General features: G+C 67.7%; 113 protein-coding genes (2 of these 113 cut by a window edge). 69 read left to right on the top strand and 44 right to left on the bottom strand.

What is annotated here, in order from left to right; all coding sequences use genetic code 11:
• The 5 genes in view from LXE91_RS14670 to LXE91_RS14650 are tightly spaced (at most 6 nt apart) and all read left to right on the top strand, a layout consistent with a single transcriptional unit that may run on beyond the window.
• Positions 1–274: the final stretch of an FkbM family methyltransferase gene (locus tag LXE91_RS14670; protein WP_039357850.1), read on the top strand. 476 nt of this gene lie to the left of the window's left edge; only the last 274 of its 750 coding nucleotides appear in the window; the start codon falls outside the window, past its left edge; its stop codon occupies positions 272–274.
• A complete protein-coding gene (locus tag LXE91_RS14665; protein WP_039357853.1) occupies positions 275–1,267 on the top strand; it encodes a phosphotransferase enzyme family protein in 993 nt (330 codons plus the stop codon). It abuts the gene before it with no gap.
• A gap of 1 nt (position 1,268) precedes the next feature.
• Positions 1,269–2,147, top strand: a complete 879-nt coding sequence (locus LXE91_RS14660; RefSeq protein ID WP_039357856.1) for a 4Fe-4S cluster-binding domain-containing protein — start codon at positions 1,269–1,271, stop codon at positions 2,145–2,147.
• Positions 2,144–3,205 (top strand): asparagine synthase-related protein, encoded by a 1,062-nt coding sequence (locus tag LXE91_RS14655; protein WP_039357859.1) that lies wholly within the window; start codon positions 2,144–2,146, stop codon positions 3,203–3,205. Before LXE91_RS14660 ends, LXE91_RS14655 begins: the two co-directional genes overlap by 4 nt.
• A gap of 6 nt (positions 3,206–3,211) precedes the next feature.
• On the top strand, positions 3,212–4,420 hold the full coding sequence (locus LXE91_RS14650; protein WP_039357862.1) for a glycosyltransferase: 1,209 nt from the start codon (positions 3,212–3,214) through the stop codon (positions 4,418–4,420).
• Here LXE91_RS14650 and LXE91_RS14645 read toward each other — a convergent pair.
• On the bottom strand, positions 4,377–5,066 hold the full coding sequence (locus tag LXE91_RS14645; RefSeq protein WP_039357863.1) for a cephalosporin hydroxylase family protein: 690 nt from the start codon (positions 5,064–5,066) through the stop codon (positions 4,377–4,379). The two genes, LXE91_RS14650 and LXE91_RS14645, sit on opposite strands and share 44 nt — an antisense overlap.
• Positions 5,067–5,091: 25 nt before the next feature.
• On the opposite strand from LXE91_RS14645, the gene LXE91_RS14640 reads away from it, so the two are divergent.
• On the top strand, positions 5,092–6,057 hold the full coding sequence (locus LXE91_RS14640; RefSeq protein ID WP_039357865.1) for a phosphotransferase: 966 nt from the start codon (positions 5,092–5,094) through the stop codon (positions 6,055–6,057).
• Between the two features lie 12 nt (positions 6,058–6,069).
• Here the strand turns inward: LXE91_RS14640 and LXE91_RS14635 are convergent, their stop codons facing one another.
• Both LXE91_RS14635 and LXE91_RS14630 read right to left on the bottom strand, forming a co-directional pair.
• Complete coding sequence (locus tag LXE91_RS14635; RefSeq protein WP_039357866.1) at positions 6,070–6,645, bottom strand: polysaccharide deacetylase family protein; 576 nt, start codon at positions 6,643–6,645, stop codon at positions 6,070–6,072.
• An 85-nt stretch (positions 6,646–6,730) separates the two neighbouring features.
• On the bottom strand, positions 6,731–7,279 hold the full coding sequence (locus LXE91_RS14630; protein WP_039357867.1) for a hypothetical protein: 549 nt from the start codon (positions 7,277–7,279) through the stop codon (positions 6,731–6,733).
• A gap of 285 nt (positions 7,280–7,564) precedes the next feature.
• Between LXE91_RS14630 and LXE91_RS14625 the strand changes: the two genes are divergently transcribed.
• Complete coding sequence (locus LXE91_RS14625; protein ID WP_039357868.1) at positions 7,565–8,044, top strand: YjjA family protein; 480 nt, start codon at positions 7,565–7,567, stop codon at positions 8,042–8,044.
• Positions 8,045–8,173: 129 nt separating this feature from the next.
• On the opposite strand, the gene LXE91_RS14620 is transcribed toward LXE91_RS14625, so the two are convergent.
• Positions 8,174–8,539, bottom strand: coding sequence for a hypothetical protein (locus tag LXE91_RS14620; protein WP_039357869.1), 366 nt, complete (start codon positions 8,537–8,539; stop codon positions 8,174–8,176).
• 324 nt (positions 8,540–8,863) lie between these two features.
• Complete coding sequence (locus LXE91_RS14615) at positions 8,864–9,625, bottom strand: hypothetical protein (RefSeq protein WP_039357870.1); 762 nt, start codon at positions 9,623–9,625, stop codon at positions 8,864–8,866.
• Positions 9,626–9,759: 134 nt separating this feature from the next.
• Here LXE91_RS14615 and LXE91_RS14610 point away from each other — a divergent pair, with 134 nt between their 5' ends.
• The 3 genes from LXE91_RS14610 (at position 9,760) to LXE91_RS14600 (ending at position 13,217) form a co-directional block, all read left to right on the top strand.
• Complete coding sequence (locus LXE91_RS14610; protein ID WP_039357871.1) at positions 9,760–11,196, top strand: aldehyde dehydrogenase family protein; 1,437 nt, start codon at positions 9,760–9,762, stop codon at positions 11,194–11,196.
• A 123-nt stretch (positions 11,197–11,319) separates the two neighbouring features.
• The gene (locus tag LXE91_RS14605) at positions 11,320–12,510 is read left to right on the top strand and encodes an NAD(P)H-dependent flavin oxidoreductase (protein WP_039357872.1); all 1,191 of its coding nucleotides are present in this window, start codon (positions 11,320–11,322) and stop codon (positions 12,508–12,510) included.
• Between the two features lie 65 nt (positions 12,511–12,575).
• The gene (locus tag LXE91_RS14600) at positions 12,576–13,217 is read left to right on the top strand and encodes an OmpW/AlkL family protein (protein WP_039357873.1); all 642 of its coding nucleotides are present in this window, start codon (positions 12,576–12,578) and stop codon (positions 13,215–13,217) included.
• Between the two features lie 75 nt (positions 13,218–13,292).
• Here the strand turns inward: LXE91_RS14600 and LXE91_RS14595 are convergent, their stop codons facing one another.
• Positions 13,293–13,496 (bottom strand): DUF1289 domain-containing protein, encoded by a 204-nt coding sequence (locus tag LXE91_RS14595; protein WP_039357874.1) that lies wholly within the window; start codon positions 13,494–13,496, stop codon positions 13,293–13,295.
• A 424-nt stretch (positions 13,497–13,920) separates the two neighbouring features.
• On the opposite strand from LXE91_RS14595, the gene LXE91_RS14590 reads away from it, so the two are divergent.
• From LXE91_RS14590 to LXE91_RS14575, 4 genes are all read left to right on the top strand, one after another.
• Positions 13,921–15,015, top strand: a complete 1,095-nt coding sequence (locus tag LXE91_RS14590; RefSeq protein WP_039357875.1) for a polyamine ABC transporter substrate-binding protein — start codon at positions 13,921–13,923, stop codon at positions 15,013–15,015.
• An 86-nt stretch (positions 15,016–15,101) separates the two neighbouring features.
• Complete coding sequence (locus LXE91_RS14585; protein ID WP_039357876.1) at positions 15,102–16,262, top strand: ABC transporter ATP-binding protein; 1,161 nt, start codon at positions 15,102–15,104, stop codon at positions 16,260–16,262.
• Complete coding sequence (locus LXE91_RS14580) at positions 16,259–17,185, top strand: ABC transporter permease subunit (RefSeq protein ID WP_039357878.1); 927 nt, start codon at positions 16,259–16,261, stop codon at positions 17,183–17,185. Before LXE91_RS14585 ends, LXE91_RS14580 begins: the two co-directional genes overlap by 4 nt.
• Positions 17,182–18,003, top strand: coding sequence for an ABC transporter permease subunit (locus LXE91_RS14575; RefSeq protein ID WP_039357879.1), 822 nt, complete (start codon positions 17,182–17,184; stop codon positions 18,001–18,003). The genes LXE91_RS14580 and LXE91_RS14575 overlap by 4 nt, the downstream gene beginning before the upstream one ends.
• A gap of 177 nt (positions 18,004–18,180) precedes the next feature.
• Here LXE91_RS14575 and LXE91_RS14570 read toward each other — a convergent pair whose 3' ends face one another.
• Genes LXE91_RS14570 through LXE91_RS14560 form a run of 3 tightly spaced genes read right to left on the bottom strand, consistent with a single transcriptional unit; the run spans position 18,181 to position 21,592 of the window.
• Positions 18,181–18,987, bottom strand: a complete 807-nt coding sequence (locus LXE91_RS14570; RefSeq protein WP_039357880.1) for a sulfite exporter TauE/SafE family protein — start codon at positions 18,985–18,987, stop codon at positions 18,181–18,183.
• 18 nt (positions 18,988–19,005) lie between these two features.
• Complete coding sequence (locus LXE91_RS14565) at positions 19,006–20,673, bottom strand: bifunctional protein tyrosine phosphatase family protein/NAD(P)/FAD-dependent oxidoreductase (RefSeq protein ID WP_039357890.1); 1,668 nt, start codon at positions 20,671–20,673, stop codon at positions 19,006–19,008.
• Between the two features lie 34 nt (positions 20,674–20,707).
• The gene (locus tag LXE91_RS14560) at positions 20,708–21,592 is read right to left on the bottom strand and encodes an MBL fold metallo-hydrolase (RefSeq protein ID WP_039357892.1); all 885 of its coding nucleotides are present in this window, start codon (positions 21,590–21,592) and stop codon (positions 20,708–20,710) included.
• Positions 21,593–21,840: 248 nt separating this feature from the next.
• On the opposite strand from LXE91_RS14560, the gene LXE91_RS14555 reads away from it, so the two are divergent.
• The 5 genes from LXE91_RS14555 (at position 21,841) to LXE91_RS14535 (ending at position 25,491) form a co-directional block, all read left to right on the top strand.
• Positions 21,841–23,238 (top strand): sigma-54 interaction domain-containing protein, encoded by a 1,398-nt coding sequence (locus LXE91_RS14555; RefSeq protein ID WP_039357894.1) that lies wholly within the window; start codon positions 21,841–21,843, stop codon positions 23,236–23,238.
• A gap of 79 nt (positions 23,239–23,317) precedes the next feature.
• Positions 23,318–23,842, top strand: a complete 525-nt coding sequence (locus LXE91_RS14550; protein ID WP_039358011.1) for a M949_RS01915 family surface polysaccharide biosynthesis protein — start codon at positions 23,318–23,320, stop codon at positions 23,840–23,842.
• Positions 23,843–23,997: 155 nt separating this feature from the next.
• The gene (locus tag LXE91_RS14545) at positions 23,998–24,558 is read left to right on the top strand and encodes a DUF2975 domain-containing protein (protein ID WP_039357897.1); all 561 of its coding nucleotides are present in this window, start codon (positions 23,998–24,000) and stop codon (positions 24,556–24,558) included.
• Between the two features lie 8 nt (positions 24,559–24,566).
• Positions 24,567–24,791, top strand: a complete 225-nt coding sequence (locus LXE91_RS14540) for a helix-turn-helix domain-containing protein (RefSeq protein ID WP_006754510.1) — start codon at positions 24,567–24,569, stop codon at positions 24,789–24,791.
• Complete coding sequence (locus LXE91_RS14535) at positions 24,766–25,491, top strand: hypothetical protein (RefSeq protein WP_039357901.1); 726 nt, start codon at positions 24,766–24,768, stop codon at positions 25,489–25,491. Before LXE91_RS14540 ends, LXE91_RS14535 begins: the two co-directional genes overlap by 26 nt.
• Positions 25,492–25,557: 66 nt before the next feature.
• Here the strand turns inward: LXE91_RS14535 and LXE91_RS14530 are convergent, their stop codons facing one another.
• The 4 genes from LXE91_RS14530 to LXE91_RS14515 all read right to left on the bottom strand — a co-directional run bounded on the left by LXE91_RS14530 (position 25,558) and on the right by LXE91_RS14515 (position 32,531).
• Positions 25,558–26,586 carry a MerR family transcriptional regulator gene (locus LXE91_RS14530; RefSeq protein ID WP_039357904.1) on the bottom strand — a complete coding sequence of 343 codons (1,029 nt, stop codon included), beginning with the start codon at positions 26,584–26,586 and terminating at the stop codon, positions 25,558–25,560.
• A 118-nt stretch (positions 26,587–26,704) separates the two neighbouring features.
• A complete protein-coding gene (locus LXE91_RS14525; RefSeq protein WP_278068095.1) occupies positions 26,705–28,276 on the bottom strand; it encodes an efflux transporter outer membrane subunit in 1,572 nt (523 codons plus the stop codon).
• 2 nt (positions 28,277–28,278) lie between these two features.
• Positions 28,279–31,425, bottom strand: coding sequence for an efflux RND transporter permease subunit (locus tag LXE91_RS14520; protein ID WP_039357909.1), 3,147 nt, complete (start codon positions 31,423–31,425; stop codon positions 28,279–28,281).
• A complete protein-coding gene (locus LXE91_RS14515) occupies positions 31,422–32,531 on the bottom strand; it encodes an efflux RND transporter periplasmic adaptor subunit (RefSeq protein ID WP_039357912.1) in 1,110 nt (369 codons plus the stop codon). The genes LXE91_RS14520 and LXE91_RS14515 overlap by 4 nt, the downstream gene beginning before the upstream one ends.
• A gap of 186 nt (positions 32,532–32,717) precedes the next feature.
• Between LXE91_RS14515 and LXE91_RS14510 the strand changes: the two genes are divergently transcribed.
• Complete coding sequence (locus LXE91_RS14510) at positions 32,718–33,338, top strand: TetR/AcrR family transcriptional regulator (protein ID WP_039357914.1); 621 nt, start codon at positions 32,718–32,720, stop codon at positions 33,336–33,338.
• 57 nt (positions 33,339–33,395) lie between these two features.
• On the opposite strand, the gene LXE91_RS14505 is transcribed toward LXE91_RS14510, so the two are convergent.
• Together LXE91_RS14505 and LXE91_RS14500 are read right to left on the bottom strand one after the other, a co-directional pair.
• Complete coding sequence (locus LXE91_RS14505) at positions 33,396–35,129, bottom strand: ClcB-like voltage-gated chloride channel protein (RefSeq protein WP_039357915.1); 1,734 nt, start codon at positions 35,127–35,129, stop codon at positions 33,396–33,398.
• A gap of 103 nt (positions 35,130–35,232) precedes the next feature.
• The gene (locus LXE91_RS14500) at positions 35,233–36,300 is read right to left on the bottom strand and encodes a YeiH family protein (RefSeq protein WP_046196775.1); all 1,068 of its coding nucleotides are present in this window, start codon (positions 36,298–36,300) and stop codon (positions 35,233–35,235) included.
• Between the two features lie 112 nt (positions 36,301–36,412).
• On the opposite strand from LXE91_RS14500, the gene LXE91_RS14495 reads away from it, so the two are divergent.
• The 8 genes from LXE91_RS14495 (at position 36,413) to LXE91_RS14460 (ending at position 44,458) form a co-directional block, all read left to right on the top strand.
• Positions 36,413–37,306, top strand: a complete 894-nt coding sequence (locus tag LXE91_RS14495; RefSeq protein ID WP_039357925.1) for a LysR family transcriptional regulator — start codon at positions 36,413–36,415, stop codon at positions 37,304–37,306.
• A gap of 159 nt (positions 37,307–37,465) precedes the next feature.
• Positions 37,466–38,230, top strand: coding sequence for a sugar phosphate isomerase/epimerase family protein (locus LXE91_RS14490; protein ID WP_039357926.1), 765 nt, complete (start codon positions 37,466–37,468; stop codon positions 38,228–38,230).
• Between the two features lie 28 nt (positions 38,231–38,258).
• On the top strand, positions 38,259–39,251 hold the full coding sequence (locus LXE91_RS14485; protein ID WP_039358016.1) for a sugar kinase: 993 nt from the start codon (positions 38,259–38,261) through the stop codon (positions 39,249–39,251).
• A gap of 260 nt (positions 39,252–39,511) precedes the next feature.
• Positions 39,512–40,792 (top strand): MFS transporter, encoded by a 1,281-nt coding sequence (locus LXE91_RS14480; RefSeq protein ID WP_039357927.1) that lies wholly within the window; start codon positions 39,512–39,514, stop codon positions 40,790–40,792.
• A 5-nt stretch (positions 40,793–40,797) separates the two neighbouring features.
• A complete protein-coding gene (locus LXE91_RS14475; protein WP_039358019.1) occupies positions 40,798–41,763 on the top strand; it encodes an NAD(P)-dependent oxidoreductase in 966 nt (321 codons plus the stop codon).
• A gap of 432 nt (positions 41,764–42,195) precedes the next feature.
• Entirely contained in the window at positions 42,196–43,239 is a 1,044-nt protein-coding gene (locus tag LXE91_RS14470; RefSeq protein WP_039357929.1) for a LacI family DNA-binding transcriptional regulator, read from the top strand.
• A 54-nt stretch (positions 43,240–43,293) separates the two neighbouring features.
• Positions 43,294–44,082 carry a YhfC family intramembrane metalloprotease gene (locus tag LXE91_RS14465; RefSeq protein ID WP_039357931.1) on the top strand — a complete coding sequence of 263 codons (789 nt, stop codon included), beginning with the start codon at positions 43,294–43,296 and terminating at the stop codon, positions 44,080–44,082.
• Positions 44,083–44,095: 13 nt separating this feature from the next.
• Positions 44,096–44,458: a DUF3022 domain-containing protein gene (locus tag LXE91_RS14460; RefSeq protein WP_039357935.1), complete on the top strand. Its 363-nt coding sequence runs from the start codon at positions 44,096–44,098 to the stop codon at positions 44,456–44,458.
• A gap of 33 nt (positions 44,459–44,491) precedes the next feature.
• On the opposite strand, the gene LXE91_RS14455 is transcribed toward LXE91_RS14460, so the two are convergent.
• Together LXE91_RS14455 and LXE91_RS14450 are read right to left on the bottom strand one after the other, a co-directional pair.
• Positions 44,492–44,923: a PGDYG domain-containing protein gene (locus LXE91_RS14455; RefSeq protein ID WP_039357938.1), complete on the bottom strand. Its 432-nt coding sequence runs from the start codon at positions 44,921–44,923 to the stop codon at positions 44,492–44,494.
• Positions 44,924–45,058: 135 nt separating this feature from the next.
• A complete protein-coding gene (locus LXE91_RS14450) occupies positions 45,059–45,610 on the bottom strand; it encodes a Spy/CpxP family protein refolding chaperone (protein ID WP_039357941.1) in 552 nt (183 codons plus the stop codon).
• Positions 45,611–45,865: 255 nt separating this feature from the next.
• Between LXE91_RS14450 and LXE91_RS14445 the strand changes: the two genes are divergently transcribed.
• Positions 45,866–46,330, top strand: a complete 465-nt coding sequence (locus LXE91_RS14445) for an Lrp/AsnC family transcriptional regulator (RefSeq protein WP_006481526.1) — start codon at positions 45,866–45,868, stop codon at positions 46,328–46,330.
• A gap of 3 nt (positions 46,331–46,333) precedes the next feature.
• On the opposite strand, the gene LXE91_RS14440 is transcribed toward LXE91_RS14445, so the two are convergent.
• From LXE91_RS14440 to LXE91_RS14425, 4 genes are all read right to left on the bottom strand, one after another.
• A complete protein-coding gene (locus tag LXE91_RS14440; protein WP_039357948.1) occupies positions 46,334–47,758 on the bottom strand; it encodes a sensor histidine kinase in 1,425 nt (474 codons plus the stop codon).
• Positions 47,734–48,399, bottom strand: coding sequence for a response regulator transcription factor (locus tag LXE91_RS14435; protein WP_039357951.1), 666 nt, complete (start codon positions 48,397–48,399; stop codon positions 47,734–47,736). The genes LXE91_RS14440 and LXE91_RS14435 overlap by 25 nt, the downstream gene beginning before the upstream one ends.
• A gap of 80 nt (positions 48,400–48,479) precedes the next feature.
• Positions 48,480–48,920, bottom strand: a complete 441-nt coding sequence (locus LXE91_RS14430; RefSeq protein WP_039357954.1) for a hypothetical protein — start codon at positions 48,918–48,920, stop codon at positions 48,480–48,482.
• Positions 48,921–48,967: 47 nt separating this feature from the next.
• Positions 48,968–49,750, bottom strand: coding sequence for a COG4705 family protein (locus LXE91_RS14425; protein ID WP_039357956.1), 783 nt, complete (start codon positions 49,748–49,750; stop codon positions 48,968–48,970).
• Positions 49,751–49,998: 248 nt separating this feature from the next.
• Between LXE91_RS14425 and LXE91_RS14420 the strand changes: the two genes are divergently transcribed.
• Positions 49,999–51,099: a saccharopine dehydrogenase family protein gene (locus LXE91_RS14420; RefSeq protein WP_039357959.1), complete on the top strand. Its 1,101-nt coding sequence runs from the start codon at positions 49,999–50,001 to the stop codon at positions 51,097–51,099.
• 118 nt (positions 51,100–51,217) lie between these two features.
• Here the strand turns inward: LXE91_RS14420 and LXE91_RS14415 are convergent, their stop codons facing one another.
• Together LXE91_RS14415 and cydX are read right to left on the bottom strand one after the other, a co-directional pair.
• The gene (locus tag LXE91_RS14415; protein ID WP_039357963.1) at positions 51,218–51,835 is read right to left on the bottom strand and encodes a P-loop nucleotide/nucleoside kinase family protein; all 618 of its coding nucleotides are present in this window, start codon (positions 51,833–51,835) and stop codon (positions 51,218–51,220) included.
• Complete coding sequence (cydX, locus tag LXE91_RS14410) at positions 51,832–51,978, bottom strand: cytochrome bd-I oxidase subunit CydX (RefSeq protein WP_039357973.1); 147 nt, start codon at positions 51,976–51,978, stop codon at positions 51,832–51,834. The genes LXE91_RS14415 and cydX overlap by 4 nt, the downstream gene beginning before the upstream one ends.
• Positions 51,979–52,154: 176 nt before the next feature.
• Between cydX and corA the strand changes: the two genes are divergently transcribed.
• Positions 52,155–53,132 carry a magnesium/cobalt transporter CorA gene (gene corA / locus LXE91_RS14405; RefSeq protein ID WP_039358023.1) on the top strand — a complete coding sequence of 326 codons (978 nt, stop codon included), beginning with the start codon at positions 52,155–52,157 and terminating at the stop codon, positions 53,130–53,132.
• 7 nt (positions 53,133–53,139) lie between these two features.
• Here corA and LXE91_RS14400 read toward each other — a convergent pair whose 3' ends face one another.
• Entirely contained in the window at positions 53,140–53,433 is a 294-nt protein-coding gene (locus tag LXE91_RS14400) for a YciI-like protein (protein ID WP_039357977.1), read from the bottom strand.
• 224 nt (positions 53,434–53,657) lie between these two features.
• A complete protein-coding gene (locus LXE91_RS14395) occupies positions 53,658–54,146 on the bottom strand; it encodes an adenosine-specific kinase (RefSeq protein WP_095145973.1) in 489 nt (162 codons plus the stop codon).
• A gap of 145 nt (positions 54,147–54,291) precedes the next feature.
• On the opposite strand from LXE91_RS14395, the gene LXE91_RS14390 reads away from it, so the two are divergent.
• Positions 54,292–55,269, top strand: a complete 978-nt coding sequence (locus LXE91_RS14390) for a cysteine synthase A (RefSeq protein WP_039357979.1) — start codon at positions 54,292–54,294, stop codon at positions 55,267–55,269.
• A gap of 124 nt (positions 55,270–55,393) precedes the next feature.
• On the top strand, positions 55,394–55,879 hold the full coding sequence (locus LXE91_RS14385) for an aminoacyl-tRNA deacylase (RefSeq protein WP_039357981.1): 486 nt from the start codon (positions 55,394–55,396) through the stop codon (positions 55,877–55,879).
• 465 nt (positions 55,880–56,344) lie between these two features.
• Here LXE91_RS14385 and LXE91_RS14380 read toward each other — a convergent pair whose 3' ends face one another.
• On the bottom strand, positions 56,345–56,707 hold the full coding sequence (locus LXE91_RS14380; RefSeq protein ID WP_135370771.1) for a hypothetical protein: 363 nt from the start codon (positions 56,705–56,707) through the stop codon (positions 56,345–56,347).
• On the opposite strand from LXE91_RS14380, the gene LXE91_RS14375 reads away from it, so the two are divergent.
• From LXE91_RS14375 to LXE91_RS14305, 15 genes are all read left to right on the top strand, one after another.
• On the top strand, positions 56,706–57,404 hold the full coding sequence (locus LXE91_RS14375; protein ID WP_039357984.1) for an energy transducer TonB: 699 nt from the start codon (positions 56,706–56,708) through the stop codon (positions 57,402–57,404). The two genes, LXE91_RS14380 and LXE91_RS14375, sit on opposite strands and share 2 nt — an antisense overlap.
• An 86-nt stretch (positions 57,405–57,490) precedes the next feature.
• The gene (locus LXE91_RS14370) at positions 57,491–58,402 is read left to right on the top strand and encodes a MotA/TolQ/ExbB proton channel family protein (protein ID WP_039357987.1); all 912 of its coding nucleotides are present in this window, start codon (positions 57,491–57,493) and stop codon (positions 58,400–58,402) included.
• A gap of 20 nt (positions 58,403–58,422) precedes the next feature.
• Positions 58,423–58,845 carry an ExbD/TolR family protein gene (locus LXE91_RS14365; RefSeq protein WP_021160935.1) on the top strand — a complete coding sequence of 141 codons (423 nt, stop codon included), beginning with the start codon at positions 58,423–58,425 and terminating at the stop codon, positions 58,843–58,845.
• A 225-nt stretch (positions 58,846–59,070) separates the two neighbouring features.
• Positions 59,071–59,502 (top strand): ExbD/TolR family protein, encoded by a 432-nt coding sequence (locus LXE91_RS14360; protein WP_039357991.1) that lies wholly within the window; start codon positions 59,071–59,073, stop codon positions 59,500–59,502.
• 16 nt (positions 59,503–59,518) lie between these two features.
• Positions 59,519–60,709, top strand: coding sequence for a tetratricopeptide repeat protein (locus tag LXE91_RS14355; protein WP_039357995.1), 1,191 nt, complete (start codon positions 59,519–59,521; stop codon positions 60,707–60,709).
• A 300-nt stretch (positions 60,710–61,009) separates the two neighbouring features.
• Positions 61,010–61,585, top strand: a complete 576-nt coding sequence (locus tag LXE91_RS14350) for a helix-turn-helix domain-containing protein (RefSeq protein WP_039357998.1) — start codon at positions 61,010–61,012, stop codon at positions 61,583–61,585.
• A gap of 337 nt (positions 61,586–61,922) precedes the next feature.
• Positions 61,923–64,706 carry a TonB-dependent receptor gene (locus LXE91_RS14345; protein ID WP_046543496.1) on the top strand — a complete coding sequence of 928 codons (2,784 nt, stop codon included), beginning with the start codon at positions 61,923–61,925 and terminating at the stop codon, positions 64,704–64,706.
• Between the two features lie 237 nt (positions 64,707–64,943).
• Positions 64,944–66,866 (top strand): extracellular solute-binding protein, encoded by a 1,923-nt coding sequence (locus LXE91_RS14340; RefSeq protein ID WP_076841593.1) that lies wholly within the window; start codon positions 64,944–64,946, stop codon positions 66,864–66,866.
• A gap of 13 nt (positions 66,867–66,879) precedes the next feature.
• Entirely contained in the window at positions 66,880–67,929 is a 1,050-nt protein-coding gene (locus LXE91_RS14335) for a microcin C ABC transporter permease YejB (RefSeq protein ID WP_039364025.1), read from the top strand.
• A complete protein-coding gene (locus LXE91_RS14330) occupies positions 67,883–68,995 on the top strand; it encodes an ABC transporter permease (protein ID WP_039364028.1) in 1,113 nt (370 codons plus the stop codon). The genes LXE91_RS14335 and LXE91_RS14330 overlap by 47 nt, the downstream gene beginning before the upstream one ends.
• Entirely contained in the window at positions 68,995–70,638 is a 1,644-nt protein-coding gene (locus tag LXE91_RS14325; RefSeq protein WP_039364030.1) for an ABC transporter ATP-binding protein, read from the top strand. Before LXE91_RS14330 ends, LXE91_RS14325 begins: the two co-directional genes overlap by 1 nt.
• A complete protein-coding gene (locus LXE91_RS14320; RefSeq protein ID WP_039364033.1) occupies positions 70,631–72,082 on the top strand; it encodes a TldD/PmbA family protein in 1,452 nt (483 codons plus the stop codon). The genes LXE91_RS14325 and LXE91_RS14320 overlap by 8 nt, the downstream gene beginning before the upstream one ends.
• Complete coding sequence (locus tag LXE91_RS14315) at positions 72,082–73,443, top strand: TldD/PmbA family protein (RefSeq protein ID WP_039364035.1); 1,362 nt, start codon at positions 72,082–72,084, stop codon at positions 73,441–73,443. The genes LXE91_RS14320 and LXE91_RS14315 overlap by 1 nt, the downstream gene beginning before the upstream one ends.
• A gap of 21 nt (positions 73,444–73,464) precedes the next feature.
• The gene (locus LXE91_RS14310) at positions 73,465–76,626 is read left to right on the top strand and encodes a multidrug efflux RND transporter permease subunit (RefSeq protein ID WP_039364038.1); all 3,162 of its coding nucleotides are present in this window, start codon (positions 73,465–73,467) and stop codon (positions 76,624–76,626) included.
• Positions 76,627–76,697: 71 nt separating this feature from the next.
• On the top strand, positions 76,698–77,345 hold the full coding sequence (locus tag LXE91_RS14305) for a glutathione S-transferase family protein (RefSeq protein ID WP_039364042.1): 648 nt from the start codon (positions 76,698–76,700) through the stop codon (positions 77,343–77,345).
• Positions 77,346–77,588: 243 nt separating this feature from the next.
• Here the strand turns inward: LXE91_RS14305 and LXE91_RS14300 are convergent, their stop codons facing one another.
• The gene (locus LXE91_RS14300; RefSeq protein ID WP_039364052.1) at positions 77,589–78,602 is read right to left on the bottom strand and encodes a hypothetical protein; all 1,014 of its coding nucleotides are present in this window, start codon (positions 78,600–78,602) and stop codon (positions 77,589–77,591) included.
• Positions 78,603–78,895: 293 nt separating this feature from the next.
• Between LXE91_RS14300 and LXE91_RS14295 the strand changes: the two genes are divergently transcribed.
• The 6 genes from LXE91_RS14295 to LXE91_RS14270 all read left to right on the top strand — a co-directional run bounded on the left by LXE91_RS14295 (position 78,896) and on the right by LXE91_RS14270 (position 84,381).
• Positions 78,896–80,035: an acyl-CoA dehydrogenase family protein gene (locus LXE91_RS14295; protein WP_039364053.1), complete on the top strand. Its 1,140-nt coding sequence runs from the start codon at positions 78,896–78,898 to the stop codon at positions 80,033–80,035.
• A gap of 49 nt (positions 80,036–80,084) precedes the next feature.
• Positions 80,085–80,987 carry an HpcH/HpaI aldolase/citrate lyase family protein gene (locus tag LXE91_RS14290; RefSeq protein ID WP_039364054.1) on the top strand — a complete coding sequence of 301 codons (903 nt, stop codon included), beginning with the start codon at positions 80,085–80,087 and terminating at the stop codon, positions 80,985–80,987.
• A gap of 8 nt (positions 80,988–80,995) precedes the next feature.
• Complete coding sequence (locus LXE91_RS14285) at positions 80,996–81,649, top strand: pyridoxine/pyridoxamine 5'-phosphate oxidase (protein WP_039364055.1); 654 nt, start codon at positions 80,996–80,998, stop codon at positions 81,647–81,649.
• 71 nt (positions 81,650–81,720) lie between these two features.
• The gene (gene metC / locus LXE91_RS14280; protein WP_046543567.1) at positions 81,721–82,905 is read left to right on the top strand and encodes a cystathionine beta-lyase; all 1,185 of its coding nucleotides are present in this window, start codon (positions 81,721–81,723) and stop codon (positions 82,903–82,905) included.
• Positions 82,899–83,543 (top strand): glutathione S-transferase family protein, encoded by a 645-nt coding sequence (locus LXE91_RS14275; RefSeq protein WP_039364056.1) that lies wholly within the window; start codon positions 82,899–82,901, stop codon positions 83,541–83,543. Before metC ends, LXE91_RS14275 begins: the two co-directional genes overlap by 7 nt.
• A gap of 55 nt (positions 83,544–83,598) precedes the next feature.
• On the top strand, positions 83,599–84,381 hold the full coding sequence (locus LXE91_RS14270; RefSeq protein WP_046196764.1) for a glutamine amidotransferase: 783 nt from the start codon (positions 83,599–83,601) through the stop codon (positions 84,379–84,381).
• Here LXE91_RS14270 and LXE91_RS14265 read toward each other — a convergent pair.
• From LXE91_RS14265 to LXE91_RS14245, 5 genes are all read right to left on the bottom strand, one after another.
• Positions 84,304–85,038 carry an autoinducer binding domain-containing protein gene (locus LXE91_RS14265; RefSeq protein WP_082139436.1) on the bottom strand — a complete coding sequence of 245 codons (735 nt, stop codon included), beginning with the start codon at positions 85,036–85,038 and terminating at the stop codon, positions 84,304–84,306. The genes LXE91_RS14270 and LXE91_RS14265 overlap by 78 nt on opposite strands.
• A gap of 86 nt (positions 85,039–85,124) precedes the next feature.
• The gene (locus LXE91_RS14260; RefSeq protein WP_052760024.1) at positions 85,125–85,556 is read right to left on the bottom strand and encodes a hypothetical protein; all 432 of its coding nucleotides are present in this window, start codon (positions 85,554–85,556) and stop codon (positions 85,125–85,127) included.
• 59 nt (positions 85,557–85,615) lie between these two features.
• Positions 85,616–87,154: a DHA2 family efflux MFS transporter permease subunit gene (locus LXE91_RS14255; RefSeq protein WP_039364060.1), complete on the bottom strand. Its 1,539-nt coding sequence runs from the start codon at positions 87,152–87,154 to the stop codon at positions 85,616–85,618.
• Positions 87,151–88,530, bottom strand: coding sequence for an HlyD/EmrA/EmrK family protein (locus LXE91_RS14250; protein WP_039364063.1), 1,380 nt, complete (start codon positions 88,528–88,530; stop codon positions 87,151–87,153). Before LXE91_RS14250 ends, LXE91_RS14255 begins: the two co-directional genes overlap by 4 nt.
• A gap of 9 nt (positions 88,531–88,539) precedes the next feature.
• Complete coding sequence (locus LXE91_RS14245; protein WP_046196762.1) at positions 88,540–90,039, bottom strand: efflux transporter outer membrane subunit; 1,500 nt, start codon at positions 90,037–90,039, stop codon at positions 88,540–88,542.
• Between the two features lie 103 nt (positions 90,040–90,142).
• On the opposite strand from LXE91_RS14245, the gene LXE91_RS14240 reads away from it, so the two are divergent.
• Positions 90,143–90,979 (top strand): AraC family transcriptional regulator, encoded by an 837-nt coding sequence (locus tag LXE91_RS14240; protein WP_039364066.1) that lies wholly within the window; start codon positions 90,143–90,145, stop codon positions 90,977–90,979.
• Positions 90,980–91,103: 124 nt separating this feature from the next.
• Positions 91,104–92,471, top strand: coding sequence for a glutamate--cysteine ligase (locus tag LXE91_RS14235; protein ID WP_039354883.1), 1,368 nt, complete (start codon positions 91,104–91,106; stop codon positions 92,469–92,471).
• A 19-nt stretch (positions 92,472–92,490) separates the two neighbouring features.
• Here the strand turns inward: LXE91_RS14235 and LXE91_RS14230 are convergent, their stop codons facing one another.
• The gene (locus tag LXE91_RS14230) at positions 92,491–93,603 is read right to left on the bottom strand and encodes a 3-deoxy-7-phosphoheptulonate synthase (protein WP_063779151.1); all 1,113 of its coding nucleotides are present in this window, start codon (positions 93,601–93,603) and stop codon (positions 92,491–92,493) included.
• A gap of 381 nt (positions 93,604–93,984) precedes the next feature.
• Here LXE91_RS14230 and LXE91_RS14225 point away from each other — a divergent pair, with 381 nt between their 5' ends.
• From LXE91_RS14225 to LXE91_RS14215, 3 genes are read left to right on the top strand one after another with little or no spacing between them, the layout of a single operon-like run.
• Complete coding sequence (locus tag LXE91_RS14225) at positions 93,985–94,395, top strand: acyl-CoA thioesterase (RefSeq protein ID WP_039354887.1); 411 nt, start codon at positions 93,985–93,987, stop codon at positions 94,393–94,395.
• A 28-nt stretch (positions 94,396–94,423) separates the two neighbouring features.
• Positions 94,424–95,071, top strand: a complete 648-nt coding sequence (locus LXE91_RS14220) for a hypothetical protein (protein ID WP_046196761.1) — start codon at positions 94,424–94,426, stop codon at positions 95,069–95,071.
• Positions 95,068–95,631 carry a shikimate kinase gene (locus tag LXE91_RS14215; RefSeq protein ID WP_052760008.1) on the top strand — a complete coding sequence of 188 codons (564 nt, stop codon included), beginning with the start codon at positions 95,068–95,070 and terminating at the stop codon, positions 95,629–95,631. Before LXE91_RS14220 ends, LXE91_RS14215 begins: the two co-directional genes overlap by 4 nt.
• 137 nt (positions 95,632–95,768) lie before the next feature.
• Here LXE91_RS14215 and LXE91_RS14210 read toward each other — a convergent pair whose 3' ends face one another.
• The gene (locus LXE91_RS14210; protein ID WP_157644963.1) at positions 95,769–95,927 is read right to left on the bottom strand and encodes a hypothetical protein; all 159 of its coding nucleotides are present in this window, start codon (positions 95,925–95,927) and stop codon (positions 95,769–95,771) included.
• Between the two features lie 292 nt (positions 95,928–96,219).
• Here LXE91_RS14210 and LXE91_RS14205 point away from each other — a divergent pair, with 292 nt between their 5' ends.
• Positions 96,220–96,927 carry an SDR family NAD(P)-dependent oxidoreductase gene (locus tag LXE91_RS14205; RefSeq protein ID WP_039354893.1) on the top strand — a complete coding sequence of 236 codons (708 nt, stop codon included), beginning with the start codon at positions 96,220–96,222 and terminating at the stop codon, positions 96,925–96,927.
• A gap of 31 nt (positions 96,928–96,958) precedes the next feature.
• Here LXE91_RS14205 and LXE91_RS14200 read toward each other — a convergent pair whose 3' ends face one another.
• Positions 96,959–97,924 (bottom strand): LysR family transcriptional regulator, encoded by a 966-nt coding sequence (locus LXE91_RS14200; protein ID WP_039354896.1) that lies wholly within the window; start codon positions 97,922–97,924, stop codon positions 96,959–96,961.
• 213 nt (positions 97,925–98,137) lie between these two features.
• Between LXE91_RS14200 and LXE91_RS14195 the strand changes: the two genes are divergently transcribed.
• The 5 genes from LXE91_RS14195 to LXE91_RS14175 all read left to right on the top strand — a co-directional run bounded on the left by LXE91_RS14195 (position 98,138) and on the right by LXE91_RS14175 (position 100,479).
• Positions 98,138–98,602, top strand: a complete 465-nt coding sequence (locus LXE91_RS14195) for a RidA family protein (protein ID WP_039354899.1) — start codon at positions 98,138–98,140, stop codon at positions 98,600–98,602.
• A gap of 264 nt (positions 98,603–98,866) precedes the next feature.
• Positions 98,867–99,286, top strand: a complete 420-nt coding sequence (locus LXE91_RS14190) for an organic hydroperoxide resistance protein (RefSeq protein WP_039355040.1) — start codon at positions 98,867–98,869, stop codon at positions 99,284–99,286.
• Positions 99,287–99,357: 71 nt separating this feature from the next.
• Complete coding sequence (locus tag LXE91_RS14185) at positions 99,358–99,684, top strand: DUF4148 domain-containing protein (RefSeq protein ID WP_082139441.1); 327 nt, start codon at positions 99,358–99,360, stop codon at positions 99,682–99,684.
• A gap of 61 nt (positions 99,685–99,745) precedes the next feature.
• A complete protein-coding gene (locus LXE91_RS14180; RefSeq protein ID WP_039354905.1) occupies positions 99,746–100,075 on the top strand; it encodes a DUF4148 domain-containing protein in 330 nt (109 codons plus the stop codon).
• A 74-nt stretch (positions 100,076–100,149) separates the two neighbouring features.
• The gene (locus LXE91_RS14175; RefSeq protein WP_039354908.1) at positions 100,150–100,479 is read left to right on the top strand and encodes a DUF4148 domain-containing protein; all 330 of its coding nucleotides are present in this window, start codon (positions 100,150–100,152) and stop codon (positions 100,477–100,479) included.
• Positions 100,480–100,740: 261 nt separating this feature from the next.
• On the opposite strand, the gene LXE91_RS14170 is transcribed toward LXE91_RS14175, so the two are convergent.
• A complete protein-coding gene (locus tag LXE91_RS14170) occupies positions 100,741–101,457 on the bottom strand; it encodes a class I SAM-dependent methyltransferase (protein WP_039354910.1) in 717 nt (238 codons plus the stop codon).
• Between the two features lie 43 nt (positions 101,458–101,500).
• Entirely contained in the window at positions 101,501–102,028 is a 528-nt protein-coding gene (locus tag LXE91_RS14165) for a DedA family protein (protein WP_039355043.1), read from the bottom strand.
• 293 nt (positions 102,029–102,321) lie between these two features.
• On the opposite strand from LXE91_RS14165, the gene LXE91_RS14160 reads away from it, so the two are divergent.
• The 3 genes from LXE91_RS14160 (at position 102,322) to LXE91_RS14150 (ending at position 105,160) form a co-directional block, all read left to right on the top strand.
• Positions 102,322–102,987, top strand: coding sequence for a response regulator transcription factor (locus tag LXE91_RS14160; RefSeq protein ID WP_039354911.1), 666 nt, complete (start codon positions 102,322–102,324; stop codon positions 102,985–102,987).
• Positions 102,984–104,369, top strand: coding sequence for an ATP-binding protein (locus LXE91_RS14155; RefSeq protein ID WP_039354913.1), 1,386 nt, complete (start codon positions 102,984–102,986; stop codon positions 104,367–104,369). Before LXE91_RS14160 ends, LXE91_RS14155 begins: the two co-directional genes overlap by 4 nt.
• 74 nt (positions 104,370–104,443) lie before the next feature.
• Positions 104,444–105,160: a GNAT family N-acetyltransferase gene (locus LXE91_RS14150; protein WP_039354916.1), complete on the top strand. Its 717-nt coding sequence runs from the start codon at positions 104,444–104,446 to the stop codon at positions 105,158–105,160.
• Positions 105,161–105,208: 48 nt separating this feature from the next.
• On the opposite strand, the gene LXE91_RS14145 is transcribed toward LXE91_RS14150, so the two are convergent.
• From LXE91_RS14145 to LXE91_RS14115, 7 genes are all read right to left on the bottom strand, one after another.
• Positions 105,209–105,664, bottom strand: coding sequence for a MarR family winged helix-turn-helix transcriptional regulator (locus tag LXE91_RS14145; RefSeq protein ID WP_039354918.1), 456 nt, complete (start codon positions 105,662–105,664; stop codon positions 105,209–105,211).
• Between the two features lie 102 nt (positions 105,665–105,766).
• A complete protein-coding gene (locus tag LXE91_RS14140; protein WP_256093584.1) occupies positions 105,767–105,895 on the bottom strand; it encodes a hypothetical protein in 129 nt (42 codons plus the stop codon).
• Entirely contained in the window at positions 105,892–106,263 is a 372-nt protein-coding gene (locus LXE91_RS14135; RefSeq protein ID WP_039354922.1) for a GFA family protein, read from the bottom strand. Before LXE91_RS14135 ends, LXE91_RS14140 begins: the two co-directional genes overlap by 4 nt.
• Positions 106,264–106,458: 195 nt before the next feature.
• Entirely contained in the window at positions 106,459–107,559 is a 1,101-nt protein-coding gene (locus LXE91_RS14130; RefSeq protein ID WP_039354925.1) for an NAD(P)H-dependent flavin oxidoreductase, read from the bottom strand.
• A 270-nt stretch (positions 107,560–107,829) separates the two neighbouring features.
• Positions 107,830–109,086, bottom strand: coding sequence for an MFS transporter (locus LXE91_RS14125; RefSeq protein WP_039354928.1), 1,257 nt, complete (start codon positions 109,084–109,086; stop codon positions 107,830–107,832).
• Entirely contained in the window at positions 109,083–109,220 is a 138-nt protein-coding gene (locus LXE91_RS14120; protein WP_157644962.1) for a hypothetical protein, read from the bottom strand. Before LXE91_RS14120 ends, LXE91_RS14125 begins: the two co-directional genes overlap by 4 nt.
• Before the next feature lie 117 nt (positions 109,221–109,337).
• Positions 109,338–110,264 carry a LysR family transcriptional regulator gene (locus tag LXE91_RS14115; protein ID WP_039354931.1) on the bottom strand — a complete coding sequence of 309 codons (927 nt, stop codon included), beginning with the start codon at positions 110,262–110,264 and terminating at the stop codon, positions 109,338–109,340.
• Between the two features lie 202 nt (positions 110,265–110,466).
• Here LXE91_RS14115 and LXE91_RS14110 point away from each other — a divergent pair, with 202 nt between their 5' ends.
• On the top strand, positions 110,467–110,823 hold the 5' portion of the coding sequence (locus tag LXE91_RS14110) for a 5-formyltetrahydrofolate cyclo-ligase (RefSeq protein ID WP_223274358.1). It continues 312 nt past the right edge of the window; only the first 357 of its 669 coding nucleotides appear in the window; it begins with the start codon at positions 110,467–110,469; its stop codon lies beyond the right edge, outside the window.

Raw genomic sequence — 110,823 nt, 5'->3', positions numbered from 1 at the left:
CCCGGACCACGAATGGGACGGCTCGACCTATTACGGTGCGAGCCTCGAATCGCTCGTTCATCTCGGCCGGCAGAAGGGCTATGAGCTCGTCTGTTGCGACGACATGGGCAACAACGCGTTCTTCGTGCGGCAGGACCTGTATCCGCTGCTCGGCATCGCGAACAACGATCCCTCGGTGCTGTTTCGTCCGGCGATGTACAAGGTGCGCTACGTCGGACACAACACGTTCCTGAGCGGTCATCCGTATCGATACGGCCCGGCCGAGCACATCTGAATGGACTCGCTCGCCGCGACCTTCGACGAGATCCGCGCGGCCTACGCGCTGGGCCGCATCGGGCCGCCGCGCCAGGCCGGCGAACGCGTGTGGCACCTGCCGACCGATGACGGCGGCGTAGCGGTCAAGCTCTACGCGCTCGAACATCATGCGCGTGCGGCCAAGGAAGCGGCCGTGCTCGCGCACTTCGAGAGGCACGGCGATACGCGCTTCCGTGTGCAGGCGCTGAAACGCACGACGTCGGGCGCATCGCTGTGGACGGGCCACGGCTCGCACGCGATGCTGACGCGCTGGGAAACCGGCCGCTTCAGAACCTACGACACGTTTTCGCCGGCCGAATGGGATGCGCTCGGGGCGAGTCTGGCCGCGTTGCATCTGAGTCTCGAGCAGCTTCATTTGCCGCAGCTCGACACGATCCGCGCACGCCTGACCGCGATCGACGCGGACGCAGTGCGCCGCAGCCTGCACGACGCACTGGACCGCGCACGCGGGAACCACGCCGCCGACGACCTGCGCCGCTACGTCGATCTCGCGTTGCGCATGCTCGACCGCTACTATCCGGGCAGCATCGACGCGCTTCCCGCCGACGATCCGCAGCATCCGATCCACAACGACTACAACCAGTTCAACTATCTGTTCACGGGCACGCTGCCGCCGCTCATCCTCGACTGGGAAGCGTCGATCGGCGCGCCGCGTGAATACGAGCTGGTGCGTTGCCTGAACCATCTGCCGCTGGAGGCACCGCATCTGGCGGAAGCATTCGTGCTGGCCTATCGGCGGACCCGGCCGGTCGATCCCGCGCGGATTGCATGGGCGGTCGATGCCGCGTGCGTACAGCACGCGCTCAAGCTCTGGATCGTGCAAGGCTGGCTCGACGAACCGTCGCGCTTTGCATCGCATCTGAACGGCGCGGTGACGATGGCGTCCGCGATGGTGGATGCGCGCGACCGTCTGGTCGATTTCTTTTCCCGTTGTGTGGAAGCAGGACGCTGATGTGAATGCGAATCTGAACCGGATGCCGAATCCGACGCCGCCCACCGAGCGGCAGCATGTGTTTCCGCCGCCGCTGGATCGCGATTACCGCGTCGAAGACGGGCGCGTGCTGACGCGCTCGCTGGAAGCGCATATCGTCGATCACTGCAACCTGACCTGCGCGGAATGTTGCTCGCTGTCGCCGCTGCTGCCCGAGTGGTATGCGAGCCCCGAATCGATCGAGGCCGATCTGCGCCGCGCCGCGAAGGTGCTGCGCCCGCGCATGTTCAAGCTGGTCGGCGGCGAACCGCTGCTGCATCCGACGCTCGTCGAACTCGTCCAGCGCGTGCGCGCCACCGGCATCGCGCCCGTGATCTCCGTCACGACGAACGGCCTGAAGCTCGGCGAGATGACCGATGCGTTCTGGCAGGCGGTGGATGCGCTGACGATCTCGCGCTATCCGAAGCCGGCGCTGTCGTCCGACCTGGTCGCGCACATCGAGCGCCAGGCCGCGCGCTTCGACGTGCGCCTGAACTGGAAGGTGCAGGACGTGTTCACGACGATGAACCGCGCGCAGCCCGGCACCGATCGAGACGAAGCGCAGCGCCTTTATCACGATTGCTGGATCCGCGAGCGCTGCCATATGATTCGCGACGGCATGTTCTACACGTGCACGCGTCCGGCGCATTTCCATACGCTCTACAAGGGCGAGAAGGATTTTCGGTCCGACGGCCTGCCGCTGCGCGACGCCGCCGGCATGCTCGACGCGATGCTCGCCTATCTGCAACGCGAGGCGCCGCTCGAAGCGTGCCTGCATTGCCAGGGCGGCAGCGCGCCGGTGGCGCCGCATCGCATCCTCAAACGCATTGAAGTGGACTCCTTGAAGGCTCGTTATCCATGATCGTCGGCACGCGCGACCCGTTCGGCTTCGACCGGCTTCACTACCACCCGCGCAGCGGTGCGGCGGCGTCCGGCATCCGGGCCGTCCTGCACGCGTCGGGGCAACTGGCCGGCGAGCCGGATGCGGCGGCGATCGCGGGTTACCTGAGCGGCGAGCGGCTGGTCGGCCGCACCGTGTTGCGCGACGTGCGCGCGGTGCCGCCCGGTCATGCGCTGATCCGTTCGCCGCAAGGGCTGATCGTGCAGCCGGCACCCGCGCAGCCGCGGCACGCCGATCTGGAAACCGTGCTGCGCGCGTCGCTGCAGCGTGCGCTCGACAGCGGCAAGCGGGTTGCGCTGGCGCTGAGCGGCGGGCTCGATTCGGCGCTGCTGCTCGCGTTGCTGCGCGAACTCGGCGCGCAGCGGCACGTGACGTCCTACGTCCTCGTGACCGACATGCCTGACTATTGCGAACGCGATGCGGCACTCGAACTGGCCGCGCAGATGCAGGCGAACGTGAAGATCGTGCGCGTGAACGAGGCCGATTTCGTCGCGGCGTTGCCGAGAACGACGCATGCGGTCGAGGAGCCGATGTTCAACCTGCATCCGGTCGCGAAACTGCTGCTCGCCGAGGCGATGGCCGCGGACGGCGTCGAGGTGGCCATCACCGGCGACGGCGCGGACCAGGTGCTGCGCCGCGATCAGTCGGCCAACTATCTGCCGCTGTGCCATGCGCTGTTCGATGCGGCGTCGGTCGACCTGCATCCGCCGTTCGTCGACGATGCCGTCGTCGCGCATCTGACGAGCATCGCACCCGATCCGGACAAGCAATGCCTGCGCGATCTCGGCGCGCGCCTGAACCTGCCGGACCGTCTCGTGCACGGCCCCAAGCGCGGGCGGCTCGCCCCGGCGATGGACCTCGCGGCGCTGCTCGATCGCGACCGCACGCACGCGCTGGCCGACACGCTCGGTCTGCCCGCACCCACGCTGCAGGCGGATACCGAACGCGTGCTGTGGACGACGCTGTCGCTGATCCTCGATCATTTCCGCCACCTCGATGCCGCGCATCGCCCAACCTAATCGTTCATGAAACGCATCCTGTTCTGCGTGGTGCCCGAAAAGGGGCACGTCAATCCGTGCATCGGCCCGGCCCAGCATCTGCGCACCGCGTGGTGCGACGTCGCGTTCTATGCGCCGGCCGATATCAGTGCACAGCTCGACGGTGCCGGCGGCTTCGAATGCGTCGGGCCGAGCGAAACGCCCGAGCGCCACGACCTGTCGCGCGGCGCGAGCTTCGCCGCGAACATTCGGGATGCGGACTGGCTGCGGCACTGGATCCGCACGCTGCTGATCGATCTCGCCCCCGCGCAGGTGGACGGCATCCGCGTGGTGCTGCGCGACTGGCGGCCCGATGTGGTCGTGATCGATCCGCTGCTCTATGCGGCGGCGATCGCGGCGGAGCTGGAAGGGCTGCCGTGGGTCTCGATGTCGAATTCGCTGAATCCAGTGCTGCCGGACGATCTCGATTCGGAACTGCTGCGCACGGTGCGATGGCTCGAACCGGAACGCACGCGGCTGTTCGCGCGCCACGGGCTCGACGCGCGTTTTCGCGGTTGCGACATCCTCTCGCCGCACCTGACGCTCGCGTTCACGACCGACGCGCTGGTCGGTGCGCCGCCGCCCGGCGTCGAGCTGGTCGGGCCGGCAATGCCGTCCGGCCCGCGCGGCGACGAGACGCCGTTCCCGTGGGAACGCCTCGATGCGGATCGTCCTCTGGTTTACATGTCGCTCGGCAGCCAGCTTTACTACCATCCCGACGTGTTTGCGAAGGTCATCGAGGCGACGCGCGCGACGTCGGCGCAACTGGTGCTGTCGGTGGGCGAACTGGTCGATTCGGATCTGCTGCCGGCCGACGACGGGCGTGTGATCGCGGTGCGTTACGCGCCGCAGCTGGCGCTGCTGCAGCGCACGCACGCGTTCGTCAGCCACGGCGGCGCGAATTCGGTGATGGAGTCGCTTGCCTGCGGCGTGCCGATGCTGCTGTCGCCGTTCTGCAATGACCAGTTCCATTCGGCGCACTTCGTCGAGCGCGCCGGCGCGGGGTGCGTGCTGGATCTGCAGCAAGCCGGCGTGGCGGATATCGCCGAGGCGCTCGAACGCCTGTTGCGGCCCGGGACGTTGCGCGACCAGGCGGCGCGGGTCCGCGCGAGCTACGCGGCGCGCGACGGTTCGGCCGAGGCGGCCCGCCTGATCAGCGCACTCGCTTCAGGAAACCGCCTGGCGACAGCGTCATGAGCACGCGGTCCTCGATGTCGTAGTCGACCTCGAAGCGGTCGTCGCGAGCGAGGAATTCATGCGTGGCGGTGGCCGGGTTGTTGCCTTTGCCGTACGGCTTGCCGTCGAACATCGACGCGGGCAGGTACTCCATGATCGTATCCATCACGATCGCGTAACTGCCGGGCGTCACGAGCGGTGCATAGCATTCCAGTTCGCGCAGCACGTGCGCGTGGGTGTGCGTGAGATCGAGGATCGCCATCACGCGTGCGCCTTCATCGATCTGCGCACGCACCGATGCGAGCGTGTCGGCCGCGCATGATTCGCCTTCGATCAGCGTCATGCGGTGGGCGAGCCGGTGCGATTGCAGGCGCTGCCTGACCTCGTCGCGCAGGCGCGGCTCGATCGCGACGACGCGGCCGCTGTCGCCGGCCAGTTCCAGCATCGACGCGGAGAATACGACACCGCCGCCCGCCGCGATCCCGGTCTGCACGATGCAGTCGGGACGCTCGCGCCAGATCAGCTCCTGGAGCGCGAGCATGTCGCCGGGCAGGTGGAAGAAGCGCTCGCCGAGCCAGCGCGTCTGGAACAGATGGTCGAATTCGGCAGCACGCGTCAGCCATTCGATATTGATGTCCCGCATGCGGGCCGAGGGACGCTCTGACATGGTCAATGCAACGAGTAGGAGTGACGTGAAAACGCTGGAACCGTGGCTTCACCGGTACTGGAACATCGGGCCGGCGCACCTGCAGGCGCTGGCGTCGGGCCATACTAACAAAACGTATCTCGTCGAGTGCGATGCGGGGCGCGCGGTGCTGCGCGTGTCGTGGCCGGGCAAGGCGGCCGAGCAGGTGCATCGCGAGGCGGCGATGCTCGGTCATCTCGGCCACTCGCGCACGGCACCGAGGCTGCCTGCGCTGCCGAAGCTGCGGCCGACCGTGGACGCACAGTCCGGTGTGCAGCTGCCCGATGGAAGCTGGCTGCATCTGTTCGAGCCTATCGCCGGCTGCCCCGGCCTGCCGGACGATGCGGAGGCGGGCGCGATCGATGCGATGCGTGCGCTTGCGCATCTGCACGCGGCGATGGCGGCGATGCCCGTGACCGAATCGGCGCCGGTGGCCTGGCTGTCTGCGCGCCACGCACGTGTAGCGGCGCGAGCTGCGCCGTCGTTGCCGGGTGACTTGAGCGGCCACTACGAGACGATGATGCGTCGGATCGGCGCACATCTCGACGCTGCCGCGCATTGGCTGACGGGGGCGGCGCAGTGGCTGCACGGCGACTATCACGCGGGCAACCTGCTGTACGTGGGGCACGCTGTGAGCGGCGTGCTCGATTTCGACGATGTCGGGCAGGGCGTGCAGTGGCTCGAAGCGGCCTTTGCGCTGTTCGCGCTGTCGCGCGATGCGGGCAGGGATGATCGCTTCGTATTCGATGCACGGCGCTGGGACGCCGGCCTGCAAGCCTACGCCGCGACGCGGGCCGATGACGTGCCGGACTGGATGCACGACCGCCGCGATGCGCTGATGGCCCTGTTCTGCGCGGACCAGACGCTGATCCATCTCGAAGCTGCACAACGCGGCCTGTGGACACCGGGGCCGGGCATCGGCTTTCTCGGCGGCTGGCGGCAGTTGCTCGATGGTGCGGCGCCGGTACGTTGACCGGCGGCTTCGTCAGCGCGGCCGCTTCAGGAACAGGCGCACCGCTTCGACCGTATTGGGCCGCGCCTCGCCGTGCCGCGATCCGTCGTGCATGCAGAACAGCACGTCACGTTGGCGTGCCGCGCTGCCGTCGACATGTGCACACATCGCGTCGAACAGCGCTTGCGGCGACGGCGCCGGCCGTTGCCAGTCGTCCAGTATCGCGGTCCAGCCCGTGTGTTCGCGCTGCAGTCGCGCCAGCACGCCGGCGCGATTGTCCTGCGGCATCAGTCCGTAAGGCAGGCGCAATGGAATCGTGTCCGGAGCCGGAATGCCGGCGCGGCGATAGGCTTCGTGGATCAGCGCGTCGGTCGTCTCGATCTCGTCGATCAGTGCATCGTCCGCCAGCGCGCCGGGCTTCGCGTGCGAATGGGTGTGATTGCCGAGTTGGTGGCCTTCGCGCGCCATTCTTGCCGCGACATCGAGCGCGCCTGCCAGATTCTGGCCAAGCAGGAAGAAGGTCGCCTGGCAGGACGCGGCGTGCAGGACATCGAGCAAGAAGGGTGTCGAGGGACCGGGCCCGTCGTCGAAACTGAGGCGAATGGACATCGCGGGTGGGTGCGCCGTTCAAGGTGTACCGGAGGAACGATAGCGCAAGTCGCGGCGAGCGGCGGCCGGCGCTCTCATCGGTCGGCTACTGGAGCGGCTCGATCGCCAGCGGACAGGTGCCGATCCGACGCAACTGCTTGCCGGTCCATTCATAGAAGAACCGGGCGGCCTTCGCGCTGTTGTCGTCGCAATCGTCGTTGAAGCAGCCCGCGACGATCAGCAGCCTGCTGCCGGGTCGGAAATCGACACGCTCCTCGTCGTTGCCCATCACGCCGGCGATGGCCTGCACGCCGGGCATCGTGTACGTCGCGCCCGTGTACTTGTCGACGATCGCGAAATTCCGGCAATCCGTTCCGCAACCCCAGATCGCAACCCGGTAGTGGCCGGCAAAATTGGCCGGTTGCCTGAATTCGTCGCGAATCACGGTGCGGTAGAGGCGGGTTTCCCGGGTGGTCAGGCGGGGCGCCGCAGCCGGCTTGCGTGGCGCGCTCGCGGTGGGTGCCGGATAGCGGTCGAACGAAGGCGACGGGCATGCGGCGGCGGCCGCGGCCGTCGCGGCGCGAGCGGTGCCGGCGCCGCAAAGCAGCGCGGCCGATGCGCCTGCGATCAGCAGAAATCGATGGGCGAGCAACACGCGAGCATCCTTCAGGTTCGGGTTCGTGATCGGGCCGGAGGGTCCGAACGGCCGGCGACGACGATTCTATGACGCTTCACGCGCGCCGGCGACCCGGCGCAGTGATCGCGAGCCTGCGTCAAACCGACGCTCCGCACACGGCCCGCCGTCAAGCTTTGTCAAATTGTGGCGATATCACGATGCCTGACGTTTCAGGCCGCCTTCGAAGGCTGTCATGCACGGGTTGATTGAGTATTCTTGGATTCGATCCGCGGCACGCATGCCGTCACAACCGGGAGGCTTCACATGAATGCACGTCTATACCGCGCGACCGTTGCCGGCGCGCTGATCGGATTGCTCGCGCCGTTTTCGGTGGCGCATGCGCAGCTGGGCGATGTCCTGAAGCAGGTCGGCGGCGGTGGCGATTCAGGCGGCAGCGCGGGCGGCGCGCTCGGCAATCTCGGCGGCCTCGGTGGTGCATTGACGGGCGGCGGTGGTGCGTCACTGATGCCGGGGAGCACCGGCAACGTCGCCGGCCTGCTGCAGTTCTGCATCCAGAACAACTATCTCGGCGGGGCATCCGGCGGCGCGTCGTCGGTGAAGGACGCGCTGATGGGCAAGCTCGGCGGCAGCGCATCGTCCGACAGCGGCTATACCAGCGGCGCGAGCGGGATCCTCGATGCCGGCAACGGCAGCAAGCTCGACCTGAGCGGCGGCGGCCTGAAGCAGCAGGTGACCAAGCAGATCTGCGACAAGGTGCTGACGCAGGCGAAGTCGCTGCTGTAAGTATCGCGGTGCGTGGCGGCGCAGGGGGCGGTGCGACGCGTACCGCGCCCGTCGGTCATCGCGACTGCCACGCGCATCGACAAACAGACGGGCGGCCGCGCGATGCCGCCGCGGCCCGCACGCATGGACTCAATCGGCCAGCCGCTTGTCGGCGAGCGCCTTGCAGCAGTCTTCGTAGACCCATTGCACGAGTTTCGCCCGATAGTCGAGATCGTCGGTATCGACGATTTCCTCGACCGCGTCGCGCGCCCATGACGCATCGACGAACCCGGCATGCCGCTTCGCGATGTCCTGCGCGAGCGCCGCGAGCTTGGCGACGGCCAGCCAGTCGGCCTGGCGATGATGGCGGTCGAGCCAGCGGTGCGCGGCCTGGACCTGGAACGCGGCGTCCGGCCACGATTCGTTGAGGTAAAACGCGCCGAGATTGCCGCAGGTGAGCCAGCAAAGCAGTTCCAGGCGGTCTTGCGAGCCGAGGGTATGGGGTGCGTCGGACATGGCAGCGCTCACGAAATACGTCGATTCCGGGCGGCGCCGGTTGCAACGGGCCGGTGCCGATAATAAAAACATAGCACGATGCGGGCCCGACCGCGCACCCGGGCGGATGCTGACATGGTGGTGGCGAGACGGACGCTGCGCCGGCCAGGATCGCCGACGGCGAAGTGAGGGGGCGGCGGGAACGGAAAGTGCGGGAGCGCGTGAGGAGCGACGCGGGAGGACGCGGCCGGGGAACGGCCGCCGGGCGCCGTGCACGCCGTGAAGCGGGCCCGTTGCCGGGCCCGCCGCAGCCGGGCGCGCGGGCCGGGCTGCCGATGAGCGAACTCAGGTCGTCGTGTGCGTGGCGCGCGCGATCGAGCGGATGCTGCGCTCGACGCGGATCAGGATGATCAGCACCGCGAGCGACACGAACGAATACAGTGCGACGAGCGCGGCGACGCCCGCGTAGCGCGCGGTCTGGCCGTTCTCCGCAGCAGTTTCTTCCGCGGCCTTCGTCTCGTTGTCGATCGCGGTCCGGCGTGCGTCGTAGCGCTGCGAGAAGTCGCGCATGACCGCCGACACGACGTCGGTGTACGCCTGCTCCCGCGCATATTCGTCGCCGTGACGGGTGACCTTCTTCTTGACGCTGGCTGCGACGTCCGGGCGCGACAGCACCTTGTCGAGATACGCGATCTGCTGCTCGTAATACGCGACTTCCGGATGGCCGTCGTCATTGAGCACGCGCTGGAACGACGGCTCGTATGCATCACGATCGACCGCGTAATCCGGCGACAGGGCGGCCCGGCCATGCTTCTGCACGATGCCAGACAGTTGCGTCGACAGGCGCAGCGCGGGCGACGCACCGTCGTCCTTGGCTGCCGCGCCGTCGGCGGCCGGCGCGGCCTTGGCGGGCGCATCGTTCTCCCACGCAAACGATGCAGGATCGACCTGGATGGCCGAATCGACCTTCGGCGGTTTCGACAGGCGCGCATCGAGTGCGACCGCGCCGAATATGACCCCGCCGATCAGGACTGCGGTCGCGAACAACAGCACGATCACGCGCAGTACCTGAAGATAGCCGCCCTCGATTCTGGTCAGGATGCTCAAGGCATTCTCCTTTCTTATGATGATTGAGGCGCCGAGGCTAAAGACCTTTCTAATGGCTGTCAATCGTCACGCCGGGTCACACCGGCGGACCGAAACGCTCGCTAGAATGTCGGCTTTCCTGGAGGCGGAAAGCGATGAAAATCTACGACCAGTTCTATATCGACGGCGCGTGGCGCAAACCGGCCGGCACCGGCACGATCGACGTGATCGACTCGGGCACCGAGGCCGTGATCGGCCGGATTCCGGAAGGCGTCGCGTCCGACGCGCAGGACGCGATCCGCGCGGCGCGCGCAGCCTTCGACGCGTGGGCGGCCACGCCGCCCGCGACGCGCGCCGGCTACCTGCGCAGGATCGTCGAGCATCTGCAGGCGCGCAGCGAGGAGCTTGCGCAGTCGATCACCGGCGAAGTCGGGATGCCGATCAAGCTGTCGCGCGCGATCCAGGTCGGCGGCCCGATCTACAACTGGAAGGCATACGCGAAGCTCGCCGAATCGTTCGAATTCGAGGCACAGGTCGGCAACTCGCTCGTCGTGCGCGAGCCGGTCGGTGTCGTCGCGGCGATCACGCCCTGGAACTATCCGCTCAACCAGGTCACGCTGAAAGTCGCGCCGGCGCTCGCGGCCGGCTGCACGGTCGTCCTGAAGCCGTCCGAAGTCGCGCCGCTGAACGCGTTCATGCTCGCCGAAGCGATTCACGAAGCCGGGCTGCCGCCCGGCGTGTTCAATCTCGTGTGCGGCTATGGCCCGGTCGTCGGTGAAGTGCTGGCCACCGATCCGGACGTCGACATGGTGTCGTTCACGGGCTCGACGCGTGCCGGCAAGCGCGTGGCCGAGCTGGCGGCCGCGAGCGTCAAGCGCGTTGCACTCGAGCTGGGCGGCAAATCGGCGTCGGTGATCCTCGACGATGCCGATTTCGCGACGGCGGTGAAGGGCACGGTCAACGCGTGCTACCTGAACGCGGGGCAGACCTGCTCGGCGCACACGCGCATGCTGGTGCCGGAAGCGCGCTACGACGAGGCGCGCGCGATCGCGAAGGCGGCGGCCGAAACCTACGTCGCCGGCGATCCGCGGCAGGACGCGACGCGCCTCGGTGCGCTCGCATCGGCCGCACAGCAGCAGCGTGTGCAGGACTACATCCAGCGCGGGATCGACGAAGGCGCCGAACTCGTCACGGGTGGCACGGGCCTGCCGGAAGGGCTCACGAAGGGCTTCTTCGTGAAGCCGACCGTGTTCGGCCGCGTCGATCCGAAATCGACGATCGCGCAGGAGGAAATCTTCGGGCCGGTGCTGTCGATCATCACGTATCGCGATGAAGACGAGGCCGTGCGAATCGCGAACGATTCGCCGTACGGGCTCGGCGGCGCGGTATGGGCCGGCAGCGACGAACGCGCGATGGGCATCGCGCGCCGCATCCGCACCGGGCAGGTCGACATCAACGGCGGCGCGTGGAACATGGCCGCGCCGTTCGGCGGCTACAAGCAGTCGGGGCACGGCCGCGAGAACGGCGTGTACGGGCTCGAAGAATATCTCGAGTACAAGTCGATGCAGCTCAAGCCCGCGAAGCCGGCCTGAGCGTTTCTCGTGGCATGAGATGGAAACGGCACGCTTGCGTGCCGTTTTTTTCTTGACGGCCGTCAAGGTGCGCGTCGGTGGATCGTCGATCATCGCGGTTCCGATGTTCCGACGAGGTTTCAGATGACCGTACGCACTTCCTTTCCGCCGCTGACGATTCGCGGCCGCTCCTTGTTGCCCGTCGTGCAGGGCGGCATGGGCGTCGGCATCTCCGCGCACCGGCTGGCGGGCAGCGTCGCGCGCGAAGGCGCGGTCGGCACGATCGCGAGCATCGACCTGCGCCACCATCATGCGGACCTGCTCGCGCGTTGCCGCGCGCAACCCGATCGCGCGACGCTCGAGGCCGCGAACCTCGAGGCGCTCGCACGCGAGATCCGCCTCGCGAAGACCTACAGCGAAGGGCGCGGGATGATCGCGGTCAACGTGATGAAGGCCGTGAGCGCGCATGCGGACTACGTGCGGGCGGCGTGCGACGAGGGGGCGGACGCGATCGTGATGGGCGCGGGCCTGCCGCTCGACTTGCCCGATCTCACGCAAGGCTACGACATCGCGCTGATTCCGATCCTGTCGGACAGCCGCGGGATCGCGCTCGTGCTGAAGAAGTGGATGAAGAAGGGGCGCCTGCCCGATGCGATCGTGATCGAGCACCCGGCGCACGCGGGCGGGCACCTCGGCGTCACGCAGATCGACGACATGCACGACAGTCGCTTCGATTTCGCGCGCGTGCTCGACGAGACCGCCCAGGTGATGGCATCTCTCGGCATTGCGCGCGAAACGATCCCGTTGATCGTTGCGGGCGGGATCAACAGTCACGACACGGTGCGCGCGGCGTTCGACGCCGGCGCGAACGGCGTGCAGGTGGGGACGCCGTTCGCGGTGACGGAAGAGGGCGATGCGCATCCGCACTTCAAGCGCGTGCTGGCCGACGCGACGCCCGAGGACATCGTCGAATTCGTCAGCGTGACGGGGCTGCCCGCACGCGCGGTGAAGACGCCGTGGCTCGATCGTTACCTGCGCAACGAGACGCGCATCCGCACCAAGCTCGGCGCGCTGAAGCAGCGTTGCCCGACCGCGCTCGAATGCCTGAGCGTATGCGGCTTGCGCGACGGCATCGAGAAGTTCGGCCATTTCTGCATCGATACGCGGCTCGCGGCCGCGCTGCGCGGCGACGTGGCGAACGGGCTGTTCTTCCGCGGCCGCGAAGCGTTGCCGTTCGGCCGTGCGATCCGCAGCGTGCGCGATCTGCTCGACCTGCTGCTGACGGGCAGTGCGACCGAGCCTGCGGCAAACCGTCCCACGTTTACGCTGGCTTGACGGATATCAAGATAAGGAGAAGACCCTACAGGGAGAATGGAAACCATTCTTTGGGGGTCCGTACCATGCATAAAACGATTCGAACTTGTGTCACCGCTGCTGCCGTTGCAGCCGCTTTCGCCGCGATGCCTTCGCTGTCGCATGCGGCCTCGCCGGGCGACGGTATCAACCAGGGCGATGTCCTGGTCCGGCTGCGCGCGATCAGCATCCAGCCGAACGAACGCGCGAGCGATACGCTGGGCGCGCTCAACGTCGGCGTGAACAACGCGATCGTGCCGGAGCTCGACTTCACGTACATGATCCGCGACTACCTGGGCGTCGAGCTGATCCTCGGCACGTCGCGTCACCAGCTCACGTCGAGCATCGGCAATCTCGGCGGTGTGGGCGTGCTGCCGCCGACGCTGCTGCTGCAGTACCACTTCAACCATGCCGGCAAGGTGCGTCCGTATGTCGGCGCGGGCGTGAACTACACGTACTTCTACAACAACGGGCTCAACGTCGGCGGCGAGGGCGTGTCGATCAACAAGAGCAGCTTCGGCCCCGCGCTGCAGTTCGGCGTGGACGTGCAGTTGACGAAGAAGGTCTTCATGAACGTCGACGTGAAGAAGATCTGGATGAGTACCGATGCGACGCTCGGCGACAAGGGCATCGGCACGCTGCACATCGATCCGCTGATCGTCGGCGTGGGCGTCGGGATGAAGTTCTAGACGCGAAGGGAAAAGAACAGAGTTGGGGTTGGCGGCATGGCGGTCGGCATGCCGCTCTTTTTTTGCGCGGCGGATTTACAGCTTGTCGTACTGGAAGCGCATCGCGGTGCCTTCGCGCGAGATGCGCTCCCACACCACGCGCTTCTCTTCGTCGCTCAGGAACACCCAGTTCGACACTTCGGCGGCCGTGCGGCCGCAGCCCTTGCAGACTTCGTCGAAGAGGGTCGAGCACACGCCGATGCAGGGGCTGTCGGGCAGGTCGTGGAGATTGGAGGCCATCGGGAGGTTCACGCAGTCGAATCGTCAGCCGCCATTTTAATCCATCGCGGCCGATCGGCCGGGCGGAGGCGACCGGCGTGCCGTACGCGCGCCGGGGGCGTGTCGTCGCGGCCCGGCATCGGGCCCGGTCGCGCAGGCCGCTCGCGCGTCCGACCGGCGAACGCGGTCGCGCCGACGCCCGTTTTTCCCGGTGGACAGCCGCCGATTACCCGATAGAATTCCCCGGGAACGCCTCGCCGCACGGGCAGCCAGCCTGGCCGGCAGCGGGAATCTGTTCCGTTTGCGCGACACCGGCATGATTTTTTTGTGACGGGGCGCGAATGATGGTAGTTTTCGGGGTTTTCGAGGGGCGGCGCGCCAGAATGCGCCGTCATGACGAGGCAGACGGCAGCCGGACACACGGTCCGGCCGTAGGGAGAACGGGATGAAAGCAAAGGTAGTGGGCCGGTTCGCAGCGCTCGCGCTGTGCGTGGGTGCATCGGCGGCAGCGGCGAAGGATACGCAGCTCAATGTCTATAACTGGTCGGACTACATTGCGAAGGACACGATCCCGAACTTCGAGAAGCAGGCGGGTGTCAAGGTCCGCTACGACAACTACGACAGCGACGACACGCTGCAGGCGAAGCTGCTGACGGGCAGCTCGGGCTACGACATCGTCGTGCCGACCAGCAACTACGCGGGCAAGCAGATCGCCGCCGGCATCTTCGCGCCGCTCGACAAGTCGAAGCTGCCGAACCTCAAGTACCTCGATCCGCAACTGATGGCGCTCGTCGCCGGCGCCGATCCGGGCAACAAGTACTCGGTGCCCTGGGCGTACGGCACGACCGGTCTCGCATACAACCTGACGAAGGCGCAGCAGGCGCTCGGCAAGGTGCCGCTCGACAACTGGGACATCCTGTTCAAGCCGGAAAACATCGCGAAGCTGAAGACCTGCGGCGTGTCGGTGCTCGACGCACCCGACCAGATGTTCGCGGCGACGCTGCACTACATCGGCAAGGATCCGATGAGCACGAACCCGGCCGACTACAAGGCCGCGATGGACGTGCTGAAGAAGATCCGCCCGTACATCACGCAATTCAACTCGTCGGGCTACATCAACGACCTGGTCGGCGGCGACATCTGCTTCGCGTTCGGCTGGTCGGGCGACGTCGTGATCGCCAAGCATCGCGCGCTGGAAGCGAAGAAGCCGTACAAGGTCGAGTACTACATCCCGAAGGGCGGCGCCCCGGTGTGGTTCGACGTGATGGCGATCCCGAAGGACGCGAAGAACAAGGATGCCGCGCTGCAGTGGATCAACTACATCGAGGATCCGAAGGTGCACGCGGCGATCACGAACGCGGTGTACTACCCGAGCGCCAACGCAGAGGCCCGCAAGTACGTGCGGCCCGACGTCGCGAACGACCCGGCCGTCTATCCGCCGGCCGACGTCGTGAAGACGCTGTTCCTGCTCAAGCCGCTGCCGCCTGAAATCCAGCGTCTGCAGACGCGTCTGTGGACCGAGCTGAAGTCGGGCCGCTGACGCGAGCCGGAGTGAATCAGCAGTCATGAAGCCCCTGGTGCCCCCGGGGGCTTTGTTCGTTCAACGCAGGAGAGAAGCAGCACATCATGAATAGCCAGTCGGGTGCGCCGGTCGCGGGCGCGCCGTCCTCCGTTTCCTCCTCCGGCGCCGATGCGCGCGCCGAGTCCTTTGTCCAGATCGTCGACGTCGTCAAGAAATTCGGCGACACCGAAGCCGTGCGCAGCGTCAACCTGACCGTGCGCCAGGGCGAGCTGTTCGCGCTGCTCGGCAGCTCGGGCTGCGGCAAGTCGACGTTGCTGCGGATGCTCGCCGGCCTCGAGACGGTCACGTCGGGCAAGATCCTGATCGATGGCGAGGACCTCGCGCAGATGCCGCCGTACAAGCGGCCCGTGAACATGATGTTCCAGTCGTATGCGCTGTTCCCGCACATGTCGGTCGAGTCGAACGTTGCGTTCGGTCTCAAGCAGGAAGGCACGCCGAAGGCCGAGCTGAAGGCGCGCGTCGCATCGGCGCTGGAACTCGTGCAGATGAGCAAGTACGCGAAGCGCAAGCCGCATCAGCTGTCCGGCGGCCAGCAGCAGCGCGTCGCGCTCGCGCGCTCGCTGGTCAAGCGGCCGAAGCTGCTGCTGCTCGACGAGCCGATGTCCGCGCTCGACAAGCAGATCCGCCAGCGCACGCAGATCGAGCTCGTCAACATCCTGCAGAAGGTCGGCGTCACCTGCATCATGGTCACGCACGACCAGGAAGAAGCGATGACGATGGCCAATCGCCTCGCGGTGATGAGCGAAGGCCAGATCGTGCAGATCGGCTCGCCGAACGAAGTGTACGAATATCCGAACAGCCGCTTCTCGGCCGAATTCATCGGCTCGACGAACCTGTTCGACGGCGTGACCGTCGAGGACGAACCCGATCACGTGTACATCGAGTCGCCGGAGCTGCCGAGCCGGCTGTACGTGAGCCACGGGATCTCGGGCCCGCTCGGGATGCCGGTCACGGTGTCGGTGCGCCCCGAACGGATCGCGCTCACGCGCAAGCCGCCCGAAGGCGCGTTCAACTGGGCGCGCGGCCGCATCAGCAACGTCGCTTACATGGGCGGCTACTCGCTGTATCACGTGAAGCTCGACGGCGGCAAGACGGTGATCGCGAACGTGTCGAGCCTCGCGATTTCGGAGCTCGACACGCCGGCGCTCGGCGACGAGATCTACGTGCGCTGGAGCGCGACGGCCGGCGTGGTGCTGACGTCATGACCACGTTCAAGTCCATGCTTTCGTGGCCGGTGCGGCGCTTCAACCTGACGGGCGCCACGGCGGTCGTGGCTGGCCCGTTCACGTGGCTCGTGCTGTTCTTCCTCGTGCCGTTCGTGCTGGTCGTGAAGATCAGTTTCGCGGAGCTGCAGCTCGGCATCCCGCCGTATACGGAACTCGCGTCGTACGCGGACGGCGTCGTGCACGTCGCGCTGAACCTGTCGCACTACGCGTTCCTGTTCACGGACAGCCTGTATTTCGCGACCTACGTGAATTCGGTGTGGGTGGCCGCGATCACGACGCTGCTGTGCCTGCTGATCGGCTATCCGATGGCGTACTACATCGCGCGCTCGAACCCGGCGACCCGCAACCTGCTGATGATGGGCGTGATGCTGCCGTTCTGGACGTCGTTCCTGATCCGCGTGTATGCATGGATCGGCATCCTGAAGAACAACGGGCTGCTGAACAACTTCCTGATGTGGATCGGGCTCACGCATACGCCGATCGAGCTGTATCGCACCAACTACGCGGTGTACATCGGGATGGTCTATTCGTACCTGCCGTTCCTCGTGATGCCGTTGTATGCGCACCTCGTGAAGATGGACCTGCGCCTGCTGGAAGCCGCGTACGACCTCGGCGCCAGGCCGTGGAAGGCGTTCGTGCAGATCACGCTGCCGCTGTCGAAGAACGGGATCATCGCGGGCTGCCTGCTCGTGTTCATCCCGGCGGTCGGCGAGTACGTGATTCCCGAGCTGCTCGGCGGCGCGAACACGCTGATGATCGGCCGCGTGATGTGGAACGAGTTCTTCAACAACGCAGACTGGCCGATGGCGTCGGCGGTGACCTGCGCGATGGTGCTGCTGCTGCTCGTGCCGATGGCGATGTTCCAGCACTTCCAGGCGAAAGAGCAGGGAGGCCGTCGATGAAGCCGAATCGTTACCTGCAGTTCGCGGCGCTGTTTGCCGGCTTCGCGTTCCTGTATATCCCGATCATCAGCCTGATCGTCTATTCGTTCAACGAGTCGAAGCTCGTCACCGTGTGGTCGGGCTTCTCGTTCCGCTGGTACGCGGCGCTCGTCGAGGACGACGAACTGCTGACGGCCGCGTGGCTGTCGCTGAAGATCGGCGTGCTGACCGCGTTCGCGTCGGTGTTCATCGGCACGTGGGCCGGCTTCGTGCTCGCGCGGATGGGGCGCTTTCGCGGCTTCGCGCTGTTCAGCGGGATGATCAACGCGCCGCTCGTGATTCCCGAGGTGATCCAGGGGATCTCGCTGCTGCTGCTGTTCATCGAGCTCGCGAAGTGGATCGGCTGGCCGGCCGAGCGCGGTGTGTTCACGATCTGGCTCGGCCACGTGATGCTGTGCATCTCGTACGTCGCGATCATCGTGCAGTCGCGCGTGCGCGAGCTGAACCCGTCGCTGGAAGAAGCCGCGCTCGATCTCGGCGCGACGCCGCTGAAGGTGTTCTTCACGATCACGCTGCCGCTGATTTCGCAGGCGCTGATCGCGGGCTGGCTGCTGTCGTTCACGCTGTCGATCGATGATCTCGTGCTGTCGGCGTTCCTGTCGGGCCCCGGCTCGACGACGCTGCCGCTCGTGGTGTTTTCGCGCGTGCGGCTGGGGCTGAACCCGGAGATGAACGCGCTCGCGACGCTGTTCATCGTCGCGGTGACGGCCGGTGTCGTGATCGCGAACTTCGTGATGCTGCGCCAGGAACGCAAGCGGATGGCGGGGTTCGCGACCTGAGGTTCAGGTTGTGACCGCTGCGGTTAAAAAACGCCCGGTGCCGACGACGAGTCGGGCCGGGCGTTTTGTTTGGTGGCGCTGCGTGTGGATCGGCGCCGGTCAGTACGCGATTGCGACGGACGAGGGGCGTCGCGGGCGGGACGCGGGTTCGATTCCCGCGCCCGGTCGCGCGCCGCCTTACGCGCCGAACGCCGCCTTCGCCAAAAGCCCGAGCGCGACGCACACGAGCACGGCCGCGAACCCGGCCTGCACGTGCCGCGCGGCGAGGTGGCGCGACGCGCCGCGGCCGGCGGCCATGCCGAGCGCGGTCGCAACGGTGAACCACAGCGTCACGTCGAGCGGCGCGCGTGTGCCGGACAAGAGCGTGGCGAACACGCCGCCCGTGCCGACGAGCGCGATCACCATCAGCGACGTCGCGACGACGCCGTGCATCGACACGTTCGTGAATTTGCGCAGCATCGGCACGATCACGAAGCCGCCGCCGACGCCGAGCAAGCCCGTCATCAGACCCGTCATCGCGCCGGTCGATGCCAGCGCGACGCCCACGGGCCAGGACCACACGAGCCGGCCGGTATCGGGGTTGATGCGGCCGACGCACAGCGGCGACGCTTCCGCGTCGACCGGCGCATGCCGCAGCGCCTGCAACAACAGGCGGCCGGCAACGACCAGCATCGTCAGCGCGAACAACGCGAGCAGCAGGCGCTGCGGCAGCACGTGCGCAAGCCGCACGCCGAGCGTGGTCAGCGGCACGCCGGCCACGGCCATCAGCAACGCCGCGCGATAGCGCACGAGCCCGCGGCGGAAACCTTCGAGCGCGCCGAGGGCGGCGCTGCCGGCCACCGCGACGAGCGCGACGGGCGTGGCCTGCTGCATCGGCCAGCTCATGCCGACGACGAGCGCCGGCACCGCGAGGATGCCGCCGCCGGCGCCGGTCAGGCCGAGCACGGCGCCGACGAAACCACCGAGGACGAGGGAAATCAGCATGACGTCATCGGGCTCCGTTCAACGCACGATCGCGGGCTTCGCGAGCCATTCGCGGCCCTTGAGCATCGCCTTCCAGTAAAGCGGCGGCAGGATGCGCTCCTTCAGCAGCCACGCGAGCCGCGACGGACGCTTGCCGTCGATCAGCCACGCGGGGAAGGTCGGCGCGACCTTGCCGCCGTACAGGAATTCGGCGAGCACGATCTTGCCGCGCTCGACGGTGAGTGGGCACGACCCGTAGCCGTCGTACGCGGCGTCGCCGTGCGCGCGGCCGAGCGACGCGAGCAGGTTGTGCGCGACGACGGGCGCCTGCTTGCGGGCGGCCGCGGCCGTTTTCGCATTGGTCGTGTTGGTGGCGTCGCCGAGCGCGTAGACGTCCGGATACTGCTTGTGCCGCAGGGTCGCCGGATCGACGTCGATCCAGCCGGCCGTGTCGGCGAGCGGGCTCGAACGCACGAAGTCGGGCGCCTTCTGCGGCGGCACGACGTGAATCATGTCGAACGGACGCACGACGGTTTCCTTGCCGCCGTCCGGCAGTGCGCGTGTGAATGTCGCGCGGCGCGCGGGCCCGTCGATCGCGACGAGGTTGTGGCCGAACGACAGCGCGATGTCGTAGCTTTTCACGTATTCCATCAGCGCGGGCACGTAGTCGGCGACGCCGAACAGCGCGGCGCCCGCATTCAGGAACTCGACGTTCGCGGCTTCGAGTCGGCCCGCGCGCCGCCAGTGGTCGCACGACAGGTACATCGCCTTCTGCGGTGCGCCCGCGCACTTGATCGGCATCGGCGGCTGCGTGAAGAGCGCGTTGCCGCCGCGGAACGCGCGGACCAGCTCCCACGTGTACGGCGCGAGATCGTAGCGGTAGTTCGACGTGACGCCGTTGCGGCCAAGCGTGTCGGCCAGGCCTTCGATCGCGTGCCAGTCGAGCTTGAGCCCCGGGCACACGACGAGCTTGCGATACCCGATGCGGCGGCATCCGTCGAGCACGACCGTGTGCGCGTCGGGCTCGAAGCCCGCGACGGCGGCCTGGATGTGCTGCACGCCGCGCGGCAGCACGTCGGTCATCCGGCGCGCAGTGGTCCCGGGCTGGAACACGCCCGCGCCGACCATCGTCCAGCCAGGCTGGTAGTAGTGGACGTCGGCCGGATCGATCACGGCGATGTCGAGCGACGCATCGCGCGAGAGCAGGCTCGACGCGACCGCGATGCCGGCCGCGCCCGCACCGACGATCACGATGTCGTGCCGCGCGTCGACGGCCGGCGCCGCCTGCCTGCCGCCTTGCACGACCCGCGACGCGAGCGCGCGCAGGTCGTAGCCGGCTGCGCCGGCCGTCGCGACGATGTCGTTCAGCGGACGCAGGCCGGCTTGCGACAGCGCCCACAGCGTGGCCGAGCGCGTCCCGCTGCGGCAGTACGCGAGCACCGGGCCGTCGAGCGACGCGACGAGCGCGCCGAACTGCGCGGCCTGGTCGTCGGTCACCTTGCCGGTATCGACCGGCAGGTAATGCACGTCGATGCCGAGCGGCGCGGCGGCCGCGCGGATCTCGGTGACGGTCGGCTGGTCGGGGCCTTCGCCGTCGGGGCGGTTGCAGATGATCGCGCGAATGCCGGCCGCGTGAAGCGCGGGCAGGTCGGCCGCCGCGATCTGCGGCGAGACCGACAGCGTGTCGGTCAGCTTGCGGATGGTCATGTCGGGGTTCTCCGGATGGGGCGGGGCGTGTCGCTCAGATCGCGTCGAGCGGGATCTTCAGGTAGCGCACGCCGTTGTCTTCGGGCTCGGGCAGGTGGCCGGCGCGCATGTTGACCTGCACGGACGGCAGCATCAGCACGGGCATCGCGAGCGTGGCGTCGCGCGCGGTGCGCATCGCGACGAAATCGTCCTCGGTCACGCCGTCCTTCACGTGCACGTTCGCGCGGCGCTGCTCGGCCACGGTCGTCTCGAACTGCACGTCGCGGCCGCCCGGCTGATAGTCGTGGCACAGGTACAGGCGCGTGTCGGGCGGCAGGCCGAGCACGCGCGCGATCGAGCGGTACAGCGTGCGCGCGTCGCCGCCGGGGAAGTCGCAGCGGGCCGTGCCGTAGTCGGGCATGAACAGCGTGTCGCCGACGAATGCCGCGCGCTGCGCCGCGTCGTCGACGCAGTAGGTCATGCACGCGGGCGTGTGGCCCGGCGTGTGCAGCGCGCGGATCGTCAGCGCGCCGAGCGCGAGCGTGTCGCCGTCGTCGAGCAGCCGGTCGAACTGGCGGCCGTCCTGCGCGAAGCCGGGGCCTGCGTTGAACAGCGTGCCGAACACGTGCTGCACGCGGCGCACGTGCGAACCGATCGCGATCTGTCCGCCGACGTGTTCCTTCAGGTACGGCGCGGCCGACAGGTGGTCGGCGTGCACATGGGTTTCCAGCAGCCAGTGCACGTCGGCGCCGAGTTCGGCGACACGGGCGATCAGCCGGTCGGCGCTGGCCGTGCTCGTGCGGCCGGATTTGGGGTCGTAGTCGAGCACGCTGTCGATCAGCGCGCACGCGCGGCTCGCGGTATCGAGTAGCAAATAGCTGACGGTGTGGGTCGCCGGGTCGAAAAAGCCTTCGACCGACAGCGTGGTGGCATGGCTCACGGGGTGTCCTCGATCGGGTTCTGCAAGTGCAATCGGGATCTGTAACTCAAGAAGCGTGCCAGGTTGCAGCGCAGCCCCGGCCGATCTGCCAGGGACTTGATTCCGCTCGGATTTTCGGTGCGGCCGCCGTGATGCGCGGGCGTCGGCGGCATCCGGTCGCCGACGCGGACTGCCACATCTGGCAGTGTCGTGGCAGAATTGGCAGTCTGCCTGGCAGTTCGCCAGGCTGCCCTTCACCGAGCGTCCGCATGAATCCGCACGACACCATCCCGATCGTCCCCGCGCCGCGCGACGACGCCATGCCCGACGTGCGCGCGCTCGTCGCGTATCTCGAGCAGGATCCGCAGCCGATGATCGTCGTCGATCCCGACTACCGCATCCTCGCGGCGAACGATGCGTACCGGCGCCAGTTCGGCGTCGCAGGCGTCGAGCACGTGGGCCGGCACTGCTTCCAGGTCTCGCATCACTACGACGTGCCGTGCGACCAGGCGGGCGAGCATTGCCCGATGAAGCAGGCGCTCGAATCGCGCGGGCTGAACCGCGTGCTGCACATCCACCACACGCCGCGCGGCCCCGAGCATGTCGATGTCGAATTGCGGCCGATCTTCGATGCCGACGGCAACGTGATCGCCTATGTCGAGCGCCTGACGACGGTGCGCAGCGCATCCGCGCAACCGAGCGCGGAAGGGCTCGTCGGCGGCGCCGATGCGTTCAATTCGGCGCTCGGCGCATTGCAGCGCGTCGCGCCCTCGATGCTGCCGGTGCTGCTGCTCGGCGAATCGGGCACCGGCAAGGAGCTGTTCGCCCGCGCGCTGCACGAGGCGAGCGACCGCGCGATGGGGCCGTTCGTCGTCGTCGATTGTTCGGGGATCGCCGAGACGTTGTTCGAGAGCGAACTGTTCGGTTACGAGAAGGGCGCGTTCACGGGCGCGAACCAGCGCAAGCCGGGCCTCGTCGAAACCGCGCAGGGCGGCACGCTGTTCCTCGACGAGATCGGCGACGTGCCGCTGCCGATGCAGGTGAAGCTGCTGCGGTTGATCGAGTCGGGCACGTTCCGCCGCGTCGGCGGCGTCGAGGCGCTGCGCGCGGATTTCCGGCTGGTCGCGGCCACGCACAAGCCGCTGCGCGAGATGATCGACGACGGCCGTTTCCGGCAGGACCTTTACTACCGGATCAACGCGTTTCCGATTCCGTTGCCGGCGCTGCGCGAGCGGCGCGGCGACGTCGCGCTGCTGGCCGAGTCGATCCTGCGGCGAATCGCGAACGCGCGCGCCAGCGCGGGCGACGCGGGCGCGCGGCCGTTCGCGGCCCGCCCGTTCGTGCTGACCGAGCGGGCGCTCGCGTGTCTCGATGCGTACGCGTGGCCGGGCAACATCCGCGAGCTGCGCAACGTGCTCGAACGCGCGTGCCTGTTCGCGGATGACGGGACGATCCGGATCGAGCACCTGCCGGCCGAGCTGGTTGTCGCATCGGCGGTGCAGCAGGAGGGGGCGGCTGGTGTGCGCGGCGTGTCGGACGCGGAGCTCGTGCGCATCGCGCGCACATTCGACGGCACGCGCAAGGCGCTCGCCGAGCAGGTCGGGATGAGCGAGCGGACGTTGTACCGGCGAATGAAGGCGCTCGGGCTTGGCACGCGCGAGGGCTGAGCGCGCATGCTGCGCGCGGCTGGCGGCGAAGAGCGGCTTTGCCGATAATGGCGCGTTCGATGTCCTTGTCCCGTTTCCGATGAAAAGACATGTCCTTTCGCATGGCCTGGTGCTTGCCGTCGCAGCGCTGGCCGACCCGGCGCACGCCGCAGACTACACGTGGACCGATGCGGCCGGCGCGCACGCGGTGACGCTCGCCAGAACCACGTCCGGCGACGACGTCGAGCTCAAGGTCGCCGCGACGCTCGACGGCCGGCCCGACTGGACGGTGCGGGACTACGTGAAGGCATGCCCGGTCGACGTGATCCTCGACGTCGTGCCCGCGTCGATCGAAATGCGCGACCTGCTCGGCAACGGCCGCAAGCAGTTCCTGTTCGCGTACAGGATCGGTTGCCGCGGCGACGTGAGCGCCGATCAGGTCAAGTATTTCCTGGTCGACGCGGGCACGAAATACGTGCTGCGCGGCGAGGAAACCGTGACGGTCAACGGCAAGTTCGTCGATGGCGGCGCGGCGCCCGTGCCGAACGCGGACCTGAAGGCGCAGCCCGCGTTTCTGCGTTACATGACGAAGCGCTGGCGCGGGATCAGCGTGCGCAACGACTAGGCGGATGCACGGCCGTTGCGTGCGGTACGGGCACGGTGATGCGGGTTGATTCTGCCGCACAATAAAAAATCACAACAAGACGACAATTAATTATCGTTTTACGATAATTTTCGACGTACAATCGACGCTCATTCATTTGTCGTCGAGGTCCCCTCATGCATTCCGATCGCATCGCCCGTATCAGCCAGCAGATGGCCACCGTCACGCTGGGGTTCATCGTCGGCATGATGGTGCTCAACGCTGCGTGCTGGCTGTTTCCGTCGCTGAACGGGGCCTCGGGTCCCGGTTTCGTATTCGGCATCTCCAATACGGTGTTGACCGACCTGCACGTCGATGTCGCCGCGTTCCCGTGGTGGCAGAAGGCGGTGGGTATCCTGTTGTCGAGCGTGCCGCTCATTGCGCTGGCAAACGGCCTTCGTCATCTGCGCGCGCTGTTCCGTACGTACGCACGCCGCGACTATTTCTCGGTGCGAGCCGCCGGCCATCTCGGCAAGACGGGGCGTGCGATCGGCCTGTGGGTGCTGCTGAGCGTCGTATGCGAGCCGTTGCTCACCGTCTGGGCGACGATGCTCGAACCGGTCGGCCAGCGCATGGTCAGCATCAGTTTCGGTCTGCCGTACGTCGTTGCGCTGTTCACCGCGGCCTGTATCGCGATCATCGCGCACATTCTCCGGCAGGCGAGCGAGCTCGACGCCGAGCATCGGCAGTTCGTCTGAGGCGCGTGATGACGATCGTAGTCAAGCTCGATGTGATGCTCGCGACGCGCAAGGTCCGCTCGAAGGATCTCGCCGCAGCCGTCGGCATCACCGAACAGAACCTGTCGCTGCTCAAGCAAGGGAAGGTCAAGGGCATCCGTTTCGCGACGCTCGAGGCGATCTGCCGCTATCTCGACTGCCAGCCCGGCGACCTGCTCGCGTTCAGCGATGACGGCGTCGGCGAGCCGGACTGACACGTCGCAACCGGCAGGTGCCGAAGTAGCGGGGCGCCGCAGGTCGCGCGTCGTCGCGCTGGCCGTTGCCGCTTCCTTGTCGATTCACCTGCTCGGATGGTTCCTGCTGCAGCGGGCGTCGACGGCGGCCGGCGCGAACGCTGGAACACCGCCCCGGATCGCGCTGCGTGTCGAGCTGATTCCCGCGCGGCCGGCGCCGGCGCCGGTGGCGAGCGCGCGTGACGCCGGACGAGCGGGCCCGGCCGCAGGCGGGCGCGGTGTCGACAACGCCGGGCGTTCGACGCAACGATCCGCCGCGATTGCAACGTCGCGCATGACGATGCGGTCGCCTTTGGATGCACGGGGCGTTTCGCATCGGCAACGCGAAACATCCGCCGGGTCGATCGCGGACCGATCCGACAACCATCCTGAGACCGCATCAGGCTCGGGCCCCGATCTCGACTGGCGCCGCGATCTGGACGCGATCGGCGCTCGGCAGGCGGTGGCGCGCACGCGCAGTCCGGCGCAGGCCGCGGTTGGTGCATTGGGGGCGTCGTCCGGCGGCTTGGCAGCGCGCCGCGACACCGTCGATGCGCGGCTCGCCGACGGCATGTCGGATGCCCGTCGCGCCGACTGCCAGCACGCGTATTCGGGCGCCGGCCTGCTGGCATTGCCGATGCTCGCACTGGATGCGGTTCGCGACACGGGCTGCAAATGGTGAAACGGGCGGCAGGCAGAAAACGCGCCTGCCGCCCGCACCGTCATGCGCTCAACGCGCTCAACGGGTTCATCGCGCAGGCGCAAGCTGCGCCATCGCGTCCCGCACGAAGCCGATCAACGTGTCGTCGATCCACGAATCCTTCGTCAGCGACGATTCGTTCATCATCGCGTGGCGGAATTTCGCATGCGTGGCCGGATCGGTGCCGGCATAGCTGCAGAACAGCGTGAGCCAGCGCTGCGCGAGCGCGCGGCCTTCCGGCGAATCCGGCCTGGCGCCCGCATCGATCGCGTCGCGCACGTCGCCCATCAGTTGTGGCCATGCCATCGCGCTTTCACCGTAGTGCGCCCGCATGAAGCGGATCTCGTCCGGCGCGAGATACTTCTCGAAGATCCGCATCTTGGTTTCCGACGACGCGCGCAGTACATAGTCGCGCAGCGTGGTCGAAATGCCGATCTTCGACTGCATCGCCGGTTCGTGTTCGTGCATCAGGTTCAGCTTCGCCAGCAGCCGCGGGTCGTTGTTCGTGTCGCGCACGAGCAGCGCCATCCAGCGGGCGGCGAGCGCACGCGCGCGGTCGTCCTCGGCGGGCACGCCCGCGTCGTGCAGCGCGCGAACCTCATCGACGAGCGCGATCCATTCGGCGTCGCCCGCCTGGCTCTTCTGGTACATCGGCAGGCGCGCGAGTTCTTCCTCGGAAAAGTATTTGTCGTACACGGTCATTAACTCCAGTGTGGTGAGCCAATCGGCCAGCTCCGGCTCCGCGCCCGCGGCAAGCTGCGCATGCAGGTTCACGAGCCGCTCGCGCAGCTGCGCGGTCTGCGCGAGCTGACGGTCGAGCAGCGCGATCTGCTTCGCGACGATCTCGACGAGCGGCGTGTCGGGCTGGTTCAGGTGGTCGCCGATTTCGGTGAGCGACAGGCCGAAGCGACGCAGCGCCTGGATCTGGTGGAGCCGGGCGATGTCGTGGCGGTCGTACAGCCGGTAGCCGTTATCGGCGCGCGCCGAAGGCGTCAGCAGACCGATCGCGTGATAGTGATGAAGCGTGCGGACGGTCAGCCCGCTGCGTTTCGCCAGTTCTCCCACTTTCAGTCGCATTCGTTCCTCCATTCGGGTCGCACACTGGAGTCTCGAACGTTACGCTACGTGAGGGTCAAGCGGAAGATCGGGAATCGGGTGCGCGGCGGGATGCCGCGCACCCGATGGCAGGGCCGGCTTATTGCGGCGAAGGCGGGGTGTCGGCGCCGGCGCCGGCGGCGCGCGCCTGCTGGCCGGCAGCGGACGCGTCGGCCGACTTGTCGGTCTTGCCGGGCTGGCCGGGTTGGTCGACCGGCGGCGTGCCCATCGCCCGGTAAAGCCGCGCGGTATCCGCGAATCGCGCGCCGGTCGAGCGGATCTCGTCGAGCCGCGCGTTGCGATACTGCAGCTCGCTGGCGCGCGCGGCCGACGGCGGCAGCGCGCCGAGCCGCACGCGGGCCGCCGCGTCGTCGTACGCGCCGCGCGCGGACAGCGCGGCGCGGGACGACGCGTCGAGCGCCTCCGCATCGTGCTCGAGCGCCGCGAGCGAATCGGCGACGTTCTGGAACGCGCCGAGCACGGCCTGTTTGTACTGGTCGACGGCGGCCTCGTAGGTCGCCTTCGCCGCGCGGCGCTGCGCGAGCAGCGCGCCGCCATGGAAGATCGGCTGGCTCAGCGACGCGCCGACGTTCCAGATCGCGCCGGCGCCGGACAGCATCGTCGGCCAGCTGAAGCCGCCTTTGCCCATCGCGGCCGACAGCGACAACTGCGGGAACATCTGCGCGGTCGCGAGGCCCACTTCGGCCGCGGCCGCCTTCAGCCCGGCGTCGGCCGCCTGGATGTCCGGGCGGCTTTGCAGCAGGTCCGACGGCACGACGACGGGCACTTGCTCGGGCAGGTGCAGGTCGGCAAGGGTGAGATCGGCCGGCGGCTGGTCGGGCGTGCGGCCGACCAGCACCGCGAGCGCATGGCGCGCCGAGTCGCGCTGCTGGCGCAGTGCGGGCAGGCTCGCCGCGAACGTGTCGGCGCTTTGCCGCGCGTTCAGCGCGTCGCTGCGCGACGCGGAGCCGAGTGCGTAGCGGCGTTCGGCATCGTGCGCCTGGTCGTTGGCGAGCGCGACGAGCCGCTCGGTCGTATTGATCTGCGCATTCAGCACCGACACCGTGATCGACGCGGTGACGATGTTCGCGGCCAGCGCGCGCCGTGCGGATTCGAGCTGGAATGCGCTGACGTCGACGCGGCGCGCCAGCGCACGGTTCGCGAAACGCGACGCGCCGAACAGGTCGATCGTGTAGCTCGCCTGCAACTGCCCGACGAATGTGTCGTACAGCAGCGTCGGCGCGCCGAGCGCGGGAATCGGCACGCCGAGCGCGCGCTGGCGCGTGGCCTGGCCGCCCGCGTCGATCGACGGCAGCATCGAGCTGCCGATCTGCCCGCGCAACTGTTCACGCGCGGCATCGAGCGAGTGGGATGCCGCGCTCAGCGTCGGGCTGTTGCGCAGCCCTTCGTCGACGAGCGCGTTCAGTGCGTCGGAGCGGTACTGCTTCCACCAGTCGGGCACCGGTTTTGCCCCGACTTCGAACTGCTGCGTGACGCCTTGCGCGGCCACGGTCTGCTGGACTTGCGGTGTGGCGCCATAGTGCGCGGGCGACGGCATCGCGGGCGGCTCGCCGCTCGGCGCGAACCACGCGCAACCCGCAAGCGGGCCGGTGAGGCTCGCCACCGCGAGTGCCCGCACGGCTTGTGTTTTCAGGTTCATCGATCGATCCATGGTCAGGCTCCCGACGACGCGGCAGGCGTGCCGCCAGGCGGCGGGCCGTCCTGCGGGTCGCGTTCGTCGCGCTTCACGCGGAACCACGTCGCATACAGCGCGGGCAGGTAGAACAGCGTCAGGACGGTCGCGCTCGTGATGCCGCCCATCAGCGCGGTCGCCATCGGCCCGAAGAAGTTCGAGCGCAGCAGCGGGATCAGCGCGAGCACGGCGGCCGCAGCCGTCAGCGTGATCGGGCGGAACCGCCGCACGGTCGCGCCGATGATCGCGTCGATGCGACGGTGGCCGACCGCGATGTCCTGCTCGATCTGGTCGACGAGGATCACCGAGTTGCGCATGATGATCCCGAACATCGCGATCACGCCGAGCATCGCGACGAAGCCGAACGGCTGGCCGAACAGCAGCAGCGTGGCGACCACGCCGATCAGCCCGAGCGGCGCGGTCAGCACGACCATCAGCACGCGCGAGAAGCTCTGCAGCTGGATCATCAGCAGCGTGAACACGGCGATCGCCATCAGCGGCATCTGCGCGTTGATCGACTTCTGCGCCTTCGCGCTTTCCTCGACCGAGCCGCCGATGTTGATCTGATAGCCGACCGGCAACTGCGCGCGCAAGTCGTTCAGCTTCGCATCGACCGCATGCGTGACGTCGATGCCCTGCGCGCCGGCGCGCACGTCCGACTGCACGGTGATGGTGGGCTGGCGGTCGCGCTCCCACACGACGCCGTATTCGAGCGTCGGCTTGAAGCGGCCGAGCGAGCCGAGCGGCACCGGGCCGTTCGGGGTCGGCAGCGCGAGGCCGGCGAGCTTCTCCGGATCGACACGATCCGCCCGCGGCGCGCGCAGGTCGACCGCGATCAGCTTGTCGCGCTCGCGGTACTGCGTGACGGTCGTGCCGGACAGCGTCATCGCGAGGAAGCTCGACACGTCCTGCGACGTGACGTTCAGCTCGCGTGCCTTCTTCTGGTCGATCTCGAAGCGCACCGAGCGCTCGGCCGGCTCGTCCCAGTCGAATTGCACGTTGACCGTGCGCGCGTCGCCGCGCATCGTCGCCGCGACTTTCTCGGCGATCGAGCGGACCGTCGCGATGCTGTCGCCGCTCACGCGGAACTGCACCGGATAGCCGACCGGCGGGCCGTTCTCGAGCCGCGACAGGCGCCAGCGCACGGCAGGGAACCTGTCGCGCAGCGTGGTTTCGAGCCAGGTCGCCAGCTTTTCGCGGTCCTTCACCGATTTCGCGGTGATCACGAACTGCGCGAAGTTCGGCAACTGAAGCTGCTGGTCGAGCGGCAGGTAGAAGCGCGGCGCGCCGCTGCCGACGAAGTTCACCGAATGATCGATCTCGGGGCGCTTGTCGATCACCTTCTCGAGGCGTTCGGTCTCGCGCAGCGTCGCCGCGAACGACGCGCCTTCCGGCAGCCGCAGATCGACCAGCAGCTCGGGGCGATCGGAACTCGGGAAGAACTGCTGCGGCACGAGCGTGAAGCCCATCAGCGCGACGACGAAAAGCGCGCCCGTGATCAGCAGCACGACGAAGCGCCGTTCGATGCACCAGTCGATCCAGCCGCGCAGCCGCCGGTAGAAACGCGTGTCGTAGATGTCGTGCTCGTGGTCGTCGGGCAGGTGCGCCTCGTGTGCCTGCCGCTTGCGCTCGGGCAGCAGGTGGAAGCCGAGCAGCGGGATCAGCACGACCGCCGCGAACCACGACGCGATCAGTGCGATCGCAGACACCTCGAAGATCGAGCGCGTGTATTCGCCGGTGCTCGATTTCGCGAGCGCGATCGGCAGGAAGCCCGACACGGTGACGAGCGTGCCCGTCAGCATCGGGAACGCGGTGCTCGTATAGGCGAACGCGGCGGCGCGTGCACGGGTGTAACCCTGTTCGAGCTTCACGGCCATCATCTCGACCGCGATGATCGCATCGTCGACGAGCAGCCCGAGCGCGAGCACGAGCGTGCCGAGCGACACCTTGTGCAGCCCGATGTCGAACAGGTACATGAAGAGGGCGGTGACCGCGAGGACGACCGGAATCGAGATCACGACCACCATCCCGGTGCGCAGGCCGAGCGACACGAGGCTCACGACCAGCACGATCGCGACGGCTTCCGCGACGGCTTCGAGGAAGTCGTCGACCGAATGCGCGACCGCATGCGGCATGCTCGACACCAGCGTCAGCTTGAGGCCGGCCGGCAGTTGCGCCTGCAGGTCCTTCGATTCCGCGTCGAGCGCCTTGCCGAGCCGGATCACGTCGCCGCCCGGCTGCATCGTGACGCCGATGCCGAGCACGGCTTTGCCGTTCGCTCGCATCTGCGTGACTTGCGGATCGTCGTAGCCGCGCTTCACCGTCGCGAGATCGCCGAGCCGGAACGTGCGGCCGTTGATGCGGATCAACGTGCCGGCGATCGCGTCGACGTTGTCGAACTGGCCGCTCGGCCGCACGAACACGCGATCGTCGGCGGTCGTCAGCGTGCCGGCCGACGAGATGTCGTTCTGCGCGTTGATCGCCTGCCCGAGCTGCTGCGGCGAGATGCCGAGGCGCGTGAGCTGCGCGTTGTCGACCTCGATGAAGATCCGCTCGCCGGGGTCGCCGAAATAGTCGACCTTGCCGACACCCGGCACGCGCAGCAGCACGGTGCGCAGCTGGTCCGCGTAGTCGTGAAGCTGCGCGGGCGTGAAGCCGTCGCCTTCGAGTGTCCAGATGTTGGTGTAGACGTCGCCGAATTCGTCGTTGAAGAACGGGCCCTGCACGCCGGGCGGAAGCGTATAGCCGATGTCGCCGACCTTCTTGCGGATCTGGTACCAGGTCTCCGGCACGTCCTTCACGGGCGCCGAATCCTTCATCGTGAAGAAGATCAGCGATTCGCCGGGGCGCGAATAGCTGCGCAGGAAGTCGATGGCCGGCGTTTCCTGCAGCTTGCGGCCGATCCGGTCGGTGACCTGTTCCTGCACCTGCCGCGCGGTCGCGCCGGGCCAGAACGTGCGGATCACCATCACGCGGAACGTGAACGGCGGGTCTTCGGATTGCGCGAGGCGGGTGTACGCAAGGATGCCCGCGAGCGTCGCGAGCGCGATCAGGTAGACGACCAGCGCCTGGTGGCGCAGCGCCCACGCCGACAGGTTGAAGCGGCCTTCTTCGTAGGAAACGCTCACGATGCGAAGTCCTCCGGGTGCAGCGGCGCGATCGCGCGCACCTTCTCGCCCGCGCTGACCGTGTGCACGCCCTGCAGCACCACGCGTTCGCCGGGCTGCAGCCCGTGCGACACCGTCACCGTGCGCTCGTTGAAGCGCGCGACGTCGACGCGGCGCAGCTCGAGCGTGTCGTCCTTCGCGCGCACGACCCACACGGCCGGCTGCTGGCCGTCGTGGAACAGCGCGGTCGCGGGCAGCGTGATCGGCTGCGTGTCGCCGGTGGCCGGTGCGCCGTCGAACGCGACGCTGGCCGTCATCCCGAGCCGGATCGCCGCGTCGGGTGCGGTGAGGGTGAGCTTCACGCGATACGTGCGGCTTTGCGGATCGGCGGCCGGTGCGATTTCGCGGACCTTCGCGGCGAACTGGCGGCCGGGCAGCGACGGCAGCGTGACGTTCGCCGTGTGACCGGGCGTGAGCGATGCGAGCGCGGCCTCGGGCACGTCGCTGACGACGTCGACGTCGCCGGACCACGCGAGCTGGTAGACGGCCTGGCCGGCCGACACGTTCTGGCCGGTATCGGCCTGTTCGGCGGTGATGGTGCCCGCGTGGTCGGCAACGAGCGTCGCGTAGCGGAGCTGGTTTTTCGCGAGCGCGAGCTGCTGCTGCGCCTGGTCGCGCTGCGCGAGCGCCGACGTATAGCTGTTCTCGGTCTGCTCGAGCTGCGCGGTCGCGATCAGGTTCTCGTGCGCCTGAGCGCGATCGCGGTCGAGCTGCTGCTTCGCGAACGCGAGGCTGTGCGTCGCGGCATCGAGTTGCGCCTGTGCGCTCGCGGCATTTTTCTCGACGTCGGACGGATCGAGCAGCGCGACGACCTGGCCGGCCTTGACCGTATCGCCGAGGCGCACCTTGCGCTCGATGATCTTGCCGGCGATGCGGAACGACAGCGGGGTGGCGTAGCGCGGCTGGATTTCGCCGGGCAGCGTGCGTGCGACGGCAGCGCCGTCGGCATGAGCGGGCAGCGCGACGACGGGGCGCGGGGCGGGCGGCGCGGATTCTATCGGATGACAGGCGGCGAGGACGAGCGCGGCGCCGACCAGCAGCGCGACGCGGGAACCGGAGCGATTCACGAAACCCCCAGATGAGGTGAGAGCGAGAGCGGAACGAAGCCGGCAAGCGCGGCGGACGCTTGCCCCGAGCGGCGCCGGCACGGGCGTGCGGGTACCATCTTTCAGAAACTGTGGCGAATTCTAATACACACCTGTATCTGAGTGCAAAGATGAATCCGTAAGGTAAAGGGTGCTAGACTGCGCGCCATGAAACCTCAGCGCTTAACTCGCGAGCAAAGCAGGGACCAGACGCGCGAACGTCTGCTGATTGCCGCGCACGGTATTTTTCTGAAGAAAGGCTATGTCGCCGCGAGCGTCGAGGACATCGCGGCGGCGGCCGGTTATACGCGTGGCGCGTTCTATTCGAATTTCAGCAGCAAGTCCGACCTGTTGCTGGCGTTGCTGGAGCGCGACCACGCGGCGGTGCAGGCCGATTTCCAGGCGATTTTCGATGGCGGCGGATCGCGCGAGCAGATGGAGTCGATGGCGCTCGCCTATTACCGGACGCTGTTCCACGACGACGAATATTCGCTGCTGTGGGGCGAGGCGAAGCTGCAGGCCGCGCGCGACGCGAAGTTCCGCGTGCGCTTCAACCAGTTCCTGCACGGCAAGCGCCTGCAGATGGCCGAGTTCATCCGGCGCTTCGCCGAGCGTGCGGGCACGCCGCTGCTGCTGCCGGCGGAGACGCTTGCGTTTGGGCTGATGTGCCTGTGCGATGGAGTGCAGTCCTACTACACGGCCGATCCGCAGCACGTGTCGGGCGAGGTGGCCGAATCGGTGCTGGCGGGATTCTTCGCGCGTGTGGTGCTCGGGCGCGCACCGGACTGAGCGGGCCCTGGCCCCGGCGTCGAGCCACGCTCGTGCTGCCGGCGGCGAGGCGCCCGGTCAGCGCTGGCCGGTCATCCGCCGGTACGCATCGAGCAGCGACGTCTTGTAGACGACCCCGGCGAGCGTCGGCTCGGCTTCGCTTTCGATCACCGGCAGGCGTTCGCCCTGGAACGCCATGAAGCGTTCGAGCGCGGTGGCGAGCGGCATGTCGGGCGTGAGGAGCGGAAACGGCGTGTGCGCGTAGTGCGCGGCCGTCTTGTCGGTCGTGTCGCGCTTGTCGAGCAGGTCCGACGTGATGTCCTTCAGCGCGACCGCGCCGCGAAAGCGCCCGGCGTCGTCGGTCACGTACAGATACTTCACCGGATATTCGAGGAACACGCGCGTCATGTCGGCGACGCTCGCGGTGAGCGGCACGACCGTCTGCGCGGGCTGGATCAGCTCGCGCATCTGCGTGGTGCGGATCCGGCTGCGTTCCTCGGCATCCTGGTGGTGGTGCAGCGTGATCTCGTACATCGACGTCGTGCCGGTCGCGCGCGCGACGAAGTACGCGAATACGCAGGACACCAGCAGCGGCAGCACCACCTGGTAGCTGAGCGTCATCTCGAAGATCATCAGGATCGCCATCAGCGGCGCCTGCGTGGCGCCCGTCAGGAACGCGCCCATCCCGACGATCGCGTACGCGAAGTACGCCGACGTATGGCCGGGCCACACGGCTTGCATCGCGAGCCCGAACAGCGAGCCGAACACCGCGCCGACGAACAGCGTCGGCGTGAATACCCCGCCGATCGCGCCGGAGCCGACGGTGGCGGAGGTCGCGATCACCTTGAACACGAGCACCGCGACGAGTGCCTGCCAGGTCCACGGCGAGTGGAGGATGAGGTTCACCACGCTGTAGCCGTTGCCCCACACGGCCGGCACCCATACCGAGATCACGCCGACGACGAGGCCGCCGAGCGCGAGCCGCACGGGCAGCGGCACGGGCAGCCGCTTGAACTGGTTCTTCGATGCATCGAGCAGGTGCAGGAACTGCGGCGCGAGCATGCCGCACAGCGCGCCGAGCACGACGAACAGCAGCACTTCGGGGCCGGTGACGGCCGGAAACACCGGCATCTCGTACGGCGGCCGGTAGCCGGCAAATTCCCGCATCACGATGTTCGCGACGACCGACGAGACGATCATCGGCCCGAGACTTTCCATGGCGATGCCGCCGAGCACGATCTCCGACACGAAGAAGGCGCCGGCGATCGGCGCGTTGTACGCGGACGTGATGCCGGCGGCCGCCCCGCAGGCGACCAGCAGGCGCAGGCGCGGCGGGTCGAAGTGCACGAAGCGGCCGACGAGCGACGCGGCGAGCGCCGCGAGCTGCACCATCGGGCCTTCGCGGCCGATCGAGCCGCCGCTGCCGATCGTCAGCAGCGACGACGCGCTGCGCCACAGGCTCTGGCGGACCGGCACGATGCCGTTGCCGAGCGCGACCGATTCCATGTAGTCGGTCTTGGCGGCCTGCTTGTCGCCGCGGGTGGCAAGCAGCAGCACGCAGCCGGCGAGGAAGCCGCCCGCGGCCGGCATCCAGAACCGCACGTACCACGGCAGGCGCTTGGCCATCTGCACGAAGCTGCCGCTTTGCCCGGAGATCAGGTGCTGCATCAGGTCGATGCCTTCGCGAAACGCCATCGTGGCAAAGGCGCCGCCGACGCCGACGATGGCCGACCAGATCAGCATCGTATGGGCGTCCGACAGGCGGAACAGCGTTTGGGCGCGAGTGCGCAGCTTCAGCAGGAACGAGAGCACGGCTGAAAGAGGGCGATGGAAAACGACGCGAAGCATAGCACTGCGCCGCGCCCGCGGGACTCTCCCGTCGGGCGCGGCGCGCGAAGTGTCACGGGCGGGCAACTCAGCCAAGCCAGTGCTGCACGGCCCAGGTGATCCCGTAGCCGCCGGCGATCAGCCACACGTACAGGATCAGGCCGGTCACCAGCGCCCGGGGGCCGGCCGCACGGATCTGCGCGACGCGGGTTTCGATGCCGAGCGCGGTCATGGCCATCGTCAGCGCGAAGGTGTCGAGCACGTTCAGCGTGTGGGTGACGTCGGTGGGCAGCACGTTCAGCGAATTGACGATCACGAAGCCGAGGAAGCCGAGTGCGAACCAGGGCACGGCCACCTTGCGCTTGCCTTGCGCGCCGCCGGCGGTGGCGCGTGCCGAGCGGGCCAGCCACCAGCCGAGCACCAGCAGCACCGGAACCAGCAGCATCACGCGGGTCATCTTGACGATCGTCGCGATGTGCGCGACCTGCGGGCTGATGTCGCTCGCCGCGCCGACCACCTGCGCGACTTCGTGGATCGTGCCGCCGAAGAACAGGCCGAGGCCGGCCGGATCGAGGTTCAGCAGCCCGGCGTGATACGCGATCGGATACAGGAACATCGACAGCGTGCCGAACAGCACGACGCTGCCCACGGCCATCGCGCTCTGGTGCGGCTTCGACTGCAGCGTCGATTCGAATGCGAGCACGGCGGCCGCGCCGCAGATCGCGCTGCCGGCGGCGGTCAGCAGCGCGGAATCGCGATCGAGCTTCATGATCTTCATGCCGGCCCAGGTGCCGATCACGAGCGTGCTGACGACGACCAGTACCGACACCGTCAGGCCCGGCAGCCCGACCTGCGCGATTTCCTGCAGGCTCACCCGCAACCCGAAGAACGCGACCGCGATGCGCAGCAGCTTGCGCGCGGAGAAATTGACGCCGGCCGCCCAGCTGGCCGGCATGCCGTCGCGCAGCGCGTTGCCGTACAAGGCGCCGGCGACGATGCCGACGATCAGCGGCGACAGGCCGAGCCCCGCGATCGCGGGAAGCCGGGACAGGCTCGTGACGGCGGCGGCGAACAGCGCGACGAACAGCACGCCGTTCAACTGGCCGCGCATCGACGGCGCGGCGTGGCTGAGATGGGGAGTCGGAGCAGTGGACATGGAAGCACCGTGATGGAGCGTGTTGCGATGGTGTAATCCTAATTTCGTTATATCGATATGAAAAATTGTGATTTGTGACGTAAACTATCCGGAAAGCCGATAATTCATCCCCATGACACCGGATCAACTGATAACGTTCGCCGCCGTCGCCGAGCACCTGAACATCAGCCGCGCCGCCGTGGCGCTGCATCTGTCGCAGCCGGCCGTGTCGGGCCAGTTGCGGCTGCTGCAGGACGAGTTCGGCGAGCCGCTGTACCAGCGGGAAGGCCGCGGCATCCGCCTGACCCCGGTGGGTGAACAGCTCGCGCAGTACGCGAAGGCGCAACGCGACACGTTTGCGCAGGCGCGTGCGTTTCGTGACGCGGTACGCGGCCTGGAGGCCGGCACACTGCGCATCGGCGCGAGCACGACGCCCGCGAGTTACCTGTTGCCGTACCTGATCGCGGCGTTCCAGCCGCGAGCGCCGCGCGTGGCGATCCAGACGATGAGCGGCAACACGGCCGACGTGGTCGCGGCACTGCCGTCGCTCGATATCGCGATGATCGAAGGGCCGCCCGGCGAGGCACTGCCGCCGGGCACCGCGGTGCATGCGTGGCGCGAGGACGAGATCGTGGCGATCGTGCCGATCGGGCATCCGCTGGCCGAGCCGGATTACGCTTCGGGGGTCACGCTTGACGCGCTGGCGGCCCATCCGCTCGTGCTGCGCGAGGCGGGCTCCGCCGTGCGGCAACTCGTCGAACGCGCGTTCGCGCAAGGCGCGGCGCCGATGCGCGTCGCGTTCGAGATCGCGGGCGTCGAAGCCGTGAAGGAAGCAGTGCGGGCCGGGATGGGCGTCGGGTTCGTGTCCGCGATGTCGCTGCGTCACGACGATGCCGCGCTCGTGCTGCGCTCGCTCGCGCCCGCGCCGCTCACCCGTCACTTTTCCATTCTCGTGCCGCACGGAGGCGCGCCTTCGCGGGTCGCCGCCCAGTTCCTCGAGATGAGCCTCGCGCACGACATCGCCTGAGCGGGGAACCCGGCTCGGGAACGCGCGATGCGGGCCGTCGGGTGCGCGTTCACGCCGTGCACCGTCTTAGGGATTTCCTCTATGGCGTGGGTCCGAAGCGAGGCGCACCATCCGTCTCAAGCAAATGGAACCGGTTCCATTCCGGTGAAAAAGGGCAAAATGGCAGACATCGTGATCGTGGCGAGCGCATTCGGGATGGACCGCGTGCGTCAGGAGGGCCACAGTGCATTCATCGCGACCGCGGCGGCATCCGGTGCGACCGGCTTCGAGGTGCGGCGCGAGCTGTTCGCGTCGGAACAGGACGCCGCGCCCGGCGCGCTGGCCACGCTGGGCGCGCAACTGGCCAGCCACGGTCTGTGGTCGGTCTTCTCGACGCCGGCCAACCTGTACACGGAAACGGGCGCGCTCGATGCGGACGCATTGCGCAGCGCGCTCGCCGAAGCCGACGCGCTCGGCGCGCGCTTCGTGAAATTCCAGCTCGGCGGCTTTGCCGGCGACGCGCACGCGGGCGATATCGTCGCGCTGTCGCGCGGCGCGCGGGCCCGCGTGGTGGTCGAGAACGGCCAGCTTCCGGTCGGCGGCGCGCTCGCGCAGTTCCGCGGGCTGTTCGACGCACTGGCCGCGGCGGGCATGCCCGATGCGCTGGGGATGACCTTCGACATCGGCAACTGGCAGTGGCCGGGCGAAGCGCCGCTTGATTGCGCACAACTGCTCGCGCCGCATGTGGAATACATTCATTGCAAGGCGGTGGCGGGCGAGGGCGCGCGCCGTTTCGCGACCGCGCCGGCCCCGAACGATCCGCTCGTGACCGGCGTGCTCGCGGTGCTGCCGCAACACGCGCCGCGCGGCATCGAGTTCCCGTTCGACGCGGCCGACCTGGCGGGCGATGCATGCCGGCGCGTTGCGTGGCTCGCCGCTGCGTGACGGCGGAAGGATCCTGGAGAGTTCATTCATGAAAGCAGCACTCGATGTGGTGACCTATGGCGAAGCAATGGCGATGTTCGTCGCGACCGAGCCCGGCCATCTCGCGCACGCGACGCAGTTCACGAAGCGGGTCGCGGGCGCCGACCTGAACGTCGCGATCGGCCTGTCGCGGCTCGGCTTCCGGGTCGGCTGGATGAGCCGCGTCGGCCGCGATTCGTTCGGCGGCTACGTGCTCGACACGCTGGCGCGCGAGGGCATCGACGCGTCGTGCGTGACCGTCGATCCGCGTTATCCGACCGGCTTCCAGCTGAAGTCGCGCAACGACGACGGCAGCGACCCGACCGTCGAATATTTCCGCAAGGGCTCGGCCGCGAGCCACCTGTCGTGCGACGACTACGTGGCCGACTACGTGCTCGGCGCGCGTCACTTGCACCTGACGGGCGTCGCGCCGGCGATCTCCGCGACATCGTGCGAGCTCGCGTTCAAGCTCGCGCGCGAAATGCGCGCGGCCGGCAAGACGATCTCGTTCGACCCGAACCTGCGCCCGACGCTGTGGCCGTCCGCCGACGTGATGGCGAAGACGCTGAACGCGCTCGCGTCGCTCGCGGACTGGGTGCTGCCGGGGATCGCCGAAGGGCGGCAACTGACCGGGCGCGACACGCCGGCCGACATCGCGGCCTTCTATCTTGCGCAGGGCGCGCGCGGTGTCGTGATCAAGCTCGGCGCCGAGGGCGCGTACTACCGGACGGCCGACGGCCGTGACGGAACGGTGACGGGCGAGCGCGTGCAGAACGTCGTCGACACGGTCGGCGCCGGCGACGGCTTCGCGGTCGGCGTGGTCAGCGCGCTGCTGGAGGGCAAGACGATCGAGCAGGCGGTGGCGCGCGGCAACCGGATCGGCGCGCTCGCGATCCAGGTGATCGGCGACTCGGAAGGACTGCCGACCCGCGCCGCGCTCGATCGATTCGAAAACGTCAGCAATCGCACCGATCGCTTAGAGGAAACCTTCACCGCGCAATGAGAGGCCGGACACGGCACAATCCGCGGACTCATTTCGTCGTGCATGCGCACGGCAAGGTACGGGGCCGGGACGGGCGCTGAAGCGTTTGTTCCGGTCGATTGTGGAGCATGGAGCCGGAGTAAGCGCTGAAGCGCCGACTCTGGTCGACCGCGAAGCATGGGATCCAGGTAAGCGCTAAAGCGTAACTTGGATCGACCGCGAAGCATGGGGCCGGAGTAAGCGCTAAAGCGCTAACTCCGGCCGACACAGGAGACATTCTGATGGCCAATTCTCTCGCTGCCCGCCGCTGGTGGACGATCATGCCGATCGTCTTCATCACGTACAGCCTCGCCTATCTCGACCGCGCGAACTACGGGTTCGCGGCCGCGGCCGGGATCAACCAGGACCTCGGGATCAGCAAGGGCCTGTCGTCGCTGATCGGCGCGCTGTTCTTCCTCGGCTACTTCTTCTTCCAGATTCCCGGCGCGATCTATGCGGAACGCCGCAGCGTGAAGAAACTCGTGTTCGTCAGCCTCATCCTGTGGGGCGCCTGCGCGGCGCTCACGGGCGTGGTCAGCAACATCCCGTCGCTGATGGCGATCCGGTTCGTGCTCGGCGTCGTCGAGGCGGCCGTGATGCCGGCGATGCTGATCTACATCAGCAACTGGTTCACGAAGAACGAACGCTCGCGCGCGAACACGTTCCTGATCCTCGGCAACCCGGTCACCGTGCTGTGGATGTCGATCGTGTCGGGCTATCTCGTGCACGAATTCGGCTGGCGCCACATGTTCATCGCCGAAGGCGTGCCGGCCGTCCTCTGGGCCGTGTGCTGGTGGTTCCTCGTGCAGGACAAGCCGGCCGATTCGCCGTGGCTCAACGCGCAGGAAAAACGCGACCTCGACGCCGCGCTCGCGGCCGAGCAGGCCGCGATCAAGCCCGTGCGCAACTATGGCGAAGCGTTCCGCTCGCCGGCCGTGATCAAGCTGTGCGCACAGTATTTCTGCTGGAGCATCGGCGTGTACGGCTTCGTGCTGTGGCTGCCGTCGATCGTCAAGAACGGCTCCGACCTCGGGATGGTCGCGACCGGCTGGCTGTCGGCGCTGCCGTATCTCGCCGCGACGATCGCGATGATTGCCGCGTCGTGGGCGTCCGACAAGGTCGGCTCCCGCCGCGGTTTCGTGTGGCCGTTCCTGCTGATCGGCGCGGCTGCGTTCGCCGCATCGTATGCACTCGGCTCGTCGCACTTCTGGATCTCGTATGCGCTGCTGGTCGTGGCAGGCGCCGCGATGTACGCGCCGTACGGCCCGTTCTTCGCGATCGTGCCGGAACTGCTGCCGAAGAACGTCGCCGGTGGGGCGATGGCGCTGATCAACAGCATGGGCGCGCTCGGTTCGTTCGTCGGCTCGTACTTCGTCGGCTACCTGAACGGTGCGACCGGCTCGCCCGTCGCGTCGTACGCGTTCATGAGCGCCGCGCTCGTCGCCGCGGTGATCCTCACGCTGTCCGTCAAACCCCAGGCGCGCGATGCGCATCCGCTCGCGACGCCGCTGCAAGGAAAATGAATCAGATGAAGCCCCGTATCGTCGCGTACAAGCCGCTGCCCGATGACGTCCTCGCGTACCTTCGCGAGCATGCGGACGTCGTGCAGGCCGACGGCGCCGCCGCCCTTGCCGATGCGCTCGGCGACGCGGACGGCGCGATCGGCGCGAGCCTGAAGGTCACGCCGCAGATGCTCGACCGCGCACCGCGGCTGAAGGCGTGGTCGACGATCTCGGTGGGCTACGACAACTTCGACGTCGCGGATCTCACGCGGCGCGGGATCGTGCTCGCGCATACGCCGGACGTGCTGACCGAGTCGACCGCCGATACGGTGTTTTCGCTGATCCTCGCGTCCGCGCGACGCGTGGTCGAGCTGGCCGAGTGGGTGAAGGCCGGGCACTGGCATCGCAGCATCGGCCCCGACCTGTACGGCACCGACGTGCAGGGCAAGACGCTCGGCATCGTCGGGCTCGGGCGGATCGGCGGCGCGGTCGCGCGCCGCGCGGCGCTCGGCTTCCGGATGCAGGTGCTGTACGCGAACCGCTCCGCGCATGCGGAAGCCGAGACCCAGTACGGCGCGCGGCGCGTGACGCTCGACGAACTGCTCGCGCAATCGGATTTCGTGTGCCTGCAGGTGCCGCTGTCGCCGGAAACGCACCACCTGATCGGTGCGGCCGAATTCGCGAAGATGAAGCGCGGTGCGATCCTGATCAACGCATCGCGCGGGCCGGTAGTCGACGAAGCCGCGCTGATCGATGCGCTGCGCGCGGGCACGATCCGCGGCGCGGGGCTCGACGTGTTCGAGAAGGAGCCGCTGGCGGCAGATTCCCCGCTGCTGCAGATGAAGAACGTCGTCGCGCTGCCGCATATCGGCTCGGCGACGCACGAGACGCGCCATGCGATGGCGCGCTGTGCCGCGGAAAACCTGGTCGGCGCGCTGGCCGGCACGCTGCGCACGAATCTCGTCAATCCGGATGCGCTCGCGCGCGCCTGAGCCGCGGCAGGGAATGGAGCGACCACGGGCCGATGTCCGGCCGGCGGGGGGCCGGCTTCGTTAGAGTCGATGGTCTTGGTGCCGGACGGCTGGCTGCGTTATGATCGCCCGCGCGTCGCATCGACAACCCGGCAATGCTGCCGGCGGCGTCCCGCGACGGGTATCCGCGCCAGGTCCGGTGCGGCCGACTGCTTTTGCAGGTGACCGGGGCGGGTGCCGACGCGCCGGCGCTGACCATCGCGAAGCAGGGGATCGGCGTAAGCGGTGAAGGGCTGCGCTGGTCGACCGCGAAGCATGGGACCCACGTAAGCGCTAAAGCGCTAAAGCGCTAACGTGGGTCGACAGGAGATTCCACCGGGTGGCTTACGTTTCCAACAACAAAGGTCCGTCTGCTCACGAAGCGGCGCGGATCGCACGTCGCGAGGCACCACAGTGACCGATTCGCAACCAACCACGACGCGTCCGGCGACGATCAGCGATGTCGCGCGCGAGGCCGGCACCGGCAAGACCAGTGTGTCACGCTACCTGAACGGCGAGACGCACGTGCTGTCCACCGATCTGCGCCAGCGGATCGAAGCGGCCATCGCTCGGCTCAATTACCGGCCGAACCAGATGGCGCGCGGGCTCAAGCGCGGCCGCAACCGCCTGCTCGGCATGCTCGCGGCCGACCTGACCAATCCCTATACCGTCGAAGTGCTGCAGGGCGTCGAGGCCGCGTGCCATGCACTCGGCTACATGCCGCTGATCTGTCACGCGGCGAACGAAGTCGAGATGGAGCGCCGCTTCCTGCAACTGCTCACGACCTACCGCGTCGAAGGGCTGATCGTCAACGCGCTCGGCGCCGACGAGGACGTGCTGCGCCCGCTGCGCGGCGCCGGCATCCCGGCCGTGCTCGTCGACCGCACGGTCGAAGGCTTCGAGGCCGATCTGATCGGTCTCGACAACGCCGACGCGATCGAGACGGCGCTCGCGCACCTGGTCGAACACGGTTTCGACGCGATCCATTTCGTCGTGCAGCCGTTCGAGCGCGTCAGCTCGCGGCGCCTGCGCGAGGCCGCGTTCCGCACGGCACTGGCGGCGCGCGGGTTGACGGTGCCGTCGACGGTCGTGCTCGACCTGAACGCGCCCGACGCGGTCACGGCGGCGCTGGCCGACATCGATGTTCGCATCGACGACGCAGCACGGCGCGGCGTGCGCGCGGCGCTGTTCGCCGCGAACGCGCCGGTCGCACTCGCGATTGCGCGCCACCTGCGCGCGCGTTTCGGCACCGCATGGCAGCAGCGGGCGGCGCTGCTGTCGATCGACGATCCGGAATGGGCCGAGCTGATCGGGATCACGACGATTCGTCAGCCGACCTACGAAATCGGCTACAAGGCCGTCGAATTCGTGCACGAGCGGATCGACGGCGCGGCGGGCGAGGTACGCGTCTCGCTGTTGCCGGGCGAGCTGGTTGCGCGCGCGTCGACCGCAAGCTGAGTATCATTCGGGGCACGCAGCGCGTCAGGTGCGCTGCCCCGAACAAGGAAATACATGACTGTCGCTCCCGTCACGCTGGCGGTGCTGATCGCCGCCACGCTGATCATCGCGCTCCTGCCGCTCGTCCTCTACCGACTCCTGCGCAAGCCGCTGGCGCTGAACCGCCGCGACACGATCGTCGGCGTGGCCGTCTTCACGCTGTTTGCGATGATCCTCGAGCGTGCGTTCCACGGGCTCGTGCTGAGCCGGACGCCGCCGGATGGCTGGCTTACGCAGCCGCTCACGTTCGTCGCGTACAGCGCGCTCGCGACGGCCGTATTCGAGGAAGCCGGCCGCTATCTCGGGATGCGTTTCCTGAACCGCCGCTACGGCCCGTCGGCCGGCGACAGCCGCGGAATCGGCTACGGGATCGGTCACGGGGGCGCCGAAGCATGGTTCATCGGCGTACTCGTATGGGGCCAGTGGTCGTATCTCGCGTGGCTCGCGAGCCGCGGCCAGCTCGAGACGCAGCTCGCCGACCTGCCGGGCGATACCGTCGTGCGCCTGCACGTGATGCTCGCGACGCTGTCGGCGCAGTCGATGCTGCTGTTGCTGCTCGAACGCTGCGCGGCATTCGTGCTGCAGCTCGCGTTGTCGGTGCTGGTCTGGCGCGGCGTGCGCGCCGGCCGCGCGGGCGTGTTGCCGCTCGCGATCGTGCTGCATGCGCTCGCGGCCGCACCGGCATTGCTGTATCAGGTGCGCGTGCTGCCGGCCGGCTGGGTCGAGGCCGCGTATTTCGTGCTCGCCGCGATCCTGGTCGTCGTGCTGGTGAAGGCATGCCGGCCGTCGCAATCGGCAGCCTGACGGGAGAGACGGGATGGATGACTATCTGATCGAATGCCAGAGCGCGGAATTCGACGCGCTCGCACGCGTGATCTGCGATCTCTTTCCGGAGCAGACGCGTTTCGCCGAAAGCAGCGACGCGCGCGGGCGGTTCCTGTCCGTGCAGTGGCTCGCGATGCGTTTCGGCTCGACGCCGAAGCGGATGACGCTCGATATCCGGATCGTGCCGGCCGCGCTCGCGCGCTACCTGGCGCTCAAGCCGATGCAACGGGCACGCAGCCATGCGGTGCTGCATGCGTATACGGAAGCGATGCTCGGGTCGCTCGAGGAGCGTCACGCGGCCGGCGAGGCCGTCGAGCGCGACGCGGAACTCGTACTCGACGAAGACTTTGCGTGACCGTTCGCGCCGGCGCCATGCCGGCGCGCTGCATTACGCGTCGCGGTACACCTGCGCGAAGCGCTGCGCCTGCACGACACCGTAGTCGCCGGGCGCGTACTGCATCACCCAGTCGCCGGCGACGCCACGCAGCGTATCGCCGTTTTCCGAGCGGGCGATCGTGAACGGCTCGTCCATCCGGCGGGCGAGCACGACGGCCGGCCGGTTCCGGTAGGCGCCCGGTGCGCCGTGTGCGAGTGCCGGATCGGCGGGCAGGTATTTGGCGTCGAAGCGCGCACGTGACACGACCCAGCGGTCGCCGGTCGAGCCCGTGATCAGCGCGTCGCCCGCCACATAGCGGTTCGGGCCCTCGAGGCTCATCAGTTCGCCATCGACCTCCGCGAAGGCAACGGCGACGGTTTCGTCCTTGACGACGCGACGGGCCTGCGGATCGGTACGCAGGTCGAGGTGCTTGAGTTCGAGCATGGCGGGGAAGGGCGGGAAAGCTGTAAAAGCCGGGAGCTTATCCCGAATCCGGCGCGCCGTGTGACGCGCCGGTCGCCTGGAGCGGCGCGGCGCCGTTCGGCCCGCACGGGCGGTACGGCGCCGGCAGGGCCGGCGTCAGGGTTGCGCGGGTGCGCTGGCGGCCGGCGCGGCTGCCGCCTTGCCGTCCTTGCCCTTCGTCTTGCCCTTGCCGCGGTGCTCGCCGCCGTGGTGCAGCCAGCTGCGGAACGTCGTGTCGGCCAGCGCCTTCTGGTCGGCCGGGAAGCTCTCGTAGAGCGGCGCGAAGGCGTCGGCGAGCTTCTTCGCGCCGTCGGCGTTCGCCTGCGACAGTTCCGCGTACTGCTTCATGTCGTCGAGTGCGGAGACGTCGTGCTTCGCCATCCGTTCGCGATAGAGGCGGGCCATCGTATCGCCGTTGTCGCGCATCGTGTCCGCGAACGTCTTCCACTGCGGTTCCTGCGCCGACGTGATCTTCAGCTGGTCGTGCAGGTACTTGATGCGCTGCTCGACACGCGCTTCGTGGCGCGCCTCGCGCTGCTCGGCGCTCGGGGCCGACGCCGCGGCCGTCGTGGCGGGGGCCTGGGCGGGCGCCTGTGGCTGCGCCGGGGTTTGCGCGAACGCGCTGGCTGCAACGGCGAGCGTAGCGAGGGTGAGCGAGATTTTCTTCATGGTTGGCTCTCCGGGGTGGTGTCTTGCGAGCGGGCGCGGCGGCAACTGCCGCAAGCGCGCTTCTCGCGTCGCCCGGTATTAGTAGCACGTTGCGTGCAGCGCAGCAGTGAATGCGACACTTGCTTACATCCGATACGAATCGAAATTGAAAGGTTCGACCCGGGCCCGGGCGATGGCGTTTGGGCGGGCCGGCGTTCGGCGCTATCATCGCGTCACCTTTCACTCAGCCGGCGCGTCGTGCCCCGGCCCAGCCTCATGCGTCCACCCCGCCTCGACCAACTCGACGATCTCGACCGGCAACTGGTCGCGCTGCTGCAGGCCGATGCGCGCGCCAGCGTCGCGGATCTCGCGCGCCAGCTCGACGTCGCGCGCACGACGGTCGTCGCCCGCATCGCGCGGCTCGAACGCACCAACGTGATCGCCGGCTACAGCGTCCGGCTCGGACAGGATGTGCTCGATGCGAGCATTTATGCGTACGTCGGCATCATCCTCACGCCGAAGTTCGGCAAGGACGTGTTGCGCAAGCTCGACCGGATGCCCGAGGTGCAGCTGCTGTGCGCGGTGAGCGGCGAGTACGACTACGTCGCGTGGCTGCGCGCCGATTCGCCCGAACGGCTCAACGACCTGCTCGACCAGATCGGCACGCTCGAAGGCGTCGAACGCACGACGACGTCGATCATCCTGTCGCGCAAGATCGATCGCGGGACGATCGGCGGCTGACGCTCAGGCGCGGCCTGCGTCGCGCCGTGAGTGTTGCGCCGGGGTATCGGCCCGGCTGTCGGGCTGCACCGCGCCGGGCGGCCGCGCGAGCGGAATCCGCACCGAGATGCGCAACCCGCGCGATTGCGCTTCATCCGCATACGCGAGCGCAATGTCGGCACCCATCCGGTCCGCGACGATCTTCACGATCGACAAGCCGAGCCCGGAGCCGATCTGCGCGTTGCCGGGCACGCGGTAGAACGGGTCGAACACGCGTTCGCGTTCGTGCGGCGCGATGCCCGGCCCGGTGTCGGCGATCGTCACGCATACGTGCGTGTCCGTGCATTGCGTCGACAGGTCCACGCGTCCGCCCGGCGGCGTGTAGCGGATCGCGTTGTCGACCAGGTTCATCACGAGCGACACGAGTTCGAGTTCGTCGACGGGCACGTGCGTGTCCGGGCCGTCTTCGATGCCGATGTCGATGGTCTTCGCGTCGGCGAGCGGCATCAGGTCTTCCAGCACGCGCCGATAGATCGCATGCACCGACACGTCGCCGGGCGGCGCGGCCGGCGCGTTTTGCGCTCGCGCGAGCGCGAGCAGTTGACCGATCAGGTGGCGGCTGCGGTCGAGCCCGCCGCGCAGCGCGGCGAGCCGTGCGCGCGCATCGTCCGGCAGGTCGGCCTCGGCGAGGCGCTCGGCCTGCAGCGACATCGCCGTGAGCGGCGAGCGCAGTTCGTGCGCGGCGTCGGCGACGAAGCGGCGCTGCGCGGCGACCGACTGCGCGACGCGCCCGAGCATCCGGTTGATCGCGACGACGAACGGCCGCACTTCGACCGGCACGTGCTCGGCCGGCACCGGGCGCAGGTCGTGCTCGTCGCGCGCATCGATGCCGGCGGACAGCACGGCGACCGGGCGAAACAGCTTGCGCACGAGATCGGCGACGAGCAACAGCAGGATCGGGACGAGGAGCAGCAGCGGCAGCGCGGTGCGCCACGCGCTTTCGCGTGCGACGTCGTCGCGCATGCCGGCTTCCTGCGCGACCGCGATGCGCTCGCCGTTCGCGAAGGTGCGGACCATCACGCGATACGTGCTGCCGCCGGCATCGACCGTATGCAGCCCGTCGGCGAGCGACGGCGCCAGCGCGAGCCGCGGTGCGCCGTCGCTGCCCGGTTGCGGTGTGCCGCCGAGCGGCTGCACGAACACGCGCGACAGTTCGTCGCTTTCGCGTGCGTGCCCGGTACCGTCGGCATGGAGCGACGGCGCGTGCTCGCGGTCGAGCAGTGTCGCGACCTCGCGCAGCACGTCGTCCTGCAGTTCGTGCGCTTCATCGAATGCCGATGAAAACGCGAACGCGGCCGCGGCGGTCGCGACGGCCAGGATCGCGGCCGACAGCGCGACCGACAGCCGCAAGCCGATCGACTCGCTCAGGCGCTTCTTGAAACCATCCATCCCGCACCCCTGACGTTCTTGATCACGGTGCTGCCGAGCTTGCGGCGCAGCGAATGGATCAGGAATTCGACTGCATTGCTTTCGACTTCCTCGCCCCAGCCGTACAGGCGATCCTCGAGCTCGCGCCGCGACAGGATCGCGCCCGGGCGCACCAGCAACGCGCGCAGCAGTGAGAATTCGCGATTCGACAGCGGCACCGGCGCTTGCCCGTCGACGGCGGCCTCGCGCGTGGCCGGATCGAGCGACACGATTCCGTTGCTCAGCAGCGGCGCGGCCGAACCGGCCCGGCGCCGGATCGCGACGCGAATCCGCGCGAGCAGCTCGGCCATCTCGAACGGCTTCACGATGTAGTCGTCGGCGCCGCCGTCGAGGCCGGCCAGGCGATCGTCGAGCCCGTCGCGGGCGGTGACGATCAGCAGCGGTGCGCTGGCGTCCTTCGCGCGGATGGCGGCCAGCACGTCGAGCCCGTCGCGGCCGGGCAGGCCGAGATCGAGCAGGACCAGGTCGTAGGGCTGCGCGGCGAACGCGGTCAACGCGCGCACGCCGTCGGTGACCCAGTCGGTGGCGTACGACGCGTCCTTCAGCGCGGCGTGGACGGCCTCGCCGATCATCGGGTCGTCTTCGACGAGCAGTATTCGCATGCGTGTTCTCCGTGCCGTGCAAACGCCGCCAGCGTATGCGATTCCCGCACGGGCGTCACGCGGCACGCGCGCTGCGATCCTTATTTGCCGCTGAACCGGTCGATGGCCGCGAGCAGGCTCTTCATCGCGGCGGCCGAATCGGCCTGGGTCGGATGGTCGGCACGCAGCGCGGAAAGCGCGCGGTCGATCTCCTGGTCGACCGTGTGCCAGTCGGCGGCCGCGCGCGGCTTGAGGCCGGCCTCGGCCGAGTCCCACGCGATCTCGAGATCCTTGATGCGCGTTTTCGCGCCGGGCAGGTCGCCCTTGGCGACGAGCGTGTTCACGTCGACCGCGATCGTGCGGAACTGCGACAGGTCGCCGAGCTTCGATGCGCGGGCCGCGGCAGGCGATGCGGCGGCCGACGCGGCCACCGGAGTCGCTGCGCTTGCATCCTGCTGCTTCGAGCAGCCGGCGGCGGCGCCCAGCAGGGCAATCGTGGCCGCGGCCACGGCGAGGCGGGAAACGGGATGGGGAATGCGCATGGCGTGTCCTCGATGCGATGAACGGAAAAAGCGGAAAGGAAAGGGCGTCATTCGGCGGTACCGGCGCGCGTGCGCGGACTGCTGCCGAATTGCGCGACGGCGACGAGCAGCACGATCACGGTCAGGAACAGCAGGCTCGTCCAGGCGGCGCCGAAGCCGAGCCCGCCATAGGTGCGGGCCTGCGTGAGCAGGTCGCCGAGCGAGGCGCCGAACGGGCGCGTCAGGATGTACGCGATCCAGAACGCGAGCACCGCGTTGGCGCCCAGCCGCCACATCACGAACACGGCCGCGATCAAGCCGCCGAAGCACAGCGCGCCGAGCGTGAAGCCGAGCCCGAGCGCCTCGGTCGCGAGATCGCCCGCGGCGGTGCCCAGCGCGAACGTGCAGAGGATCGCGGCCCAGTAGAACAGCTCGCGCCGCGGCGTGACGATGGTGTCGATCGACAGCGTGCCTTCGACGCGATGCCACACGAAGAAGATCGCGGCGAGCGCGACGGCAAACGCGGCGGTGCTCGCATAGAGGCTGACGTTCAGGCCGTCGGTGAGCAGGTCGGTGATCTGCGTGCCGACGATGCTGACCAGCACCACCGTGAGCCAGTAGATCCACGGCACGTAGCGGCGCGTGCGCAACTGCAGCCACAGCGCGATCGCGAGCAGCGACGCCATCGCGATGCGGGTGACGGTCTGGCCGAGGCCCGCGTTGACCGCGAGAAAGTCGGCGCCGGTTTCGCCGACCGTGGTCGACATGATCTTGATGATCCAGAACGACAGCGCGACGTCGGGCACTTTGTTCAGCCAGTGCGGCGTGCGATGGACAGGCAGGGATTGCATGCGATGCCTCCTTGGAAATCGGGTGGTCGGCATGCAGTCTGAAACGGAAGACTTAGGCCAGCCATAGCGAGGCCGGCAGCGGGCAAAAAGCGTCATTTCGACGTTTCGACGAAATGCGTGGTCGAAACGTCGAAAGTATCGGTCGTTTCGCATCATTCTTCGTCTTGGAACTGATTTTGCGCGTCCCTACACTGTGTTCATGGCTCAACGCCGTTCACAACACCAACCCATCATCAGGAGATAAGCGCATGAAAATCGCCATCGTCGGCGCAGGTCTGATCGGCCACACCATTGCTCACATGCTGCGTGAAACGGGCGACTACGAAGTCGTCGCGTTCGACCGCGATGCGGATGCGCTTGCGAAGCTGTCGCGCGAAGGCATCGCGACGCAGCGGGTCGATTCGGCCGACGCGAACGCGATTCGCGAAGCAGTGAAGGGCTTCGATGCGCTCGTCAACGCGCTGCCTTACTACCTCGCGGTCAACGTTGCCGCCGCCGCGAAGGCTGCCGGCGTCCACTACTTCGACCTGACCGAAGACGTGCGCGCAACCCACGCGATCCGCGAACTGGCCGAAGGCTCAGACCGTGCGTTCATGCCGCAGTGTGGCCTCGCACCGGGCTTCATCGGTCTCGCCGCCCATGAGCTGGTGAACGGCTTCAGCGAAGTGCGCGACGTAAAGATGCGCGTCGGCGCGCTGCCCGAGTATCCGACCAACGCGCTGAAGTACAACCTGACGTGGAGCGTCGACGGCCTGATCAACGAATACTGCCAGCCGTGCGAAGCGATCCGCGACGGCCGCAAGCAGTGGGTGCAGCCGCTCGAAGGCCTCGAGCACTTCTCGCTCGACGGCACCGAATACGAAGCGTTCAATACGTCGGGCGGCCTGGGCACGCTGTGCGAGACGCTGTCGGGCAAGGTCGAGACGCTCGACTACAAGTCGGTGCGCTATCCGGGCCACCGCGATCTCGTGCAGTTCCTGCTGGAAGACCTGCGCCTGTCGACCGACCGCGACACGCTGAAGTCGATCATGCGCCGCGCGGTGCCGTCGACGAAGCAGGACGTCGTGCTCGTGTTCATCACGGTGACGGGCGTGAAGGACGGCCAACTGGTGCAGGACGTGTTCACGCGCAAGATCTTCGCGAAGGACGTGTGCGGGATGCACATGAGCGCGATCCAGATCACGACGGCCGGCGCGATGTGCGCGGTGCTGGATCTGTTCCGCGAAAAGAAGCTGCCGCAGAGCGGTTTCATCCCGCAGGAAAAGGTGTCGCTGAAGGCATTCCTGTCGAACCGCTTCGGCAAGCTGTACGAAGGCGGCACGATGGAGCGCGTGCACGAAGTGGCCTGATCACCCGCCAGCCTCAGGCACGAGGGCCGTACGACGCCGGGAGCGCAGCAGCGCTTCCGGCGTTGTTTTTTGCGGGTGACGAAACAGAGCGGCCGGCCAGGCCAAAAAGAGCGGCCGGTCAGGCCGGCAGCGGCGGGACGATCGCGGCCGCCGCCGGGGGCGGCGCGATGCGGTACAGCAGTGCATCGACGTCGGCATCGGATGGCGCGGTATTGTCGAACATCACGATGCCGTCGCATTCGTGGCCGGTGGGCACGAAGCGGCGCTGCCGGTATTCGTCCCAGTGCGCGAGCTTGTACGCATCGTTCGGGTTGCCGCGCGCGACGATCCGCTGGTGCGCGACGTCTTCCGACGTGTAGACCCAGACCACCGTCAGCGTGACGTCGGGCGCGATGCCGAGCCATGCACGGTCGAGAATGCGGCGATCGCGCACTTCGCGCGACAGCGGGCCGACCACGAGTGCGCCGATGCCGAGCGCGAGATTTTCGCGGGCCGTGTCGAGCAGGCCCTGGTATTCGGGATCGCGCAGGTGCTTCAGGTAGAGCGGGCTGTCGCGGTCGTTCGGATCCTCGGTGAGCGCACCCATCGCGGCCGAGCTGTAGCGGCCGTACAGCGTGTCCTTGTCGAGCAGGCAGAAGGCCTCGCCGGTCGCGCGCATCAGCGGCCCGATGAGCCGCTTCGCGAGCGTGGTCTTGCCGGTACCGGCGTGACCGCAGAAGAACACCAGATGCGTCACGAAGCGTTGCCTCCCGAGCGCGGGCTCGACGCGCCGTTGCGCTTGTCGCCGCGCGAGAAGACTTCCGCTTCCAGCCACATCGCATTGATGATGCCGAAGCCGAGCGCCACGCCGATGCCGAGTATCCACGAGAAATACCACATGGGTCTGTCTCCTTGACGGTTGGGCCGCACACCGTGCGGCCGGGGGGGCGAAGTGCCGGGTGCGCATGCTGCGGCGCACGCAGCCCGATCATGACCAATATCGCCGTGCCGCGCAAGCCGGGCCGCCCGCGCAGCAAACCGGTAAACTGATGCGCAAACCGCAACGTCACGACAACATGCTGATCAACTGTGCTGCATACCAGGACGGCCGCAAGCTGGCCGACATCGATATCGACGCCATCAGCGACTACGTGTCGAAGCCCGAGTGCTTCGTGTGGGTCGCGCTGAAGGATCCGACACCCGACGAACTCGACCTGATGGGCGAGGAATTCGGGTTGCACGAACTGGCGCTCGAGGATGCCCGCAAGGGGCATCAGCGGCCGAAGATCGAGGAGTACGGCGATTCGCTGTTCGCGGTGCTGCATACGGTCGAGCTGGACGACGACGATGAATTCAATGTCGGCGAGCTCAACGTGTTCGTCGGCCCGAACTACGTGCTGTCGATCCGCAACCATACCGAGCACGATTTTCGCGACGTGCGCAAGCGCTGCGAGCGTGAGCCGCATCTGCTCCGGGAAGGTTCGGCATTCGTGTTCTACGCGCTGATGGACCAGGTCGTCGACCGCTATTTCCCGATCCTCGAAACGCTCGGCGCCGAACTCGAGGAGCTCGAGGACCGCATCTTCGCGAAGGCCACGCCCGCCTCGTCGCGCGCGATCATCGAGGATCTCTATTCGCTGAAGCGCCGGCTCGTGATGCTGTACCAGCACACGGCGCCGCTGCTCGAGCCGCTCGCGAAGCTCACCGGCGGGCGCATTCCGCAAGTCTGCAGCGGCATGGAGCCGTACTTTCGCGACGTGTACGACCATCTGCAGCGGATCGTGAAGACGATCGAAGGGCGGCGCGAGATGGTGGTCACGGCGATCCAGGTCAACCTCGGGATGATCTCGCTGGCGGAGAACGAGGTGACGAAGCGGCTCGGTTCGTTCGCCGCGCTGTTCGCGATCCCGACGATGATCGCCGGCATCTACGGGATGAACTTCGCGAACATGCCCGAACTGCACCTGAAATACGGCTTCTACGGCTGCATCGCCGTGATGGTCGCCGCCGACTTCGGGTTGTGGTGGCGCTTCAAGCGGGCAGGGTGGCTGTAGTCCCGCTTCACGCGCGGGGCGGCGCGTGCTTGCCGACCACGACGCGCCACGGACGCACGCGCCACGATTTCACGAGGCCGTTCTGCACGTACGGATCGGCGCGCGCGAACGACTCGGCCGCCTCCGGCGAATCCCCCTCGAAGACGAGCACGGCCTGGTCGGCCGGGTCCGACAGCGCGCCGGCGAGCACGAGTTCGCCGCGCTCGGTCGCCGCCTGCGCAAGCGCGAGGTGCTGGGCGCGGAACGGTTCGCGACGGGACAGGTAATCGTCGACGAGTTCGTAGGTCAACTGGTAATGCATGGCGGCTCCGGGAAGAATCGCGGCGGCCGGTGCGTCAGCGCGCCGTCGGTCAGTGTGCTGCGGGCAGTATAGGGCACGCGCACGGCGGCGGCACGACGCGGAGGGCGGCGCGCTTCTGTGGCCATAAACGCAACTAACGGTCTAAGTGTCGTCCGCCCTGGAATCCCGGCCGCGACGCGCCTTCGATGCAGCCCGGTCTACAGGTGACCCGGCGGGGGGCGTCCCTACGCCTTGTAGCCGATCGTGCGCAGCAGGTCCTTGCGCCAGCGGATGTCGTCGTCATTTTCGACGCCGAGCGGCCCGAAGCCGTCGACGACGCCGACGATCCCGCGTCCTTGCGCGGTTTCCGCGACGATCACCTCGATCGGGTTCGCGGTCGCGCAATAGATCCGGCAGACCTCCGGCACGGCCTTGATCGCATTGAGTACGTTGACCGGAAAGAAGCCGTCGCCGAGGAACACGATGAACGCGTGACCGGCGCCGATCGCGCTGGCGTTGCGGCAGGCAAGGTCGACGAGCGCCGCATCGGTGCCGGAGTGGCGCACCAGTCGCTTGCCCGACGCCTCGCAGAATGCGAGCCCGAAGCGGATGCCGGGCACGGTGCCGACCAGCGCCTCGTGGATGTCCTCGACGGACTTGATGAAATGCGACTGGCCGAGGATGAAGTTCACGGTCTCGGGCTTGTCGACGGCAACGGTTTGCAGTTGCAGCATGGCGGACCTCGTCTCGCGATGCGGCGCGTGGGCCGCAATGGGCTCTTCAAGCTTAATACGCGGCAGCCGGCGACGAAAGCGGCGAGGGCGGCCTATCCTTCGTAGTGTGTGGCGCGTGCGCTGCGCGATGTCAACGGAGGAAGACATGGACGTGCGACAAGGCTTCGTCGACTGCGTGGGGCGCACGCCGCTGATTCGCTTGACGAAGCTCAGCGCCGAGACGGGCTGCGAGATCCTCGGCAAGGCGGAATTCATGAATCCGGGCGGGTCGGTGAAGGACCGCGCGGCACTCTACATCATCCGCGACGCCGAGCGGCGCGGCGTGCTGAAGCCAGGCGGCACCGTGGTCGAGGGCACGGCGGGCAACACCGGCATTGGTTTCGCGCATATCTGCGCGGCGCGCGGCTATCGCTGCGTGATCGTGATTCCCGACACGCAATCGCCGGACAAGCTGGCGATCCTGCGCACGCTCGGCGCCGACGTGCGCCCGGTGCCGGCGGCGCCCTACCGTGACCCGAACAACTATCAGAAGATTGCCGGGCGGCTCGCGGACGAACTCGACGGCGCGGTGTGGGCCAACCAGTTCGACAACGTCGTCAATCGCCAGGCGCACTACGAGACGACCGGGCCCGAGATCTGGCGCGATACGGCGGGCACGATCGATGCGTTCGTTTGCGCGACCGGGACGGGCGGCACGCTGGCGGGCGTGAGCCGTTTTCTGAAAGAGCAGAATCCGGACGTCCGGATCGTGCTGGCCGACCCGCACGGCAGCGGGCTCTACGGTTACGTGAAAACGGGCGACCTCGGCGCGGAGGGCAGCTCGATCACCGAAGGAATCGGATCGACGCGCGTCACGATGAACCTGGCGGGCACGCCGATCGACGACGCCGTGCGGATCGACGATCAGCAGTGCGTGACGATGGTCTACCGGCTGCTGCGCGAGGAGGGGCTGTACGTCGGCGGATCGAGCGGCATCAACGTCGCGGCGGCGGCCTGGCTGGCCCGCCGGATGGGCCCGGGGCACACGATCGTGACCTTGCTGTGCGACCGTGGCGACATCTATCGCACGCGGCTGTTCAATCGGGAATGGCTGCGCGAAAAGGGACTGGATCCGGGGGACTGAACCCGTGTGTCGAGTCGGTGCGAAGCGCGGCAGCGCCGAGGTTTTCCATCCGCCGGAATGCGACCTATGCTGAACGAATCCGGTGCGAACGCCGTTCGCCCGTTTCGTCCAGACGAGGTGTGCCATGCCTGTGTCAGCCACCCTGCAGGATTGCCTGCGTCAGAAGTCATCGCGGTACGAAGTGGTGTACCACCCCTATAGCCATACGAGCATGGAGACGGCCGCCGCCGCGCATATTCCCGGCGATCGCCTCGCGAAAACCGTGCTCCTCGAAGACGACGAAGGCTACGTCGCCGCCGTATTGCCGACCACGTACGCCGTGCGCCTGTCGGATCTCTGGGTGAAGACGGGACGCCATCTCGTGCTCGCCCGGGAGGTCGAGCTGCGCGAGCTGTTCAAGGATTGCGACATGGGCGCGTTGCCGCCGGTGTGCATGGCGTACGGCATGAAGACGTTTCTCGAGGAACGTCTCGCGCAGCAGCCGGAAGTGTATTTCGAGGCCGGTGACCACGAAGCGCTGATCCACATGATGCAGGATGAATTCCTGACGCTGATGGAGACGGCCGAGCGCGCGCATTTCTCGCACAAGATGCAGGGCATGCACTCCTGATGCGCGCGGTGTGTGGGCGCTGGTTGGTGCGAGTCTGACGGGTCGCGTTGGAGAGGCGGCAAATGGTCGCGCGATAGTTAATTCGGTATGCGAAATTATTTTCCGTAGGTTGTAGGATGCCAGGTCCATCATGAAATTTGTATCGCATTGCTGACTAACTTTTCTGGATATCCGAAGTGTTTCGGACGTTCTGAAGAAGCTGTGTCGACCAGTTCGGGGCAGTTGATCAGCGCATCTGGCGACCGATTGGGGTGCCGATGAGGGGAGGCGTGCATCTTGCCAGTCGCATCCGGAGCGGGCCATTTTGGTGCGTCGCGGGAAATAAGCCGATATTTATGCTGAAGCAGATTAATATCCGGTTTTGCATATATCCATACAATTCAATTACCGTTTTTATAATAAAAGGCTGATTCCTGCTTACCGGAATATTATTTGAGTAAACCCTCCAAACTTTGTATTCGGGTATCAAATAAAGTTTGACGTCAAAATTTTTTCCTTGCTATCTTCTGCACCCAAGTGAACGGCGCCGCTGACATCACCGTGTAACGAACGGTGGGTCGTCATACGAAATGTAAGGTGCCGCCCGCTCGGCTGACAATTGCCTGAACGTGCTGGCGCGTTTTTTTTCGGTGCATAACCGGGCCGCGCCGGCCGGAACGATTCCTTGAAAAGAATGAATTTGCATTCGAATTGAATTCTTTCAATTTGGATTGCTAATTGAATTTGAAATGAAATGTTCGGGTTGATGTGGTGGTGATGCCGACCTGGCTTCGCCGCCGGCAGCAATCCGATACTGGGCGAATCGCTTGGGGGATGGATGGTGGGCATGAAAGTCGAAGAACGTCTGGCTACGTCGAACAGCGGACTGGCTACGCTGGGCCGTCCGCGAGAGTTCGGCAAGAAGCAACAGAACCCGGTACGCCGGTTCGGCGGCATCGGAATCGTCCTGGTGCTGCATGCCGTGCTGATCTACGCGCTGCTCAACGGCCTTGCGACGAAAGTCGTGCAGGTGATCCAGCACCCGATCGAAACCCGCATCATCGAGCCGGTCAAGCCACCGCCGCCGCCGCCGATGCCCGTCGTCAAGCTCCCGCCGCCGAAATTCGCGCCGCCGCCACCGCCGTTCGTCCCGCCGCCGGAAGTGCCGGTGCAGGCGCCGCCGCAGGCGACGATCACGCATCAGGCGGCCCCGGTACCGTCCGCGCCGGCCGTGCAGGCGCCGGTCGTGGCGCCTCCGGCGCCGGCCAAGCCGGTCAGCCATGACGTGGGGGTGGTCTGCCCGAATTCGGACACGCTTCGCGCGTCGATCCAGTACCCGAAGGAAGCGCAGGAAAACAACATCACGGGTGACGTGACCATCGAATTCGTCGTGGATGCGGAAGGGAACATCACGAACGAGCGTGTGGCGCAGTCGGCCGATCCGATCCTCGATCGCGCTGCCTTCAACACCGTGAAGCGATTCAAGTGCGTCGCGCAGGGCCAGCCGGTACGGGTCCAGGTACCGTTCTCGTTCAATCTGAATTGATGCAGTGGGCGGCCCGGTGCGATCCGGGCCGGAGAAAACCATCTCGAACTGGCATATTAAGTTCATCGAATTAACTGGAGTGGGGTATGACGAAGCGTTCACTGGCCGCGCTGGCGGCAAGCATCCTGATGTCCGTCGCCGCAATCGACGGGTTCGTTGCACCGCAGCTCGCCCACGCGCAGGCAAGCGGCGCGGCCGGCACGTCGGCACAGGCCGCGGCGCCGTCGGCTGCGCCGGCGCAGGCTCCGGCCGCCGCCGAGCCGGCTCCGCCGCCCGCGCCGGCCACGACGGAAGCGGTCGAGAATCCGTACGGGCTCGGTGCGCTTTGGAAGAACGGCGATTTCGTCGCCCGTTTCGTGCTGATCCTGCTCGTGATCATGTCGATGGGAAGCTGGTACATCATGATCACGAAGTTCGTGGAGCAGTTGCGCGCCAATCGCCGCGCGAAGCTGGCGGACGCCCAGCTCTGGTCCGCACCGTCGCTGGCCGAGGGCGCCAAGCTGCTCGACGAGGCATCGCCGTTCCGCTTCATCGCCGAAACGGCGATCGAGGCCGGCGAGCATCATGACGAGGCGCTGCTGGAAGCAGTGGACCGCAATACGTGGATCGACGTGTCGGTCGAGCGCTCGATCACGAACGTGTCGAACCGGATGCAGGACGGGCTCGCCTTCCTCGCCACGGTGGGCTCCACCGCGCCGTTCGTCGGGCTGTTCGGCACGGTCTGGGGGATCTATCACGCGCTGACGGCCATCGGCATCGCCGGCCAGGCATCGATCGACAAGGTCGCCGGCCCGGTGGGCGAGGCGCTCATCATGACCGCAATCGGCCTCGCCGTCGCGGTGCCGGCGGTGCTCGGCTACAACTTCCTGGTTCGGCGCAACAAATCGGTGATGGAGCGGGTGCGCAACTTCGGTGCGCAACTGCACACGGTGCTGCTGGCCGGCAATCGGCGCCCGGTGCGCGCGTCGTCGCCGGCAACTGCGTCGCTTGCGAACTGATCGGCTGACGGAGACGCGCGATGGCCATGAACGTCGGGCAGGACGATAGCGACGAGGTGATCGCCAACATCAACACGACGCCGCTCGTCGACGTGATGCTGGTGTTGCTGATCATCTTCCTGATCACGATTCCGGTCGTGACGCACACGATCCAGCTTCAGTTGCCGAAGGAGACGGTGCAGCCGCTGCAGACGACGCCGAAGAGCATCGAGATCGCGGTGAACCGCGACGGCGATTTCTTCTGGGGCGAGCAACTGGTGGACGCACAGACGCTGCTCGCGAAACTGAAGGACGTGTCGCAGCAGCAGCCGCAGCCGAGCGTCCACGTGCGGGGCGATCAGAACACGCGCTACGAGTTCATCGGTCGGGTGGTCACGATGTGCGAGCGCGCGGGGATCGCGAAGCTGTCGTTCATTACGGAGCCGCCGGCGCGCGGGGGATAGTCGCGCCGCGCAATCGTGGCGGGATAGGGGGCTGGCGGCAAGTGGTGGAGCGCTGACGCCGGTCGAGCGCGAGGCATGAGATCCAAGTACGCGCTGAAGGGGTGACGTGGGTTGAGCGCGAAGCATGGGACCCACGTAAGCGCTGAAGGGCTGACGTGGATCGACCGCGAAGCATGGGACCCACGTAAGCGCTAAAGCGCTAACGTGGATCGACAGGAGTCGACGATGGGAATGAATGTGCCTTCGGGCGGGAGCAATGCCGAACCGGAAGTGATGGTCGATATCAACACCACGCCGCTGATCGACGTGATGCTGGTGTTGCTGATCATGCTGATCATCACGATCCCGATTCAGATGCATTCGGTGAAGATGGACCTGCCGGTGGGGAATCCGCCGCCGCCGGCCGCGCCGCCGGAAATCGTGCAGATCGACATCGACTTCGACGGTACGACGACATGGAACGGCGCGCCGGTGCCGGACCGCGCGACGCTCGAGTCGAAACTGACCCAGGTGGCAGCGGAGCCCGTGCAGGCGGAGATCCATCTGCGCCCCAACAAGCTGGTGCCGTACAAGGACGTGGCCGCGGTGCTCGCCTCCGCGCAACGCGTGGGCGCGACCAAGATCGGCCTGATCGGTAACGAACAGTTCATGCAATGACGACACGGACGAGCCGATGAACCCGCGACGACTGAAACGGATGATGGCGGTGGCGGCGCTCGGCGCGGCGGCCCTGCTCGGCCGCCCGGCGCTGCCGGCGGACGCGCTGCGGCCGGACGTGGCGAAACCGTTGGCGGCCGCGCAGGAGCTGTACCGGGCGCACAAGTATCGCGACGCGCTGGGCAAGATCGCCCAGGCGGCCGCCGTGCCGAACCGGACGCCGTACGAAACCACCGTGGTGGAAGAAATGCGCGGCGCGGCAGCGATGGCAGCCGGCGACTCGGGCACGGCCGCACAAGCCTACGAGAGCGTGCTGAACTCCGGCCGGCTGTCGGGCGAAGACGAGCAGCGGACCACGGCGGCGCTGGCCGGCATCTACTTCCAGCAGAAGAACTACCCGCTGGCGATCCGCGTCGCACAGCGCTACCTGAAGGCGGGTGGCTCGGATCCGGAAATGCGCACGCTGCTCACGCAGTCTTACTACCTGTCGAACGATTGCGCACCGCTCGTGAGCCAGTTGAAAGCGAGCACCGACGCGCAGGCGAATGGCGGACACGCACCGGATGAAGGGCAGTTGCAGATGCTGGCGAGCTGCGCGCAGAAAGTGAAGGACGGCAACGCATATCGCAGTGCGCTCGGACTGCTGGTGGCGTATCACCCGAGCCCCGCGTACTGGGACGAAATGGTCACGGCCATTCGCGGCAACCCCGGGTATCTACCGTCGCTCGACCTCGACATCTACCGGTTGCGACGGGCGACGGGCTCGCTCTCGACCGCCGGCGCATACATGGAAATGACGCAGCTCGCGCTGGTCGCGGGCTCGGCCGCCGAAGGCAAGCAGGTGATCGACCAGGGGTTCGCGTCCGGCGTACTCGGCAAGGACGCGCAGGCGGATCGCGAGAAGCGGCTGCAGACGCTCGCGGCGAAGCGCGCGCAATCGGGCGCAGACGCCACGACGCCGGCCGCGCCGATCGACGCGGGCATGAACCTCGTCTTCGAGGGCCATGCGCAGCAGGGGCTGTCGATGATGGAGCAGGCGATCGCGAAGGGCGGGCTCGAGCATCCCGATGCGGCGCGGCTGCGGCTCGGCGAGGCGTATTACGTGGCCGGCCAGAAGGCGCGTGCGGTCCAGGTGCTGCGCACGGTCAAGGGCACCGACGGTTCCGGTGATCTGGCACGGCTCTGGACGGTGGTGGCCTCACGGTAACGCAACGGAAGGACACGGCCGCGCGCCACGCCAGCGGCCGGAAAGCGGTGTGCCGCCGCGATCGCACCGATGCACGACGAGCAGGTAAGCCGATGGAAAGGGGCAATCTTGTTAATTAGTAAACCGAATGAAATGAGCACGCGCTGCGAGGCCGCACGACGCCGGTGCGCTGCCGCACCGCGCGTGGCTTGCACGTCGCGGCAGCGTGCGGCGGGGGATCGCGCCGGGCCGGCTGCATCACGGCATCGGTCGAGGCTTGACGACATCAAACCGATTTCGACTGAGAGGGACCGTCTTTCCATGGCTTTGCCCCCTGATGAGTCGGTGCTCGTCGCCGTGTCGCTCGGCAACAAGATCCGGGCGCTGCGCCAGCGCCTGAAACTCACGCTCGACGAAACGTCGACGATCGCCGGCATTTCGAAGCCGTTCCTGTCGCAGGTCGAGCGCGGGCGGGCGACGCCGTCGATCACGTCGCTGGTGCGGATCGCGAAGGCGCTGGGCGTGACGATGCAGTACTTCATCGACACGCCGACGGAAGCGCGCTCGGTATGCCGCGGCAACGCGCTGCAGTATTTCCAGTTCACGAACTCGGCCAGCCGGTTCGCCAGGCTGACGAACCCGGTGGACAGTCGCAAGCTCGACGCGATTCTCGTCCGGATGCCGGCGGGGCAACTGCCGTCCGAGATGACGACGCATGCCGGCGAGGAGTTCGTCTACGTGTTGCGCGGGCAGTTGGCGCTGACGCTGGAGGATTGCACGTTCACGCTGAACGAGGGCGATACCGCGCATTACGAATCGACGATGCCGCATGCGTGGCGCAATACGGCCGACGAAGAGGCGGTGATCGTCTGGGTCGGTACGCCCAGGCTGTTCTAGCGAAGGCGGCCGGCAGGAAGGAGAAGTACCCGATCGACGGCAGAAGCGGGCGCGGTACGGCGCGCACACGGGTTCGCGTTGTACGGAACCCGCTGCCCGTCGAATCGGGAAGAAGCAGGCAATGCGCTCAATGTAGGTGTTTAGCATGTCGAATCAAAATAGAAAAAGACGGTGACGCTGGATGGTGCGGGTGACCCGAGGCCGATCCGTTCGAGTCGTGGCAGTCGAAAGCGTGGCAATCGCGGGTTCCGGTACACGGGCACCCAGGACGCGCAAGGAATTCACAAGGTTCCGGCGCACAGCAGGTGGGGTCTTACTACGAGCGAGAGGGAACAAAATGAAGCAGAGAGTGTTGGCGTTGGCCATCAAGAGGATAGTCTGGGCGGAACTCGCGCTGACGGCCGTACTGGCGCCGCCGGCGTTCGCCCAGAGCCAGCCGGCGCCGGGCGCCGTCGCGATCGCGGATGCGGTCGCGAGCGGCGCGCCCGTGACCGTTGCACAGGCGGGCGGCACGGCGGGTGCTGCCGCAAGCACCGCAGCGCCCGCGGCGCCTGATGCGTCGGCCGACGCGACGCCTGCCGCACCCGCCGCGGACGGGCAGGGCAAGGTCGCGCAGATCAAGCGGTTCGAAGTGACGGGCTCGCTGATCCGGCAAGCCGACAAGACGGGCTTCCAGCAGGTGCAGACGATCACGCCGAAGGAAATCCAGGCCAGCGGCGCGGTGACCGTCGCCGACTTCCTGCGCGATGCGGCAGCCAACTCGGCGAACAGCTGGGGCGAAGGGCAGTCGGGCAACTTCGCGGCGGGCGCGGCCGGCATTGCACTGCGCGGCCTCTCGGAGAAGTACACGCTCGTGCTGGTCGACGGCCAGCGCGTCGCGCCGTATGCATTCTTCTCGAACAGCGTCGATTCGTTCTTCGACCTCAACACGATCCCGCTCAACGACATCGAGCGGATCGAAATCGTGAAGACGGGCGCCGTGTCGCAGTACGGTTCGGACGCGATCGGCGGTGTCGTCAACATCATCACGAAACACAATTTCCGCGGGCTGCAGCTCGACGGCAGCCTCGGCAGCGCGATCAACGCCGGCAACGGCGACGGCACGATGAAGTTCGGCGTGCTCGGCGGCTTCGGCGACCTGAACGCCGACCGCTTCAACGTGACGGCCGCGCTCAGCTACTACAAGTCGAACGGCTTCACGCTGGCCGACCGCGATTCCACGCGCAACCAGGACTTCACGGGCAAGCCGGGCGGCTTCTCGCTGCTCGCGCCGTCCTACTGGAACATGCCCGACGGCAGTGCGCAGGCGCTGAGCGGCGGCTGCCCGTTCGGCGGCTCGGTTCGTCCGGCCGCGTCGAATTCGCTGTCGGCCGGGTTGCCGGGCACCGTCTGCGGGTACAACACGGCGGAAAGCACGTCGATCCTGCCGATGACCGAGCGCCTGAACGCGAAGCTCCATGGTGACTTCAAGATCGACGACAAGACGACCGCGTTCGCCGACTTCATGGAGAGCTACAACACGACCACGACCAACGACGGCCTGTGGAACAACGTGATCGGCAACTCGCAGAACCCGGCGCTCGTCTGGAATCCGCAGACGAAGCTGCTGTCGCCGTTCAACTACACGGTGCCGGCCAGCAACCCGTACAACACGACGGGCGCGGCCACGCCGCTCACCTATGCGTTTCCGAACACGGTCGCGCAAAAGACCTGGGCCAACTACTGGCGGGCGGCCGCCGGCATCAAGGGGTCGTTCACGCTGCCGTACGGCGACTGGGACTGGGCGACGTCGGTCAGCCATTCGCAGAGCACGGTGTCGAACGTGTTCACGAACCAGCTGAACGTGAATGCGCTGAACAACATCTACCAGAACGGCACGCTGAATTTCGCGAACCCGGCCGCGACGCCGAACGCGTTCAACGGCCTCTATCAGGAGGCGAACAACCTCGGCATCTCGAAGCTCGACACGATCGATGCGACGCTGTCGACGCCGAACCTGTTCCATTTGCCGGCCGGCGACGTCGGCATCGGCTTCGGCGCGCAGTTCACGCACCAGAGCGAAACGCTGACGCCGGGTTCCGAGTACCTGAGCGGGGCCGTCATCACACCGGACCTCGAGACGGTGGATGGCCAGCGCAACGTCGCGGCCATCTATTACCAGATCAACATACCGATCATCGAAAACCTGACGTTCAGCCAGGCAGGCCGCTACGATCACTACACCGACGTGGGCGGCGCTTTCTCGCCGCGCTTCGCGTTGCGGTACCAGCCGATCAAGGCGCTCACGTTGTATACGTCGTACAACCGCGGCTTCCGCGCGCCGACCTTCGTCGAGGACAGCAAATCGCAGACGCTCGGCATCCAGGTCGATCCGGCCACCGGCCAGAACTACACGTCGATCACCGTCGGCAACCCGAACCTCGCGCCGGAGCGCACGCGTAACCTCAATATCGGCTTCCAGGTCTCGCCGAGCCGTTACACCGACCTCGGCTTCGACTGGTACAAGATCCGCATCGACAACGTGATCGGCCAGGGCAAGCCGTCGCAGGTCGTGACCGACCCGACGACCGGCCAGCTGCTGTACAAGGTGATTCCGTACCAGAACCTCGGCTACCTCGACACGAACGGCTTCGAAGGCACGTTCCGCCAGGGCTTGCCGCTGAAGGGCTGGGGCACGCTTACGCTGTCGGGCGACTGGGCCTACGTCAACAGCTACAAGATCGGCTTCCCGGGCGCCGCACCGGTCAACGGCGCGGGCAACAACTTCACGATCACGCAGCCGTTCGGCGGCAGCTTCCCGCGCTGGCGCGGCAACACGACGCTGGACTGGAACTACCGGAAGTTCGATGCGGCGCTGACGTGGCAGTTCACGGGCCCGTACGCGCAGAACCTGATGCCCGAGCCGAGCAAGGTCGGTTCGTACAGCCAGTTCAACCTGATGGTGACGTACACGGGCTTCAAGAACTGGACGATCTACGGCGGCATCGACAACCTCTTCAACCGCACGCCGCCGTACGACCCGATCTTCGCGAACGGCACGCTGAGCCAGAGCGGGTACGACACGTCGGTGTACTCGTACATCGGCCGGTTCGCGCAGGTCGGCGCGACGTACAAGTTCTGATGGCGATCGCGATGCACTGACAGGTTTTGGACAGGCCGCTCCACGTCCACTACCCCCTTTTCGGGGCGGCCTTTTTTCACCTGGCGCCACGACGGCCCGCAACCGGGGCGCGCGGCGGTGCAGTTCATCCGATCGTGACAGCACGAACCATCCGCGGGACGCGGCCGTACGCGGCGTCCGGCACGGGCATCGATTGCGCGCAGGCTTCACACCCGCACGCTTCCGGACAGACTGACCATGAGACTGTTGAATGGGCGACGGGCACGTGTGCCGCGCCACTCGCACCTGACGCGCACGCACGGGCGGATGCGCACCGCCACGCGCGCCGCGCTGCTCGCGTGCGCCGTGTGGCTCGTGTCGGGCGGCGTCATGCCGCAGGCCGCGCTCGCGGTGCCGGCGATTTCGCAATACGACCACCCGAAGTATCCGCCGGGCTTCACGCATTTCGACTACGCGAATGCGGACGCACCCGACAGCGGCACGCTCCAGTTCGAAAACTACGATGAAGCGCAGAGCTACGATTCGCTGAACCCGTTCCTCGTGCGCGGCTCGCCCGCACCGGACATCAAGAACCTGATGTTCGACACGCTGATGCAGCGCAGCTGGGACGAGCTCGCATCCGAATACGCACTGATCGCCGACGACGTCGACATCGCGCCCGACGGGCTGTCGGCGACGTTCCGCATCAACCCGGCCGCACGCTTCTCGAACGGCGACCCGATCACCGCGGCCGACGTCAAATATTCGTTCGACACGCTGACGAGCCCGCAGGCGTCGCCGCTGTACAACGCGCAGTTCGCGATCATCAAGCGCGCGGTGGTGGTCGACGGCCACACGGTGCGCTTCGAATTCAAGCACGCGGAGCGCGACGCCGCGCTGATCGCGGGCGACCTGCCGGTGTTCTCGCCGAAATGGGGGCAGCGCGCGGACGGCACGCGACCGCCGTTCGACCAGATCGCGAACGTGCCGCCGATCGCGAGCGGCGCGTACCTGATCGACCAGCGCAGGAACGACAAGCAGATCAGCTACGTGCGCAACCCGCACTACTGGGCAGCGAACCTGCCGTCGCGACGCGGCATGTTCCGCTTCGCGCATGTGTCGTTCAAGCTGTACCTGGATCAATACACGGCGCTCGAAGCGTTCAAGGCCGGCGACATCGACGCGCGCATGGAATACAGCGCGACGCAGTGGGCGCGCAAGTACGTCGGCAAGAATTTCCGCAACGGCATGCTGAAGCGCGGCGAGTTTCCCGACGGCCCCGCGCAGATGCAGGGCTTCCTGATGAACATGCGCAAGCCGATGTTCCAGGACGTGCGGGTGCGGCATGCGCTCGCGCTGGCGTTCGACTTCGACTGGATGAGCCGGATGATGTTCTACGGGCAGTATCGCCGCACCAACAGCTTCTGGGAGGCGAGCCCGTTCGCGGCATCGGGCATGCCGAGCGAGAAGGAACTTGCGCTGCTCGAACCGTTCCGTTCGACGCTGCCGCCCGAGGTGTTCGGCCCGATGGTCCGGCAGCCGTCGACGCTGCCGCCGAACTCGCTGCGCGCGAACCTGAAGGAGGCGCGCGACCTGCTCGCGCAGGCCGGCTGGCATTACCGCGACGGCGCGCTGCGCGACGCGAACGGCACGCCGATGACGATCGAGATCATCGACGACCAGCCCGGCATGGACCGCCTGATCCTGCCGTACACGCAGGCTCTCGCGATGCTCGGCATCCAGGCCTACCTGCACGAGATCGACAGCGCGCTCTACCTGAAGCGCCTCGACAATTTCGAGTACGACATGACGACGTACATTTACCTGCCCGTGACGATTCCGGGCGCGGAGCTCACGCGCCGCTTCGGCAGTGCGGCCGCGTCGCAGCCGGGCTCCGAGAACTATCCGGGCGTGAAGTCGAAGGCGGTCGATGCGCTGATCCGTGCGGCGCTCGCAGCCGACACGCTCGATGATCTCGAGACGGCCACGCACGCGCTCGACCGCGTGCTGATCAACCTGTACGCGCTGATCCCGCAGTACTACCTGCCGAATGCGCGGATCGCGTACAAGGCGACGCTCGGCCACCCCACAATCGTGCCGGACTCCTATCAATACGAGGACTGGATCATCGACTACTGGTACGTGAAGCAACCGGCGGCGAAACCCGCGCCGGCCGCCTGACGGAGGAACGACGATGCTGGCATACATACTCAGGCGATTGCTGCTGATGATCCCGACGCTGATCGGCGTGGTGACGATCACGTTCGCGGTCACGCAGTTCGTGCCGGGTGGCCCGGTCGAACAGGTGCTCGCGCAGTTGCGCCACGGCAGCGCGCGCGGCGGGGAGGCGGGCGGCGCAGGCGGCTACCACGGCAGCCAGGGCGTCGACCCGCAGCAGATCGAGCAGATCCGCAAGCAGTTCGGCTTCGACAAGCCGCCGCTCGAACGCTACGTGCTGATGCTGAAAAGCTATGCGACGTTCGATCTCGGCCAGTCCTATTTCGCGCACCGCAGCGTGTGGGCGGTCATCCGCTCGAAGCTGCCGGTGTCGATCACGCTCGGGATGTGGACGGTGATCCTCACGTACATGGTGTCGGTGCCGCTCGGCATCGCGAAGGCGGTGCGCAACGGGTCGCGGTTCGACACCGTGACGAGCGTGCTGGTGCTGACCGGCTACGCGGTGCCGGGCTTCGTGCTCGGCGTGCTGCTGCTGATGCTGTTCGGCGGCGGCACATTCTGGCAGGTGTTCCCGATGCGCGGGCTCACGTCCGACAACTTCGACGACCTGACGCTGATCGGCAAGGCGCTCGACTATCTGTGGCACATCGTGATGCCGGTGACGGCGTCGGTCATCGGCAACTTTGCGATCGTCACGATCCTGACCAAGAACACGTTCCTCGAGGAAATCGGCCGCCAGTACGTGCTGACCGCGCGCGCGAAGGGCGCACCGGAGCACGACGTGCTGTGGAAACACGTGCTGCGCAATGCGGCGATCCCGTTGCTCACCGGGCTGCCGGCCGCATTCGTCGGCGCGTTCCTGAACGGCAACCTGCTGATCGAGACGCTGTTCTCGCTCGACGGCATGGGGCAACTGTCGTACGACTCGGTGATCCGCCGCGACTATCCGGTCGTGCTCGGCTCGCTGTTCCTGTTCACGCTGATCGGCCTGCTGACCAAACTCATCGCGGATATCTGCTATGTCCTCGTCGACCCCCGTATCCAGTTCAACCGCCTGGACCACTGACCCGGCGTGCGTCGCGTGCGCGGCGTCGCCGTCGCCGTGGCGGCGCACGTGGCTGCGCTTTCGCGCGCAGCCGCTCGGCTACTGGAGCCTCGTGATCTTCGCGGTGCTGTTCGCGCTCAGCCTCGGTGCGAACCTGCTGTCGAACGACCGGCCGCTGATCGTGCGCTACGACGGGCACTATTACTTCCCGATCGTGAAGGACTATCCGGAGACGGCGTTCGGCGGCGACTTTCCCGCGATGACGAATTATCTCGACCCGTATATCCGCACGAAGATCGAGTCGCACGGCAACTTCGCGGTCTATCCGCCGAACCGGTATCGCTACGACACGATCGACTATTTCGCGTCGCGGCCGTATCCGGCGCCGCCGTCGTCGAGCAACTGGCTCGGCACCGACCAGTTCGGGCGCGACGTGTTCGCGCGGCTGCTGTACGGGTTCCGGCTGTCGGTGCTGATGGCGTTCGCGCTGACGGTATCGGGCGTGCTGGTCGGCGTGCTGACGGGCGCGTTGCAAGGCTTCTACGGCGGCCGCACCGATCTGGTCGGGCAGCGCCTGATCGAGATTTGGAGCGCGCTGCCGGACCTGTACCTGCTGATCATTTTCGCGTCGATCTTCACGCCGTCGCTGTGGCTGCTGTTCATCCTGCTGTCGATGTTCGGCTGGCTCGTGCTGTCCGACTACGTGCGCGCCGAATTCCTGCGCAACCGCGCGCTCGACTACGTGAAAGCGGCGCGCACGATGGGGCTGACCAACGCGCAGATCATGTGGCGCCACGTGCTGCCGAACAGCCTCACGCCGGTGATTACGTTCCTGCCGTTCCGGATGAGCGCGGCGATCCTGTCGCTGACGAGCCTCGATTTCCTCGGCCTCGGCGTGCCGCCGCCGACCCCGAGCCTCGGCGAGCTGCTGCAGGAAGGCAAGAACAACCTGGATGCGTGGTGGATCTCGATCTCGGCGTTCGCGGCGCTGGTGGTGACGCTGCTGCTGCTCACCTTCATGGGCGATGCGCTGCGCAACGCGCTCGACACGCGCACGCGCGGTTCGGCATTCGGCGGAGGGCGGTGATGACGATTCCGTTGCTGCAGATCGACGGGTTTTCCGCGCATTTCGGCGCGAACGCGGCCGTACAGGACCTCAGCCTGTCGATCGGCCGCGGCGAGCGCGTGGCGCTCGTCGGCGAATCGGGGTCGGGCAAGAGCGTGACGGCACTGTCGATCCTGCGGCTCGCGCAGCAGGCGACGCTGTCGGGGCGGATGCTGTTCGACGGCGAGGATCTGCTCGCGAAAACGGAGCAGCAGATGCGCGGGATTCGCGGCGCCGACATCGCGATGGTGTTCCAGGAGCCGATGACCGCGCTCAATCCGCTGTATACGATCGGCAAGCAGATCGCCGAGAGCCTGCGGCTGCACGAGGGGCTGCGCCCGGGCGATGCGCGCGAACGCGGGATCGCGCTGCTGCGGCGCACCGGGATTCCGGAGCCGGAGCGGCGCATCGACAGCTTCCCGCATCAGCTGTCGGGCGGGCAGCGGCAACGCGCGATGATCGCGATGGCGCTGGCGTGCCGGCCGCGCTTGCTGCTGGCAGACGAGCCGACGACCGCGCTCGACGTGACGGTGCGCCAGCAGATCGTCGACCTGCTGATCGAGCTGCAGGAGCAGGAGGCCGCCGCGCGCGGGATGGCCGTACTGCTGATCACGCACGACCTGAACCTCGTGCAGCGCTTCGCGCAGCGCGTGGCCGTGATGGAGAAGGGCGTGCTGGTGGAGACCAACACGACTGCCGCGTTGTTCGCGGCGCCGCAGCATCCGTATACGCGCCGGCTGCTCGACAGCGCGCCGCAACGGGCGGTCGAGCCGGTTGCTGACGACGCGCAGACGATCCTCGACGTGCAGCACCTTGCCGTCGACTACCGCATCGCGGCAAAGGGCTGGCGCTCGGTGCTCGGCAAGACGACGTTCCGCGCCGTGCACGACGTGCAGCTGAGCCTGAAGCGCGGCGAAACGCTCGGGATCGTCGGCGAGTCGGGCTCGGGAAAATCGACGCTCGCGTCGGCCGTGCTCGGCCTGCAGCGGCCGGCATCGGGCGGGATCGAGATCGACGGGATGCCGCTGGCGTCGCTGCGCACGACGCAGGGCCGGCGCACGCTGTACGGGCGCATGCAGGTGGTGTTCCAGGATCCGTTCGGCTCGCTGTCGCCGCGCATGACGGTCGAGCAGATCGTTGGCGAAGGGCTGGGCGTGCACCGGCCGCAGGTGGCCGGCGACGCGCGGCGGGCGCGGATCGCCGCGCTGCTGCAGGAGGTGGGCCTGCCGCCCGAGGCGATGCTGCGCTATCCGCACGAGTTCTCCGGCGGGCAGCGGCAGCGGATCGCGATCGCGCGGGCGCTGGCGGTGGAGCCGGAACTGCTGGTGCTCGACGAGCCGACGAGCGCGCTCGACGTGTCGATCCAGAAGCAGGTGCTGAATCTGCTGACGAATCTCCAAAAGAAGTACAAACTCAGCTACCTGTTCATCACGCACGATCTGGCGGTGATGCGCGCGATGGCCCACCGGGTCATCGTGATGAAGGCAGGGCGCGTGGTCGAGGAGGGCGAGACGCTCGACGTGCTGCACGCGCCATCCCATCCGTATACGCGGGCGCTGCTCGCGTCGTCCATGCCGGCGCCGGTGCACGGCCCGCAGGAGAGGCAAGAGAGAACCGATGATTGACGAGAACCGGGCGCCGGGCGCCCGAGCCGTGCAGGCGGCGCAGGCGCTGCGCAGCGACGCCGATTTCTGGTCGCTGCGCGTCGTCGACGAGACGATCGACGAACACGCGGTGCGCAACGACATCGCGCAGCCGTTTTCGCGCACGCGCGAGCGCGGTGCGATGCTGACGGCCTGGGCCGGCTCGGGCGCGGGTTATGCGGCGACGCCCGACCTGTCGCCGGCCGGGCTGCAGGCGGCGCTCGACATCGCAACGGCGCGGGCCCGGGCCAGCGCGCCTTGGGCGCTGGTCGATCATCGCCAGGCCGCGCGTCCGCAGGCGAGCGGCACCTATGCGTCGCCCGATGTCGATGCGGCGCTGCCGTCGCGCGCGGAATGGATCGAGCGTCTCGCGCACGAATGCGCAGCGGCGAACCTCGGCGCGCGCATCGTCGAGCGTTCGGCGAGCGTGATGATCGTGCACACCGAGCAGTGTTACGTGACGAGCGACGGCGTGCGGATCGACCAGCGCTTCCGCTTCCTGATGCCCGAGCTGCAGGCCGTCGCGCATGGCGATGGCGACACGCAGACGCGCTCGCTCGGTCAGTCGGGCACGCTGGCGCAGGGCGGTATCGACGTGCTGGCGCGCTACGGCTTCGACGGCGCCGGCGTTCGCGTTGCCGATGAAGCGCTGCAGTTGCTCGCCGCGCCGAACTGCCCGACCGGCCGGCGCGACCTGCTGCTGATGCCGGACCAGATGATGCTGCAGATCCACGAGTCGATCGGTCATCCGCTCGAACTCGACCGGATTCTCGGCGACGAGCGCAACTTCGCCGGATCGAGCTTCGTCAGGCCGGAGATGGTCGGCCACTATCAATATGGCTCGCCGCTGCTGAACGTCACGTTCGATCCCGAGCCGACGGCCGAAGCCGCGTCCTACGCGTTCGACGACGACGGCACGCCCGCGCGCAAGCAGTACCTGATCCGCAACGGCGTGCTCGAACGGCTGCTCGGCGGGGCGCTGTCGCAACAGCGCGCGGGCTTGCCGGGCGTGGCCAACTCGCGCGCGTCGAGCTGGAACCGCGCGCCGATCGACCGGATGGCGAACCTGAACGTCGAGCCCGGCGACCAGTCGCTCGAGGCGCTGATCGCGGGCACCGAGCACGGGATCCTGATGCGCACCAACACGTCCTGGTCGATCGACGACCACCGCAACAAATTCCAGTTCGGCTGCGAATTCGGGCAACTGATCGAGAACGGCCGGCTCACGCAGGTCGTCAAGCGCCCGAACTACCGCGGCATCTCGGCCCAGTTCTGGCGCAGCCTGCGCGCGGTCGGCGATGCGAGCACGTTCGGCATCTACGGCACGCCGTACTGCGGGAAGGGCGAGCCCGCGCAGATCATCCGTGTCGGCCATGCCGCGCCGGCCTGCGTGTTCGCCGGCGTCGACGTATTCGGAGGCGCGTGATGACGGGATTCGATCCGATGGCACGCCACGCCGGAATCGACTGGCACGCGTATTTCGCCCGGCTCGCCGACGACGCGCAACGGCTGGCCGCGCCGGCCGAAACCGTGCTGCTCGGCTTCTCCGGCGAAACGTCCGACTTCATCCGTTTCAATGGCGGCAGGATTCGCCAGACCGGGCGTGTCACGCAGGGGCGGCTGTCCGTGCGGCTCATCGACGGCGCGCGGCAGGCGCACTCGGCACTGACTGTCTGCGGCGATCCGGCGGCCGACCTGCGCGAGCTGGCCGACGCGCTCGCCGTGCTGCGCGACGGCCTGCGCGATGCGCAGGACGATCCGCACCTGCTGTTCGATACCTCGTCGTGGGTGCAGGAAACGCGCCGCACCGGGCGCCTGCCGAATGCGGACGGGCTCGCGCGTATCGTGGCCGAATGCGCGCGCGGGCTCGACTTCGTCGGCTTTTATGCGGGCGGCACGCTGGCGCGCGGCTTCGCGTCGTCGACCGGCAGCCGCGGCTGGTACGAGGTCGAGAATTTCAACTTCAGCTGGTCGCTGTACGACCCGAGCGGCCGCGCGATCAAGACCGTCCATGCGGGCGACGACTGGCGCGATGCGGCATTCGCGGCGAAGGTGGATGCGGCCGCCGCGCGGCTGCCCGTGCTCGGCCGCGCGCCGAAGGCGCTTGCGCCCGGGCGCTACCGCACGTATTTCGCGCCGGACGCCATTCACGAGATGACGAGCCTGCTCGGCTGGAGCGGCTTTTCGGCGCGCGCGGTGGCGAGCGCCCGCAGCCCGCTGCATCGCCTGTACGCCGGCGAGGTCGCGCTCGATCCGCGCGTGTCGATCACCGAGGATTTCACGCTGGGCATCGCACCGGCGTTCAACGCGGACGGCTACCGGCGCGACAGCGTGCCGCTCGTCGTCGAAGGGCGGGGCGCCGGGCAGCTCGTCTGCGCACGCACTGCACGCGAGCAAGGGCGCACGCCGAACGGCGCGGACAACGGCGAATCGCCGCAGTCGCTGACGATCGCCGGCGGCACGCTCGCCGATGCCGACGTGCTGGCCGCGCTCGACACGGGGCTCTACGTCGGCAACCTCTGGTACCTGAACTTCTCCGACCCGATCGCATGCCGGATGACGGGGATGACGCGGTTCGCGACGTTCTGGGTCGAAGGCGGGCGCATCGTCGCGCCGGTCGACGCGATGCGGTTCGACGACAGCTTCTACCGGCTGTTCGGGTCGGCGCTCGAGCAGCTCGGCGCGGCGCCAGCGCTGCTCGCGAGCGACGACACGTACGGCGAGCGCGCCACCGGAGGCGCGCAACTGCCGGGGCTGCTCGCGCGTTCGTTCGAGCTCACGCTGTAGCGCGTTCGCCGAGACTTGCCGATGCCGTCATTCTTCATCGACCGTCCCGTCTTCGCGTGGATCGTCGCGCTCGCGATCGTCGTCGCGGGCGTGCTGGCCATTCCGCAGTTGCCGATCGCGCAGTATCCGCGCCTGGCGCCGCCGCGGGTCGTGATCACCGCGTCCTATCCGGGCGCGTCGACCGAGACGGTCGATGCCGACGTCGGCAGCATCATCGAGGAAAGCCTCGACGGCGCCGACGGGCTGCTGTACTACGAGACGAGCAGCGACGGCCACGGCAACCTCGAGATCGACGTGACGTTCGCGCCGAGCACCGATCCGGACATCGCGCTCGTCGACGTCAACAACCGGTTGAAGCAGGTCGAGCCGCGGCTGCCGCAGCAGGTCGTCCAGCAGGGGATCGGCGTGTTCAAGGCGGCGAACACGTTCCTGATGCTCGTCACGCTGACGTCGACTGACGGCACGCGCGATTCCGCGCAGCTCGGCGATTACCTGAACCGTTACGTGCTGCGCGAGCTGAAGCGCGCGCCGGGGGTGGGCGCGGCCGAGCTGTGGGATGCCGACGAGGCGCTGCGGGTCTGGCTCGATCCGGTCAGGTTGCGCGAATACGATCTCGGCGCCGACGACGTGATCACGGCGATCAGCGCGCAGAACGCGACGGTCACGGCCGGCGCGATCGGCGATGCGCCGTTCGTGCGCGGCCAGCAGCTCACCGCGACGGTCGTGGTCAAGGGGCAGCTGACGTCGCCCGAGGAATTCGGCCGGATCGTGCTGAAGTCGAAACAGGACGGCTCGGTGGTGCGCGTGGCCGATGTCGCGCGCGTCGAGATCGGCCGCGACGACTATTCGTTCTATTCGCGGCTGAACGGCCGGCCGGCCGCGACGGTCGGCATCCAGCTCGGCCCGCGCGGCAACGCGCTCGAAACGTCGACGGCGATCCGCGCGCGGCTCGCCGAGCTGTCGCGGACGCTGCCGCCGGGCGTTGCCGTCGAGATTCCGTTCGACGGTGCGCATTTCGTCAAGATCGCGATCCACGAAGTCGTGCTGACGCTCGTCGAGGCTGTCGTGCTGGTGTTCTGCGTGATGTGGCTGTTCCTGCGCGACCTGCGCTACACGCTGGTGCCGACCGTCGTGATTCCGGTCACGCTGATGGGCGCGTTCGTCGCGATGTGGGCATTCGGGCTGTCGATCAACGTGTTCACGATGTTCGGCCTCGTGCTGGCGATCGGCATCCTGGTCGACGATGCGATCGTCGTCGTCGAGAGCGTGCACCGCGTGATGGAGGAGGGCGTGTCGCCGCGCGACGCCACGCGCCGGGCCATGAAGCGGATCGGCGGGGCGATCGTCGGCGTGACCGCGGTGCTGACCGCCGTGTTCGTGCCGATGGCGTTTTTCCCGGGCAGCGTCGGCGGCATCTACCGGCAGTTCGCGGTCGCGATGATCGCGTCGATGCTGGTGTCGTCGTTCATGGCGCTGTCGCTCACGCCCGCGCTGTGCGCGAACCTGCTGAAGTCGGTCGCGCGGCACGACGGCGGCGCCGGCCGTGCGCGGCGACGCGGCATCGGCGCGCGTCTGGCCGACCGGTTCGGTGCGGCCTTCGCGCGTGCCGAAACCGGTTATCGTCGCGTTGCCGTGTTTGCGGTGCGCCGCACCGGCCTGGTCGTGGCTGTCTATGCGGCGCTCGTGATCGGGTGCGGGCTGCTGTACTGGATGATGCCGGGCGGCTTCCTGCCCACCGAGGACCAGGGGCAATTGCAGGTGATGATCCAGTTGCCGGCCGGCGCCACGCAGGCGCGCACGCTCGCGGTCGTCGAACGGGTGGAGGCCATCATGCGCGGGGAGCCGGCGATTGCGAACGTGACGAGCGTGATCGGCTGGAGTTTCGTCGGCAGTGGGCAGAACGTCGGCATGGCGTTCGTGGAACTGAAGGACTGGGCGAAACGCGACGTCGATGCGATGGCGTTGCGCGACCGGCTCAACGGGCGGTTCGGTGCGATCCTCGACGGCGACGTCGAGGCGGCGCTGCCGCCTTCGGTGCGCGGCATCGGGCATTCGGACGGCTTCACGTTCCGGCTCGAGGATCGCGGCGGGGTCGGGCTCGATGCGTTGAAGGCGGCCCGCGAGCAGCTTGCCGAGCGCGCGAAGGCGAGCCCGTTGCTCTCGGCCGTGCATTTCGAAGACCTGCCGGACGCGCCGCGTATCGAGCTCGATGTCGATCGCGCGAAGGCGTATGCGCTCGGCGTGCCGTTCGAGCGGATCGCGGGGCTGCTGGGCGGCACGTTCGGCTCGAACTACATCAACGACTTTCCGGCATCGGGCCGGATGCGGCGGGTGATCATCGAGGCCGATCCGGTCGCACGCGCGACCGATATGCAACTGATGGCGCTGACCGTGCCGAACCGCACCGGCGACATGGTGCCGCTGTCGGCCATCGCCGCGCCGCACTGGACGATCGGGCCGGTGATGTTGAACCGGTACAACGGCTATCCGTCGCTCGACATCAGCGGCCGCGCGGCGACCGGCACGAGTTCGGGCGCGGCGATGGTGGAGATGGAGCGGCTTGCCGCTGCGCTGCCGGCCGGGATCGGCTTCGACTGGGTCGATGCGGCGCGCGAGGAGCAGGTCGCCGCGCGGCAGACGCCGCTGCTCGTCGGGCTGTCGGTGCTCGCGGTTTTCATGGCGCTGGCCGCGCTGTACGAAAGCTGGACGATTCCGCTGTCCGTGCTGACGATCGTGCCGCTCGGCATGATCGGCGCGATCGCGGCGGCGCTCGCGCGCGGCATGCCGAACGACGTGTACTTCAAGGTCGGGATGATTACCGTGGTCGGGCTGGCCGCGAAGAACGCGATCCTGATCGTGCAGTACGCGCGTGACCTGACCGCGCACGGCGTGCCGTTGCGGCAGGCGGTGGTCGATGCGGCCGCTGCGCGATTCCGGCCGATCGTGATGACGTCGATGGCTTTCCTGCTGGGTGTCGTGCCGCTGGTGCTGGCGACGGGCGCGGGTGCGGAAAGCCGGCGGTCGATCGGCACGGGCGCGTTCGGCGGTGTGCTGGCGGCGACGGTGTTCGGGCTCGTGTTCGCGCCGGTGGCGTTTCGGGTCGTGGCGTCGGCTGGGCGACGGGGCCGGCCGGTGGCGGTGGCGAAGCGGGATGATCGGCAGGCGGAGACGGTGGGGGAGTGAGGTCGCTTATAAATGCGGTTGCCGTGCAAACGGCTTACACATATTTCAATTCAAAGAGACGAATTCAGACCATGTCCTATGTTCTGTATTACTCGCCCGGCGCGGCAAGCATGGCCGTGCACTGGATGTTGATCGAACTCGGCGTGCCGTTCGACACGCGCCTCGTCGATATCGACACCGGGGCGCAGCATTCGCCGGAGTACCTGCGGTTGAATCCCGCGGGCCGAGTGCCGACGCTGGTCGTCGATGGCAAACCGCGGACCGAATCTGCCGCGTTGCTGATGCTGCTCGCCGAACGTCATCCGGAGCCGCGCCTGGCTCCGCATCCGGGCTCGCCTGAACGTGCCGAGTGGTTCGAGATGATGATCTATCTCGCCAATGCCGTCTTGCCGGCGATGCGAAACTGGTTCTATGCGGAGACGGATGGCGATCCGCGGTGCGCTGACATGGTGAAGGCTTTTTCGCAGGGGCAAGTCGAGGCGTCGATGGCGCATCTCGACGATCTGCTGTCCGATGGCCGTTCGTATTTGATCAACGACCGGTTGAGCACGGTCGACTTCCTGGCGCTGATGCTCATGCGCTGGACACGCAACATGCCGCGCCCGGCGACGACTTGGCCGAATCTGACGCGCTATATCCACGCGCTTCGCGCGATGCCGACATTCATTGAATTGAACGCGCGCGAAGGACTGACGGAGTGGATGAATCCGGTTTCATGAGCGTTTCGAAGGCGCTCGAAAGTGCGGCAGCGGTCGGTTGGGGGCTGCTTGCCGCCAGGTTTGGCGCTGGAATATCGTATTTGACATAATCAACATTATCGACAGTTTTGGTTGTAAGAGCAAAGTTGAAATGTCGTAGCTCGAGGGATTCGGCGCATGCTGGCGGTGGTTTGAACTGCCGGAGGCTGCAACGGAACGGATCACTATGAGCATGCGCGAACTGGACCGCTTCAAGGTCATTCACTAGAAATTGCGCGCCACGCCGACCATGAACATGTCCTGGTCCTTGTCGTTGCGGGTTGCGACACGATTGAAGCGCAAGCTCGCCGCCCAATCGTTCGTGATCTGATAGGCCACTTGCGCGCTGAGCAACGCATTGAGTCGCGTGCTGCCCGAGGCATCGTTCCGATCCCGCGACAGATACGGACCGACGCCTGCCGAAAGCGTCCATTTGCTCCTGATCGGCGCGACGTACCAGAATTGCGCGGCCACGCCTCGTCGGCCGGCAACGCCATTGTTGCCTTCATAGACGAAGCTCGCCGAATAGGCCCACGCATTGCCGAGCGGCCGCTTGACTTCGACCATGTATCCTTTCTCGATCGGCACTTGAGGACGGTTCGTCTGCGATGTTCCGGCCCACACGCCGACCTGCGTCTTGCCGTCCGAAAACGCCGGGCCGGGATCGCCGCCGAAATCCGAGCCGATACCGAACAGCACCGCGTCCGAATTGAATCCGCCGATCATTTGAACGTGGTTGTACTGCAGCTTGAGGAAGAAGCGGTTGGGAACGACGTAATACCGCACCGCTGCCGACGCACGCACGCCCCAGCGCTTGTCATTGCGCGGCTGGTCGTCGACATGTGTCGTGTCCATGCTGAAATACGGGCCCGCCGAAAATTCGAGCGCCAGACGATTGCCGACCGGCCAACGAAACGAACCCAGGGCGGCAAAACCGTCACGGTGGTGATCCAGCGGATGCCCCTCGTTCATGTACGCGAGGTAGACCGACAGGTAATCGTTCAGGACGTCACCGAAGCCGACTTCGTACGCACGCCAATGCATGTCGCCACCCTCGGTCGCGCGTCCGTCGCCATACACCGCATACGCGTTGAGCGTTCTTCCCGATGGTTTGAGTTCGCTCGGCTTACTCGAAGGACCTTCCTCGGCGTGCGCGTGTCCCGGGCACGCCAGTATTGTCAGACCAGCGATCGAGCTTGCGAGGACGAAGCGCGAACAGACGCGACGGCACTGTCCCATTTGGACACCCCCCACCTTGGTAACCGCGATTTCCCGGAAAAGCTGATAGCGATTATAGGCGGCGTCCGGTCAGGTGGCTGACGTGCACCGCATGCCGACATCGGGCGGCACATCGACGACGAAGCCATCGAGGATGCAACCGCTCGCCTGCTCGCCCGTCGTTCCCGCCAACCGCTCATTCTCCCTGCAACTACCACTACTGCCAGTACCTCCCCCGTCCCTGCCCCCTTAACCTTGTCGGCATCGCTGGCGCGCCGTCGAAGGCCGCGCCGCTTCGACCGGAGACACGACAGATGCCATTTGACTGGACGCAGGAACAGCATGCGACGCTCGCGCGCTTTCGCGACATCGGCATGGAGATCGCCGCCGCGGAGCGCGACGTTCGCGCGCCGGCCGGATTCGATGAAAACGGCTGGACCCGGCTTGGCCAGGAAGGACTGTGGGACATGATCGTGCCGGAAACGTATGGCGGCGACGGTCACGGCTGGTGGCACTTTTCCGCGGCGCTCGAAGGGCTCGCGTCGTCGATCCGCCGCCCGGCGCTGCTGCTGTCGGTGATCGCACAGGCCGGCATGGTGCGCGCGCTCGAACGCTACGGCACGGCGACCCAGCAGGACCGCTATTTCGGCGCGATCCTGCGCGGCGAACTGAGCGCGACGGCGATCGCCGAACCGGGCACCGGCACCGACGTGCGCAGCATCGCGACGAAGCTCGCCGAGCACGGCGACGGCTACCGGCTGACCGGCAGCAAATTCAACATCGCGCACGCGCCGCTCGCGCGCTTCATCCTCGTCGTCACGCGCATCGAAACGCTTGGCCGACGCAACACCGCGCTCGTGATCGTCGATCGCGACCAGCCCGGCATGACTGTCGCCGAACCCGACCGCAAGCTCGGCCTCGACGACCTGCCCACCGGCGCGCTGCACTTCGACGACTGTCCGATTGCACGCGACCAGTTGCTGGGCGAACCGGGCGCGGGGCTGGGCAACCTGATCGACATCATCTCGCTCGGCCGCCTGTATTACGGCCTCGTCGCCGCGCAGGTGACGGCGCCGTATCTGCGCGACGCGATCAACTATTGCCGCGACCGGCGCAGCTTCGACAGCACGATCGACGCGCACCAGTACGTGCAGCGCCGCCTCGTCGACCTGCAGATCGGCATCGAGCGCGGCACCTGGCTCGCGCGCGGCGCGCTCGCGCAGTTGTTGACGGATCACCCGCAAGCGCTGATGACCTGCTCGATCGCGAAGCTGGTCGGCGCGCAGGATCTCGTCGACGGCGCGCTCGGCCTCGTGCGGCTGTACGGCAGCCTCGGCTACCAGGCCGGGCCGGTGGCCGCATTCGCGTCGGACGCACTGGGTTTCATGAGCGTCGGCGGCACCGAGGAAATGCATCGCAAGAACATCTTCAACCAGATGATGCGTGCCGGCTGAACGCCCGCGCCATCGATATGCGTACCACGCGCCCTACAGGAATCCACGCATGACAACGACCCACCGACGCCCTTCCCGCCTGCGCCGCTCCTGGCTGTTCCTCGCCGGCGCCGATCACGATGCGCTCGTCGAAGGCGCCGCGAGCGGCGCTGACGTCCTGATCCAGGAACTCGAAACCTTTACGCCGCCCGACCGTCGTCCGGCCGCGCGTGAACTCAGCGAGCGCGTGCTTGCAGGCTGGCGCGAGGCCGGCATCCTCGCGTCGGTGCGCGTGAACCCGCTCGATGCGGGCGGCATCGACGACCTGCGCGCCGCGATGCGCGGCCGGCCGGATATCGTGATGATGTCGTACGTCGCGACGCCCGAGCAGGTCGTCGCGCTCGACGAAGCGGTCACGCGGTTCGAGCGCGAATACGACATCGCGCCCGGCTCGACCGAACTGGTGCCGAACATCGAGACGACGCTCGGCCTCGTGAACACGATGGCGATCGCGCGGTCGAGCCCGCGCGTGTCGGCGGTGCTGGTCGCGACCGAGGACATGGTGGCCGACATGGCGGCCGAGCGCACCCGCGCGGGCCGCGAGCTCGACTATGTGCGTTCGCGCTTTCGGGTGGAATGCGCGGCGGTCGGCGTCACGGCGATCGACTGCCCGTACAGCTACGCCGACAACGAAGGCGCGGAACTCGACATGCGCGTGTCGCGCGGCCTCGGATACCAGGCCAAGGCGATCGTCAACGGGCAGTTCGTGCCGGTCGTGAATCGCGTGCTGACGCCGACGGCCGACGAGGTCGCCCTCGCCCGCCGCGTGATCGATGCGTTCGACACCGCACGGCGCGAGTCCGGCGGCCGCCGCGTGGCCGCGGCCGTGGTCGACGGTTTCCTCGCGGAAGTCCCCGACTATCTCGCCGCGCATCGGCTGATCGCCCGCGCGACGCAATTCGGCATCGCCTGAGGCCCGCCATGGATACGATCGCCACGCGCCTGAAGGCGCTGAAAACCCTCGCGCACGCGGCGCCGCACGTTCCGGCCGAGGACTGGCCCGACACGCCGCAAGCGCAATTCGAACGCTGGCTCGACGAGGCGGTTGCCGCAGGCGCCGTCGAACCGCAGGTGATGACGCTGTCGACGGTCCGCCCGGACGGGCGACCCGATGCGCGCTCCGTCGTACTGCTGAACGTCGACGCGCGCGGCTGGCATTTCGCGGCGAGCACGCGCAGCCCCAAGGGGCGCCAGATCGAAAACCGGCCGTTCGCCGCGCTGACGTTCTATTGGCCGGCGATCGCGAGTCAGGTCCGCCTGAGCGGCCCGGTCGAGCGGCTGCCGGCCGCCGAAGGCCGCGCGGATTTCGCGGGCCGCCCCGAGCGCTCGCGCGCGAGCATCCTGGCAGGCCGGCAAAGCGAGCGGCTCGACGATCCCGCCGACCTGACGCGCGCGATCGACGCGCAGCTCGCGCGGCTGGCCGCCGACCCAGCCCTCGTGTCGGACGACTGGCACCTGTACACGCTCGCGCCGGACGAAGCCGAATTCTGGCGTGCCGACAGCGCGCGCCGTTTCGCGCGGCAGGCGTACCGTCGTGCCGATCAACGCTGGGAACGGTGCGCGCTATGGCCTTGAAGTCCGCCGCACATCCGTCGCAATCGGGCGGCACCTTGCAGACCCGAATCGACGATCGAATCGACGGCCGAATGCACGACGATACGCGGCTCATGCACGCGGGCCGCGACAGCGCGGCCTGGCACGGCTTCGTCAATCCGCCCGTCTACCACGCGTCGACCGTGCTCAGCCCGACGGTGTCCGATCTGCTGAACCGCACGCAGCCGTATATCTACGGCCGCCGCGGCACGCCGACGACCGACGCGCTCGAGCGCGCGGTGACGAGCCTCGAAGGCGGCGCCGGCGCGGTGCTTTGCCCGTCGGGGTTGTCCGCGTGCACGCTCGCGCTGCTGTCGTGCCTGAAGCCCGGCGATCACCTGCTGATGACCGCCTCGGTCTACGGCCCGGTGCGCCATGCGTGCGAAGGCGTGCTCGCGCGGCTCGGCGTCGAGACGACCTGGTACGACGGCAGCACGCCCGTCGCAGCCGCATTCCGTGCGAACACGCGCGCGTTGTACGTCGAGGTGCCGGGGTCCTACACGTTAGACATGCACGATATCCCGGCGCTCGTCCGGCTCGCGCAGGCGCACGACGCGCTGGTCATCGCGGACAACAGCTGGGCCACGCCGCTCTTCTTCCAGCCGCATGCGTTCGGCATCGACCTGTCGATCCAGGCCGGCACCAAGTATCTGGTCGGGCATTCCGACGCGATGCTCGGCACCGTGTCGGCCAGCGAGCGCGCGTGGCCCGCGTTGAAGCAACTGCATGGCGATCTCGGGCTGTGTGCCGGCCCCGACGACGTCTATCTCGCGCTGCGCGGGTTGCGCACTCTCGGCGTGCGGTTGCGGCAGCACCAGCGCAATGCGCTCACGGTCGCGACCTGGCTCGCAGCGCGCCCCGAAGTGCAGCGCGTGCTGTATCCGGCGCTGCCCGGCGACGACGGACATGCGCTGTGGCGCCGTGATTTTCGTGGTGCATCGGGGCTGTTCTCGATCGTGCTGCAGCCGGCACCGCGGCACGCGGTCGATGCATTTCTCGATCACCTCGCGCTGTTCGGGCTCGGCTATTCGTGGGGCGGCTACGAGAGCCTCGCGTTGCCGTTCGAGCTGGACGCGCACGGCCTCGCCGCACGTTGGCCGGCCGACAGCCGCGGCGTGCGCCTGCATATCGGCCTGGAGGATCCCGGCGACCTGATCGCCGATCTCGCGGCCGGTCTCGATCGCTATGCGGCGTGCGCGCAGCAGGCCACTGCCTGCGAGGATGCCGCGCGATGCTGACCGTCTGGGGCCGCCGCACGTCGTTCAACGTGCAGAAGGTGTTGTGGCTGATCGGCGAGCTGGGCGTGCCGTACCGGCACATCGCGGCCGGCGGCGAACACGGTTCGCTGCAGACGCCCGCGTTCGCGGCGCTGAACCCGACCTGCCGGATTCCGGTGATCGACTGGGACGGCGACGTCGTGTGGGAGTCGCACACGATCCTGCGCTATCTCGCCGCGCGCGTGCCGAACAATCCGTTCTGGTGCCGCGACGCGTTCGCCCGTTCACGCGCGGAGCGCTGGATGGACTGGTCGCAGACCGCGCTCGAACCCGACGTGATGACCGGACTGTTCTGGGCGCTCGTGCGAACGCCGCCGGAGCGGCGCGACGATACCCTCGTGCGCGACAAGGCCGCGCGCAGCGCGACGCACTTCCAGCTGCTCGACCGGCTGCTGTCGACCCAGCCCTTCCTTGGCGGCGCGACGCCGGGCCTGGCCGACATTCCGGCCGGCGCGACGTTGTTCCGCTATTTCGCGCTCGACGTCGAGCGGCCGCCGTTGCCGCACGTCGAGGCCTGGTATGCGCGCCTGTGCCGGCGGCCCGCCTATCGCGAACAGGTGATGGTGTCGTTCGACGCGCTGCGCGGCCAGCCGGGCTGACGTCCCGCGTATCGACCCTCACGGTCTCACGAACTCACGACCCTTCCGACACGACATGACGCACACTGCCCTTCGTCCGATCCTGATCGTCCTGCATCGCGAACAGTCGAGCCCGGGCCGGATCGGCCGGCTGCTGGCCGCTCGCGGCCATCCGCTCGACATTCGCCGCCCGCCCCTCGGCGATCCGCTGCCGGCCACGCTGGCCGACCATGCGGGGGCCGTGGTGTTCGGCGGCCCGATGAGCGCCAACGACGGCGATCGCTGGATTCAGGATGAAATCGACTGGATCGGCGTGCCGCTGCGTGAGTCTGTGCCCTTTCTCGGCGTGTGCCTCGGTGCGCAGATGATGATTCGTCACCTGGGCGGCCGCGTCGCCGCGCATCGCGACGGGCGCGCGGAAATCGGCTATTGGCCGATCGCCGCGACGCCCGTCGGCCGGCGGCTCGGGTCGTGGCCGTCGCACGTCTACCAGTGGCATCGCGAGGGCTTCGAGCGCGTTGCCGGGCTCGAGATCCTCGCGACCGGCGAGCACTTCGAGAACCAGGCCGTCCGCTACGGGCCGCGCGCGTATGGCGTCCAGTTCCATCCGGAAGTGAGTTATCCGATGATGCGGCGCTGGAGCACGGCCGCCGCGCACAAGCTGTCGGCGCCCGGTGCGCAGGATCTTGCGACGCAGGCTTTCGAAGGCCGGCGGCACGATCGCGCGACGGCCGCATGGCTCAGCGCGTTTCTCGACCGCTGGCTCGACGATGCGCCGGCATCAGGTCGGCACGGTCACGTCGGAAATGCTGATCAAGCCCCACTCGACCGCGCGCAGCACGGCCTCATGCCGACGTGACACGTTGAACTTGCGGCGGATGTTCATGAAGTGGAAATTGATGCACGACTCGGTCACGTTCAGGATGTGGCCGATCTCCCACGACGTCTTGCCGGCCGCGTGCCAGCGCAGGCATTCGACTTCCCGGCGGCTGAGGCGCGGCACGCTGTCCGGCGGCGCATGGCAGCGCGTGCCGGCGATCGCTTCGCACGCGACGTCGCGCAGCAGCGTCAGCGCCGCGAGATGGCGGTCGCAGTGCTCGCGCGTCGCGGCGAGTGCGTCCGTGCTCGCGCACAACAGCATGCCGACCTCCCCCTTCGCGCCGCGCACCGGCAGCACGACGCCGCTGCGCATGCCGTACGCGGCGGCCGCTTCGTAACACGGGCGCTGCTCCGGCAGCGCGAACAGTGCGTCGTCCCAGACGAGCGGCAGTGCCGAACGGAAGCAGTGCCGCAGCATCGGGTCGACGCGGTCGAACTGGCGCTGCCGGTACAGCGCCGTCCAGCCGGGCACGCCGCTGCTCCATTTGCGCGCGAGATCGAACGACGCGCCGGCAAACGGCAGCACGATCAGCACGACCTTGTCGAACCCCATTCCGGCGGCCGCGTCGGTCATTCTCTGCCATGACGCGTCCGTGTCGCCGGGTACCAACCATTTCAGACAATCCAGTCCATACATACAAGCCACCCCGTTCGTTTAGTTGGAATCTGCATCCAGGCGGACTTGCGCAACCGGTTCGAGGCGTTGCGCGCGAACGGGCCGCGCTAGACCGCCTCGGCCAGACGTTGCCGGCCTGCCTGCTTCGCGTCGTCGAGCGAAGCCGTCACGTCTAACGGAATGCCGAACGCCTTTTCGATGCCGGATGCGTTCGCGCGGGCCGCTTCACGCTCGGCCGGGTCCGGTTCGATCGTGATGAGCGCACGGCAGACCGCGGCGAGCGCGGCGCGGTTCTGCTTGAGCCACATCCCGCGTTCCTTGCGGTCGTCGTGCGCTTCCTCCGGGCGGGCCGGCGGAAAGATCATGACAAACGGCTCGCCGTGCCGCATCAGCACGTGCATGTCGTCGAGCCAGCGCTGCGCGTAGCCGGTGGATGCGATCGCATCGTTGCGCACGACGACGAACGGGAATTCCGTCACGTCGAACACGGCGAGCGTCGCCAGGTCGGGCGGCATGGCGCCGGCATGGTGGGTAGGCATCGGGACAACCTCCATCGAATTGAACAGCATGGGTCGGAACGGGCCGCGCAGCGCCCGCTTCATCGTTTTGCGGCCGCGCCGGGTCCGAACGGCGGACGGGCGAGCCAGACCACCGCGATCACGGCGAGATACACGCAGCCGAGCGCGAACGAAACGTCGTTGAACGAGATCTGGTACGCCTGCGCATCGACCAGGTTGCTCAGCAGCGTGGCCGCGCGTTGCGGATCGCCGCCGCCGAGCCGGGCGACCTCGGCGCGCACCGCCGGATCGAACGCGCTCACGTGCTCGCTGAGCTGTGCGTGGTGCAGAATGGCGCGCCGGTCCCACAGGAACGACGTGATCGACACCGCGAAGCTCGCGCCGAGCGTGCGCAGGAACGTCGACAGGCCGGAGCCGGCGGCGATCTCGTCCGGCTTCAGGTCGGACAGCAGGATGCTGTTGATCGGCATGATGAACAGTGCGAGGCCGAGGCCCTGTAGCAGCTGGATCAGCGCGATGTGCGTGAAGTCGATGTCGGGCACGAAGCCCGCACGCAGGAACGACGACGTGCCGAGGATCGCGAACGCGCAGCACACGAGCACGCGCATGTTGAAGCGCGGTGCGTACTTGCCCATGAATGGCGTCATCAGCACCGGGATCACGCCCATCGGCGCGACGGCGAGCCCGGCCCAGAACGCCGTGTAGCCGAGCGTGCGCTGCAGCCACTGCGGCACGATCACGTTGACCGCGAAGAACGCCGAATAGGCGAGCACGAGCGTCAGCGTGCCGGCCGCGAAGTTTCGATGCGCGAAGAGCCGCAGGTTCACGATCGGGTTCGGCTCGTTGAGCTCCCAGATCACGAACAGCGCGATGCCGAACGCGGCGACCACCGACATCACGACGATGAACGTCGAGTTGAACCAGTCGGCTTCATTGCCCTTGTCGAGCACGATCTGCAGTGCGCCGACGCCGACGATCAGCGCGGCGAGGCCGACATAGTCGACACGCGCGGCGACCGTCGTCTCGACGCGCGCACGCATTTGCGCGAACACGCACATCGCGGCGAACACGCCGATCGGCAGGTTGATCAGGAATGCCCAGCGCCACGAGTAATGCTCGGTGACCCAGCCGCCGAACACGGGCCCCGCGATCGGCGCGACGACGGTGACCATCGCGATCATGGACAACGCGAAGCCGCGCCGCTGCGGCGGGTAGATCGACAGCATCAGCGCCTGCGTGGTCGGGATCATCGGCCCGGCCACCAGGCCCTGCAGCGCGCGGAACGCGATGAGCTGCGGCAGGTTCTGCGCGAAGCCGCACAGGAGCGACGCGAACGTGAACGCGAGCGTCGCCCACACGAACAGCCGCACCTGCCCGACGCGCTTGACGAGAAACCCGGTCAGCGGCAGCGCGATCGCGTTGCTGACCGAGAACGTCGTGACGACCCATGCGCTCTGCGTCGTGCTCACGCCGAAGTTGCCGGCGATCGTCGGCAGCGACACGTTCGCGACGGTGCCGTCGAGCACCTGCATGAAGACCGCGAGCGCGAGGCCGAAGGTCGTGAGCCCGACGCTCGACGGACGAAAGCCGCTGTCGGCGGCCGCCATCGGGCCGCTCATCGCACCGCCTCCGCGCGCACCGCCGCCGGCAGGTTCGCATGGATGACCTCGGCGATCAGGGTGTCGGCACGCGCGAGCTCGTCACGGTACACGTCGGTGCGGAACAGCGGCGCGCGCTGCTCGCGATGCGACAGCATCGCCCCGCTGCGATCGTGCTGGTCGACGCGTGCGTGCATCGACAGGCCGATGCGCAGCGGATGCGCGTCGAGCTGCGCCGGGTCGGTCAGTTCGATGCGGACCGGCAGCCGCTGCACGATCTTGATCCAGTTGCCCGTTGCGTTCTGCGCGGGCAGCAGCGAGAACGCGCTGCCGGTGCCGACGCCGAGGCTCTGCACGCGGCCGGTATAGCGCACCGCGTCGCCGTACAGGTCGGCGGTCAGCTCGACCGGCTGCCCGATGCGCATGTGCTCGAGCTGCTTCTCGGTGAAGTTCGCGTCGACCCACAGTTCGCGCAGCGGCACGACCGCGAGCAGCGGCACGCCGGGCGACACGCGCTGCCCGACCTGCACCGTCCGCTTCGCGACATAGCCGGTCACCGGCGCGACGATGGCGGTGCGGGCATGCGCGAGGTAGGCGGCCCGCAGCCGTTCGGCCGCGGCCTGCACGTCCGGGTGCGACGCGACCGCGGTGTCGTCGATCAGCGCCTTGCTCGTCTGGTGCTGCTCGCTCAGCGTCGCGAGCGCGCTCTGCGCGGCCGCGTAAGCACTTTGTGCGGACGTCAGCGTGTCGCGGGCATGCGCGAGTTCCTCGCGTGAAATCGCGCCGGAGCGGCCGAGATCCTCGCGGCGGCTGTAGTCGGCCTTCGCCTTGTCGAGCGCGGTGCGGCGCGTGTCGAGTTCGGCGCGTGCGCCGTCGATGCTGTTCGCGAGCCCGCGCTCGTTGCTGTACAGGCCGCGCACCTTGCGCACCGTTGCCGCGAGATCGGCCTGCGCGGTCGCGAGCGCGATCTGCGCGTCGCTCGGGTCGAGTCGGACGAGCGGCGTGCCGGCGCGCACGAGGTTGCCGTCGTCCGCGTCGATCGACACGACGGTGCCCGTCACCTGCGGTGTCAGCTCGACGACGTTGCCTTGCGCGTACGCGTTGTCGGTGGATTCGTACCAGCGCCCGACGATCACGTACCAGATGCCCCAGCCGATGATGCCGAGTGCGAACACGGCGATGAGCGCGCGCACCAGATGCTTGCGCCGCGCAGGCGGTGCGGGCGGCGTTGCGGGCGCGCCGCCGCCCGGTGCCGGTTGCGTGCGGGCATCAGGGCCACCCGGCCCGCCCGGCGCGCGCGGCGCGGCGGTGTGATCGGCCGCCGGCTGCTGGCGGGCGCTGGCGGTTTCGGCGGCGGCCGGTCGCGCGGGAGTCTGCAGGGAGTTGTCGCTGCTCATGGTTCGATATCAAGGACGTTGGGAAGGAGTGGCGGCAAGCGCGGCGTCGTCCGGCTCGGCGCGGAAGCCGCCGCCGAGCGCGGCGACGAGCTGCAGCGACTGGTCCGCGCGCTGCGCGCGCAGCGCGGCGACCTCGCGGCTCGCGACCAGCAGTTGCTGGCGCACGACGAGCGCATCGAGGTAGCTGCCGACGCCGGCCCGGTAGCGCGCGTCCGCGAGCCGCCACGCATCGGTGGCGGAGTCGAACGCACGCTGCTGCGCATCGGTCTGCACGGCGAGCGAATGCAGCCGGTGCAGATCGTCGGCGACTTCGCCGATCGCACCGATCAGCGTCTTGTTGTAGCCGGCGACCGCGAGGTCGTATTGCGCGTCGCGCCTGCGCAGCACGCCGCGCCGTTCGCCGCCGTCGAAGATCGGCAGGCTCACGGCCGGGCTGGCGTTGTAGGTGCGCGATGCGGCCTGGAACAGCGAGGCGCCGCCACGCGTCGCGAGCCCGATCAGCGCGGTGAGGCTGACGTTGGGCAGGAAATCCGCACGGGCGGCCGCGACGTTGCGGCTGGCCGCCTCGACCCGCCAGCGCGCGGCGACGAGGTCGGCGCGCCGGCCCAGCAGCGCGGCCGGCAGGTCGGCCGGTACCGCGAGCGCGGCGGCCGGCAACGGCGCGGGCCGCACCAGCGCGAGGCCGCGATCGGGGCCCGCGCCGAGCAGGATCGCGAGCGCGATGCGCGCACTGTCGATCGCCTGCGCGGTGCGGGCCTGCTCGCGCGTCGCGGCCGCGACTTCGCTTTCCGCCTGGCGCTGCTGCGCGACGTTGTCGATGCCTTTCGTGACGCGCTGGCGCGTGAGCGTGAGCGCTTCGTCGGCCCGCTCGTATTCGGCCCGCGCGACGTCCTGCTGGTCGAAGGCGTATGCGAGATTCACGTAGGCGCGCGCAACGTTGACCGACAGCAGCACGCGTGCGGCCTGCGCATCGACTTGCGCGGCGCGCGCTTCGCCGAGCGCGGCTTCCCACGCGGCCCGGCGGCCGCCCCACAGATCGAGATCCCAGCTCAGGCCGAGATTGATCTCGCGCGTGTGGCTGAAGAAGCCGCCGCCCTCGCCCGACGAAAACTGGGTGCCGGAAAGCCGCTCGGCCTTCGCGCTCGCACGGCCGACGAGGTGCGGCAACCGCGCGGCCTGCGCCTCGATCACCAGCGCCTGCGCTTCGCGTGCGCGCGCGTCGGCGGTCGCGAGATCGGGGTTGCCGGCGAGTGCCTCGTCGATCAGCGCGCTCAGTTGCGCATCGTTCAGCGCGCGCCACCAGTCGGCGGCCGGCCAGTCGGCGGCAGGCACCTGCGCGAGGCTGCGCGATGCGGCAAGCGTATCGGCGCCGCGCAGCGTGCCGGCCGGCGCGAGCCCGTCGCGGCTCGCGCACGCGCCGAGCATGACGAGCGCCGCGGCGACGGCGATTCGCGACATCGCGCGCAGTGCGCCGGCATCGCGTGTCCAGGGAGCAAGTGCTGCATGCATCGCATTCCTCTGCTTCGTATCGGTTTGAACACGACACGCATTGTTGGACGCCCCCGGACAAAGCTGATAATGTTGTTTAGACAAAAAATAATGAATTCCGGCCATGCCCATCCGAGACACTTCTCCCCCGCGCACCGTGCAGCGCGCCGACTCCGATCCGAGCGAGCGTGAGGACGGCCCGTCGCTGATCGCCGTCTGGGGCGAGGACGACGGCAGCAACACCTATCGGCTCGGCACCCGCGAGGTCGACTGGCACAGCCATCTGCGCGGCCAGGTGTTCTGCGTGGAAAGCGGTTTCGCGCACGTGCGCACGCCGCATGGTTCGTGGCTGCTGCCGCCGCATCGCGCCGGCTGGATTCCGCCGGGCGAGCAGCACAAGGTCAGCATCAGCGGCGCATTGAGCGGCTGGAGCGTCGTGATCGCACCGGCCGCGAGCCGGCGAATGCCCGATCAGCCGTGCGTGATCGCGATCACCGAGTTGATGCGCGCGCTCGTGCGGCGCGCGGTATCGTGGGCCGACCAGGATCGGCTCGACATCGAGCAGGCGCGCATCAGCATCGTGCTGCTCGACGAGATGCGCCGCGCGCCGCACGAGCCGCTGCACCTGCCGATGCCGCGCGACCGGCGGCTGCTGCGCATCGCGAACGCGATCCTCGGGCAGCCGCACGACAGCCGCACGCTCGAAGCGTGGGCCGAATGGGCCGGGCTGTCCGCCCGCACGCTGAGCCGGCTGTTCGTCGCGGAAACCGGCACGAGCTTCGCGCAGTGGCGCCAGCAGGCGCGCCTGACGCACGCGCTCGAACGCCTCGCGAGCGGCGACAGCGTCGCCAACATCGCCGACGCGCTGGGCTATGCGACGCCGAGCAACTTCATCGCGATGTTCCGCCGCGCGTTCGGCGATTCGCCCGCGCATTACTTCGCGAAGCGCCGGCAGCCGTAGCCGTAGCGCGGTGCGGTGTCCCCCGCCCCTATCACCCCTGCCAGTACAGCACCCGCACCGACGTCGCTATAGTCGTCGTGTGACCGGCCGGTCGGTCGCTCAATGTGACTTGTGGAGGGTGTCGATGTCGAATGCCGTTGGGTCGGACCACACGCCGATCGTCTCCGAGCAACAGCTCGCCGATCATCTGGCCGCCGGCTGCAAGCCGGCCGCGCAATTCCGGATCGGAACCGAGCACGAGAAGTTTGTCGTCGCGCGTGCGACACACGCCGCCGCGCCTTACGACGGGCCCTCGGGGATCGCCGCGGTGCTCGCGCGGCTGCAACGCGACGGGACGCCGATCGTCGATGCCGGACGGATCGTCGGCGTGATCCAGCCCGACGGCGCCGCGATCTCGCTCGAGCCGGCCGGCCAGCTCGAACTGTCGGGCGCGCCGCTCGATACGCTGCACGACACGCATGCCGAACTGCATGCGCACCTTGCCGCGGCCCGCGACGCATGCGGGCCGCTCGGCCTGCGCTGCGCGCCGCTGGGTTTTCACCCTCACCTGGCGCGTGCGGCGCTGCCTTGGATGCCGAAGCAGCGTTACAGGATCATGCAGCGCTATATGCCGCGCGTCGGCACGCGCGGGCTCGACATGATGCAGCGCACCTGCACCGTGCAGGTCAATCTCGATTTCGCGTCGGAAAGCGACATGGCGCGCAAGATGCGCGTGTCGCTCGCGCTGCAGCCCGTTGCCACCGCGCTGTTCGCGAATTCGCCGTTCGCGGAAGGCCGGCCGACCGGCCTGCTGTCGACGCGCGCACACACGTGGCTCGACACCGACGAGGACCGCTGCGGGGCGCCCGCGCTGTTCCTGTCCCGCAGCTTCGGTTTCGAGCGCTACGTGAGCTGGCTGCTCGACAATGTGCCGATGTACTTCGTGCGGCGCGGCGACCGCTACACGGATGCGACCGGCTGGACGTTCCGCGATTTCATGCGACGCCGCATTCCGCACCTCGAGGGCGACACGCCGACGCTCGGCGATTTCGCCGATCATCTGACGACGGTTTTCACCGAAGTGCGGCTCAAGCGCTATCTCGAGATGCGCGGCGCCGATGCGGGCTCGCCCGCGATGATGGTCGCGCTGTCCGCGTTCTGGACCGGCCTGCTCTACGATCCGGCCGCGCTGTCGGAGGCCGAGACGCTGTCCGCCGCGATCGACCGCGGCGCGTTGCTGACCCTGCGTCGCGACGTGCCGCGTTTCGGGTTGGGCGCCTCGGTCGACGGCCGCCCGTTGCGCGCATTCGCGGCCGATGCGCTGGCGATCGCGCATCGCGGCCTGCGCGCGCGGGCACGCAGGGACGCGGCCGGCCGCGACGAATCCGTGTATCTCGCGCCGCTCGACGAGATCGTTGCCGGTGCGCCGACCCAGGCCGAGCATTGGCTCGCCCGCTATCGCGACGCGTGGGCCGGCGACGCGACACGGATCTACGACGAAGCCGAAATCTGATTGCGTCGCGCCGGGCCGCTCACGCGCAGCACGCGAGCAGCGGCTCGCGCGCGAAGTCGAGGTCAGGCGTCGGCGCATGGCCACGCCGGCGCGCCCGCACTGCGTAGGCGAGCGTCTCGAGGAGCGGCGTGGTATCGGCGAACGACAGGCACGCATCGGTGATGCTCTGCCCGTAGCGCAGCGGCATGCCGGGCACGAGATCCTGGCGCCCTTCGATCAGGTTCGACTCGATCAGCACGCCGACGATGCGCGCGTCGCCGGCCGCGACCTGCGCGGCGACGGCCGTGCCGACGCCCAGTTGATTGCGGAACTGGCGGCGGCTGTTGCCGTGGCTGATGTCGATCATCACGCGCGGCGCGCATTGCGCGGCCACCATGCGCTCGCACACGGCATTCACGGCCGCCGCGTCGAAATTCGGTTCGCGCCCGCCGCGCAGCACGACATGCGTATGCGGATTGCCGGGCGACGCCGTCGCACATAGCCGCCCGCCCGCATCGACCGACAGGAAGCGATGCGCTCGCGCGGCCGCGCGCATCGCATCGACGGCCACCTGGACGTTCCCGTCGGTGCCGTTCTTGAAGCCGATCGGGATCGGCAGCGACGACGCCAGCTCGCGATGCACCTGCGATTCCACGGTGCGCGCGCCGATGGCCCCCCACGCGACCAGGTCGGCCAGATAGCGCGGCGACAGCGGATCGAGAAACTCGGTCGCCGCCGGCATCTCCGCCCCGTTGATGTCGCACAGCAGCGCGCGGGCCGTATGCAGCCCGGCGTCGATCCGTTCGCTGCCGTCCAGCAGCGGATCGTTGATGAGCCCTTTCCAGCCGACCGTCGTGCGCGGCTTCTCGAAGTACACGCGCATCACGATTTCCAGCTCGTCCGCGAATCGCGCGCGTTGCAGCGCGAGCCGCGCCGCATAGTCGCGCGCGGCGGCCGGGTCGTGCACCGAGCACGGGCCGGCGATGACCACGAGACGGTCGTCCGTGCCGTTCAACACGTCGACGATCGCGTGGCGAGCCTGATGAACCGTGCGCGTCGCGCGCAACGCAGGCTGCAGCGCGCCGGCCAGATCGGCGGGGGACGGCAAGTGCAGCACGGCGTCGCGGTGCGTCGTCCAGGTATTCGCATGCATGGGGACTGCCCTCCTGTCGATAATTCGGTGGATTTTTTACTACAGCGCGACTGTATTGAATGGCTCTTTCCGAGCGCAACTAACATATTTACCAGTTTCCAATTCATATCCTTATGAATGACAGAAATAAGCGCGACTTCGGGAAATAGAGGCATCAGCTTTGCCGTTCTTGAGATGTTTGGCGGGATGGAAATTCCATTTCCAGCGGGGAACCCGGGAGTAGTTGCTCGGGTTGGGGATGCGGAGTGCGTGGCGCTTCGCGGCGGGTCGCTATTCGTTCTGATAGTGGCGTCCCGATAGGCGTTCGATTAATTTTCAAATTCCTGACGGGCCAATCAGGAACAAATATATAAATCAACCCAGTCATTGCGGAGAACCACCATGTCGAAGCGTCATTATGAAACGCCCATTCACGTCAAATATCGCGATACGGATTCGATGGGGCATGTGAGCAGTCCCGTCTATTACGATTATCTGCAGCATTCGTACCTCAGCTACATGTTCGATCTCCTCGGCCTGCCGCGGAGCGAGAAGCTGCCGCACATCATGGTGAAGACGCAATGCGAGTACCTCGCACCGGCGCAATTCGGCGACAACCTGACGATCCGGTCGAGCATCGTGCGTTTCGGCAGCAAGAGCTTCGATCTCGAACACCTGATGGAGCGTGACGACCAGACCATCGTCGCGCGCGGCATGTCGACGCACGTGATGTTCGATTACGCGAACAACACGACGCAGGCCGTGCCCGACGAGTTCAAGGCACGCGTGCTCGAATTCCAGGGTTCGCTGTGATGCGCGCGCGCCATGTCGGGAGCGGTACGTGAGCGCCGGGGTGGCGCGCGCCCGGCGCCGGATCGGCGCGATCGTCGAGCGTCGCGACGATCGCGCGATCGTCATCGTCCGGCAGGCCGCGCAGGCGTTGCTCGAGCCGGCAGCGCTCGGGCGGCACCGCGCGCTCGTCGAGCGCCACGAGGACGAACTCGAGGTGCTGCTGCAGCCGTGCGGCGGCGCGCACGACGGGGTGCGGCCGCTGCTCGGGCGGTTGCGGGATGCCGGCGTGACCGTCGCGCTCGACACGGCCACGCTCGCTCACGACGCGTCGCTGCTCGAGTTCGCGAGCTGGGTCACGCAGTGCGCGACGCCCGGCGACACGGTGGCGCCGGCCGATGACGCAACTGTGCCGAGCGGCGGGCTGTTCTGCGGCCTGGTGGTGCGATGGCGCGACCTGCGCAACGGATGGCGGCGGCCCGAACGCGACGAAGCGCCCGCGCGCACGCCGCAAACCGTCGCGGCGGATGCGGCCGAGCATATCGCGGCAGGCGATCCGGGCGGACAGGTACTCGGCGCGCTGCTCGACGCCGACGACGCAACCACCGGCGCGGCGCTCGACACGCTGTCGGACGCGGTGCGCGCACGGCGGATCAGTGCGGCAACGCGGGCCGGCTGGCCGCTCGCGCGGCGCCTGTGAGCGCCGTCGTCGCGGCCGCCGACGCGCGCGCCCTGCCCGCCCGCGCAATCCTGGTCGGCATGATGGGCGCCGGCAAATCGACGCTCGGCCGCGCGCTCGCGGCATCGCTCGGCTGGACGTTTGTCGACAGCGACGACGAGATCGAGCGGCGCACCGGACGTTCGGTCGCCGCACTGTTCGATCAGGTCGGCGAAGGCGGCTTTCGTCTGCTCGAAACGCAGATCGTCGACGAACTGACGCAGCGCCCGAACGCCGTCGTGGCGACCGGCGGGGGCGCGGTGCTGAATCCACGCAACCGCGCGCGCATGAGCGAGCGCGGTTGCGTGATCTACCTGCATGCGGACCCGGACGCGCTGTGGCGCCGCACGCGCGACGACCCGCGCCGGCCGCTGCTGCGGGTGGCCGACCCGCGGCAAACGCTCGCCGCGTTGTACCGCTTGCGCGACCCGCTGTATCGCGAATGCGCGCATGCGCTCGTCGATACGACTTCGCAGGATGTCGCCCGCGCGACGGCCGATGTGCTGACGGTGCTGCTGGCGCGGATCAACGCACCGGATTGACGGCGCACCGCGAATGTTCGCTTCCCTGCCCTCGGTTCAGCAGCGAGAAGCACGAAGGCGGCCCGGACGTCGGGTATCAGACGCGTTTTCGAATCGGCGAGTTTGGATTCTTCATGGTGCTATTTTGATAAGAAAAGTTATCCGGATAGACGTGACAGATTATCCAACTGCGTGTTTTGTGACAGATGAATCGGCTCGTCAGGCCGCAGGAAAATCGTTCCTTTCGGTGAGTTCGCGCCACGATTGAGCGCATCGAGGGCGACGTCGGGCGCCGTATGGGCGAGCAGCAGGCGCATCGCCGTTCAACCGCGAATATCGCGGGCATTTGAGCCGGCCTCCCTGTGAAGAGGCTGAACGCGTGCAGTCGGGCAACACAGTGCCGATGCCCGGCGTCGGGCCGTCCACTCCACGCGCCCACTAGCCTGACTCGCAACCCGCCACCCCTCCCCGCATTTGTTCCCCCGACGCAAGACTGTTGCTCCACGGTGGGTATTCGAGATCGCAGGCGGCGCGCCTACAGTTCGCCCATCGGATTCACGGATCCGGTCGGCACCGAAGCCGAGAACCCTTCACCCATCGAGGCAAATCATGAGCGCATCCAAAGTCATCATCGTCACCGGCGCATCGCAAGGCATCGGCGCGGCAACGGTCGACGCATTCCGGGCCCGCGGCCATCGCGTCGTCGCAACGTCACGTTCGATCGGGCCGTCGAACGATCCCGACCTCGTCACCGTCGCGGGCGACATCGGCGACGCGGCCGTCGCACGGCGCGTGGTCGACGCCGCCATCGAACGCTTCGGCCGCGTCGACACGCTCGTCAACAACGCGGGCATCTTCATCGCGAAGCCGTTCACGCAGTACACCGCGGACGACTATGCGCAGATCACGAACGTCAACCTGAGCGGCTTCTTCCACGTCACGCAGCATGCGATCGCCGCGATGCAGAAGCACGGCGGCGGCCACGTGGTCAGCATCACGACGAGCCTGGTCGATCACGCGAACAACAACGTGCCGTCGGTGCTCGCGTCGCTGACGAAAGGCGGATTGAATGCGGCGACGAAGTCGCTCGCAATCGAGTATGCGAAGGCCGGCATTCGCGTGAATGCGGTGTCGCCCGGGATCATCAAGTCGCCGATGCACGCGCCCGAAACGCACGCGACGCTCGCGTCGCTGCATCCGGTCGGCCGCATGGGCGAAATGAGCGACATCGTCGACGCGATCCTGTACCTGGATTCGGCGCAGTTCGTCACGGGCGAGATCCTGCATGTCGACGGCGGCCAGAGCGCCGGGCATTGACGCGCGGTGTCGAAACCGCGAGCCGGCGCGCCTAACGCGATGCGCCGGCTCGTCTGGCGCGTGTCCCGGCCGGCTGCGTGGCCGGCGCGCGCGCCAGGTGCTCGACGAGAAAGTCGACGAACACGCGCACGCGCGACGACAAAAAGCGCGCATGCGGATACAGCAGCATGAACGGCCGCGACCGGCCGCCGAGGCCGGGCAGCACTTCCACGAGCGTGCCGGCCCGCAGATCCTGCTCGACGATGAAGCGATAGGTCTGGAACAGGCCCGCACCGCTGCGCGCGAGCGTCACACCGGCAAGATAGTCGCCCGACGTGCCGTAGCTTCCGGTCGTTGCGACGTCGATCCCGTCCGATCCATCGTTGAACAGCCACGGAATCGTTCGCCCGCTGCTCGGCAGCTCGAACTGGATGCATTCATGTGCATGCAGGTCGTCGACGGCGGTCGGCGTGCCCGCGCGCTTCAGGTAGCCGGGCGTCGCGACGATCACGAGCTCGGCATCCTCCAGCTTGCGTGCGATCAGGTTCGAATCGGCCGGCGCGCTGCCGCGGATCGCGAGATCGTAGCCTTCCTCGGCGAAATCGATGTTGCGGTTGCTCAGGTGGGTGTCGACGCGCACGTCCGGATACCGCTCGCGAAACGCCGGCAGCAGCGGCAGCACGCGATAGTGCCCGTACGGTGTCGGCATGCTGATCCGCAGCACGCCGGCGGGCGTCGCCTGCTGGCCGGTCGCCTCGCGCTCCGCGTCGACGAGTTGCGACAGCGCGTCGCGACACTGCTCGAAATAGCGGCGGCCGGAATCGGTCAGGCGGATCTGGCGGGTCGTGCGCACGAACAGCCGCACGCCGAGACGCGCCTCGAGCCGCGCGACCGAACGGCTGACCGCGGCCGGCGTGACGCTCGCCGCGTTGGCCGCCAGCGTGAAGCTGCCGAGTTCGGCGGCGAGGCAGAACAGCTCGATGCTGCCCAGCAGCAGATCGTCGAATTGTCGTTGCATGAGGCGATTCCTGCCGTCTGCGGCGCGTGGCGCGCGATGACGCCGAGTGTGCATGAATCTCGCGGCGGAAACCAGCGGGCGTATCGGGCGCGATTCGTTACACCACGTCGTGAGTCAATTGCGCTGCCGACATTTACCGGCTTCGGGCGCATGACTACAGTGACTCACAGGCAGCACCGATCGCCCGAACCCTTTTCCCGCAAGGAGCACGACATGACCGTCGAACAGAAACTGGCCGACCTCGGCCTCGCGTTACCCGAGCCGCCGAACCCGCTCGGCAGCTATACGGCCGCTAGCGAAGCCGGCAACCTGCTGTTCGTCTCCGGACAACTGCCGCTGGTCGACGGCAAGGTTGCCTGTACCGGCCGCGTCGGCGAGCAGTTGAGCGTCGACGAAGGCAAGCATGCCGCCCGGCTCGCGGCGCTGAACGTGCTCGCGCAGATCCGCCGGCACCTGCGCGGGTTCGAGCGCCTGCGCAAGATCGTGCGCGTCGAGGGGCACGTGAGTTCAGCCGACGGCTTTTTCGGGCAGCCGGCCGTGATCGACGGCGCGTCGGACCTGTTCGCCGCCGTGCTGGGCGAAAAGTCGGGCCACGCGCGGTCGGCATTCTCCCAACGCCAGTTGCCGGCCGACGCGGCCGTGATCCTTGTCGTGATCGCCGAGATCGACCCGGCCTGACCGATCGGCCGCCCTGCGGGGCGGCCAGCCGTTTCCGGGGCTTTTTCACCTGCCCTGCCCGGATTCGTTGGTCCGCGAATATCAGGGATCGATCGCCGGAAAGCCTTCTCCCGCAAAGCTGTACACGTTCCTGATACATTGAAATACAAAATATCGCATGCGATTTAATCGAATGCGCTTGACGGAGAAGATCGTCTCGACGAAACTCCATCGCATGCGATCGAATCGCATCTGAAACAAACCACCCAACCGACGGAGCAAATGATGAGCAAGATCGACAAAGTGCTGTACACGGGCAAGACGCATACGACTTCGGGCGGCCGCGACGGCGCGGCACGCAGTTCCGACGGCCGCCTCGACATCCAGTTGTCGTCGCCGGGCAGCGCCGGTACCGGCACCAACCCGGAACAACTGTTCGCGGCCGGCTGGTCGGCCTGCTTCATCGGTGCGATGCAGCTTGCGGCGCGTGCCGCGAAGGTAACGCTGCCGGCCGATCTCGCGGTCGACGCCGAAGTGGATCTCGGCACCGCCGGCAACGCGTACTTCCTGCAGGCCCGGCTGAACGTGAGCGTGCCGGGGCTCGACCGCGACGTCGCGCAGCGCATCGTCGATGCGGCACACCAGACCTGCCCGTATTCGAAGGCGACGCGCGGCAACATCGACGTCGACATCCGTATCGCTTGAACGATGCATCAGGCGGCCTGGCGCCGCCTTGCCGAATGCCCGCTTTCCTTTCTTTCTTTTCGAGGTGAATGATGAAAACCCGATTGATCGCCGCCCTTCTCGTCGCTGTTTCGGCCACGGTTGCCGCACCGGCGTTCTCCAGCGAATCCACCGTGACGCGTGCGCAGGTGCGTGCCGAGCTCGCGCAGTTGCAACAGGCCGGCTACCCGCTGAATCGCGCGACCGACGCCACCTATCCGAATGATCTCCAGGCTGCGCTCACGCAGATCCATGCAACCGATGCGGTCGCCGGCAACGAGCAGGCGTCCGGCTACGGCAGCGACGGTGAGACGGCAACGCAATCGGGCCGCCGGCACGCGGTCAGCGTGGCCGACCGCTCGGTGTATTTCGGTCATTGAGCGCAGCGCATCGTCGATACGCGAACGCTGAATGCCTTCTCTTTCTCTTCTGTCGAGGTAAATGATGAAAACCCGATTGATTGCCGCCCTTCTCGTGGCCGTTTCCGCATCCGCTGCCGCCCCGGCGTTCGCCGACGCAGCCGCCGTATCCCGCGCGCAGGTGCGTGCCGAACTCGTGCAGCTCGAACAGGCCGGCTATCGGCCGGGCCGCGCAAACGATCCGCACTATCCGGACGATCTGCAGGCCGCACTGACGCGCATTCACGCGAACGACACCGCAGTAGCCGAGGCCGCGACGTCCGGTTACGGCAGCGACGCCGCCGCCGCGACGCAGTCGGGCAGCCGGCCTGCGACGCGAATCGCCGAGCACTCGATCTACTTCGGTCATTGAACGAAACCGCGAACGGCGCCGGTGGCCGGCGCATGGTGCGCAACTGCTGAATCCCCCTTTTCTTGTCGAGGTGAATGATGAAGACCCAACTGATCGCTGCCGTTCTCGTTGCCGTGTCGGCTGCCGTTGCCGCGCCGGCGTTTGCCGGTGACAGCACCGTGACGCGCTCGCAGGTGCGTGCGGAACTGGCCGCGCTGCAGAAGGCCGGCTACCTGCCGAACCGGCCCAACGACCCGAACTATCCGGACAACCTCCAGGCTGCGCTGCGCCGGGCCCACGACACCGATGCAATTGCGGCCGAGTCGCAGGCATCCGGTTACGGCAGCGACGCCGGCGGTGCAACGCAGTCGGGCAGCCGCAGCGTGGTTCGCATGGCCGAGCGCTCGATCTACTTCGGCCATTGAGCATCGCGCGTCGGAATCGTCGCGCCGATCCGGGCAGTTCGGTACGGGGTGTGAGAAAACGGGAGCGCGCGAGCACGGCGCGCGCCTCGCCGGTCGTCGGCGAAAAACTGCGTTGCAGGTCGGCGCGCACTACGTGCTCGTGTCGGCCCGGGATGCGACGGTGCGTCGTACCGATGCGGCTGTCGACGCTCGCGGCTCGTGATCGTCGAAGCAGAAACGTCAGCCGAGGCAGGCCGGACAGCAACCCGTACCCGAGCGCGTTCACGACGACGCACCTCCATCCGTCGATGGCCGCATGCCGCTCGAATCGAACGATGGCATGGCATCGAAGCCCCGCAAAATAGTGGCTTCCACAACTGCATCGCGCAACGGCCGCGCAACGGGCCGCTGATGGCCGGCCGCATCGATCCGGCGGTCGAAGCGATACACGATGGCGGGCGGGAAGTTCATCCACGCGACACCCACCCGGACGGCGCGAATGCGCATGGCCTCCAGGTCGCGCGCCGGGATCGGGCAGCGGGGCACATACGTGAACTGGTAGAACGCACCATCGGCAGCAAGGTGGCGCGCAAACGCGCAGCGAACGATCGCGACGGCCCGTTCGACCGGCATCGCGACGAGCGGCAACCCGCTCACGATCGCATCCGCGCGCGCCCCGCCGAAGAAGTCGCCCGTCATGCCGAGTTGCGCCGCATCCATCTGCATGACCCGCAGCGCGGGAAACTGATGCCGCAGCGTGTTCGCGAAAGCGGGATCGGCTTCCACCAGCACCAGCCGGTCGCTCGTGACGCCGCGTGCGAGCAGTGCCCGCGTGAACACGCCGGTGCCCGCACCGAGCTCGATCACGGTGGCGCCGTCGCGCGGGATATCGGCGGTGATCAGCGCGGCGAGCGCCGGGCCGGACGGCGCGAGCGCGCCGACGCGGCGCGGATGGCGCAACCAGGTACGCAGGAACAGCATCCAGTCGGGGATTCGCATCGACGGGCTCCAGTCGGGATCGATCGGTCAACGGCATGTCGGGCTAGGCGGCCGCGCGTGCGGCCAGGTAGCCCGCCGTGATGAACAGCGTGTTCCAGAGCGCGATGCCGGCCGCGGCACCCGACGCGAATCGCGCGAAACTCGTTTCCAGCAAGCCGGCGAGCGCCGGTGCGACGAGCCGGACGAACGGCACCAGTTGCGACCAGAGTGCGAGCCGCGTGGGCCGCGCGCGGATGCCGTCGATCAGCGCGTCGATTCTTGCGGGCTGCAGCCGGCCCAGCGGCGCGATGCGGTGCAGCAGGGTCAGCACGCTGTCTTCCGGCCACAGGTTGCCGAGCGCGTAATGCAGCAGGCAGCCGGCGAAACTTCCGAGCGCCGTGACGACGATCGCTTCCGGCAATGTCCAAGCGCCTTGCGCGCTGGCGACGCCGATCATCGTGAGCAGCGCGTGGGACGGCAGCACGGGGATCAGCCGCTCGATCAGCGACAGGCCGACGAGGCAGGCAGTGCTGTTGGCGCCGGCCACGCTGAGCGCGAGGCCGAACGGGACGAGCGTGGCGAGCTGGTTCATCGCACCGCTCCCGCGCGGCCGGCGCACGACGCGGCCGACGCGCACAACGCACGTGGCCTTCCGTGCCAGAATGGCCCGCACCGGCGCGGCGCGAAGGTGGGGCGTCGTGCCGCATTGCATTGCAGCAACGGAATTGAAGGACGTGACACGGTCATCGCGAGCCTCTCGAGGAAACGCCAGATGCATTGCACCGGCAATGCGGCGAATGGCACGCATCGTGGCCCCCGGGCTTTAAGAAGTTTTTAATCGCGGTCGGTCAGGCTGGCGACCTCGACAATCGAGGAGCGAAACCGATGCATATCCTGCTGGTAGAAGACGATGTCATGCTGGCCGACGCCGTGTGCGCGGGCCTCAGGCAGAACGGCTGGCGCGCGGACTGGTCGGCGGACGTTCCCGCCGCGCGGCTCGCGCTCGTCGGCCACGACTACGACGCGGTGCTGCTCGACCTGCAACTGCCGGGTGCGTCCGGCTTCACGCTACTCGCTGCGATGCGCGCGAACTACGACCCGACGCCGGTATTGATCGTGACCGCGCGCGATCAGTTGAGCGACCGGATCCGCGGCCTCGACGCAGGCGCCGACGACTATCTCGTGAAGCCGTTCCAGCTCGACGAACTCTACGCGCGGCTGCGCGCGCTGACGCGTCGCAGCCAGGGCCGCGTGTCGGAACGCCTGGTCTACCGCGACGTGCACGTCGATCCGGCGCGCAAGGAAGTCACGCGCGCCGGCGAACCCGTTGTGCTCAGCATCCACGAGTACCGCACGCTGCTGGCGCTGATGGAGCGGCAAGGCCGCGTCGTCACGCGCACGCAGCTCGAAGCGCGCGTGTACGGCAACGACAGCGAAATCGAAAGCAACACGATCGCGGTGTACATCCATCAACTGCGGCGCAAGCTCGGCGACGAGCTGATCGTGACGGTGCACGGCTTCGGTTATCGCGTCGGGGAGAGCCCGGCATGAAGTCGCTACGCGTGCGCCTGCTCGCGACCGTGATGGCGGCGGTCGTCGTGTTCTGGGCGAGCTGGGGGGCGTTTCTCGGCATCGGCCTGTGGCGTGAGCAGCGCGGCTGGCGCGACGGCATGCTCGAGAGCGCCGCGCAACTGCTGCTCCTCGCATTGCCGGATACGATCGATCGCCTGCCCGCGGCGAACGCCCAGGCGGTCGTACCGAAAACGGCGTATGGCAAATACGACGTCGCGTTCCAGATCTGGGTCGATGGCCGGAACGTGATGCACAGCGTGGACGCACCGGGGCCGGCCCTCAAGGCCGACCTGCGGGACGGATACGGGGTGAGCACCGGGCGCGGCGTCGCGCACGACGAGACCTGGCGCGTGTACTCGCTGTCGGATCCGGCAGGCCGGATTCACGTTCAGACGGGCGGCCCGGCCACGACCTGGCAGGAGAAGGCGAACAATGCGCTGCAACTCGGCCTGTTCAACACGGCGGTGATGCTCGGGATGCTGGGCGTCGTGATCTGGTGGGTGATCCGCTGGTCGTTCGGGCCGGTGCGCGACGTCCAGCAGGCGATCCAGCGCAAGGCGGCCTTCGATTTCTCGCCGTTGCCGCTGGTGACGCTGCCGCGTGAGCTGCGGCCGCTCGTCGAATCGTTCAATCGCCTGCTCGCGCGGCTGAGTCAGGCTGTCGACACCGAGCGCCGCTTCATCGGCGATGCGGCGCACGAGTTGCGCACGCCGCTCGCTGCGTTGTCGGCCCAGGCGGAAGTGGCGTTGCAGGCGGACAGCCTGGCGGACAAGAACGAAGCACTGCGCCGGCTGGCAACGGGCGTCGAGCGCAGCGCGCGGCTATCCGGGCAATTGCTCGAACTGGCGCGGCTGGATGCAGGGTCACGGGCCGACCAGCACGGGCCGGTCGACCTGTCGCGGCTCGTTGCACTGATCGCGAGCGACTTCGACGCGGCCGCGCATGCGCGCCGACAGACGATGCGGATCGCAGTCGAACCGGTGCGCGTCTGGGGCGACCTGGACGAGATCGCCATAGCGGTGCGCAACCTGATCGACAACGCGCTGCGATACGGCCGTGACGGCGGCCGGGTCGAGATCACGTGCGACGTCCCTGCCGATGCAGACGGTGCACGGGTCCGGCTGCGGATCGCGGACGACGGGCCCGGTGTGCCGGCCGACGAGCGCGAGCGGATCTTCGAACGCTTCTACCGGGTACCGGGGACGGTGCAGCCGGGCAGCGGCATTGGCCTGTCGCTCGTCGCCCGGATCGCCGAGTCGCACGGCGGGTCGGTCGAGGTGACGGCCGGGATCGGGGGGAACGGGCTGACGGTGATCCTGTCGTTCCCGATATGGGTGGATCCGCAGCGCTGGCAGCGTTAGTTGGCGCGCCGCGCCCTGCCCGTCCGATCCCGGTCTATGCTGTGCGACCGACACCTTCAATCGAGGAGCAGCTCATGTCCGATGCAACGACCGGAAACGCGCCAGGCAGTGCGCACCCGCTCGACCGTGTGGTGTGGAACGCGCTGACGGGCAGGCAGCGCCGCTTGGCGCTCGGTCATGACCGTGCATGGCGGTTTCCGGTAGCCATCGCACCGTTTGCCGCGATGGAGGATACGAGCGCGGCGTCGTTCGACGCATTGCGTCCATTGATCGCGGCTCACGGGCCGGCGGCGCTGGTCACGCCGGACGAAATCGAGCTGCCGGCGGGATTGTCGGCGATCCGGCGCGCGAGCCTGTTGCAGATGGTCTGGCAAGGGACGCTCGGTCCGGCACCCGAATCCGGCCATGTCACGCTCGCGGAAGCCGACGTGCCCGAGATGCTCGCGCTGACCACGGCCGCGCAGCCCGGCCCGTTCGGGCCGCGCACGTTCGAGCTCGGCCATTACATCGGCATCCGCAGCGAAGGCAGGCTGGCCGCGATGGCCGGCGAGCGGATGCAGGTCGACGGGTATACGGAGATCAGCGCGGTGTGCGTCGATGCCGCGTTCCGGCGGCAGGGGCTGGCGGCGCGCCTGATGCGGTCGCTGATTGCGGAGATCGGTGCGCGCTCGGATACGCCTTTCCTGCACGTCCTCGCGTCGAATCAGGTGGCGATCGAGCGCTATCTCGCACTCGGTTTTGTCGTCCGTCGCGAGATGCACCTGCTGGTGCTCGGCGACGGAAACGCATGACGACGCGGCCGGCACGATGGACGTGCCGGCCGCGGCGGGTACGCGTGTTTATTCGTCGGTCGACCGGATCAGGTTGCCGCGCAGCGTGACGATCGCCTTCTGCATCTTCGCGAATTCGTCCGGCTTCAACCCGGTGGCTTCGACCAGATTCATGTCGAGCCCCTTCTCCCTCACGCGGCGGCCGGTCTTCGTCAGGCTGACCAGCACCTGGCGCTCGTCCGACGGATCGCGGTGCCGTTCCAGGTAGCCCATCGCCTCGAGCTTCTTCAGGATCGGCGTCAGCGTATTGGATTCGAGGAACAGCTTCTCGCCGAGCTGGCCGACCGTCTGGTTGTCCTGCTCCCACAGCGCAATGATCGTGATGTATTGCGTATACGTGAGGCCGAGCTCCTCGAGAATCGGCTTGTAGGCCTTGCCGAACGCGAGGTTCGTCGAGTAGATCGCAAAGCACAGGAACTCGGACAGCTTCGGCGCGGCGGCGGATGGGGCTTCGGTCGGTTTCATGAACGTCCTCCAGCGGCGCGAACGGCCGCAGATGGACGCATTATATATCGCATGCGATCTTATCGGAAGCTCGATAATCGCTCCCGATGAACCGGCGCGCCGTCAGCCCGACCTGTGGCGCTTGCCGGTCTGTGTACGGCTGACCGACAGCAGCGTGCATTGCACCGGATGTGCGATTTCGGTTGCGAGCCCGCCTGCGGCAAACAGCAGGATCATCAGCCAGCGTTTCATGTGTCCTCCACGACCGAGAGGCTCGCGCCGTCCGCTACCGTTGCATCGAGCGCATACGGGTCGACGCCGTCGAGGCAGCCGAGATTGACGCGCCAGCGGGCGGGGTCCTTGCGCGTCTGATGGAACGGATAGATGCCGCAATGGCTGCAGAAATAGTGACGGGCCGTGCGCGTGTTGAACTGGTAGCACGTCAGCGCGCCCTCGCCCTCGACGATCTTCAGTTCGCCGGCGGCGAACATCGGGCTCATCAGTGCGCCGCGCCGGCGGCACATGCTGCAGTTGCAGCGAGTCGCCGGCGTCACGGCCGTTCTGACTTCGAATTTGACGGCCCCGCAATGGCAGGACCCGTTGAACCAGGTTGCAGACATGATGGACTCCCGAATAGGTCACGCCTGCTTTATAACGGACGCTCGAACGTGCCTTGTATCGCGATGTATCCGGGGTTCATGCAGATACAGAACATTGCAAATTGGCCGCGGGCCGCGACGTATCGATTCGGCGATCGGGGTGCGTTCACCGATCGCCGCGATATGCGTGCGGTTCGCCGCCCGCGAATCGTGCGATCAATCCAGCACGTGCTGCAGCCGCTCGATCGCCGCCCGCGTTTCGCGTTCGAGCGCGGCGAACAGTTCGGCCGCCGGCAGCGACCGCGCGAGCGGCGCCGCCTGCCCGGCCCACTGCGCGCCGTAGCCGAATTCACCCTTCGCCTTCGCGGCCGCGTGCAGCGCCTTGCCGGCGTCGTACGCGATCGGGTACGCGGGCGTGGCCGGCGCGTGCGGGTCGTCGCCGAGCGCGGTCAGCCGGTTCGCGAGGCCGCGTGCGATCCGGCCCGAGATCGCGGCCGTAAACGTCGTGCGGCGCGCCGCATCGCCCAGCAGCGCGCGGCGATAGCCGTCGTCGATCGACGTTTCCGGGCACGCGACGAACGCGGTGCCGAGCTGGGCGGCCTGCGCGCCGAGCGCGAGTGCGGCCGCGATGCCCTCGCCGTCCATGATGCCGCCGGCGGCGATCACCGGCAGCGCGCATTCGCGCACGATCAGGCGCGTGAGCGCGAACGTGCCGAGGCGGTCGTCATGCGCGGTCGAATCGAACACGCCGCGATGGCCGCCCGCTTCGATCCCCTGCGCGACGATCGCGTCGATGCCGGCGGCGGCGATCTGGCGTGCTTCGTCGAGGTTCGTCGCGGACGCGAACAGCGTGACGCCCGCGCGCTTCAGCGCGGCGATCACGTCCGCGGACGGCAGCCCGAAATGGAAGCTGACGACGGCCGGCTTCTCTTCGACGAGCATCGCCTGCATCGCATCGTCGGCGACGAAGCTCGTATAGATCTCCGACAGCGATGCGGGCGGCGTCGCGCCGTATTCGCGGAACGCCGGCGCGAGCCATTCGAGCCACGCGCGTTCGACGGCCGCGTCGGCGTGCGCCGGCTGGTGGCAGAACACGTTGATGTTGAACGGCCGGTCGGTGAGCGCGCGCGTGTCGCGGATCATCTTGCGGGCGCCGTCGGCGTTCGTCGCGCCCACGCCGAGCGAGCCGAGCCCGCCCGCATTCGACACGGCGGCCGCCAGCGCCGGCGTGCTGACGCCGGCCATCGGCGCCTGGACGATCGGGGCGCGCATGCCGAGCGTGCGCAGCAGCGTCCGGTTGTCGGTCGATTGATTCATGTCGCTTGCCTCCTGCAAGATTCGTCATCGAAATGCGTCGGCCGGATGCGGGCCGATGCGCGTGGGTCGGGTTCGGATCGGTGCGCGTTCGTCGTGCCTTGTGCGCGACCGGTCATGTGAAAGTCATGTCGAATGCGATGGGTAGCCGCCGTGCGGTATGGTGTCTGCCGTGACGGAAAACGCATCGCGCGACGAAGGGGGCGTCGTTTTCCTGCGCGCCACCCGTAACTGCACCCATCCTACGCCAGCCCGCGATCCGCCGGCCAGCCGCTATCGGCCGCGCGCCCAATGCGCGAGCCCCGCACAGGCCGCCAGCAGCGCGCCCGTCACGAAGAAAACCGAATGCAGCCCCAGCGCGACGCCGATCTGCCCGCCGATCACCGGGCCGACCACCTGCCCGCTGAACTGCGCGGACTGCAGATAGCCGAGCATCTGCCCGGTCGCGCGCTCGTCGACCGATTGCCGCACGAGCTTGCCGATCGACGGCAGCAACCCCGCGAGCGACATGCCCATCAGCCCGCGCAGCGCGGCAAGCTGCCACCAGTGCGTGACGAACGCCTGCGGCACCATCGCGAGCGCGGTCAGCAGCAGGCAGCCGATGATCACGTTCCAGCTGCCGACACGATCGGCCAGCGCGCCGAGCCGTGCGGCGGTCAGCATGCTGCCGAGTGCCGAACACGCCATCACGACGCCGGCGACACGCGCAAGATGGTCGCCGCCCACGCCGAGGCCGCCGATATAGACGGTGATGATCGGCTCGATCGACATGTTCGCGAGCAGCACCATCATCGCCGTCACCAGCAGCGCGGCGACTGCCGCGCGATTCGTGCGGTGCGGCGTGCCGGCTGCGGCGCTCGAGGTGCGTGTGCGGGCATCGGTGGCCGCATGGAAGTCTTCCTTCACGACGAAGATCGTCAGCAGCGCGGCGACGGCGATCATCGCGCCACCGGCGAAGAACGTGCCGCGAATGCCGAGCCATCCCGGCAGCAACCCGCCGACGAGCGGCCCGACCAGGTTGCCCGCGAGCGCACCGGTTGACAGGATCCCGAGCGCCCAGCCCGCGCGCTCGCGCGGCGCCTGCGTGCCGACCATCACGGTCGACGCCGACGCGTAGCCGCCGACCAGCCCCGCAAGCAGCCGCAGCGCGACGAGTTCGACCACGTTGTGCGCGACGCCGATCAGCGACATCACGATCGCCATCCCGATCGCGGCACGCACGAGCATCGGCTTGCGACCGAAGCGGTCTGCAAGGCGGCCCCACAGCGGCGCGGTGACGGCCGTGCCGAGGAACGTCGCGCCGAACGCGATGCCCGACCACTGGATCACGGCCGACTGCGCGTCGACGCCGAGTTGCCGCACGTACAGCGGCAGAAACGGCAGCAGCATGCTCAGGCTGACGAGCGTCGTGAACGACCCGAACACGCAGACGGCGAGATTGCGTCGCCAGTAGCGCGCGTTGCGTTCGGCGTAGCTGGCGGTGGGACGTTCGGCCCGTGTCGTGACGGGCGCATGCGAGATCGTGCTCATTGCGTGCTCACCGGCGTGACGAAGCTTGCCGATGACGGCACGCATGCGAAACGGGCGATGCAGATGCCGGACACCACGCGGTGCGTCAGTCCGAACGCACCGGCACGAAGCTGGACGGGAAGCGCTTGATGCATGTTGACCTCCATTCGCTGAACGGGCGCCATTCGCGTCCGTCGGTTGAAGGAAGTCTAGATTGAGCCGATTACCGAGTGAATCCCTGCCGTGCGAAAGCCATTCTTCCGCGTTTCGGTTCAATCGTCGTCAGTAATGGCTGCCAGCCGCGCAAAGTGCTCGCGCAGGCGCGGCGCCGCGAAATCGACGAATGCGCGTACCTTCGGCACAGAAAGGCGTCCGTAAGGCGTGACGAGATGGATGGGCAGCGGCGCGTGTTCGCTGTCGCGCAGCACGATCCGCAGCGTGCCGTCCCGCACCGGTTCGGCCACGTGATACGAGAAGAGCCGCGTGACGCCGTGCCCGGCGACGGCCGACGCCACCGCGCCGCGAATCGTGTTGATGATGAAGCGCGGCGTGAACTGGACGACCTGCGGCAGCGCCGACGGTGCGGGCGGCGGGAAGCTCCACGAGTCGAGGCCGAAGTGCGTCATCGAGATGATCCGGTGCTGTGCGAGATCGGCCGGCGTCTCGATCGCCGGATGCTTCGCCAGGTAATCGGGCGAAGCCACGACGACCCGCCGCACCGCGCCGACCGGGATTGCGACCAGCGTCGAATCGGTCAGGTGTGCGATCCGCAGCGCGACGTCCATTCCTTCGTCGATCAGGCTGACGGGACGGTCGAGCAACTGCAGCCGGATCGACACGGCCGGATGGCGTTCGATGAATTCGTCGAGCAGCGCGCGCAACACGTCCTCGCCCGCAGCGACGGGCGCAGTGACCGTCAACAGGCCGCGCGGCGCCGAACGTTCGTCGGCGACCAGCATGTCGGCTTCCTCGAGATCGGACAGGATGCGGCGGCACGCGGCCGCGTAGCGTTCGCCGGCCTCGCTGAGCCGGATCGTCCGCGTCGTGCGGTACAGCAGCGCAGTGCCCGTGTGCGCTTCAAGGAACGCGATCGCGCGGCTGACCGCCGCCGGCGAGCGGCCGAGCTTGCGGCCCGCGCCCGCGAGGCTGCCCTCGTCCAGCGTGGCGACGAACACCTTCATCGCATCGATTCGATCCATGGCGTATCAGCGGGGGCGAGCGGTCGTGTAGTGGGTGGTGGGCAAGCGAGCGTGCAGTCTACCGCACGCGAGTGAGGCGCTTTGCCCGGGGGATACTGCGCCTGCCGTTTTGGCCCTACAATGCGCAGGCGAAGAAACCGCATGATCGGCCGTCAGGGTGCCGCGTTCATCGAACGCAGCGCCCGACATTCAAGCGGTTCCGTTGAATAACCAACAACATCCAACAGCACACATGAAAAGAAGAACATTTCTCGCGCTGCCCGCCGTGGCGGCGTCCGGCATGCTTGCCGGCTGCTCCGACGCCAACATCGGCCCCATCACCAATCGCATGCTGAAGGATCCGGAATACCGTGAAACGCTCTCGGCATTTCTGATCAGCGCGGACGGAAAGAGTCTCGTGGTCATCGGCAAGCAGTATCACTACATTTTCGATGTGCCTCCGGCCCTCGCCGTCAATCTCACGGCACCCTATCGCGCCAAGCTGTATACCGATTTCGATGATTTCGAGACGCACGGCGACAAGATCTCGGGGCGTTACGTGTTGCGGCTCGCGCGCGAG

The sequence above is a fragment of the Burkholderia contaminans genome (genome assembly GCF_029633825.1).
Lineage (GTDB): Bacteria > Pseudomonadota > Gammaproteobacteria > Burkholderiales > Burkholderiaceae > Burkholderia > Burkholderia contaminans.
This window is presented reverse-complemented; position numbering and strand designations above follow the sequence as displayed.

Bases quoted from the DNA above. Each gene is read 5' to 3' on its own strand.
- LXE91_RS14665 (WP_039357853.1), top strand. From the start codon at position 275: ATGGACTCGCTCGCCGCGACCTTCGACGAGATCCGCGCGGCCTACGCG.
- LXE91_RS14655 (WP_039357859.1), top strand. From the start codon at position 2,144: ATGATCGTCGGCACGCGCGACCCGTTCGGCTTCGACCGGCTTCACTAC.
- LXE91_RS14650 (WP_039357862.1), top strand. From the start codon at position 3,212: ATGAAACGCATCCTGTTCTGCGTGGTGCCCGAAAAGGGGCACGTCAAT.
- LXE91_RS14645 (WP_039357863.1), bottom strand. From the start codon at position 5,066: ATGTCAGAGCGTCCCTCGGCCCGCATGCGGGACATCAATATCGAATGG.
- LXE91_RS14635 (WP_039357866.1), bottom strand. From the start codon at position 6,645: ATGTCCATTCGCCTCAGTTTCGACGACGGGCCCGGTCCCTCGACACCC.
- LXE91_RS14625 (WP_039357868.1), top strand. From the start codon at position 7,565: ATGAATGCACGTCTATACCGCGCGACCGTTGCCGGCGCGCTGATCGGA.
- LXE91_RS14620 (WP_039357869.1), bottom strand. From the start codon at position 8,539: ATGTCCGACGCACCCCATACCCTCGGCTCGCAAGACCGCCTGGAACTG.
- LXE91_RS14610 (WP_039357871.1), top strand. From the start codon at position 9,760: ATGAAAATCTACGACCAGTTCTATATCGACGGCGCGTGGCGCAAACCG.
- LXE91_RS14605 (WP_039357872.1), top strand. From the start codon at position 11,320: ATGACCGTACGCACTTCCTTTCCGCCGCTGACGATTCGCGGCCGCTCC.
- LXE91_RS14600 (WP_039357873.1), top strand. From the start codon at position 12,576: ATGCATAAAACGATTCGAACTTGTGTCACCGCTGCTGCCGTTGCAGCC.
- LXE91_RS14595 (WP_039357874.1), bottom strand. From the start codon at position 13,496: ATGGCCTCCAATCTCCACGACCTGCCCGACAGCCCCTGCATCGGCGTG.
- LXE91_RS14590 (WP_039357875.1), top strand. From the start codon at position 13,921: ATGAAAGCAAAGGTAGTGGGCCGGTTCGCAGCGCTCGCGCTGTGCGTG.
- LXE91_RS14585 (WP_039357876.1), top strand. From the start codon at position 15,102: ATGAATAGCCAGTCGGGTGCGCCGGTCGCGGGCGCGCCGTCCTCCGTT.
- LXE91_RS14580 (WP_039357878.1), top strand. From the start codon at position 16,259: ATGACCACGTTCAAGTCCATGCTTTCGTGGCCGGTGCGGCGCTTCAAC.
- LXE91_RS14575 (WP_039357879.1), top strand. From the start codon at position 17,182: ATGAAGCCGAATCGTTACCTGCAGTTCGCGGCGCTGTTTGCCGGCTTC.
- LXE91_RS14570 (WP_039357880.1), bottom strand. From the start codon at position 18,987: ATGCTGATTTCCCTCGTCCTCGGTGGTTTCGTCGGCGCCGTGCTCGGC.
- LXE91_RS14565 (WP_039357890.1), bottom strand. From the start codon at position 20,673: ATGACCATCCGCAAGCTGACCGACACGCTGTCGGTCTCGCCGCAGATC.
- LXE91_RS14555 (WP_039357894.1), top strand. From the start codon at position 21,841: ATGAATCCGCACGACACCATCCCGATCGTCCCCGCGCCGCGCGACGAC.
- LXE91_RS14550 (WP_039358011.1), top strand. From the start codon at position 23,318: ATGAAAAGACATGTCCTTTCGCATGGCCTGGTGCTTGCCGTCGCAGCG.
- LXE91_RS14545 (WP_039357897.1), top strand. From the start codon at position 23,998: ATGCATTCCGATCGCATCGCCCGTATCAGCCAGCAGATGGCCACCGTC.
- LXE91_RS14540 (WP_006754510.1), top strand. From the start codon at position 24,567: ATGACGATCGTAGTCAAGCTCGATGTGATGCTCGCGACGCGCAAGGTC.
- LXE91_RS14535 (WP_039357901.1), top strand. From the start codon at position 24,766: ATGACGGCGTCGGCGAGCCGGACTGACACGTCGCAACCGGCAGGTGCC.
- LXE91_RS14530 (WP_039357904.1), bottom strand. From the start codon at position 26,586: ATGCGACTGAAAGTGGGAGAACTGGCGAAACGCAGCGGGCTGACCGTC.
- LXE91_RS14525 (WP_278068095.1), bottom strand. From the start codon at position 28,276: ATGGATCGATCGATGAACCTGAAAACACAAGCCGTGCGGGCACTCGCG.
- LXE91_RS14510 (WP_039357914.1), top strand. From the start codon at position 32,718: ATGAAACCTCAGCGCTTAACTCGCGAGCAAAGCAGGGACCAGACGCGC.
- LXE91_RS14500 (WP_046196775.1), bottom strand. From the start codon at position 36,300: ATGTCCACTGCTCCGACTCCCCATCTCAGCCACGCCGCGCCGTCGATG.
- LXE91_RS14495 (WP_039357925.1), top strand. From the start codon at position 36,413: ATGACACCGGATCAACTGATAACGTTCGCCGCCGTCGCCGAGCACCTG.
- LXE91_RS14490 (WP_039357926.1), top strand. From the start codon at position 37,466: ATGGCAGACATCGTGATCGTGGCGAGCGCATTCGGGATGGACCGCGTG.
- LXE91_RS14485 (WP_039358016.1), top strand. From the start codon at position 38,259: ATGAAAGCAGCACTCGATGTGGTGACCTATGGCGAAGCAATGGCGATG.
- LXE91_RS14480 (WP_039357927.1), top strand. From the start codon at position 39,512: ATGGCCAATTCTCTCGCTGCCCGCCGCTGGTGGACGATCATGCCGATC.
- LXE91_RS14475 (WP_039358019.1), top strand. From the start codon at position 40,798: ATGAAGCCCCGTATCGTCGCGTACAAGCCGCTGCCCGATGACGTCCTC.
- LXE91_RS14465 (WP_039357931.1), top strand. From the start codon at position 43,294: ATGACTGTCGCTCCCGTCACGCTGGCGGTGCTGATCGCCGCCACGCTG.
- LXE91_RS14460 (WP_039357935.1), top strand. From the start codon at position 44,096: ATGGATGACTATCTGATCGAATGCCAGAGCGCGGAATTCGACGCGCTC.
- LXE91_RS14455 (WP_039357938.1), bottom strand. From the start codon at position 44,923: ATGCTCGAACTCAAGCACCTCGACCTGCGTACCGATCCGCAGGCCCGT.
- LXE91_RS14450 (WP_039357941.1), bottom strand. From the start codon at position 45,610: ATGAAGAAAATCTCGCTCACCCTCGCTACGCTCGCCGTTGCAGCCAGC.
- LXE91_RS14445 (WP_006481526.1), top strand. From the start codon at position 45,866: ATGCGTCCACCCCGCCTCGACCAACTCGACGATCTCGACCGGCAACTG.
- LXE91_RS14440 (WP_039357948.1), bottom strand. From the start codon at position 47,758: ATGGATGGTTTCAAGAAGCGCCTGAGCGAGTCGATCGGCTTGCGGCTG.
- LXE91_RS14435 (WP_039357951.1), bottom strand. From the start codon at position 48,399: ATGCGAATACTGCTCGTCGAAGACGACCCGATGATCGGCGAGGCCGTC.
- LXE91_RS14430 (WP_039357954.1), bottom strand. From the start codon at position 48,920: ATGCGCATTCCCCATCCCGTTTCCCGCCTCGCCGTGGCCGCGGCCACG.
- LXE91_RS14425 (WP_039357956.1), bottom strand. From the start codon at position 49,750: ATGCAATCCCTGCCTGTCCATCGCACGCCGCACTGGCTGAACAAAGTG.
- LXE91_RS14420 (WP_039357959.1), top strand. From the start codon at position 49,999: ATGAAAATCGCCATCGTCGGCGCAGGTCTGATCGGCCACACCATTGCT.
- cydX (WP_039357973.1), bottom strand. From the start codon at position 51,978: ATGTGGTATTTCTCGTGGATACTCGGCATCGGCGTGGCGCTCGGCTTC.
- corA (WP_039358023.1), top strand. From the start codon at position 52,155: ATGCTGATCAACTGTGCTGCATACCAGGACGGCCGCAAGCTGGCCGAC.
- LXE91_RS14400 (WP_039357977.1), bottom strand. From the start codon at position 53,433: ATGCATTACCAGTTGACCTACGAACTCGTCGACGATTACCTGTCCCGT.
- LXE91_RS14395 (WP_095145973.1), bottom strand. From the start codon at position 54,146: ATGCTGCAACTGCAAACCGTTGCCGTCGACAAGCCCGAGACCGTGAAC.
- LXE91_RS14390 (WP_039357979.1), top strand. From the start codon at position 54,292: ATGGACGTGCGACAAGGCTTCGTCGACTGCGTGGGGCGCACGCCGCTG.
- LXE91_RS14385 (WP_039357981.1), top strand. From the start codon at position 55,394: ATGCCTGTGTCAGCCACCCTGCAGGATTGCCTGCGTCAGAAGTCATCG.
- LXE91_RS14375 (WP_039357984.1), top strand. From the start codon at position 56,706: ATGAAAGTCGAAGAACGTCTGGCTACGTCGAACAGCGGACTGGCTACG.
- LXE91_RS14380 (WP_135370771.1), bottom strand. From the start codon at position 56,707: ATGCCCACCATCCATCCCCCAAGCGATTCGCCCAGTATCGGATTGCTG.
- LXE91_RS14370 (WP_039357987.1), top strand. From the start codon at position 57,491: ATGACGAAGCGTTCACTGGCCGCGCTGGCGGCAAGCATCCTGATGTCC.
- LXE91_RS14365 (WP_021160935.1), top strand. From the start codon at position 58,423: ATGGCCATGAACGTCGGGCAGGACGATAGCGACGAGGTGATCGCCAAC.
- LXE91_RS14360 (WP_039357991.1), top strand. From the start codon at position 59,071: ATGGGAATGAATGTGCCTTCGGGCGGGAGCAATGCCGAACCGGAAGTG.
- LXE91_RS14355 (WP_039357995.1), top strand. From the start codon at position 59,519: ATGAACCCGCGACGACTGAAACGGATGATGGCGGTGGCGGCGCTCGGC.
- LXE91_RS14350 (WP_039357998.1), top strand. From the start codon at position 61,010: ATGGCTTTGCCCCCTGATGAGTCGGTGCTCGTCGCCGTGTCGCTCGGC.
- LXE91_RS14345 (WP_046543496.1), top strand. From the start codon at position 61,923: ATGAAGCAGAGAGTGTTGGCGTTGGCCATCAAGAGGATAGTCTGGGCG.
- LXE91_RS14340 (WP_076841593.1), top strand. From the start codon at position 64,944: ATGAGACTGTTGAATGGGCGACGGGCACGTGTGCCGCGCCACTCGCAC.
- LXE91_RS14335 (WP_039364025.1), top strand. From the start codon at position 66,880: ATGCTGGCATACATACTCAGGCGATTGCTGCTGATGATCCCGACGCTG.
- LXE91_RS14330 (WP_039364028.1), top strand. From the start codon at position 67,883: ATGTCCTCGTCGACCCCCGTATCCAGTTCAACCGCCTGGACCACTGAC.
- LXE91_RS14325 (WP_039364030.1), top strand. From the start codon at position 68,995: ATGACGATTCCGTTGCTGCAGATCGACGGGTTTTCCGCGCATTTCGGC.
- LXE91_RS14320 (WP_039364033.1), top strand. From the start codon at position 70,631: ATGATTGACGAGAACCGGGCGCCGGGCGCCCGAGCCGTGCAGGCGGCG.
- LXE91_RS14315 (WP_039364035.1), top strand. From the start codon at position 72,082: ATGACGGGATTCGATCCGATGGCACGCCACGCCGGAATCGACTGGCAC.
- LXE91_RS14310 (WP_039364038.1), top strand. From the start codon at position 73,465: ATGCCGTCATTCTTCATCGACCGTCCCGTCTTCGCGTGGATCGTCGCG.
- LXE91_RS14305 (WP_039364042.1), top strand. From the start codon at position 76,698: ATGTCCTATGTTCTGTATTACTCGCCCGGCGCGGCAAGCATGGCCGTG.
- LXE91_RS14300 (WP_039364052.1), bottom strand. From the start codon at position 78,602: ATGGGACAGTGCCGTCGCGTCTGTTCGCGCTTCGTCCTCGCAAGCTCG.
- LXE91_RS14295 (WP_039364053.1), top strand. From the start codon at position 78,896: ATGCCATTTGACTGGACGCAGGAACAGCATGCGACGCTCGCGCGCTTT.
- LXE91_RS14290 (WP_039364054.1), top strand. From the start codon at position 80,085: ATGACAACGACCCACCGACGCCCTTCCCGCCTGCGCCGCTCCTGGCTG.
- LXE91_RS14285 (WP_039364055.1), top strand. From the start codon at position 80,996: ATGGATACGATCGCCACGCGCCTGAAGGCGCTGAAAACCCTCGCGCAC.
- metC (WP_046543567.1), top strand. From the start codon at position 81,721: ATGCACGACGATACGCGGCTCATGCACGCGGGCCGCGACAGCGCGGCC.
- LXE91_RS14275 (WP_039364056.1), top strand. From the start codon at position 82,899: ATGCTGACCGTCTGGGGCCGCCGCACGTCGTTCAACGTGCAGAAGGTG.
- LXE91_RS14270 (WP_046196764.1), top strand. From the start codon at position 83,599: ATGACGCACACTGCCCTTCGTCCGATCCTGATCGTCCTGCATCGCGAA.
- LXE91_RS14265 (WP_082139436.1), bottom strand. From the start codon at position 85,038: ATGTATGGACTGGATTGTCTGAAATGGTTGGTACCCGGCGACACGGAC.
- LXE91_RS14260 (WP_052760024.1), bottom strand. From the start codon at position 85,556: ATGCCTACCCACCATGCCGGCGCCATGCCGCCCGACCTGGCGACGCTC.
- LXE91_RS14255 (WP_039364060.1), bottom strand. From the start codon at position 87,154: ATGAGCGGCCCGATGGCGGCCGCCGACAGCGGCTTTCGTCCGTCGAGC.
- LXE91_RS14250 (WP_039364063.1), bottom strand. From the start codon at position 88,530: ATGAGCAGCGACAACTCCCTGCAGACTCCCGCGCGACCGGCCGCCGCC.
- LXE91_RS14245 (WP_046196762.1), bottom strand. From the start codon at position 90,039: ATGCATGCAGCACTTGCTCCCTGGACACGCGATGCCGGCGCACTGCGC.
- LXE91_RS14240 (WP_039364066.1), top strand. From the start codon at position 90,143: ATGCCCATCCGAGACACTTCTCCCCCGCGCACCGTGCAGCGCGCCGAC.
- LXE91_RS14235 (WP_039354883.1), top strand. From the start codon at position 91,104: ATGTCGAATGCCGTTGGGTCGGACCACACGCCGATCGTCTCCGAGCAA.
- LXE91_RS14230 (WP_063779151.1), bottom strand. From the start codon at position 93,603: ATGCATGCGAATACCTGGACGACGCACCGCGACGCCGTGCTGCACTTG.
- LXE91_RS14225 (WP_039354887.1), top strand. From the start codon at position 93,985: ATGTCGAAGCGTCATTATGAAACGCCCATTCACGTCAAATATCGCGAT.
- LXE91_RS14210 (WP_157644963.1), bottom strand. From the start codon at position 95,927: ATGCGCCTGCTGCTCGCCCATACGGCGCCCGACGTCGCCCTCGATGCG.
- LXE91_RS14205 (WP_039354893.1), top strand. From the start codon at position 96,220: ATGAGCGCATCCAAAGTCATCATCGTCACCGGCGCATCGCAAGGCATC.
- LXE91_RS14200 (WP_039354896.1), bottom strand. From the start codon at position 97,924: ATGCAACGACAATTCGACGATCTGCTGCTGGGCAGCATCGAGCTGTTC.
- LXE91_RS14195 (WP_039354899.1), top strand. From the start codon at position 98,138: ATGACCGTCGAACAGAAACTGGCCGACCTCGGCCTCGCGTTACCCGAG.
- LXE91_RS14190 (WP_039355040.1), top strand. From the start codon at position 98,867: ATGAGCAAGATCGACAAAGTGCTGTACACGGGCAAGACGCATACGACT.
- LXE91_RS14185 (WP_082139441.1), top strand. From the start codon at position 99,358: ATGAAAACCCGATTGATCGCCGCCCTTCTCGTCGCTGTTTCGGCCACG.
- LXE91_RS14180 (WP_039354905.1), top strand. From the start codon at position 99,746: ATGATGAAAACCCGATTGATTGCCGCCCTTCTCGTGGCCGTTTCCGCA.
- LXE91_RS14175 (WP_039354908.1), top strand. From the start codon at position 100,150: ATGATGAAGACCCAACTGATCGCTGCCGTTCTCGTTGCCGTGTCGGCT.
- LXE91_RS14170 (WP_039354910.1), bottom strand. From the start codon at position 101,457: ATGCGAATCCCCGACTGGATGCTGTTCCTGCGTACCTGGTTGCGCCAT.
- LXE91_RS14165 (WP_039355043.1), bottom strand. From the start codon at position 102,028: ATGAACCAGCTCGCCACGCTCGTCCCGTTCGGCCTCGCGCTCAGCGTG.
- LXE91_RS14160 (WP_039354911.1), top strand. From the start codon at position 102,322: ATGCATATCCTGCTGGTAGAAGACGATGTCATGCTGGCCGACGCCGTG.
- LXE91_RS14155 (WP_039354913.1), top strand. From the start codon at position 102,984: ATGAAGTCGCTACGCGTGCGCCTGCTCGCGACCGTGATGGCGGCGGTC.
- LXE91_RS14150 (WP_039354916.1), top strand. From the start codon at position 104,444: ATGTCCGATGCAACGACCGGAAACGCGCCAGGCAGTGCGCACCCGCTC.
- LXE91_RS14145 (WP_039354918.1), bottom strand. From the start codon at position 105,664: ATGAAACCGACCGAAGCCCCATCCGCCGCCGCGCCGAAGCTGTCCGAG.
- LXE91_RS14140 (WP_256093584.1), bottom strand. From the start codon at position 105,895: ATGAAACGCTGGCTGATGATCCTGCTGTTTGCCGCAGGCGGGCTCGCA.
- LXE91_RS14135 (WP_039354922.1), bottom strand. From the start codon at position 106,263: ATGTCTGCAACCTGGTTCAACGGGTCCTGCCATTGCGGGGCCGTCAAA.
- LXE91_RS14130 (WP_039354925.1), bottom strand. From the start codon at position 107,559: ATGAATCAATCGACCGACAACCGGACGCTGCTGCGCACGCTCGGCATG.
- LXE91_RS14125 (WP_039354928.1), bottom strand. From the start codon at position 109,086: ATGAGCACGATCTCGCATGCGCCCGTCACGACACGGGCCGAACGTCCC.
- LXE91_RS14120 (WP_157644962.1), bottom strand. From the start codon at position 109,220: ATGCATCAAGCGCTTCCCGTCCAGCTTCGTGCCGGTGCGTTCGGACTG.
- LXE91_RS14115 (WP_039354931.1), bottom strand. From the start codon at position 110,264: ATGGATCGAATCGATGCGATGAAGGTGTTCGTCGCCACGCTGGACGAG.